This window comes from Gordonia sp. DT30 (genome assembly GCF_049844915.1).
Lineage (GTDB): Bacteria > Actinomycetota > Actinomycetes > Mycobacteriales > Mycobacteriaceae > Gordonia.
The window spans coordinates 1-113,800 of the sequence record NZ_JBNCLY010000009.1 but is presented as its reverse complement, the minus strand read 5'-3'; the positions used below and the strand labels follow the sequence as shown (position 1 = coordinate 113,800).

Annotated in this window: 106 protein-coding genes, 1 pseudogene and 1 riboswitch; of the genes and pseudogenes, 61 read left to right on the top strand and 46 right to left on the bottom strand. The window is 68.1% G+C overall.

The window, feature by feature from the left end:
• Positions 1 to 81 precede the first annotated feature (81 nt).
• Entirely contained in the window at positions 82 to 1,122 is a 1,041-nt protein-coding gene (locus ACLQ3C_RS11045; protein WP_425705162.1) for a L,D-transpeptidase family protein, read from the top strand.
• A gap of 99 nt (positions 1,123 to 1,221) precedes the next feature.
• Here ACLQ3C_RS11045 and ACLQ3C_RS11040 read toward each other — a convergent pair whose 3' ends face one another.
• Complete coding sequence (locus ACLQ3C_RS11040) at positions 1,222 to 1,407, bottom strand: hypothetical protein (protein ID WP_425705100.1); 186 nt, start codon at positions 1,405 to 1,407, stop codon at positions 1,222 to 1,224.
• A gap of 70 nt (positions 1,408 to 1,477) precedes the next feature.
• Entirely contained in the window at positions 1,478 to 2,878 is a 1,401-nt protein-coding gene (locus tag ACLQ3C_RS11035) for a class II fumarate hydratase (RefSeq protein WP_425705099.1), read from the bottom strand.
• Between the two features lie 205 nt (positions 2,879 to 3,083).
• Between ACLQ3C_RS11035 and ACLQ3C_RS11030 the strand changes: the two genes are divergently transcribed.
• Positions 3,084 to 4,175 (top strand): hypothetical protein, encoded by a 1,092-nt coding sequence (locus ACLQ3C_RS11030; protein WP_425705098.1) that lies wholly within the window; start codon positions 3,084 to 3,086, stop codon positions 4,173 to 4,175.
• Between the two features lie 59 nt (positions 4,176 to 4,234).
• Here the strand turns inward: ACLQ3C_RS11030 and ACLQ3C_RS11025 are convergent, their stop codons facing one another.
• Entirely contained in the window at positions 4,235 to 5,935 is a 1,701-nt protein-coding gene (locus ACLQ3C_RS11025) for a fumarate hydratase (RefSeq protein ID WP_425705097.1), read from the bottom strand.
• Positions 5,936 to 6,012: 77 nt separating this feature from the next.
• Positions 6,013 to 7,008 carry a class II fructose-bisphosphatase gene (gene glpX / locus ACLQ3C_RS11020; protein ID WP_425705096.1) on the bottom strand — a complete coding sequence of 332 codons (996 nt, stop codon included), beginning with the start codon at positions 7,006 to 7,008 and terminating at the stop codon, positions 6,013 to 6,015.
• Positions 7,009 to 7,171: 163 nt separating this feature from the next.
• Between glpX and ACLQ3C_RS11015 the strand changes: the two genes are divergently transcribed.
• Entirely contained in the window at positions 7,172 to 7,744 is a 573-nt protein-coding gene (locus ACLQ3C_RS11015) for a DUF4245 domain-containing protein (protein ID WP_425705095.1), read from the top strand.
• A 28-nt stretch (positions 7,745 to 7,772) separates the two neighbouring features.
• On the opposite strand, the gene ACLQ3C_RS11010 is transcribed toward ACLQ3C_RS11015, so the two are convergent.
• The 3 genes from ACLQ3C_RS11010 to ACLQ3C_RS11000 are packed head-to-tail and all read right to left on the bottom strand — an operon-like array spanning position 7,773 to position 10,058.
• Positions 7,773 to 8,060, bottom strand: coding sequence for an exodeoxyribonuclease VII small subunit (locus ACLQ3C_RS11010; protein WP_425705094.1), 288 nt, complete (start codon positions 8,058 to 8,060; stop codon positions 7,773 to 7,775).
• Positions 8,057 to 9,313 (bottom strand): exodeoxyribonuclease VII large subunit, encoded by a 1,257-nt coding sequence (gene xseA / locus ACLQ3C_RS11005; RefSeq protein ID WP_425705093.1) that lies wholly within the window; start codon positions 9,311 to 9,313, stop codon positions 8,057 to 8,059. Before xseA ends, ACLQ3C_RS11010 begins: the two co-directional genes overlap by 4 nt.
• 31 nt (positions 9,314 to 9,344) lie before the next feature.
• Positions 9,345 to 10,058 (bottom strand): lipid droplet-associated protein, encoded by a 714-nt coding sequence (locus ACLQ3C_RS11000; protein ID WP_425705092.1) that lies wholly within the window; start codon positions 10,056 to 10,058, stop codon positions 9,345 to 9,347.
• A 52-nt stretch (positions 10,059 to 10,110) separates the two neighbouring features.
• Here ACLQ3C_RS11000 and ACLQ3C_RS10995 point away from each other — a divergent pair, with 52 nt between their 5' ends.
• Complete coding sequence (locus tag ACLQ3C_RS10995) at positions 10,111 to 11,064, top strand: 4-hydroxy-3-methylbut-2-enyl diphosphate reductase (RefSeq protein WP_425705091.1); 954 nt, start codon at positions 10,111 to 10,113, stop codon at positions 11,062 to 11,064.
• Between the two features lie 4 nt (positions 11,065 to 11,068).
• Here the strand turns inward: ACLQ3C_RS10995 and mycP are convergent, their stop codons facing one another.
• Both mycP and eccD read right to left on the bottom strand, forming a co-directional pair.
• Positions 11,069 to 12,490 carry a type VII secretion-associated serine protease mycosin gene (gene mycP, locus ACLQ3C_RS10990; RefSeq protein WP_425705090.1) on the bottom strand — a complete coding sequence of 474 codons (1,422 nt, stop codon included), beginning with the start codon at positions 12,488 to 12,490 and terminating at the stop codon, positions 11,069 to 11,071.
• On the bottom strand, positions 12,491 to 14,032 hold the full coding sequence (gene eccD, locus ACLQ3C_RS10985) for a type VII secretion integral membrane protein EccD (protein ID WP_425705089.1): 1,542 nt from the start codon (positions 14,030 to 14,032) through the stop codon (positions 12,491 to 12,493). It lies immediately after the preceding gene.
• A gap of 122 nt (positions 14,033 to 14,154) precedes the next feature.
• On the opposite strand from eccD, the gene eccCa reads away from it, so the two are divergent.
• The 18 genes from eccCa to tsaD all read left to right on the top strand — a co-directional run bounded on the left by eccCa (position 14,155) and on the right by tsaD (position 34,042).
• Positions 14,155 to 18,348, top strand: a complete 4,194-nt coding sequence (gene eccCa, locus ACLQ3C_RS10980; RefSeq protein ID WP_425705088.1) for a type VII secretion protein EccCa — start codon at positions 14,155 to 14,157, stop codon at positions 18,346 to 18,348.
• Positions 18,345 to 19,685, top strand: coding sequence for a type VII secretion-associated protein (locus ACLQ3C_RS10975; protein WP_425705087.1), 1,341 nt, complete (start codon positions 18,345 to 18,347; stop codon positions 19,683 to 19,685). Before eccCa ends, ACLQ3C_RS10975 begins: the two co-directional genes overlap by 4 nt.
• Positions 19,686 to 19,888: 203 nt before the next feature.
• On the top strand, positions 19,889 to 20,332 hold the full coding sequence (gene rplM / locus ACLQ3C_RS10970; RefSeq protein ID WP_425705086.1) for a 50S ribosomal protein L13: 444 nt from the start codon (positions 19,889 to 19,891) through the stop codon (positions 20,330 to 20,332).
• The gene (gene rpsI / locus ACLQ3C_RS10965; protein WP_425705085.1) at positions 20,329 to 20,931 is read left to right on the top strand and encodes a 30S ribosomal protein S9; all 603 of its coding nucleotides are present in this window, start codon (positions 20,329 to 20,331) and stop codon (positions 20,929 to 20,931) included. Before rplM ends, rpsI begins: the two co-directional genes overlap by 4 nt.
• A gap of 1 nt (position 20,932) precedes the next feature.
• A complete protein-coding gene (glmM, locus tag ACLQ3C_RS10960) occupies positions 20,933 to 22,261 on the top strand; it encodes a phosphoglucosamine mutase (RefSeq protein WP_425705084.1) in 1,329 nt (442 codons plus the stop codon).
• 11 nt (positions 22,262 to 22,272) lie between these two features.
• Positions 22,273 to 22,986 carry an HAD family hydrolase gene (locus ACLQ3C_RS10955; protein WP_425705083.1) on the top strand — a complete coding sequence of 238 codons (714 nt, stop codon included), beginning with the start codon at positions 22,273 to 22,275 and terminating at the stop codon, positions 22,984 to 22,986.
• Positions 22,987 to 23,149: 163 nt separating this feature from the next.
• The gene (locus ACLQ3C_RS10950) at positions 23,150 to 23,470 is read left to right on the top strand and encodes a hypothetical protein (RefSeq protein ID WP_425705082.1); all 321 of its coding nucleotides are present in this window, start codon (positions 23,150 to 23,152) and stop codon (positions 23,468 to 23,470) included.
• Positions 23,463 to 24,401, top strand: coding sequence for a hypothetical protein (locus ACLQ3C_RS10945; protein WP_425705081.1), 939 nt, complete (start codon positions 23,463 to 23,465; stop codon positions 24,399 to 24,401). Before ACLQ3C_RS10950 ends, ACLQ3C_RS10945 begins: the two co-directional genes overlap by 8 nt.
• Positions 24,398 to 24,658, top strand: coding sequence for a hypothetical protein (locus tag ACLQ3C_RS10940; RefSeq protein ID WP_425705080.1), 261 nt, complete (start codon positions 24,398 to 24,400; stop codon positions 24,656 to 24,658). The genes ACLQ3C_RS10945 and ACLQ3C_RS10940 overlap by 4 nt, the downstream gene beginning before the upstream one ends.
• A 10-nt stretch (positions 24,659 to 24,668) precedes the next feature.
• The gene (locus tag ACLQ3C_RS10935; protein ID WP_425705079.1) at positions 24,669 to 25,610 is read left to right on the top strand and encodes a dienelactone hydrolase family protein; all 942 of its coding nucleotides are present in this window, start codon (positions 24,669 to 24,671) and stop codon (positions 25,608 to 25,610) included.
• Positions 25,611 to 25,616: 6 nt separating this feature from the next.
• A complete protein-coding gene (glmS, locus tag ACLQ3C_RS10930; RefSeq protein WP_425705078.1) occupies positions 25,617 to 27,479 on the top strand; it encodes a glutamine--fructose-6-phosphate transaminase (isomerizing) in 1,863 nt (620 codons plus the stop codon).
• 8 nt (positions 27,480 to 27,487) lie between these two features.
• Positions 27,488 to 28,924, top strand: a complete 1,437-nt coding sequence (locus tag ACLQ3C_RS10925) for an NAD(P)H-hydrate dehydratase (protein ID WP_425705077.1) — start codon at positions 27,488 to 27,490, stop codon at positions 28,922 to 28,924.
• Positions 28,925 to 29,010: 86 nt separating this feature from the next.
• Positions 29,011 to 30,156 carry an alanine racemase gene (alr, locus tag ACLQ3C_RS10920; RefSeq protein WP_425705076.1) on the top strand — a complete coding sequence of 382 codons (1,146 nt, stop codon included), beginning with the start codon at positions 29,011 to 29,013 and terminating at the stop codon, positions 30,154 to 30,156.
• Positions 30,150 to 31,289: an alpha/beta fold hydrolase gene (locus ACLQ3C_RS10915; RefSeq protein WP_425705075.1), complete on the top strand. Its 1,140-nt coding sequence runs from the start codon at positions 30,150 to 30,152 to the stop codon at positions 31,287 to 31,289. Before alr ends, ACLQ3C_RS10915 begins: the two co-directional genes overlap by 7 nt.
• Positions 31,286 to 31,723, top strand: coding sequence for a tRNA (adenosine(37)-N6)-threonylcarbamoyltransferase complex ATPase subunit type 1 TsaE (gene tsaE, locus ACLQ3C_RS10910; protein WP_425705074.1), 438 nt, complete (start codon positions 31,286 to 31,288; stop codon positions 31,721 to 31,723). Before ACLQ3C_RS10915 ends, tsaE begins: the two co-directional genes overlap by 4 nt.
• Positions 31,720 to 32,466, top strand: coding sequence for a tRNA (adenosine(37)-N6)-threonylcarbamoyltransferase complex dimerization subunit type 1 TsaB (gene tsaB / locus ACLQ3C_RS10905; RefSeq protein WP_425705073.1), 747 nt, complete (start codon positions 31,720 to 31,722; stop codon positions 32,464 to 32,466). The genes tsaE and tsaB overlap by 4 nt, the downstream gene beginning before the upstream one ends.
• On the top strand, positions 32,463 to 32,999 hold the full coding sequence (gene rimI / locus ACLQ3C_RS10900) for a ribosomal protein S18-alanine N-acetyltransferase (protein WP_425705072.1): 537 nt from the start codon (positions 32,463 to 32,465) through the stop codon (positions 32,997 to 32,999). The genes tsaB and rimI overlap by 4 nt, the downstream gene beginning before the upstream one ends.
• Positions 32,996 to 34,042 (top strand): tRNA (adenosine(37)-N6)-threonylcarbamoyltransferase complex transferase subunit TsaD, encoded by a 1,047-nt coding sequence (tsaD, locus tag ACLQ3C_RS10895; RefSeq protein WP_425705071.1) that lies wholly within the window; start codon positions 32,996 to 32,998, stop codon positions 34,040 to 34,042. Before rimI ends, tsaD begins: the two co-directional genes overlap by 4 nt.
• Before the next feature lie 3 nt (positions 34,043 to 34,045).
• Here tsaD and ACLQ3C_RS10890 read toward each other — a convergent pair whose 3' ends face one another.
• On the bottom strand, positions 34,046 to 34,546 hold the full coding sequence (locus ACLQ3C_RS10890) for a MarR family winged helix-turn-helix transcriptional regulator (protein ID WP_425705070.1): 501 nt from the start codon (positions 34,544 to 34,546) through the stop codon (positions 34,046 to 34,048).
• A gap of 97 nt (positions 34,547 to 34,643) precedes the next feature.
• Here ACLQ3C_RS10890 and ACLQ3C_RS10885 point away from each other — a divergent pair, with 97 nt between their 5' ends.
• The 3 genes from ACLQ3C_RS10885 (at position 34,644) to groL (ending at position 38,591) form a co-directional block, all read left to right on the top strand.
• Positions 34,644 to 36,266 carry an MFS transporter gene (locus ACLQ3C_RS10885; RefSeq protein WP_425705069.1) on the top strand — a complete coding sequence of 541 codons (1,623 nt, stop codon included), beginning with the start codon at positions 34,644 to 34,646 and terminating at the stop codon, positions 36,264 to 36,266.
• A 175-nt stretch (positions 36,267 to 36,441) separates the two neighbouring features.
• The gene (groES, locus tag ACLQ3C_RS10880) at positions 36,442 to 36,741 is read left to right on the top strand and encodes a co-chaperone GroES (protein ID WP_006334733.1); all 300 of its coding nucleotides are present in this window, start codon (positions 36,442 to 36,444) and stop codon (positions 36,739 to 36,741) included.
• A gap of 233 nt (positions 36,742 to 36,974) precedes the next feature.
• A complete protein-coding gene (gene groL / locus ACLQ3C_RS10875) occupies positions 36,975 to 38,591 on the top strand; it encodes a chaperonin GroEL (RefSeq protein ID WP_425705068.1) in 1,617 nt (538 codons plus the stop codon).
• A 137-nt stretch (positions 38,592 to 38,728) separates the two neighbouring features.
• Here the strand turns inward: groL and ACLQ3C_RS10870 are convergent, their stop codons facing one another.
• On the bottom strand, positions 38,729 to 39,025 hold the full coding sequence (locus tag ACLQ3C_RS10870) for a WhiB family transcriptional regulator (RefSeq protein ID WP_425705067.1): 297 nt from the start codon (positions 39,023 to 39,025) through the stop codon (positions 38,729 to 38,731).
• A gap of 449 nt (positions 39,026 to 39,474) precedes the next feature.
• On the opposite strand from ACLQ3C_RS10870, the gene ACLQ3C_RS10865 reads away from it, so the two are divergent.
• The 3 genes from ACLQ3C_RS10865 to ACLQ3C_RS10855 all read left to right on the top strand — a co-directional run bounded on the left by ACLQ3C_RS10865 (position 39,475) and on the right by ACLQ3C_RS10855 (position 41,835).
• Positions 39,475 to 40,311, top strand: coding sequence for a hypothetical protein (locus ACLQ3C_RS10865; RefSeq protein WP_425705066.1), 837 nt, complete (start codon positions 39,475 to 39,477; stop codon positions 40,309 to 40,311).
• Positions 40,312 to 40,442: 131 nt separating this feature from the next.
• Positions 40,443 to 41,033, top strand: a complete 591-nt coding sequence (locus tag ACLQ3C_RS10860; protein WP_425705065.1) for a sigma-70 family RNA polymerase sigma factor — start codon at positions 40,443 to 40,445, stop codon at positions 41,031 to 41,033.
• Positions 41,005 to 41,835, top strand: a complete 831-nt coding sequence (locus ACLQ3C_RS10855) for an anti-sigma-D factor RsdA (protein WP_425705064.1) — start codon at positions 41,005 to 41,007, stop codon at positions 41,833 to 41,835. The genes ACLQ3C_RS10860 and ACLQ3C_RS10855 overlap by 29 nt, the downstream gene beginning before the upstream one ends.
• 1 nt (position 41,836) lies before the next feature.
• Here ACLQ3C_RS10855 and ACLQ3C_RS10850 read toward each other — a convergent pair whose 3' ends face one another.
• Positions 41,837 to 42,226, bottom strand: a complete 390-nt coding sequence (locus ACLQ3C_RS10850; RefSeq protein ID WP_425705063.1) for a DUF5319 domain-containing protein — start codon at positions 42,224 to 42,226, stop codon at positions 41,837 to 41,839.
• Between the two features lie 134 nt (positions 42,227 to 42,360).
• On the opposite strand from ACLQ3C_RS10850, the gene guaB reads away from it, so the two are divergent.
• The 4 genes from guaB to ACLQ3C_RS10830 all read left to right on the top strand — a co-directional run bounded on the left by guaB (position 42,361) and on the right by ACLQ3C_RS10830 (position 48,633).
• On the top strand, positions 42,361 to 43,872 hold the full coding sequence (gene guaB / locus ACLQ3C_RS10845; protein ID WP_425705062.1) for an IMP dehydrogenase: 1,512 nt from the start codon (positions 42,361 to 42,363) through the stop codon (positions 43,870 to 43,872).
• 97 nt (positions 43,873 to 43,969) lie between these two features.
• Positions 43,970 to 45,112: a GuaB3 family IMP dehydrogenase-related protein gene (locus tag ACLQ3C_RS10840; protein ID WP_425705061.1), complete on the top strand. Its 1,143-nt coding sequence runs from the start codon at positions 43,970 to 43,972 to the stop codon at positions 45,110 to 45,112.
• Between the two features lie 89 nt (positions 45,113 to 45,201).
• Complete coding sequence (locus ACLQ3C_RS10835) at positions 45,202 to 46,953, top strand: GMC family oxidoreductase N-terminal domain-containing protein (protein WP_425705060.1); 1,752 nt, start codon at positions 45,202 to 45,204, stop codon at positions 46,951 to 46,953.
• Positions 46,954 to 47,145: 192 nt separating this feature from the next.
• Entirely contained in the window at positions 47,146 to 48,633 is a 1,488-nt protein-coding gene (locus ACLQ3C_RS10830; RefSeq protein ID WP_425705059.1) for a 2-isopropylmalate synthase, read from the top strand.
• On the opposite strand, the gene ACLQ3C_RS10825 is transcribed toward ACLQ3C_RS10830, so the two are convergent.
• The 3 genes from ACLQ3C_RS10825 to ACLQ3C_RS10815 are packed head-to-tail and all read right to left on the bottom strand — an operon-like array spanning position 48,580 to position 50,523.
• On the bottom strand, positions 48,580 to 49,182 hold the full coding sequence (locus tag ACLQ3C_RS10825; protein WP_425705058.1) for an energy-coupling factor transporter transmembrane component T family protein: 603 nt from the start codon (positions 49,180 to 49,182) through the stop codon (positions 48,580 to 48,582). The two genes, ACLQ3C_RS10830 and ACLQ3C_RS10825, sit on opposite strands and share 54 nt — an antisense overlap.
• Positions 49,179 to 49,853 (bottom strand): energy-coupling factor ABC transporter ATP-binding protein, encoded by a 675-nt coding sequence (locus ACLQ3C_RS10820; RefSeq protein ID WP_425705057.1) that lies wholly within the window; start codon positions 49,851 to 49,853, stop codon positions 49,179 to 49,181. The genes ACLQ3C_RS10825 and ACLQ3C_RS10820 overlap by 4 nt, the downstream gene beginning before the upstream one ends.
• A gap of 22 nt (positions 49,854 to 49,875) precedes the next feature.
• The gene (locus tag ACLQ3C_RS10815; protein WP_425705056.1) at positions 49,876 to 50,523 is read right to left on the bottom strand and encodes a biotin transporter BioY; all 648 of its coding nucleotides are present in this window, start codon (positions 50,521 to 50,523) and stop codon (positions 49,876 to 49,878) included.
• Between the two features lie 166 nt (positions 50,524 to 50,689).
• On the opposite strand from ACLQ3C_RS10815, the gene guaA reads away from it, so the two are divergent.
• Entirely contained in the window at positions 50,690 to 52,237 is a 1,548-nt protein-coding gene (gene guaA / locus ACLQ3C_RS10810; RefSeq protein ID WP_425705161.1) for a glutamine-hydrolyzing GMP synthase, read from the top strand.
• 72 nt (positions 52,238 to 52,309) lie between these two features.
• On the opposite strand, the gene ACLQ3C_RS10805 is transcribed toward guaA, so the two are convergent.
• Together ACLQ3C_RS10805 and ACLQ3C_RS10800 are read right to left on the bottom strand one after the other, a co-directional pair.
• On the bottom strand, positions 52,310 to 52,549 hold the full coding sequence (locus ACLQ3C_RS10805; RefSeq protein ID WP_425705055.1) for a hypothetical protein: 240 nt from the start codon (positions 52,547 to 52,549) through the stop codon (positions 52,310 to 52,312).
• A gap of 32 nt (positions 52,550 to 52,581) precedes the next feature.
• Positions 52,582 to 53,994, bottom strand: coding sequence for a PspC domain-containing protein (locus ACLQ3C_RS10800; RefSeq protein WP_425705054.1), 1,413 nt, complete (start codon positions 53,992 to 53,994; stop codon positions 52,582 to 52,584).
• A gap of 211 nt (positions 53,995 to 54,205) precedes the next feature.
• Here ACLQ3C_RS10800 and ACLQ3C_RS10795 point away from each other — a divergent pair, with 211 nt between their 5' ends.
• On the top strand, positions 54,206 to 55,519 hold the full coding sequence (locus ACLQ3C_RS10795; protein ID WP_425705053.1) for a PspC domain-containing protein: 1,314 nt from the start codon (positions 54,206 to 54,208) through the stop codon (positions 55,517 to 55,519).
• Complete coding sequence (locus ACLQ3C_RS10790) at positions 55,516 to 56,205, top strand: response regulator (protein ID WP_425705052.1); 690 nt, start codon at positions 55,516 to 55,518, stop codon at positions 56,203 to 56,205. The genes ACLQ3C_RS10795 and ACLQ3C_RS10790 overlap by 4 nt, the downstream gene beginning before the upstream one ends.
• 56 nt (positions 56,206 to 56,261) lie before the next feature.
• On the opposite strand, the gene ACLQ3C_RS10785 is transcribed toward ACLQ3C_RS10790, so the two are convergent.
• A complete protein-coding gene (locus tag ACLQ3C_RS10785) occupies positions 56,262 to 57,548 on the bottom strand; it encodes a protein kinase domain-containing protein (RefSeq protein ID WP_425705051.1) in 1,287 nt (428 codons plus the stop codon).
• Between the two features lie 101 nt (positions 57,549 to 57,649).
• On the opposite strand from ACLQ3C_RS10785, the gene ACLQ3C_RS10780 reads away from it, so the two are divergent.
• From ACLQ3C_RS10780 to ACLQ3C_RS10770, 3 genes are all read left to right on the top strand, one after another.
• Positions 57,650 to 58,669 carry an Rv2578c family radical SAM protein gene (locus ACLQ3C_RS10780; RefSeq protein WP_425705050.1) on the top strand — a complete coding sequence of 340 codons (1,020 nt, stop codon included), beginning with the start codon at positions 57,650 to 57,652 and terminating at the stop codon, positions 58,667 to 58,669.
• A gap of 168 nt (positions 58,670 to 58,837) precedes the next feature.
• Positions 58,838 to 59,626, top strand: coding sequence for a hypothetical protein (locus ACLQ3C_RS10775; protein WP_425705049.1), 789 nt, complete (start codon positions 58,838 to 58,840; stop codon positions 59,624 to 59,626).
• Positions 59,626 to 61,218, top strand: a complete 1,593-nt coding sequence (locus ACLQ3C_RS10770) for a DNA polymerase Y family protein (protein WP_425705048.1) — start codon at positions 59,626 to 59,628, stop codon at positions 61,216 to 61,218. The genes ACLQ3C_RS10775 and ACLQ3C_RS10770 overlap by 1 nt, the downstream gene beginning before the upstream one ends.
• Positions 61,219 to 61,243: 25 nt before the next feature.
• Here the strand turns inward: ACLQ3C_RS10770 and ACLQ3C_RS10765 are convergent, their stop codons facing one another.
• The 4 genes and pseudogenes from ACLQ3C_RS10765 to ACLQ3C_RS10750 form a co-directional block, all read right to left on the bottom strand.
• Positions 61,244 to 62,332: an alanine racemase gene (locus tag ACLQ3C_RS10765; protein WP_425705160.1), complete on the bottom strand. Its 1,089-nt coding sequence runs from the start codon at positions 62,330 to 62,332 to the stop codon at positions 61,244 to 61,246.
• A gap of 7 nt (positions 62,333 to 62,339) precedes the next feature.
• Positions 62,340 to 64,271 (bottom strand): SDR family oxidoreductase, encoded by a 1,932-nt coding sequence (locus tag ACLQ3C_RS10760; RefSeq protein WP_425705047.1) that lies wholly within the window; start codon positions 64,269 to 64,271, stop codon positions 62,340 to 62,342.
• A gap of 80 nt (positions 64,272 to 64,351) precedes the next feature.
• A pseudogene (locus ACLQ3C_RS10755) lies at positions 64,352 to 65,367 on the bottom strand (IS30 family transposase).
• 90 nt (positions 65,368 to 65,457) lie between these two features.
• The gene (locus tag ACLQ3C_RS10750) at positions 65,458 to 67,296 is read right to left on the bottom strand and encodes a DUF222 domain-containing protein (protein ID WP_425705046.1); all 1,839 of its coding nucleotides are present in this window, start codon (positions 67,294 to 67,296) and stop codon (positions 65,458 to 65,460) included.
• Positions 67,297 to 67,594: 298 nt separating this feature from the next.
• On the opposite strand from ACLQ3C_RS10750, the gene def reads away from it, so the two are divergent.
• Positions 67,595 to 68,170 carry a peptide deformylase gene (def, locus tag ACLQ3C_RS10745; protein ID WP_425705159.1) on the top strand — a complete coding sequence of 192 codons (576 nt, stop codon included), beginning with the start codon at positions 67,595 to 67,597 and terminating at the stop codon, positions 68,168 to 68,170.
• A 34-nt stretch (positions 68,171 to 68,204) separates the two neighbouring features.
• Here the strand turns inward: def and ACLQ3C_RS10740 are convergent, their stop codons facing one another.
• Both ACLQ3C_RS10740 and ACLQ3C_RS10735 read right to left on the bottom strand, forming a co-directional pair.
• On the bottom strand, positions 68,205 to 68,825 hold the full coding sequence (locus tag ACLQ3C_RS10740) for an RES family NAD+ phosphorylase (RefSeq protein ID WP_425705045.1): 621 nt from the start codon (positions 68,823 to 68,825) through the stop codon (positions 68,205 to 68,207).
• Positions 68,822 to 69,352 (bottom strand): hypothetical protein, encoded by a 531-nt coding sequence (locus ACLQ3C_RS10735; RefSeq protein ID WP_425705044.1) that lies wholly within the window; start codon positions 69,350 to 69,352, stop codon positions 68,822 to 68,824. The genes ACLQ3C_RS10740 and ACLQ3C_RS10735 overlap by 4 nt, the downstream gene beginning before the upstream one ends.
• 157 nt (positions 69,353 to 69,509) lie before the next feature.
• On the opposite strand from ACLQ3C_RS10735, the gene ACLQ3C_RS10730 reads away from it, so the two are divergent.
• A complete protein-coding gene (locus tag ACLQ3C_RS10730) occupies positions 69,510 to 72,767 on the top strand; it encodes an error-prone DNA polymerase (RefSeq protein ID WP_425705043.1) in 3,258 nt (1,085 codons plus the stop codon).
• Between the two features lie 103 nt (positions 72,768 to 72,870).
• Positions 72,871 to 73,098, top strand: coding sequence for a DUF167 domain-containing protein (locus tag ACLQ3C_RS10725; protein ID WP_425705158.1), 228 nt, complete (start codon positions 72,871 to 72,873; stop codon positions 73,096 to 73,098).
• 20 nt (positions 73,099 to 73,118) lie between these two features.
• Here ACLQ3C_RS10725 and ACLQ3C_RS10720 read toward each other — a convergent pair whose 3' ends face one another.
• On the bottom strand, positions 73,119 to 73,583 hold the full coding sequence (locus ACLQ3C_RS10720; RefSeq protein WP_425705157.1) for a tRNA (cytidine(34)-2'-O)-methyltransferase: 465 nt from the start codon (positions 73,581 to 73,583) through the stop codon (positions 73,119 to 73,121).
• Between the two features lie 27 nt (positions 73,584 to 73,610).
• On the bottom strand, positions 73,611 to 74,582 hold the full coding sequence (locus ACLQ3C_RS10715) for a serine/threonine dehydratase (RefSeq protein WP_425705042.1): 972 nt from the start codon (positions 74,580 to 74,582) through the stop codon (positions 73,611 to 73,613).
• An 84-nt stretch (positions 74,583 to 74,666) separates the two neighbouring features.
• On the opposite strand from ACLQ3C_RS10715, the gene ACLQ3C_RS10710 reads away from it, so the two are divergent.
• From ACLQ3C_RS10710 to ACLQ3C_RS10700, 3 genes are all read left to right on the top strand, one after another.
• Positions 74,667 to 75,533, top strand: a complete 867-nt coding sequence (locus tag ACLQ3C_RS10710) for a bifunctional methylenetetrahydrofolate dehydrogenase/methenyltetrahydrofolate cyclohydrolase (RefSeq protein WP_425705041.1) — start codon at positions 74,667 to 74,669, stop codon at positions 75,531 to 75,533.
• Positions 75,530 to 75,853 (top strand): DUF3017 domain-containing protein, encoded by a 324-nt coding sequence (locus ACLQ3C_RS10705; RefSeq protein WP_425705040.1) that lies wholly within the window; start codon positions 75,530 to 75,532, stop codon positions 75,851 to 75,853. The genes ACLQ3C_RS10710 and ACLQ3C_RS10705 overlap by 4 nt, the downstream gene beginning before the upstream one ends.
• 83 nt (positions 75,854 to 75,936) lie before the next feature.
• Complete coding sequence (locus ACLQ3C_RS10700) at positions 75,937 to 77,508, top strand: Hsp70 family protein (RefSeq protein WP_425705039.1); 1,572 nt, start codon at positions 75,937 to 75,939, stop codon at positions 77,506 to 77,508.
• Positions 77,509 to 77,552: 44 nt separating this feature from the next.
• Here ACLQ3C_RS10700 and metX read toward each other — a convergent pair whose 3' ends face one another.
• Both metX and ACLQ3C_RS10690 read right to left on the bottom strand, forming a co-directional pair.
• The gene (gene metX, locus ACLQ3C_RS10695; protein ID WP_425705038.1) at positions 77,553 to 78,701 is read right to left on the bottom strand and encodes a homoserine O-acetyltransferase MetX; all 1,149 of its coding nucleotides are present in this window, start codon (positions 78,699 to 78,701) and stop codon (positions 77,553 to 77,555) included.
• Positions 78,702 to 78,758: 57 nt separating this feature from the next.
• Positions 78,759 to 80,111, bottom strand: coding sequence for a bifunctional o-acetylhomoserine/o-acetylserine sulfhydrylase (locus ACLQ3C_RS10690; protein WP_425705037.1), 1,353 nt, complete (start codon positions 80,109 to 80,111; stop codon positions 78,759 to 78,761).
• Between the two features lie 62 nt (positions 80,112 to 80,173).
• Positions 80,174 to 80,293: riboswitch (SAM riboswitch) on the bottom strand.
• Positions 80,294 to 80,514: 221 nt separating this feature from the next.
• Here ACLQ3C_RS10690 and ACLQ3C_RS10685 point away from each other — a divergent pair.
• Together ACLQ3C_RS10685 and ACLQ3C_RS10680 are read left to right on the top strand one after the other, a co-directional pair.
• On the top strand, positions 80,515 to 82,074 hold the full coding sequence (locus ACLQ3C_RS10685) for a PE-PPE domain-containing protein (RefSeq protein WP_425705036.1): 1,560 nt from the start codon (positions 80,515 to 80,517) through the stop codon (positions 82,072 to 82,074).
• 56 nt (positions 82,075 to 82,130) lie between these two features.
• The gene (locus tag ACLQ3C_RS10680; protein ID WP_425705035.1) at positions 82,131 to 83,495 is read left to right on the top strand and encodes an MFS transporter; all 1,365 of its coding nucleotides are present in this window, start codon (positions 82,131 to 82,133) and stop codon (positions 83,493 to 83,495) included.
• Here the strand turns inward: ACLQ3C_RS10680 and bfr are convergent.
• Positions 83,453 to 83,938, bottom strand: coding sequence for a bacterioferritin (gene bfr, locus ACLQ3C_RS10675; RefSeq protein WP_425705034.1), 486 nt, complete (start codon positions 83,936 to 83,938; stop codon positions 83,453 to 83,455). The two genes, ACLQ3C_RS10680 and bfr, sit on opposite strands and share 43 nt — an antisense overlap.
• A 92-nt stretch (positions 83,939 to 84,030) precedes the next feature.
• Entirely contained in the window at positions 84,031 to 84,210 is a 180-nt protein-coding gene (locus ACLQ3C_RS10670) for a (2Fe-2S)-binding protein (RefSeq protein WP_425705033.1), read from the bottom strand.
• Between the two features lie 131 nt (positions 84,211 to 84,341).
• Here ACLQ3C_RS10670 and ACLQ3C_RS10665 point away from each other — a divergent pair, with 131 nt between their 5' ends.
• From ACLQ3C_RS10665 to ACLQ3C_RS10655, 3 genes are all read left to right on the top strand, one after another.
• The gene (locus ACLQ3C_RS10665; protein ID WP_425705032.1) at positions 84,342 to 85,190 is read left to right on the top strand and encodes an exodeoxyribonuclease III; all 849 of its coding nucleotides are present in this window, start codon (positions 84,342 to 84,344) and stop codon (positions 85,188 to 85,190) included.
• Positions 85,191 to 85,272: 82 nt separating this feature from the next.
• A complete protein-coding gene (gene trpS, locus ACLQ3C_RS10660) occupies positions 85,273 to 86,316 on the top strand; it encodes a tryptophan--tRNA ligase (protein ID WP_425705031.1) in 1,044 nt (347 codons plus the stop codon).
• Between the two features lie 80 nt (positions 86,317 to 86,396).
• Positions 86,397 to 87,458, top strand: a complete 1,062-nt coding sequence (locus ACLQ3C_RS10655; RefSeq protein WP_425705030.1) for a YhjD/YihY/BrkB family envelope integrity protein — start codon at positions 86,397 to 86,399, stop codon at positions 87,456 to 87,458.
• A 21-nt stretch (positions 87,459 to 87,479) separates the two neighbouring features.
• On the opposite strand, the gene ACLQ3C_RS10650 is transcribed toward ACLQ3C_RS10655, so the two are convergent.
• From ACLQ3C_RS10650 to sdhC, 7 genes are all read right to left on the bottom strand, one after another.
• Positions 87,480 to 88,739, bottom strand: a complete 1,260-nt coding sequence (locus ACLQ3C_RS10650; protein ID WP_425705029.1) for a D-alanyl-D-alanine carboxypeptidase family protein — start codon at positions 88,737 to 88,739, stop codon at positions 87,480 to 87,482.
• A gap of 55 nt (positions 88,740 to 88,794) precedes the next feature.
• On the bottom strand, positions 88,795 to 89,532 hold the full coding sequence (locus ACLQ3C_RS10645; protein ID WP_425705028.1) for a type 1 glutamine amidotransferase: 738 nt from the start codon (positions 89,530 to 89,532) through the stop codon (positions 88,795 to 88,797).
• A 39-nt stretch (positions 89,533 to 89,571) separates the two neighbouring features.
• The gene (locus tag ACLQ3C_RS10640; protein ID WP_425705027.1) at positions 89,572 to 89,994 is read right to left on the bottom strand and encodes a hypothetical protein; all 423 of its coding nucleotides are present in this window, start codon (positions 89,992 to 89,994) and stop codon (positions 89,572 to 89,574) included.
• A gap of 140 nt (positions 89,995 to 90,134) precedes the next feature.
• The gene (locus tag ACLQ3C_RS10635) at positions 90,135 to 90,965 is read right to left on the bottom strand and encodes a succinate dehydrogenase iron-sulfur subunit (RefSeq protein ID WP_425705026.1); all 831 of its coding nucleotides are present in this window, start codon (positions 90,963 to 90,965) and stop codon (positions 90,135 to 90,137) included.
• Positions 90,965 to 92,719 (bottom strand): succinate dehydrogenase flavoprotein subunit, encoded by a 1,755-nt coding sequence (gene sdhA, locus ACLQ3C_RS10630; protein WP_425705025.1) that lies wholly within the window; start codon positions 92,717 to 92,719, stop codon positions 90,965 to 90,967. Before sdhA ends, ACLQ3C_RS10635 begins: the two co-directional genes overlap by 1 nt.
• Positions 92,720 to 92,752: 33 nt before the next feature.
• Positions 92,753 to 93,202, bottom strand: coding sequence for a succinate dehydrogenase hydrophobic membrane anchor subunit (locus ACLQ3C_RS10625; RefSeq protein WP_425705024.1), 450 nt, complete (start codon positions 93,200 to 93,202; stop codon positions 92,753 to 92,755).
• 12 nt (positions 93,203 to 93,214) lie between these two features.
• Entirely contained in the window at positions 93,215 to 93,622 is a 408-nt protein-coding gene (sdhC, locus tag ACLQ3C_RS10620) for a succinate dehydrogenase, cytochrome b556 subunit (protein WP_425705023.1), read from the bottom strand.
• A gap of 227 nt (positions 93,623 to 93,849) precedes the next feature.
• Between sdhC and ACLQ3C_RS10615 the strand changes: the two genes are divergently transcribed.
• The 4 genes from ACLQ3C_RS10615 to ACLQ3C_RS10600 all read left to right on the top strand — a co-directional run bounded on the left by ACLQ3C_RS10615 (position 93,850) and on the right by ACLQ3C_RS10600 (position 97,308).
• The gene (locus ACLQ3C_RS10615) at positions 93,850 to 94,269 is read left to right on the top strand and encodes a cytidine deaminase (RefSeq protein WP_425705156.1); all 420 of its coding nucleotides are present in this window, start codon (positions 93,850 to 93,852) and stop codon (positions 94,267 to 94,269) included.
• Positions 94,266 to 95,606, top strand: coding sequence for a thymidine phosphorylase (locus ACLQ3C_RS10610; protein ID WP_425705022.1), 1,341 nt, complete (start codon positions 94,266 to 94,268; stop codon positions 95,604 to 95,606). The genes ACLQ3C_RS10615 and ACLQ3C_RS10610 overlap by 4 nt, the downstream gene beginning before the upstream one ends.
• Complete coding sequence (locus ACLQ3C_RS10605) at positions 95,603 to 96,733, top strand: adenosine deaminase (RefSeq protein ID WP_425705021.1); 1,131 nt, start codon at positions 95,603 to 95,605, stop codon at positions 96,731 to 96,733. Before ACLQ3C_RS10610 ends, ACLQ3C_RS10605 begins: the two co-directional genes overlap by 4 nt.
• Positions 96,734 to 96,846: 113 nt before the next feature.
• Positions 96,847 to 97,308, top strand: coding sequence for a hypothetical protein (locus ACLQ3C_RS10600; protein ID WP_425705020.1), 462 nt, complete (start codon positions 96,847 to 96,849; stop codon positions 97,306 to 97,308).
• 5 nt (positions 97,309 to 97,313) lie between these two features.
• Here ACLQ3C_RS10600 and ACLQ3C_RS10595 read toward each other — a convergent pair whose 3' ends face one another.
• From ACLQ3C_RS10595 to ACLQ3C_RS10585, 3 genes are all read right to left on the bottom strand, one after another.
• The gene (locus tag ACLQ3C_RS10595; protein WP_425705019.1) at positions 97,314 to 98,612 is read right to left on the bottom strand and encodes a primosomal protein; all 1,299 of its coding nucleotides are present in this window, start codon (positions 98,610 to 98,612) and stop codon (positions 97,314 to 97,316) included.
• Positions 98,613 to 98,690: 78 nt separating this feature from the next.
• Entirely contained in the window at positions 98,691 to 99,635 is a 945-nt protein-coding gene (locus ACLQ3C_RS10590; protein WP_425705018.1) for a C40 family peptidase, read from the bottom strand.
• The gene (locus ACLQ3C_RS10585; protein ID WP_425705017.1) at positions 99,635 to 100,042 is read right to left on the bottom strand and encodes a type VII secretion target; all 408 of its coding nucleotides are present in this window, start codon (positions 100,040 to 100,042) and stop codon (positions 99,635 to 99,637) included. Before ACLQ3C_RS10585 ends, ACLQ3C_RS10590 begins: the two co-directional genes overlap by 1 nt.
• Before the next feature lie 53 nt (positions 100,043 to 100,095).
• Here ACLQ3C_RS10585 and upp point away from each other — a divergent pair, with 53 nt between their 5' ends.
• The gene (gene upp / locus ACLQ3C_RS10580; protein ID WP_425705016.1) at positions 100,096 to 100,719 is read left to right on the top strand and encodes a uracil phosphoribosyltransferase; all 624 of its coding nucleotides are present in this window, start codon (positions 100,096 to 100,098) and stop codon (positions 100,717 to 100,719) included.
• Between the two features lie 34 nt (positions 100,720 to 100,753).
• Here upp and ACLQ3C_RS10575 read toward each other — a convergent pair whose 3' ends face one another.
• From ACLQ3C_RS10575 to ACLQ3C_RS10565, 3 genes are all read right to left on the bottom strand, one after another.
• Complete coding sequence (locus ACLQ3C_RS10575) at positions 100,754 to 101,533, bottom strand: ABC transporter ATP-binding protein (RefSeq protein ID WP_425705015.1); 780 nt, start codon at positions 101,531 to 101,533, stop codon at positions 100,754 to 100,756.
• A gap of 43 nt (positions 101,534 to 101,576) precedes the next feature.
• Positions 101,577 to 102,248: a hypothetical protein gene (locus tag ACLQ3C_RS10570; RefSeq protein WP_425705014.1), complete on the bottom strand. Its 672-nt coding sequence runs from the start codon at positions 102,246 to 102,248 to the stop codon at positions 101,577 to 101,579.
• 113 nt (positions 102,249 to 102,361) lie between these two features.
• Positions 102,362 to 103,165 carry a purine-nucleoside phosphorylase gene (locus tag ACLQ3C_RS10565; RefSeq protein WP_425705013.1) on the bottom strand — a complete coding sequence of 268 codons (804 nt, stop codon included), beginning with the start codon at positions 103,163 to 103,165 and terminating at the stop codon, positions 102,362 to 102,364.
• Between the two features lie 94 nt (positions 103,166 to 103,259).
• On the opposite strand from ACLQ3C_RS10565, the gene ACLQ3C_RS10560 reads away from it, so the two are divergent.
• On the top strand, positions 103,260 to 103,967 hold the full coding sequence (locus ACLQ3C_RS10560) for an enoyl-CoA hydratase/isomerase family protein (RefSeq protein ID WP_425705012.1): 708 nt from the start codon (positions 103,260 to 103,262) through the stop codon (positions 103,965 to 103,967).
• Positions 103,968 to 104,065: 98 nt separating this feature from the next.
• Entirely contained in the window at positions 104,066 to 105,259 is a 1,194-nt protein-coding gene (locus tag ACLQ3C_RS10555; protein WP_425705011.1) for an amidohydrolase, read from the top strand.
• A 19-nt stretch (positions 105,260 to 105,278) separates the two neighbouring features.
• On the opposite strand, the gene ACLQ3C_RS10550 is transcribed toward ACLQ3C_RS10555, so the two are convergent.
• Positions 105,279 to 105,761 carry a gamma-glutamylcyclotransferase gene (locus ACLQ3C_RS10550; protein WP_425705010.1) on the bottom strand — a complete coding sequence of 161 codons (483 nt, stop codon included), beginning with the start codon at positions 105,759 to 105,761 and terminating at the stop codon, positions 105,279 to 105,281.
• 262 nt (positions 105,762 to 106,023) lie between these two features.
• Between ACLQ3C_RS10550 and ACLQ3C_RS10545 the strand changes: the two genes are divergently transcribed.
• The 3 genes from ACLQ3C_RS10545 to ACLQ3C_RS10535 all read left to right on the top strand — a co-directional run bounded on the left by ACLQ3C_RS10545 (position 106,024) and on the right by ACLQ3C_RS10535 (position 109,314).
• The gene (locus tag ACLQ3C_RS10545) at positions 106,024 to 107,427 is read left to right on the top strand and encodes an NAD(P)H-quinone dehydrogenase (RefSeq protein WP_425705009.1); all 1,404 of its coding nucleotides are present in this window, start codon (positions 106,024 to 106,026) and stop codon (positions 107,425 to 107,427) included.
• Between the two features lie 110 nt (positions 107,428 to 107,537).
• The gene (locus ACLQ3C_RS10540; RefSeq protein WP_425705008.1) at positions 107,538 to 108,857 is read left to right on the top strand and encodes a hypothetical protein; all 1,320 of its coding nucleotides are present in this window, start codon (positions 107,538 to 107,540) and stop codon (positions 108,855 to 108,857) included.
• A gap of 13 nt (positions 108,858 to 108,870) precedes the next feature.
• Entirely contained in the window at positions 108,871 to 109,314 is a 444-nt protein-coding gene (locus ACLQ3C_RS10535; RefSeq protein WP_425705155.1) for a hypothetical protein, read from the top strand.
• On the opposite strand, the gene glpK is transcribed toward ACLQ3C_RS10535, so the two are convergent.
• The gene (gene glpK / locus ACLQ3C_RS10530) at positions 109,315 to 110,802 is read right to left on the bottom strand and encodes a glycerol kinase GlpK (protein ID WP_425705154.1); all 1,488 of its coding nucleotides are present in this window, start codon (positions 110,800 to 110,802) and stop codon (positions 109,315 to 109,317) included.
• Positions 110,803 to 110,877: 75 nt separating this feature from the next.
• Between glpK and ACLQ3C_RS10525 the strand changes: the two genes are divergently transcribed.
• Both ACLQ3C_RS10525 and ACLQ3C_RS10520 read left to right on the top strand, forming a co-directional pair.
• Entirely contained in the window at positions 110,878 to 112,623 is a 1,746-nt protein-coding gene (locus tag ACLQ3C_RS10525) for a glycerol-3-phosphate dehydrogenase/oxidase (RefSeq protein ID WP_425705007.1), read from the top strand.
• A gap of 115 nt (positions 112,624 to 112,738) precedes the next feature.
• A complete protein-coding gene (locus ACLQ3C_RS10520; protein WP_425705153.1) occupies positions 112,739 to 113,167 on the top strand; it encodes a pyridoxamine 5'-phosphate oxidase family protein in 429 nt (142 codons plus the stop codon).
• Between the two features lie 144 nt (positions 113,168 to 113,311).
• Here ACLQ3C_RS10520 and ACLQ3C_RS10515 read toward each other — a convergent pair.
• Positions 113,312 to 113,800, bottom strand: a 489-nt coding sequence (locus tag ACLQ3C_RS10515; RefSeq protein WP_425705006.1) for an HNH endonuclease, incomplete at its 5' end; no start/stop codon positions are given.

Sequence of the window (113,800 nt, the reverse complement as noted above, 5' to 3'; positions counted from 1 at the left end):
GCCGCACCGTGACCATCGCGAGATTCACGGGCTCTTGCGCTTTGCCACACTGGTGTGGTGCAGAAGTTACTGAAGAGACCACTGGGATTCCTGGGACTATTGGTGCTTGCGGTGATGGCTGCTTTCGCCGGCGGGGCCGGATACGCCGCCGCCGCACCGGCCGCGCCGACAACAGGAACGACCACGCCAACAGGAACGACCACGCCAACGGGTACCACAACGCCCTCGGCCACTCCGCGTCTGACGCTGCCCGAGGGCATCAGCATTCCGCGCAGCGGCATCCCCGCACTCGACACCATCCTGAACTCCCTGGCCGGCACCGGATCTTCCGGCAATGTTCCGGGCGCGGAGCAGACGAGTCAGATGATCGTGGTGACGGCACCGAAGGCGAGCGACCAGACGGCGTCGTTGACCGCCTTCGAACGGGAGGCGAGCGGGAGCTGGAAGCCCGTGTTCGGCCCGACCAAGGCCTTCCTGGGCGAGTTGGGAATGGGGCAGCCGCAGGACAACGTGTACCGGACACCTGAGGGCACCTTCGCGTTGGACCAGGCCTTCGGCCGACTGGCCAACCCAGGTACCAAGATGCCGTACTTCCAGGCGACCCAACAGGATTGGTGGGACTCCAACATGAAGTCGCCCACCTACAACACCCATGTCCATCAGGCCCAGACCCCCGGTGGCGACAGCGAAAACCTCTACGGCGCCGGCTCGGCCTATGACTACGCGGTGAACATCGCCTCCAACCCGCAGCGCGTCCCGGGCAAGGCGTCGGCGATCTTCCTGCACGCCAGCACCGGTGAGCCGACGCAGGGTTGCGTGTCCATCGACAAGGGCGTGCTCCGCAACGTCCTCAAGTGGCTCGATCCGGCCAAGCATCCCAAGATCACCATCGGGGTCAACCAGAGTGCACCGTCGAGCACCGCACCGCAGAGCACAACTCCGCAGAGCACGACTCCGCAGAGCACGACACCGCAGAGCACCACACCGGGCACCACCACGCCGCAGAGCTCGACGCCGACGATTCCCGGTGATCTCACCGGACTCCTGGGCGACGAATCGCTGACCCAACTGCTCAATCAGCTGGTCGGAATTCTTCCGTCGTTGCTCGGCACCGGTGGCTGACAACCCAGATCGAATCGTGAAGTGACGAGGCGCCGTCGTCGATCCCGCCGGGATCGGCGGCGTCGCCGTTTGTGGTGCCCACCGTCTGTGCGCCCGATGTCATGCGCCGGCGCAGGTCAGCGCGAATGCCACCGCCCGCCGGCCACCGAAGTCGCCGCGGGCAGCGGTCACCCTGTCGATCTGAGCCCGCGCCTGCTCGGCGACCGGTGCGTCGGGGTCGAGTACCTCCACGTAGACGTGATGTGCGGCAAGAGATCTCGTCGCGGCATCGATCTCGTCGGACACCTCGACCGCATGCGTTGCCCGCGGCCCGTTCTCGAACTGCCCCGAGGGCGCGGTGGACGGGTCGGGCGGATCAGCGTTCGTGATCCAGGTTGGCCATCTTGAGGACGTCGAGACGCTTGTCGAGTTCGGCTTCGCTGAGTTTGTCGCCGATGAGACCACGGTCGATGACCGTCTGCCGGATCGTCTTGCCCTCTTTGATGGCCTCCTTGGCGACGGCGGCGGCCTCCTCGTATCCGATCGCCGAGTTGAGTGGCGTCACGATCGACGGTGAGCTCTCGGCGAGGGTTCGCAGTTGGTCCTCATGCGCGACGAGTCCGGCGATACAGCGGTCGGCGAACAGACGGGAGACGTTGGCCAGCAACGTGAGCGACTCCAGCACGTTGCGGGCCATCATCGGGATGTACACGTTGAGTTCGAAGGCGCCGTTGCCGCCCCCCCAGGTGACCGCCGCGTCGTTGCCGATGACCTGTGCGGCCACCTGCGTAACAGCCTCGGGCAGAACGGGGTTGACCTTGCCGGGCATGATGGAGCTACCCGGCTGCAAGTCGGGGAGGCTGATCTCGCCGAGTCCGGTGAGCGGTCCCGACCCCATCCAGCGGACGTCGTTGGCGATCTTGGTGAGCGAGACCGCGACCGTCTTCAGCTGACCCGACAACTCGACGAGGCCATCGCGTGCGGCCTGCGCCTCGAAGTTGTCGGCCGCCAGCCGCAACGCGTCGACGTCGGTGAGCTTGCGCAGTTCGGCGACGACCCTGGTGCCGAAGCCGGCGGGCGCGTTGAGGCCGGTGCCGACCGCGGTACCGCCGATCGGCAACTCGCCGACACGGGGCAGCGTCGTCCGGATGCGCTCGATGCCGGCCTCGACCTGACGCGCGTATCCGCCGAACTCCTGTCCCAGCGTCACCGGCACCGCATCCATCAGGTGGGTGCGGCCACTTTTGACCACCTCACGCCACTGATTCGACTTATCCCGCAGTGCCAGTCGCAAATGGTCGAGCGCGGGGACGAGATCGCTCACCGCGGCCTCGGTGGCGGCCACATGGGTGGCGGTGGGGAAGGTGTCGTTGGACGACTGCGACATGTTGACGTGGTCGTTCGGATGTACCTCGACGCCATGGGTTTTCGCGATCGACGCGATGACCTCGTTGGTGTTCATGTTCGAGCTGGTACCCGACCCGGTCTGGAACACGTCGATGGGGAACTGGTCGTCGTGACGCCCGTCGGCGATCTCTTTCGCGGCGGCGATGATGGCGTCTGCCTTGTCGGCGTCGAGCAGTCCGAGGTCCTTGTTGACCTGTGCGCACGCGGCCTTCAGCAGTCCCATCGCACGGATCTGGGTGCGCTCGAGCGGACGGTGGCTGATCGGGAAGTTCTCCACCGCGCGTTGCGTCTGTGCTCGCCACAGCGCTTCGATGGGCACCTTGACCTCGCCCATGGTGTCGTGCTCGATGCGGAACTGCTGCTCGGTCATGTGATGCATTCCTCCGGTGTCGACGGTGGCGAACCCCAAACCACGCTACTCGGCGCCATTCCGGGATGCTTGCCGGGTCAGTGCCGTATTTCGATGTCGCCGAGTGGCACCGAAATACGGCACAGGCCGTGCGCAGCGTCGAAGTTGTGCACAAGTTCCGCTCGGCAAGGGGTTGTCGGTGTCGGCGGCGGTCACACTGTGCGACATGACGGTGGAGGACGTGCGTGATGACCGACCGGTGGCATCGCCCGACATGGCTCTCCTCGGCGAGCTTTTCGACCGGCAGGAGGGCGTCGTCGCGCGCAGGCAGGTGATCGAGTGCGGATACTCGGCTCCGTTCATCCGCCGCAAAGTTCGCCGCAACGAGTGGGCCGTCGTGTACCCGGGTGTCTATGTGGACCACACCGGTCCGCTCACCTGGCAGCAGCGAGCGTGGAGTGCCGTACTCGACGCCTTTCCTGCGGCGCTGAGTCATGTATCTGCCGTGTCCGGCGGTCATACATCGGCCGTGTCCGGCGGTCATACATCTGCCGTGTCCGGCGGTCATACATCTGCCGTGTCCGGCGGTCATACATCTGCCGTGTCCGGCGGTCATGCATCGGCCGTGGACGACGGGCAGCGCGCGCCGTCGGAGCCGATCCACATCGTGGTGGATCGCGCCCGACGGGTGACACAACGGTCCGGCGTCGTCGTGCACTACGGGTCGGGACTCGACGACAAGGTGTTGTGGCATGCGCAGCCGCCGCGCGTGCGTACCGAGGAAGCGCTACTCGACATCGTCGGTGCAACGTCGTCCGAGATGAGTGTCGTCGCGTGTCTTGCCGATGCGGTCGGAGCGCGCAAGACCACAGCGGATCGGCTCCTCGTGGCGGTGCGACGCCGGACGCGGCTGCGTCACCGCGCCTTTGTCGAGAAAGTTCTTTGTGACGTCCGCGACGGCACCTGCTCGGTGCTCGAGCGCGGCTACCTCACGAGAGTCGAACGCGCGCACGGACTTCCGTCGCCGCAACGGCAGGCTCCGACGACCGCGGGTCGGCGCGGACTGCGTGATGTCGACTACGGCGAGTGGGGAGTGGTCGTCGAGCTGGATGGGCGCGCCTGGCATGACTCTGCGCGGGACCGCGACCGCGACATGGAACCAGATCTCGACGCCGCGGTCGGCGCAGCGCGCCTGACGCTGCGCCTGGGCTGGGGGCAGGTGTACGACCGACCCTGTGTGACGGCGCGCAAGGTGGCACGCGCGCTGAGCGCGGGCGGATGGACGGGCTCGGCGAGCCGGTGCGCACGGTGCCCGTAGACGATTCAGTGCCGTAGATCGGTGTCACCTGGTGGCACCGATCTACGGCACAACGGTTTTCAGCGCTCCCGGGAGCGGACCCGCACGCCGTTCAGCGGCACCGTCACCGAACCGGAGGGGTCGGTGAAGAAGTCGTTGCCCTTGTCGTCGACGACGATGAACGCCGGGAAGTTCTCGACCTCGATCTTCCAGACGGCCTCCATACCCAGTTCGGGGTATTCGATGACCTCCTGGCTCTTGATGCAGTCGAGGGCCAGGCGTGCGGCCGGACCGCCGATCGAGCCGAGGTAGAAACCCCCGTGCGCCGCACAGGCATTGGTGACCTGCTTGGACCGGTTGCCCTTGGCGAGCATCACCATCGAACCGCCCGCGGCCTGGAACTGCTCGACGTAGGAGTCCATGCGTCCGGCGGTGGTCGGGCCGAACGATCCCGATGCCATGCCTTCTGGCGTCTTGGCCGGCCCGGCGTAATAGACGGGATGATCGCGCAGGTACTCCGGCATCGGCTCGCCGGCGTCGAGGCGTTCCTTGATCTTGGCATGTGCGATGTCGCGGGCGACGACGAGCGGCCCGGTCAGCGAAAGTCGGGTCTTCACCGGGTAATTCGACAGTTCGGCGAGGATCTCGGGCATCGGCCGGTTCAGATCGACCTCGACGACCGCGCCGCCCTCGATGTCCTCGGCTACCCCGGCATCCGGCATGTACTGGGCCGGATCGGTCTCGAGTTGTTCGAGGAAGACGCCGTCGGCGGTGATCTTGCCCAGGGCCTGACGGTCTGCCGAGCACGACACCGCGATCGCCACCGGGCATGACGCGCCGTGACGCGGCAGACGCACCACCCGGACGTCGTGACAGAAGTACTTGCCACCGAACTGTGCGCCGATACCGAAGGATTGCGTCAGCTTGAAGACCTCGTCCTCGAGCTCGACGTCACGGAAGCCGTGTGCGGCCATGGAGCCCTCGGTGGGTAACGTGTCGAGATAGTGCGCCGACGCGTATTTGGCTGTCTTCAAGGCGAATTCGGCCGAGGTGCCGCCGATGACCACCGCAAGGTGATAGGGCGGGCAGGCCGCGGTACCCAGGGACCGGATCTTCTCGTCGAGGAACTCCAAGAGCCGCTTGGGGTTCAGGATCGCCTTGGTCTCCTGGAACAGGAACGACTTGTTGGCGCTGCCGCCGCCCTTGGCCATGAACAGGAACTTGTACTCCGGCCCCTTCGGTCCCTGTTCGGTGGCGTAGATCTCCACCTGCGCAGGCAGATTGGTGCCGGTGTTCTTCTCGTCGTAGGTCGTCAGCGGGGCGAGCTGCGAGTAGCGGAGGTTGAGCTTGGTGTACGCGTCGTACACGCCCCGAGAAATCCATTGGGCGTCATCGCTTCCGGTGAGCACACCCTCGGACTTCTTGCCCATGATGATCGCGGTGCCGGTGTCCTGGCACATGGGCAGCACACCGCCGGCGGAGATGTTGACGTTCTTGAGGAGGTCGAGCGCGACGAAGCGGTCGTTGCCCGACGCCTCCGGGTCGTCGATGATCTTGCGCAGCTGTGCCAGATGCGCCGGCCGCAGGTAGTGGCTGATGTCGTGCATCGCCTCGGCGGTCAGCTTCTCCAGTGCTTCCGGCTCGACTTTCAGGAACTCCTGGCCGTTGACTTCGAACGTGGAGACCCCGTCGGTCGTGATCAACCGGTAGGGGGTCTCGTCGGCTCCGGAGGGCAGCAGGTCGGCATAGCGGAACTCCGGAGCAAGGGCTGGTTCACTCACGCGACGATGTTATCGGCGCCCGGCCCTCATTCAGCCGGTAAGGCTGCCCTAACCGACCCGTCGATGTGCCGTCGGTCTCAGATGCTCACGCCGGCATACTCGCGCAGCTTGGCGGGCCGGTGGACGGCCTCGATACGCCGGATGGTGCCCGACTTGGACCGCATGACCAGCGAGCGGGTGGTTGCACCGCCCGGACGGTAGGTCACCCCGCGCAGCATGTCGCCGTTGGTGACGCCGGTGGCGCAGAAGAAGGAGTTCTCCCCGCTGACCAGGATGTCGTTGGTCAGGATCCGGTCGAGGTCGTGTCCGGCGTCGATGGCCTTCTGACGCTCTTCGTCGTTGCGGGGCCACAGCTTGCCCTGGATCTCGCCGCCCATACATTTCATCGCGACGGCGGTGATGATGCCCTCGGGGGTGCCGCCGACACCCATCAGCATGTCGACGCTGCTGTAGTCGCCGGCCGCCGCGATCGCGCCGGCGACGTCGCCGTCGGAGATGAGGCGGATCTTCGCGCCGGCCTGGCGGATCTCGCCGATCAGGTTGGCGTGGCGGGGACGATCGAGAACGACGACCGTCAGGTCGGCGACGTCGATGCCCTTGGCCTTGGCGACCGAGTTGATGTTCCACTCGACCGACTCGTCGATGTTGATGGCGCCCTTGGCTTCCGGGCCGACAGCGATCTTGTCCATGTAGAACACCGCGGACGGGTCGTACATGGTGCCGCGCTCGCTGACGGCGATGACCGCGATCGAGTTCGGGCGGCCCTCGGCCATCAGGGTGGTTCCGTCGATCGGGTCGACCGCGACGTCGCAGTCGGGGCCGGTGCCGTCGCCGACCTCTTCGCCGTTGAACAGCATCGGCGCCTCGTCCTTCTCGCCCTCGCCGATCACGACGACGCCGCGCATCGAGACGGTCGAGAGCAACTGGCGCATGGCGTCGACGGCAGCGCCGTCACCACCGTTCTTGTCGCCGCGACCCACCCAGCGTCCGGCGGCCAGGGCGGCGGCCTCGGTGACTCGTACCAGCTCCATCGCCAAGTTGCGATCGGGGGCCTGGGGGGTGGCTTCGGTCATGTCTTCGACTCCTCGGCGTGCGGCGATGCGGTGGTCCCATCCTCGCATGTCATGTCGATGCGCTGGTCACCGCCCTGCGCCGCACCCGAGCCGCCGCGTCGTGCGCGGGCAACGACGGTGGGCGATTGCCGACCGCGGCGTGCCGACTGGAATACTGAGCGCCATGGCCCAGAAACCGCGCTACCTGATCAGCGGTAAGGACATGATCTGGTCGATCATCCCGCTGCTCGTGATCTGCGCGATCGTCGCCATCGCGTCGGGGAACTGTTCGGTGGGCCTCACCGGCACGGCCGCCGACGACCGGACCAACCCGTTCGACGTCCAGAGCGCCCTGCTCGCCGACTCGCAGACGATGCCGTTCCCGATCCGCAAACCACCCGATCCGGATGGCTGGAAGCCGAATTCGGGCAGCCGGGAGAATGTGTCGGGGCATGTGGTGAGCAACGTCGGCTGGATCACCGGCCACGGCAGCTATCTCCAGCTCACCCAGACCGATGCGTCCGAGGACGATCTGGTCGATCACCTGGCCGACGGTTCGCACGTGGCCTCCGGCAGCGGTACCCGCGAGCTCGGTGGTCATCAGTGGGTCACCTACAGCACCACCGGCGACAACAAGTTCTGGATCACCGACCTCGGGACCGCGCGGATCGCGATCCTGTCGGCCGGCCCCGATGACGACATGGCCGCGATGGCGACCTCGGTGCTCGATCAGCAGCCGCTGCCGGGCCGCGGCTGAGACCCGGCCGGGTCGGGTCGGGACGCGGTCAGTCCTCGTTGTCCGCTGTGTCGCTGTCGGTATCCGTACCGTCGTCGAGCACCGATTCGATCCGTTCGCGCGCCCCGGTCAGATGCGCTTCGCAGCGATCGGCGAGCGCTTCACCACGCTCCCACAGCGACAGTGACGCATCGAGGTCGAGCCCACCACGTTCCAGGGTCGCCACCACCTCGGCGAGTTCGTCGCGGGCCTGTTCATAACCCAGCTCGGCCACCGGGATGGGTCCGTCTCCGGAACCTTCGACGTCGGAGTTCTTCGGTGTCGGTTGCGGACTCACTGTTCCTCCTGGTTGTGGGCCGGTTCGGTCGCGGTCACCTGCGCGTGGATCGAGCCGTCGGCGACCCGGATACGCAACTGCGACGCATCCGGGAGTTCGTCGACCGAGTCGAGGACGTACGGCGGATCGGCGTCGACGCGCTGCACCACTGCGTAGCCGCGGGCGAGGGTCTGGGCCGGGCCGAGTGTGGCCAGCCGGGCCGCGAGATGTTCGGTCCGGCGGCCCTCGGTATCGACGTGGCGGATGAGGTCACGGCGCGCATCGGCCCGCAGTCGCTCGACGCGTTCGGTATGCCGGTCGAGGATCGAGAACGGGTCGGCCAGGACCGGCCGGTTGCGCAACCCGGCGAGCACCCGGTCCTCGCGGTGCACCCAGTTCCGCAGGGCGCGTGCGCTGCGGCGGCGCAGCACGGCGATCGCGGCGAGTTCGGATTCCACATCGGGTACCGCCCGCTTGGCGGCATCGGTGGGAGTGGCGGCGCGGACGTCGGCGACGAGGTCGAGCAGCGGGGTGTCGGGTTCGTGGCCGATCGCGCTGATGACCGGGGTGGTGCAGGCGACCACCGCGCGCAGGAGCGCCTCGTCGGAGAACGGCAGCAGATCCTCGACGCTGCCGCCGCCGCGGGCGATGATGATGACGTCGATCTCGGGGTGGGCGTCGAGTTCGCGCAGGTGGGCGATGATGCGGGGCACCGCAGTGGGGCCCTGCACGGGGGCGTCGCGAACGTCGAAGCGTACGGCCGTCCACCGCGCCGACGCCACCGACACGACGTCGCGTTGGGCGGCGCTCGAGCGACCGGAGATCAGGCCGATCGTGCGTGGCAGGAACGGCAGCGCTCGTTTGAGTCGAGGGTCGAACAAACCCTCGGCGGCCAGCAACTGCCGGCGCCGTTCGATGCCGAGTAGTAGCTGACCCACGCCGATGGGCCGAATGTCGGTGACGCGCAACGAGATCGAACCACGGCCGGTGTAGTAGCTGGGGCGCCCCAGCATCACCACATGTGCGCCGTCGGTGATCCGAACCTCGCTGCGCGCGAGCAGGTCCGGGCTGCACGTCACCGAGATCGAGATGTCGGCGGCGGGATCGCGCAGCGTCAAAAAAGACGTGCGCGTGCCGGGTCGCCTACTGATCTGGGTCACCTGACCCTCCACCCAGATCTGCCCGAGCCGGTGAACCCAGTCGGCGATCTTGGTGTTGACCGTGCGGACCGGCCACGGGTTGTCGGCAGAATTCGCCGACCCGCCGCCGCTCACGCGGACCGTCCGCGCCGGTGTTGCGACGCGATCACTTCGATGGCGTGCGCTTGTTCTGGGCCGAGGTGATCCGGTTGTCGATCATGGTGACGAACGGCGCCCGGTTGCGGGTGGCCTTCTCGTAGTCGAGCAGCGTGCCGAGATCTTCGGCACCGACCGAGCGCAATTTGGCCCGTAACTGGGCGAGGGTCAGGTTGTCGTACTCGGTGTACTCCACGACTTCCGGCACCGGTCCGCCGCCGGTCGGCGCGGAAGATTCGGTGGTCTCGCTCGACGAGGCGATGACCTCGTCGGGCGCCGAGGAGTAGAGGGCGAAGCGTCCTGTATCCGAGCGCGGGGAGGACGCTGCGGTGGCGTCTTCGGGGGTGCTGTCGTCGGGGCTGCTGTCGGCGGCATCGGCGGTGTCGGGATCGTCAGCTGCGGGGCCGTTGCCTGCAGGTCTGCGGCCGTCGAGGTGGTGGCTGGATTCGATCGGGACGACGGTGTCGGTGACATCGGTCTCGTCCTCGTCGAACCGGGCCCACGCCGGTTCCTCGGTGGGGCGGTCGAAGATCGACTCCAGTGCCGCATCGCCCTTGATGGCCAGTTCGGCGATGCCCTGCTGCGCACGCATCGCCAGTTGCAGTGTCTCGCTGACCGCGGTAACCGGCAGCGTTACGAGCAGGGTCGGCAGTCTGCGCGTCTCTTCGACGGCCGTGACAACGAGACCTGCGGCGATACGGGCCGGATAGGGAGCACGAACCATGTGTTCACTCTGCCATCTCGTGGCGGTCTCACCAACACGTACCCTGGGTGCCATGACTGAGTCCAAGCGGGTCCTGCTCGCCGAACCGCGGGGATACTGCGCCGGCGTCGACCGCGCGGTGGAGACCGTCGAACGCACTCTCGACAAGCATGGTGCGCCGGTGTACGTCCGCAAGGAGATCGTGCACAACCGGCACGTCGTCGAAACCCTCGCCGAGCGGGGAGCCATCTTCGTCGGGGAGACCGACGAGGTGCCCGAGGGGGCGATCGTCGTCTTCTCCGCGCACGGGGTGTCCCCGGAGGTCCACCGTTCGGCCGCGCAACGCAGTCTGCGGACCATCGATGCGACGTGTCCGCTGGTCACCAAGGTTCACCAAGAGGCCAAGCGGTTCGCGCGCGACGATTACGACATCCTGCTCATCGGCCACGAGGGGCACGAGGAGGTCGAGGGCACCGCGGGGGAGGCGCCCTCGCACATCCAGCTCGTCGACGGCCCCGATGCGGTCGACAAGGTCGCCGTGCGCGACGAGTCGAAGGTCATCTGGCTCTCCCAGACCACACTCTCGGTGGACGAGACGATGGAGACGGTCCGGCGGCTGCGTGAGCGATTCCCCGAACTGAACGACCCACCCAGCGACGACATCTGTTACGCCACCCAGAACCGGCAGGTCGCGGTGAAGGCGATGGCGCCGGACTGCGATCTGGTGATCGTCGTGGGATCGAAGAACTCGTCGAACTCGGTGCGCCTCGTCGAGGTGGCGCTGCAGAACGGCGCGTCGGCGGCCCATCTGGTCGACTACGCCCGCGAGGTCGACCCGGCCTGGCTCGAGGGCGTGCGCACGGTCGGCATCACCTCGGGTGCCTCGGTGCCGGAGGTGCTGGTGCGCGGGGTGATCGACTTCCTCGCCGAATACGGCTTCGACACCGTCGAGAAGGTCAGCACCGCCGAGGAGACACTGACCTTCGCCCTGCCCCGCGAATTGCGGCCGGCGCGAACGGCGAAGTAGCCGTTCAGTATTCGTCCGGGTCGAGCTTTCGCACCCGGCGATACGGCAGTGAGGCCGCGAGCATCGCGGCCACCAACGCAACACTGATACCCGCACCGGCGAGCGCGACGTTCCGGCCGGTGTGATCGGCCGGCGGCGGCTCGACCGGCGCCGCGATCATCCTGGGCGCGGCCGGATCGGCGGTTGCGCCGTCGGGAAGTTCGGCGGTCAGCGCGGCCACGGCATCGATGACGCCGTGACCGATCACCTGATCGTGTCCGGTACCCGGCGCATGTGCCGTCCGGATGATCCGTTCCATCACCTGTCTCGCCGACAGCTGGGGGTACCGGGCCCGGACCAGGGCGACGGTCCCCGCGACGAACGGCGTCGAAAAGCTGGTCCCCAGCAACGGAAGTGGACCGGAACCGCCTTGTTGTGCGTGGACGAGACCGCCTCCGTGAGGCGTGCTGTCGAGGCTGACGATCCCGGTACCGGGCGCGGCCACATCCAGCCACGGACCGTGCAGACTGAATGCGCTCGGCGCGCCGGTGCCGGCGTCGACCGATCCGACGGCGAGAACGTAGGGCGAGAACCAGGCAGGACTCGCTACGGTGCCCACCGACCCCCAGCCGTCGGCGTCACCGGGCATCGGCGGCGGATTCTGCTCGCCACAGGCGGAGCCCTGCGACAGATTGCCGGCCGCTACCACCACGACCACGTTGCGTTCATAGGCGTGGCGGACCGCCGCACCCAGGCTCCGATCGGCCGGCCGGGCGCTCGCCGGTGCACACGCCACCTCGGAGATGTTGATGACGGTCGCCCCGAGGTCGACGGCGCGGACCACCGCGCTGGCCAGCGTGCCGACCGAGCCGTACCCGCCACCGACGGCCGGATCGGTGTCTTGCCGACGACGGTCCTTTGCCTCGAATGCATTGCTGGACTGGCGAATCGAGATGATCGACGCGTCCGGCGCGACGCCGGTGAATCCGTCGTCGGGTGACGGGGTGGCGGCGATGATCCCCGCGACCAAGGTGCCGTGCGCGTCGCAGTCGGACAGTCCGTCACCGGCCGCGACATAGTCACCACCACCGCGCAGCCGCGGCAGACGGGGATGGGGGGTGACGCCGGTGTCGATGACCGCGACCCGTTGCCCGGCGCCCCGGGAAAATCGCCACGCCTGTTCGAGATTCATCATCTGCTGCGCCGGTGACGGCCGCGTCGCCGCGGAAGTGGTGACCGGCCGCGCACACAGGGTGCGTTGTTCGGTGGGTTCGGGCGGGGCGACGGGGACCGCGCCGATCAGCGCGCCGGGATCCACTCGCGGCGGATCGATGGCGAGTGCCGGCCCGGCGCCGAGTGCAGCGCACAGCCCGATCGACGTGAGGACGGCCGCCAGCACGAACGGCAGGCGGCGGCCACGGCCGGAAGGGTCACGCGAGCAACGCATCTAGATGTCCCGAACCGTCTGATACAGATCGAGAATCCAGACGAGCAGGGGCACGATCACCACGATCAGGGCGTATTCGCCGAGCTCGGCGAGCCGGCGTAGCACTGGCGAGAACTCGTGACCGGGTGCAAGGACACCCAGAACGAGAGCGAGAACGAGAAGCGTTGTGGCGACCGCGAATCCGATGAGGGGCCACCAGCCTCCGGCGACGGCGAGAGAGCCGAGGACGACTGCGAGCGTCAGACATCCGCCGATCACCAGGATGCAGGCCTGCGCGAGATCGCTGTGCGAGCGGCCCCGCAGGCACAGCACGACCGCGATGATCGCGGCAAATACGCAGGATTTGCCGTCGACCCCGTTCCACGGCATACACGAGATCACCGCCGCGGGAGCGGTGATCGCGCTCGCGCCGGCGATGATCCCGGTCAGATATGCATTCGCGAGGTACGAACGACGTTCGAGCGCGTCGGCTTTGGGGAGGGCCATGGCGCCGATCGCGCCGATACCCTCGATCGTGGACACGGGTTCGGCGTCGTCGAGATCGAACGGGGCGCCGGCGGTGGGCACGGGCGGTAGCGGAAGTTTCGAGAGCACGATGGTCAAGCGCGGAGCCTGGGCGATGACGAGCAGCCCCACAGCCGCGCTCACCGCCGCCACACTGCGTGGCGAGGTGTCGACGAACAGGCCGGCCAGCGTGGCCGCGCCACCGAGCACAGCCCCGGTCAGCAGCGCGCTGTGCAGCACCGGCCCGGCCGCACCGAGCCGGTAGCAGACCACGGCGGTCAGCGTCACGATCGCGAAACCGAGGGCCATGTGCGCGGCGCCGAAAGGGCCTGGCACTGCCAGCATTCCGGCCACGAAGGCCGGCGGTGCGGCGGCGGCGGCCAACACCGTCGCGGTGGTCGGGTCCCGGTACTGACGGGCCACGATCGCCGACGCGGTGATCAGTGCGAGGACGCTCAGGGCGGCGGGGATGGCCGGCCAGAGGGTGTTGCCCTCCAGCCGGGTGCCGGTCAGGGCGACTGCGCCGACGATCGACGCCAGGATCGCTGCCCCGAAACCCAGGATCCGGGCCGCCTGCGGCGACCAGTTCGCGAAATGCGACTCGTTGAGTCGGGCGACGGCGTCGACGACATCGTCGAACAGCACCGGCGAATCACCGGTCCGCGTCGACGTCACCATCAACAGATCACCGTCGCGCACACCGGAATCGGCCAGCGAATGGTTGACCGACAGGGGTGGCTGCCCGATGCGGGAAAGGGTCCAGTGGGCGCGTCCGCCATCGGAATGACCGCCCGCCACCTCCGGATCGGTGTCATCAGAATCCTGGCGTCGCGGATTGCGGGATTCGATCTGCGCGACGAGGTCACCGATCAGGGCCGCGACAGGTATCGCGGCCGGGAGTGCCACATCGAGTTGGGTGTTGCCGCCGAGTACCGAGACGCGGACCAGCGCCGGTTGGATCGACACGGTGCCCGACCCCGCCGATCCTGGCGCGGTGTCGTCCGCGCGGATCGGTGGCCGGGTATCCACAGATGACATTTCGCCCTACCTCCCCCTTGATTCGCAGTTACCATAACCGCACGCTCGGCCCGGAGTGCGCTGTCCATCGAGACCGGTGGATAACCCGGCGGCCGGCGTGGGGGATCGAGGAGGGGGAGACGGTGACGACGACCGATGGTTTCGTGCGGCGGCCACGGATCACACCACCGCGCACGCCCGGTGGCGAACTGAACATTCAGTCGCCACCGGATGTGCCGCGAGTGGTGCCGGGCGGCTTGCTGCTCAAGTTGTTGCCCGTGGTCATGGTCGTCGCGGTCGTCGGCATGCTCGCGATGATGTTCGCGACCGGTGGACGCAACATCCTCACCAATCCGCTGTTCATGATGTTCCCGCTCATGATGCTGATGTCGATGTTCGGAATGTTTGCCGCCGGCGGCCGGGGTGGTGGGAAGAAGGCAGGCGAACTCAATGAGGAACGCAAGGACTACTTTCGCTATCTGGCCGGCCTGCGCGCCCAGGTCGGCGACACGGGTCAGGCGCAGCGCGCGGCGCTGACCTGGAGCCACCCCGATCCGCGGACCATTCCCGACGTCGTGGGCACGCGCCGGATGTGGGAGCGGCGGCCGGCCGACCACGACTTCGCACACGTACGGGTCGGGGTGGGCACCCAACGCCTGGCCACGCGTCTGGTCCCGCCGGAGACCGGTCCGCTCGAAGATCTCGAACCCGTGTCGATGGTCGCGTTGCGCCGGTTCATCCGGACCCACTCGGTGATCCACCGACTGCCGACCGCGATCTCGCTGCGTGGATTTCCGGCGATCAATATCGAAGGTGTTCGCCAGGAGACGCGAGAACTCGTGCGCGCCATGCTCGTCGAGTTGTGCGTATTTCATGGCCCGGATCATCTGCGGGTGGCGGTGGTCACCGCCGATCCGGCCGGCGAGGCGTGGGACTGGGCGAAATGGTTACCGCACGTGGGCCATCCGGCGCTGGCCGACGCGCTCGGCCCGATGCGGATGGTCTTCCCGACACTGGTGGACCTGGAGACCGCGCTGAGTGCCGAGCTGGCCGATCGTGGACGTTTCTCCCGCTCGGCACCGCCGACGCCGGGCCGTGCACATCTGGTCGTCATCGTCGACGACGGTCGGGTGATCGGCACCGAGCGACTCGTCAACGACGCCGGGATGGAAGGCGTCACCGTCGTGGATCTGACCGCACCCGCGGATGGGCCGGCTGCCCGGCGTGGGTTGCAATTGGTTGTGGCGAGCGGATCGGTGTCTGCCCGAAGTGCTTACGGCATCGAGGAATTCGCGACGATGGATTCGTTGGGCGTCGCCGAGTGCGAGGCGGCGGCCCGTCGGCTGGCGCGATATCGGCCGGCCACCGCGGCAAGTCTGGCGAACCTGGATTCGGGGGCCACCGCAGTGGACCCGGGCCTGCCTGCCCTTCTCGGAATCCCCGACATGTCCCGTTTCGACCCAGAACTGCAGTGGCGTGGGCGTACGGCGCGCGACCGGCTGCGGGTGCCCATCGGCTACACGCCCTCGGGTGGGACCGTCGAACTCGATATCAAAGAGAGCGCGCACGGGGGAACCGGACCGCACGGATTGTGTATCGGTGCGACGGGGTCGGGGAAGTCGGAATTCTTGCGAACCCTGGTGGTGGCGATGCTGGCCACCCATTCACCGGCGGAGCTCAATTTCGTTCTCGTCGATTTCAAGGGCGGCGCCACCTTTCTCGGTCTCGAGCGCAGCCCGCACGTCGCGGCGTTGATCACCAACCTCGAGCAGGAATTGGCGATGGTCGACCGGATGAAGGATGCATTGTCCGGTGAGCTGAATCGGCGGCAGGAGGTGCTGCGCGCGGCAGGCAACTTCGCCAACGTCACCGAGTACGAACAGGCGCGCGCGGCCGGCGCGCCACTGGAACCGATGCCTGCGCTGTTCATCGTGGTCGACGAATTCTCCGAGTTGCTCGCCCAGAAACCCGATTTTGCCGAACTGTTCGTCGCGATCGGGCGGCTCGGACGGTCATTGCACATTCATCTGCTACTCGCCTCGCAGCGGCTCGAAGAGGGCAAGCTGCGTGGTCTGGACAGCCATCTGTCGTATCGGATCGGACTGAAGACGTTCTCGGCCAACGAATCCCGATCGGTCCTCGGCGTCCCAGACGCCTATCATCTGCCCAGTGCGCCCGGCTCGGCGTACCTCAAATGCGATGCGGGAGAGCCGGTTCGATTCAACACCTGCTATGTATCCGGACCGTATCGGCCGCCCGCCACGGCGAGTTCCGATCCGATCGGTGCGGGAGGTGTTCGGCGGCACCGGCTCATGATGTTCACCGCATTGCCCGTGCCGCTGGACACCGCGGACGTGCCGGGGCCGACGGCGAGCGCCGCCTCGGGTGCCGGCGATGCGGCAATGGTGGGAGCGTTGGGCTCGGACGGGGGATCGGTCCTCGACCAGGCGGCTGCCTTACTCGCCGCGGTTCCACCGGTGACCCGCACGGCCACAACCGAACCCACGCCCAACGATGCGCCGCCCGTCCGGCCCGCGGGCTCCTCGGGAACGAGCACGGTCCCGTCGCTGCTGGCGACGCTCGTCGGCCGTATCGCCGGCGCCGGACCCGCGGCGCACGAGGTGTGGCTTCCGCCACTCGAGGTGTCGCCGACCGTCGACGAGCTGGTCGGCGACCGCGACTTCGCGTCTGCGGTCGCGCCCGGCAACCTGCGGGTACCGATCGGCATCGTCGACCGTCCCTTCGACCAGCGACGAGAACTCCACCTGCTCGATCTGTCCGGTGCCGCGGGCAATGTGGCCATCGTGGGTGGTCCGCAGACCGGCAAGTCGACGGCGGTGCGCACGCTGATCCTCGCCGCGGCCGCCACCCACACCCCGGAACAGGTGCAGTTCTATTGCCTCGACTTCGGTGGCGGTTCACTCGCAGGGGTGGCGGGGCTGCCGCACGTGGGGTCGGTGGCCAACCGCGGTGACATGGACGCTGTGCGGCGCACCGTGGCGGAGGTGGCCGCGGTGGTGCGGGCGCGGGAATTGCGGTTCGCGCGGCTCGGTATCGAGTCGATGCCCGACTATCGGGCCCGTCGACGCGCCTGGGCGCAGACGGGCCGGTTCGCATCCGACGACGAACTCGCCGACGATCCACACGGTGATGTCTTTCTGGTCCTCGACGGCGTCGGTGTGCTGCGTGGCGAACTCGAATTCCTCGAAGAGCAGATCGGCGTCATCGTCTCCCAAGGGCTTTCCTACGGCGTTCACCTGGTCGTGACGGCCACACGCTGGGCCGAGGTGCGGCCGGCGATGCGTGACCTGATCGGCAGTCGCGTCGAATTGCGCCTCGGCGATGCCATGGACTCCGAACTCGGGCGCAAGGCGGCATCGTCGGTGCCGCATAATCGGCCCGGCCGTGGGCTCAGTCCGGACGGCATGCATCTGCTGGTGGCGTTGCCGCGGCTCGACGGCGACCCCGCACCCGCGTCGCTCCCGGCCGGCGGACAGCTCGCCGTCGACGCGATCGGCGCTGCGTACGGTGATCGGCGGGCGCTCGCGGTCCGAAAGCTCGGCACCGAGATCTCCGCCGCCCAGGTCGCCGAGCTCGTCGCCGATGCCGATGTCACGCTCGCACCCAATCAGGTGGCCATCGGGGTCGGCGAACTCGAACTCGCCCCGGTGATACTGGATTTCACCACTGCGCCACACTTCATGGCCTTCGCCGACGTCGAGCACGGCAAGACCACGCTGCTGCGCACGATCGTCTCCGGCCTGGTCGCCGGATCCACGCCCGAACAGGTGAAGATCGTGCTCATCGACTACCGCCGCACGATGCTGGGGCTGGTCGAGGGAGATCATCTCGCCGGCTATGCGAGTTCGGGCCAGAACGCGACGACCATGATGGCGCAACTCGCCGCGTATTTCACCAAGCGATTGCCGCCCGACGATCTGACGGTGGACGCGCTCAGGGCACGCAGCTGGTGGTCCGGTCCGGACGTGTATGTGATAGTCGACGACTATGACATGGTGGCGACGTCGTCGGGTAATCCGTTGCTGCCCTTGGTGGATCTCGCCTCCCATGCCCGCGACATCGGCATGCACATCGTGCTGGCGCGCCGCTCGGGCGGGCTCGGACGGGCGTTGTTCGACCCGGTCATCGGCCGCCTCAAGGACCTCTCGTCGGACATGCTGCTGATGAGCGGCGACCGTGACGAGGGCTACATCACCGGCCGGACCCGACTACAACGACTGGTACCCGGTCGCGGTGAACTCCTATCCCGTACTCGCACAACTGAAATGATCCAGGTCGCGCGGCCCGGCGCCGACACGCGGGCGGGCGGCCCATGACGTTCACCAGATCCGCCGGTGGGCCGGCAGTCGATGCCGGGGTGCCCGCGAGGCCGGTCGTCATCGATATCGCGTACGGACACACCATGATCGGCGGTGTCCCGGGCCCCGACCTCACCGCCCTGCTGAACGCCATCGACGCCGAGGTCATCGTCGCCGACGGGGTGTCGGCGACCGCCGAGGCGCGGTGGCATGACGTCTTCGCCCGGATCTGCGGCGGCGGTGGCGCTCCGGTGCTCATCGGATATCCGAGCACCTGGGGGCCGGTGCGCAGCGGCGTGCTCGCGCGGGCGGCGGGGTCGCTGCATCCGGCGAGCACGTTCACGCCCCGGGCCATCCTGATCGCCCGCAGCCATGCCGATGTCACCGTGACCCGCTGCGCGGTCGTCGAGACCACCCATGTGCCGGCCCACCGCTCCGACCCGACCGATCCGGGCCCGCCGCGCTGGGATGTGCAGCGGCTGCGTCGGGGCGGCGGTGGCTGGGTGATCGAGGCGTCCGGGGTGCTCGTGCCCAGCGGCGACGGGGCCGCGGACGCGGCGGCGGTCGAAGCACTGATCGACGACGGCATCGAGGCGGTCTATGTCGACGGGGCCGACGGCGGCGACGTCGGCGCTGCCATCAGCCTGATCCTCGAATACGCGGTCGCCGGCCGGATCGTGGCGGTCGATCGCCGGCGGATCGCGCGGTGGGGTGCCAAGGCCGCGCACCCGGTGCCGCTGGACTTCGGTGACCTCGATGCGGAGTTCTTGTCGCCGCCGGAGTCGTCGCGTCGGGGGCGCGGCGCCCGGCGGATGCTCGGGGCGGCGGCGGCAGTGATGACGGTCCTCGTCGTGGTGCTGGCCGTGTGTGCATGGCTCTCGCAGCGCGGCGAGCAGGCACCGGCCACCGACCGACAGGTGACACAGGGCCGCACCACAGTGCTCATCCCGAGTGGGTGGCAGCGCACCGAGCAAGGCCCCGTGAGCGGTGCGCCGGGGCCGGCGGCGCAGTCGCGCGCGGTGTTCGTCGCCCCCGACGACGGCAGCCGCATCCTGCTCATCCAGAGCCCCGTCCGATCCGGGTCGACGCCGTCGTCGGTCGCGGTGAGCCTGCGTAACCGGATCGCGCAACGTGGTGATGATGTGGTCAGCGAATTCTCTGCCTCGACGCTCTTCGCCGGCCGCGACGTCATCAGCTACCGCGAGGCACCCGCCTCGGGTGCCCCGATCCGCTGGTACGTCCTCGTCGAACACGATCTGCAGGTCAGCCTGGGGTGTCAGGCCGGCACCGGCGGCGATTCGGTCGACACTCCGTGTGCCACCGCGGTGGCCTCGGTTCGCATCGCGCCACGCTGACCGATCGTGGCTGACGAGACGCGTTTTGACCCTGACCTGGGCGCTCGCGTAGCCTGGATCGCTGGTGCATGGCACCTGTTCGTGGTCGTGCTCGCAGAGCGCGGCTGGGCGGGTAGTCGAGGTCCGGGTCCCCACTGGTCGCCGGGAACAACCTCTGCCGTCGTACCCGACCAGCTTCCATGACAAGAGTTGAAGGACCAACTGTGCCTACCTACACCCCGAAGGCCGGTGACATCACCCACGCGTGGCATGTCATCGACGCCACCGACGTGGTGCTCGGCCGGCTGGCCGTGCAGAGCGCGAACCTGCTCCGCGGCAAGCACAAGCCGACCTACGCCCCGCACGTCGACGGTGGCGATTTCGTCATCATCATCAACGCCGAGAAGGTCGTGCTGACCAGCAACAAGGCCGAGCGCAAGCTGAATTACCGGCACTCCGGGCATCCGGGTGGCCTGAAGGTCCAGACGACCGCCGAGTTGCTCGAGAGCCATCCCGAGCGCGTCCTCGAGAAGGCCATCAAGGGCATGCTGCCGCACACCAAGCTCGGAAACGCCATGGCGTCCAAGCTGAAGGTCTATGCCGGCCCGAATCACCCCCACGCGGCCCAGCGCCCCGTCCCCTTCGAGATCAAGCAGGTGGCCCAGTGAGCAACGAGAACATTTCCGACGAGGCCGTCGAGGCCGCCGTGGAGGACGCTGCGCAGGCTCAGGCCGCTGCCGGTGACGACGTCGCGGCCGCCGAGACCGCGGTCGACGAGGCCGTCGAGGCCGTCGGTTCGGCCGAGCAGGCCGCCGACGATTACGACGTCGATGCTGTCGCAGTCGCCGAGCCGTCCCACGATCGCGAACCGGTCGTACTCGACCGCCCGATCCAGACCGTCGGCCGCCGCAAGGAGGCCATCGTCCGTGTGCGCCTGCTCCCGGGCTCCGGTCAGTTCCTGCTCAACGGCCGCACCATCGAGGAGTACTTCCCCAACAAGGTGCACCAGCAACTCATCAAGGCCCCGCTGGTCACCGTCGAGCGCACCGAGTCGTTCGACGTCAACGCCAAGCTCGTCGGTGGCGGCCCCTCGGGACAGGCCGGCGCGCTGCGTCTGGCCATCGCCCGAGCCCTCATCGAGGTCACGCCCGAGGATCGTCCGGCCCTCAAGAAGGCCGGCTTCCTCACCCGCGACCCGCGCGCGGTCGAGCGCAAGAAGTACGGCCTGAAGAAGGCCCGCAAGGCGTCGCAGTACTCCAAGCGCTGACTTGGCACGCCTTTTCGGAACCGACGGCGTCCGAGGCCTGGCCAACGCCGAGCTCACCACCGAGCTCGCGTTGCGCCTGGCCTCGGCCGCCGCGTTCGTTCTCGGAACCGGACCACGCCCGCGTGCGGTCGTCGGCCGGGATCCCCGCGCCTCCGGCGAGATGCTCGAGGCGGCGGTCTGTGCCGGTCTGGCCGCATCCGGTGTCGACGCGATTCGGGTCGGCGTCCTGCCCACCCCGGCCATTGCCTTCCTCACCGCCGATTACGGCGCCGCCTTCGGTGTGATGATCTCGGCATCGCACAACGCCATGCCCGACAACGGCATCAAGTTCTTCGGCGCCGGCGGCCACAAACTCGACGACGAGATCGAGGATCGCATCGCCGCGGCCATGGAGACGGACCTGCCGCGTCCGACCGGTGCAGGTGTCGGCAGGCTCTCCGACGCCCCCGATGCGCCCGAGCGCTACGCCGCACATCTGGCCGCCGCGATCGCCGTGCGCCTCGAGTCCCTGACGGTCGTCGTGGACTGCGCCAACGGCGCCGCTTCCGAAATCGGACCGCAGGTATATGCCGCGGCCGGGGCGACGGTCATCCCGATCCACGCCGAACCCGACGGCATCAACATCAACGACGGCTGCGGCTCCACCCACATGGGCAAGTTGCAGGCCGCCGTGCTCGAACACGGGGCCGACCTCGGGTTGGCCCACGACGGTGACGCCGACCGTTGTCTCGCAGTCGATTCCACGGGCCAGCTGGTCGACGGCGATCACATCATGGCGATCCTGGCCACCGCGCTGCATCGGCACGGACAGCTACACGAGGGCGTGCTGGTCGCCACGGTGATGAGCAATCTTGGCCTGCACATTGCCATGCGCGAGTCGGGAATCTCGTTGCGCACCACCGCGGTCGGCGACCGATATGTGCTCGAAGAGCTGCGTCGGGGAGGCTATTCGCTCGGCGGTGAGCAGTCCGGTCACATCGTGGTCCCGACGTCGGGAACCACCGGCGACGGTATCCTCACCGGCCTGCTGCTGATGGCCGAGATGGTGGAGAGTTCCGCCCGTCTCGCCGAGCTGGCCACGATCATGACGGTGCTGCCGCAGGAACTGATCAACGTGCGAGTCGCCGACAAACATGTGGTGGCGCAGGCCGATTCGGTGACCGCGGCGGTCTCCGCGGCCGCCGCCGAGCTCGGTGACGTCGGCCGAATTCTGTTACGCCCCTCTGGTACCGAGCAACTCGTGCGCGTGATGGTCGAGGCGCCGTCCGCGGACCTGGCACACGCCATCGCCACCCGCGTCGCCGACGTGGTCTCGGCTGTCGGCTCATGACGGAGCGGCCGATGCCGACGAGCGACGTCGGCGGCCGAACCCCGCGCGCCGTGTTGTTCGATTTCTCGGGCACCCTGTTCCGCTTCGAGGCACGAGACGAGTGGTTCACCGATCTGCATGACACGCAGGGCCGGCCGCTCGACGTCGACAAGCAGGCCGAGCTGGTGCGTCGGATGACCCAGCCGGTGGGATTGCCTGCCGACATCGGTGACGATGACCGAAAAGCTTGGGAGCGACGCGATCTCGACCCCGGGCAACATCGGCGCGCCTACATCTCGGTACTGCGCGCCTCGGGACTGGATGTGCCCGGGCAGGCCGAATCGCTGTACGAACATGTCCTCGATCCCCATTCCTGGGTGCCCTTCCCGGACACCGCATCGGTGCTCAGGACGCTCGCGGCGACGCAGATACGTGTGGGCATCGTCAGCAACATCGCGTTCGATCTGCGAAAAGTGCTGTCCCTGAACGGTCTTGGCGGCACCGTGGAGGCGTATGCGCTGTCCTATGAGGTCGGTGTGGTCAAACCCGACCCCCGGATCTTCCGTGCCGCCACCGATGCGCTCGGGATCGACGGATCCGACGCCCTCATGGTCGGTGACAGCGAGGAAGCCGATGGCGGTGCCCGGCTGATCGGCGCTGCCTTCGAACTCGTGGACGACCTGCCGACGGGGCAGCGGCCGACCGCGCTGCGCGCTGCGGTGCGCGCCCACGGCGTCGACATCTGAGGTCCGGCGACATTCGGACAGTCGCCCGCTCGACTTTGCTGCGCGCCGGCGCCGGATACGCAAGAATCGGGCAAGGGAACCATAGCGGGCATCTGCGCGTCCAATGAACGGGTCGACAGCGGGGCCCGGCCAGGGGAGGGGGATGTGAGTGGAGTACTCACGGGTGTCGGTCGAGACCGACGAGGTGGCGGCCGTCGCCGCTTTCTACCGGAAGACCGCCACGGTCCTCGCGGTGGCGGCGGGCGACCTGGACGACCATCGCTTCGGAACCTGGGCCGATGCCGAGGACGACCACGGCGATCTGAGTAGACGGTTCGTCGCGATCGGCCGCGCACTGGCGCAGGGCCTGCGCGCGCAGGCCGACTCGGCTGCGGCCCTGTCCGAAGCCCTCACACGTGGCCTCGACCAGATCCGCGCGGCCGACGACGAGTCCGCACGCACTGTCCGCCTGGCCGGTGGCGACGATGGTGCAGTCCGTGCCTGAGCCGTCGGAAACCCTTGTCGTGCTGCGGGATCGGGCGGTCGCCGGTGTCGAGGATCTGATCTCGGTGCTCTCGGTCGGCCGCGTGGTCGGGGTGGCCGTACCCGCCGATGACGAGGTCCGCTCGGTGCTTGCGCGGATCGGACGGTTCGACGTATCGGGTCTGTCGGCCGACGCGCGACGGTTGGCCACGGCACATCGCGTGGTCGCCGACCAGATGCATCGCCTGCCCGAACAGCAGGTGCGCCTCGATCGCGGCTGGCAGTCCGGGGCAGGTGCGCTTGCGGTGAGCCTGGTGATCGATCATCAGCGCCGCGCCGAAGGCGACCTGTCGGTGCTGCGATCGGTCGCCGATGCGACGAACGCCGCAGCCGGCGGGATCGACCAGATCCTGCGGACCTGGTATCTCACCCTGGCCCGGCTGTCGACGCCGCTGGTGGCCGGGATCGCGCTGCCGGAAATCCCGGCAGCGGTACTGTCCGGACACACCCCGCCCGCGCTCATCGCGGCCGACATCACCTCGCGAATCGGGTTGCTGACGACCACCGCGCACGAGACCCAGCGCGGCATCGAGGCAATCCTCGGAGTCCTCAACCGCTCGGCCGACGACGAGAATCTCTGGTCGCGTTCCCGGCAGTCCGACCCGGCCGGCGGGCGTGCACGGCCCGACGGACGCGAGACACCGCTCGAGGAGAAGCCGACAGCAGGCGCTGTCGGCGCCGAACCTGACGCTGCCGAGGTGAAACCGGGTGCTGTGGAGGTGAGACCGGGCGCTGTGGAGGCCGAACCGGGCGCCGTCGGCGACGTACCGTTCACCCTCGCCACGGAGGAGGCCGGCGTGACCGCGCCCGCTCCGCAATCACCGCAGGCACCATCGCAGGCGCCCAGATCGCAGGCCCCCACCTCCGACCTCGCACTGGCGGGTGAACAGTGAACGCGGCCGAGCAGATCGAACACCTCGCGCGCGGCACCGTGGGCCGTCTCACGATGGCCTCACGTGCATACAGCGCGCTCCAGCAGGGACTGATGGCCGACCTCGACGATCATCACCGCACGCACCGCACCGAGGTACAGCAACTGCGTACCGATCTCGAGACCGCCGCCGACGCGTGCGACAACGCGACCCCGCGAATCCTGTTGCCCGCCGACGTGGCCGAGGCCAGTCCGCACGTCACGACCTCGAACGAATAGGCTGTCCACCGTGCCCGGCAAGAAGCGACCCAGCAAGCCGTCCCAGCCTTCGGCCAAGCAGTTCAAGGCGCTGACGAGGCGCGGCCCGCACCGTGTGCTGGCCGGAAACCTCGGGATCGTCGGGATCGAGGGCCGCGTGTTCACGCCGGCCGAGGGCACGCGGCTGCCCGCGATCGCGTTCGGCCACGCGTGGCGTTGCGGTGGCAGCCGCTACCGCGACCTCGCCTATCACCTGGCCTCATGGGGTTTCGTGGTGGCGGTGCCCGACGGGCACCGCGGTCTCGCGCCCTCGGACTCCGGTCTCGCCGCCGAGATGCGCTCCGCGCTCAGCGTGGTCGCCCACGCGCCGCTCGGCGACGGACAGATCACCGTCGACCCCTCGAAGGCCGGCTTCGTCGGCCACGGCTTCGGTGCGGCGGCCGCGGTGATCGCGGCATCCGACGAACCACTGCTGGGACAACCGTCGTTGCCGGCCCGCGGCGTCGTCGCGGTCTTCCCCGCGCCGAGCACCGCGTTGCTCCCGGCTGCCGCGGCACAGGTGCGCGCCCCCGGCCTGATCTTGGCGGCCGGAACCGAACTGGACACCTTCGATGCCAATGCGCGGCCACTGGCGCAGACCTACGGCGGCGATGTGGTGTTGCGCACGCTGCCTGCGGCGACCAGTCGTGGACTGCTCGAACGCCGCACCTGGAAGTCGATGGTGGGTGTCAACGGCGCCGACAAGACCACGCATCGTCAGGTGCGGGCCCTGGTGACCGGATTCCTGCTGTACACCGTGGCCGGCGACGACGACCATGCCGGCTTCGCCGATCCGGCCGCGGTGATCGAAAAGAGCGTGATCGTCGATCCCACCGAGCAGCCCGAGCACGAGCTGGATCACATCTCACGGCTGCTCGGAGCCAAACCCCGGGAGCAACGTGGCCGGATCGCCCGCAGAATCCCGGTACCCTGACCTTCTATGTGTGGAATCGTCGGATATGTGGGAGGGCGTGACGCCCTCGACATCGTGGTCGAAGCGCTGCGGCGAATGGAATACCGCGGCTACGACTCGGCGGGTGTGGCGATCCTCGACGGTCACGGCCATACCGCCGTCGAGAAGAAGGCCGGTCGGCTCGAGAACCTCGACAAGGTGATCGCGACGGTCGGCCGGGACGCACTGACCGGCACGACCGGGATGGGGCACACCCGGTGGGCCACGCACGGTCAGCCCACCGATCGCAACGCGCATCCGCATGTGAGCTCACATCGCAAGCTGGCCGTCGTGCACAACGGCATCATCGAGAACTATGCGCCGCTGCGCACCGAACTCGAGGTCGAGGGCATCGAGTTCACCTCCGACACCGACACCGAGACAGCGGTGCACCTCGTCGAACGCGAATATGCCGACGGACCCGAAGCGGGGAATTTCGTGGCAAGCGCGTACCGCGCGCTGCGTCGTCTCGAGGGCGCGTTCACGCTGGTGTTCACCCATTCAGACCACCCGGGGACCATCGTCGCCGCACGGCGCTCCACACCGCTGGTCGTGGGCGTGGGTCAGGGCGAGATGTTCGTCGCCTCCGACGTGACGGCGTTCATCGAGCACACCCGTGAGGCGGTCGAGCTCGGTCAGGACGAGGTCGTCGTGATCACCGCCGACAGCTACACGATCACCGACTTCGATCAGAATCCGCGGGCGGGCAAACCGTTCCACATCGACTGGGATCTCGCGGCCGCCGAGAAGGGCGGCTACGACTTCTTCATGCTCAAGGAGATCGCCGAGCAGCCGGCCGCACTCGCCGACACACTGCTCGGACATCTCGAGGAAGGGCGGATCGTCCTCGACGAGCAGCGGCTGAGCGATCAGGATCTGCGTGACGTCGACAAGGTCTTCGTGGTTGCGTGCGGGACCGCCTATCACGCCGGCATGCTCGCCAAGTATGCGATCGAGCACTGGACGCGACTGCCCGTCGAGGTAGAACTCGCCAGTGAGTTCCGCTACCGGGATCCGGTGCTGGACCGGTCGACGCTCGTGGTTGCGATCTCACAATCCGGTGAGACCGCCGACACGCTGGAAGCGGTCCGCCACGCCAAGGACCAGAAGGCCCGCGTGCTGGCCATCTGCAACACCAACGGTGCGCAGATCCCCCGGGAATCCGACGCCGTGCTCTACACGCACGCCGGCCCGGAGATCGGGGTCGCCTCCACCAAATGCTTCCTCGCCCAGATCGCGGCCGCCTACATGGTCGGTCTCGCGCTCGCCCAGGCGCGCGGAACCAAATACGCCGACGAGGTGGGCCGTGAATTCGCGGCGATGGAGCAGATGATCGAGGCGGTACGCGACGTGCTCGGAACCATGGAGCCGGTGCGCGAGCTCGCTCATTCGCTGGCTCATCACAACACCGTGCTGTTCATCGGCCGCCATGTCGGATATCCGGTGGCGCTCGAGGGCGCACTCAAACTCAAAGAACTCGCCTACATGCACGCCGAGGGATTCGCCGCCGGTGAGCTCAAGCACGGGCCGATCGCGCTCATCGAGGACGGGGTGCCGGTGATCGTCATCATGCCGTCGCCGGACGGACGGGCGGTGCTGCACTCGAAGATGGTCTCCAACATTCGCGAGATCCAGGCGCGCGGTGCGGTCACCATCGTGATCGCCGAGGACGACGACGAGTCGGCCCGGTCGGTCGCCGACCACTTCATTCCCATCCCCAAGACGCCGACGCTGTTGCAGCCGTTGGTCTCGACGGTGCCGCTGCAGGTGTTCGCCGCCAGTGTCGCGCAGGCGCGCGGCTACGACGTCGACAAACCACGTAACCTCGCCAAGTCGGTCACGGTCGAATAGGTTCAGCGATGCCGGTCAACCACTTCACCGCGCACGAGGTCCGCGACGCCGAGCGGGCCACCGGAGACCTGCTGACCGACGGCACCCTGATGCGGCGTGCGTCGTACGGCGTCGCGCACGTTGTGATCAGTGAATTCCGTTCTGACGATGGGTGTTACGGGCGCAAGGTCGGCCTGGTGGTCGGTGCGGGCGACAACGGCGGCGATGCGCTGTTCGCCGGGGCGGAGCTCGCCCGGCGCGGTGTCGACGTGGCGGCCGTCCTGCTCGAACCGGGAAAGGCGCATCCGGCCGGACTCGCGGCGCTGCGGCGTCGTGGCGGGCGTGTCGTCGAGAAACTGCCCGCCGATCTCGACGTCGTCGTCGACGGGGTCGTCGGCATCGGCGGCCGGGGGCCGTTGCGTCCCAACGCCGCCGAGGTGTTCGGTGCGCTCGACCCGGAGGTGAGGGTCGTCGCGGTCGATCTGCCGTCCGGGGTGGATGCCGACACGGGCGAGGTCCATCAGCCTGCGGTGCGGGCCGACATCACGGTCACCTTCGGGGTGCTGCGCAACGCGCATCTGCTCGCGGCGCCGCAGTGCGGCCGGATCGAGTTGGTGGACATCGGGATTCGCGGCGAGCTCGGACGTCAGGGCGGACCGTTCCTCTATTCGCTGCGTGATGCCGAGGTCGCCGAGGCGTGGCCGATCCCCGGCACCCACGACGACAAGTACACCCAGGGCGTCGTCGGCGTGATCGCCGGGTCGCATCGTTTTCCGGGTGCGGCCATCCTCTCGACCGGCGGGGCGGTGACCGCCACGTCGGGGATGACGCGCTTTGTGGGTTCGGCGCATGCCGAGGTGGTCGCGCACTTTCCGGAAGTCGTTGCCGCACCAGAGTTGTCGGAGGCGGGCCGGGTGCAGGCGTGGATGATCGGGCCCGGTGCGGGCACCGATGATGCCGCGCTGGACACCTTGCGCACCATCCTGGCCACCGATCTGCCGGTACTGCTCGACGCCGACGCGCTCACCCTCGTCGCCGAGCACCACGACCTCGTCGTCGGTCGTGACGCGCCGACCCTGCTCACCCCGCACGCGGGTGAATTCGCCCGGCTGACCGGTCAGCCCGTGGGTGCCGACCGGCTCGGTGCGGTCGCCGGGCTGGCCCGGCGCTGGGGGGTGACCATCCTGCTGAAGGGGCGTATCACCCTGGTCGCCGAGTCCGACGGCGTCGTCTTCGGCAACGACGCCGGATCGTCGTGGGCGGCCACGGCCGGCGCCGGTGACACCTTGTCGGGGATCGCCGGGGCCCTGCTGGCCGCCGGCCTGCCGCCCATCTGGGCGGGCGCGGCCGCCGCGCGAGTGCACGCGCATGCCGCGGCGCTGGCTGCGCAGGGCGCTCCGATCGGCGCGTCGACCCTGCTGGGCGCGCTGCGTCCGGCGATCCGGGCGTTGCTCGCCGACTCGTGATCGGGCAGTCGACGCGTGACACGGATGACCCGGCCTGCGGATGGGTGTCCCGCCCGGCCCCGGCCGATCTGGGACAATGGTCGGCGATGACCACCTCAGCGCTCACCGCCACCGTCGACCTCGACGCCATCGCCCACAACGTGGGCGTGGTACGTGATGCATCCGGCGCCGGGGTGATCGCCGTGGTCAAGGCCGATGGATACGGGCACGGTGCGGTCCCGGTCGCGCGCGCCGCGCTGGCCGCCGGGGCTGCGGAACTCGGCGTGGCGGTGATCGCGGAGGGACTCGCGCTGCGCGCGGCGGGTATCGGCGCCCACATCACGTCGTGGCTGCACACCAACAGTGCCGACTTCGCCGCCGCCATCGACGCCGACCTCGATCTGGCGTTGTCGTCGCGGCGGCAGCTGGCGGCCGTGGTCGCGGCCGCCCGCACGACGGGCGCCACGGCCACCGTGACGGTCAAACTCGACACCGGGCTCGGGCGCAGCGGCGTGGCACCCGAGGAATGGCCGGACTTCGCCGATGATCTCGCGAAGGCGGTCGCCGATGACGCCGTGCGGGTGCGTGCGCTCATGTGTCACCTGGCGCGCGGCGACGAGCCGGAGCATCCGCTGAACTCGCAGCAGGCGGCCCGGCTCGACGACGCGCGCGCCGACCTCATCCGGGTGGGCGCCGCACCGGAGGTCGTCCACATCGCGAATTCGCCTGCGGCACTGACCCGTCCGGACCTGGCACGGGACCTCGTGCGACCAGGCATCGCGCTCTACGGTGGGGTGCCGATCCCGGGTCGTGACTTCGGGCTGATCCCGGCCATGACGTTGCGCGCCGAGGTGGCGTTGGTGAAGAGAATCCCTGCCGGACAAGGCGTCTCGTACGGTCATACGTGGGTGTCCGAGGGGGCGACCACCATCGCGGTCATTCCGGCCGGATACGCCGACGGCGTACCCCGACTCGCCTCGGGGCGGCTGCGGGTCCGGATCAATGGTCGCATGTTCGACCAGGTCGGCCGCGTCTGCATGGACCAGTTCGTCGTCGATCTCGGCCCCGACCGCGGTGACGTGGCCGAAGGCGATGCGGTCGAACTGTTCGGGACGGGAGCCGGCGGCGGTCCCACGGCACAGGACTGGGCCGAGGCCATCGGCACCATCGACTACGAGATCCTGTCCCGAATCGGCGGGCGGGCGCAGCTCAGCTATACGACCGGCCGGCCGGAGGCGGGGGCACAGTGGTGAGCTCGGCCCAACGCGGCGGACCGGCCGCGGGTTTGGCCACCCTGGGCGGGCTGGCCGCGGCCGGCGCGGCCCGCACCGCCACCCGGCGTGGGATGCGCAAGGCCGGCGACCCGTACGCCGGAATCGATTTCACCGCCATGTACGCCGACGCCGCATCGACCGTGACGGCCGACGACGGGGTCCGGCTCGCGGTGCGGACCGTCGACCTCGGTGGCCTGGGCGCCGACGACATCCCCGAGCTCACCGTGGTCTTCGTGCACGGATTCAGCCTGCGGCTGGCGGCGTGGCATTTCCAGCGGTACGCGCTCGCCGAGGCCTGGGCCGGACGCCGAATGCGCATGGTGTTCTACGACAATCGCGGCCACGGACACAGCGATGCCGCCACGGCGGAGACCGCCACGATCGAACAGCTCGCCGATGACGCGCGCGCCGTGATCGACACGTTCGCGCCGAACGGTCCCGTGGTGCTCGTCGGGCATTCGATGGGCGGTATGGCGCTGATGGCGTTGGGGCGCAGGAATCCCGCGCTCTTCGCTGCCGGTGGACCGGTCGTGGGGGTCGCGCTGGTGGCCACCGCGGCCAGTGGCCTGACCGAGGAGGGAATCGGTCGGGGACTGCGTAATCCGCTGCTGGACGCGTTCGCGGTGGCCGCTCGCCACACCCCACGCGTCATCGAGGCCGGCCGGGACCTGACGCGGCTCATCCTCGAACCGGTCCTGGTGGTAGCGAGTTTCGGCGCGGACTTCCACAGTCCGGCGGCGGGCCGCGCGGTGGAGAAGATGATCCAGAACACCCCGATTGCGACCATCGTGAACTTCCTGAACGCGCTCGAACGTCACGACGAGTCGCCGGGTCTGCCGATGCTCGGGCAGGTCCCCTCGGTCGTGATCTGCGGTGACCAGGATCGGATGACCCCGCTGCCCAATTCGGTGTTCCTCCACGAACAACTCGGGGTGCACTGCCGGCTCGAGGTCGTCGAGGGTGCCGGACACATGGTGCCGATCGAGGCACCCGACCGGGTCACCGATGCGATCGCCGAACTCGTCGAACGGGCCCGTCCGCCACGGCCGGCCGCCCCGCCTGCCCCCGTCCGGCGCCGCCGCCGCTGGTGGCAGCGGAAGGCGCGCGCGTGAGCACCCGGGAACTGCCCGACGTCACCGACACCGAGGCATTGGGAGAGGAACTGGCACAAGAACTTTCCGCCGGCGATCTGGTGATCCTGGACGGGCCGCTCGGGGCGGGCAAGACCGCGCTCGCGCGCGGCATCGGGCGTGGACTGCAAGTGGTGGGCGCGGTCTCGTCGCCGACCTTCATCATCGCGCGCGAGCACCGTGCGGGGGAGGCGGGACGGCCGGGGATGATCCACGTCGACGCCTATCGGCTCGGTGGTCTCGAAGAACTCGACGCGCTCGATCTCGACACCGACATCACCGACGCCGTGGTGGTGGTCGAATGGGGCGAGGGGGTCGTCGAGCGGCTTGCCGACCGGCATCTGCTGGTGCGTCTGGTCCGCGACCCCGATACCGATGTGCGGCATGCGAGTTGGGAATGGGTGAATCATCTGTGAGTACATTGCAACTGGTGGTACGTGACCCGCGGATCGTGCTGGCCATCGACACCGCCACCGACACCGTCGTCACCGGCCTCGGCCGCGTCACGACGGTTCCGGCCGGCGCACCCGAGGTGCGGGTCCTGGCCGCCCGCGCGGTCTCCGATGGTCGCCGCCACGCTGAGATCCTCACGACCCTCGTCGCCGAGGTGCTCGACGAGGCGGGGATCGGTCGAGACGAACTCGACGCCGTGGTCGTCGGAACCGGTCCCGGACCGTTCACCGGGTTGCGGGTCGGCATGGCGACCGGGGCGGGATTCGGTGATGCACTGGGACTTCCGGTGTTCGGGGTGTGCTCGCTCGATGCGATCGCACTCGCCGCGGGCGCCCGGGACCCGCGTGCCGACTCGGTGCTCGTGGTCACCGATGCGCGCCGCCGCGAGGTGTATTGGGCGTTGTACTCCGACGGCGGGCGCACGCGGGTGAGCGGTCCCGAGGTGAGCGCGCCCGCGGTGGTGGCCGACCGGCTCGCCGAGGTGAAGGTCGACGCGGTCGGTGGTTCCGCTTCGCATCTGCGCCAGACTGGTTGGGCGGGAGACGATCCGGTGGTCACCGTGCCGCGGGTGGGAGCCCTGCTCGGCGTCGCCGAGCACGCGTCGGCGACCTGTGCGGCGCCAGGCCCCTTGGTGCCGCTGTACTTGCGCAGGCCCGACGCGGTGGAACGACAAGACCATCGCACTCGGACGGTGAGTGCCCCATGAGTACCGGCTCCCTGCTCATCGACGCCCTCGACTACCGCGACATCCCGCGGTGTGCGGCGCTGGAGAAGGAGATGTTCGCCGGTGATTCACCCTGGCCCGCAACGGCATTCCGTGCCGAGCTCAATGCGCCGTACAACCGGTACTTTGCCGCCCGCGAAGAGTTCGGCGGGTCGGCCGTCGGTTACGCCGGGATCTCCACCCTCGGCTCCGGGGGTGATCACGAATGCGAGATCCACACGATCGCGGTCGCACCCACCCACCGCGGCCGTGGTTACGGCCGCGCGCTGCTCGCCGCGCTGCTCGGGGTGGCCGATGCCGTCGATGCACCGGTCTTCTTGGAGGTCCGGGTGGACAACGACACCGCGATTGCCCTCTACGAGCGCAACGGCTTTGTCAGGTCGGGAGTCCGGCGCGGCTACTACCAGCCATCCGGTGCCGACGCCTACACGATGATCCGGTCGTCGGCCTCCGGGCGCGCGGGCGTCGACGACTCACTCGTCCCGACCGACCGGCAGAATGGTGAACACACATGATCGTGATGGGTATCGAGAGCTCATGTGATGAGACCGGGGTCGGCATCGTCGCCTGGGAACCGGGCGTCGGCACCGAGCCCGGCCGTGCGGTTCCGCTGGCCGACGAGGTGGCCTCCAGCGTCGACGAACACGCGCGGTTCGGGGGAGTGGTGCCAGAGATCGCCTCGCGCGCACACCTCGAGGCCATCGTGCCGACGATGCGTCGCGCCCGCGGCGCCGCCGGGATCGACCGGCCCGACGCCATCGCCGTCACCATCGGGCCGGGCCTGGCCGGGGCGCTGTTGGTCGGGGTCGCCGCCGCAAAGGCCTATGCGCTGGCGTGGGATGTGCCGCTGTATGCGATGAATCACCTCGGTGGTCACGTCGCCGTCGACACCCTCGAACACGGCCCGATGCCCGAATGTGTGGCCCTGCTGGTCTCCGGCGGCCACACGCACCTGCTGCATGTCACCGATCTCGCCGCGCCGATCATCGAACTGGGCACCACCGTCGACGATGCGGCCGGGGAGGCCTTCGACAAGGTCGCCCGGCTTCTCGGCCTCGGCTTTCCCGGCGGGCCGGCTCTGGACATGGCTGCGGCGCAAGGAGATCCGAACGCCATCGCATTTCCGCGCGGTATGACCGGCCCGCGCGACTCCCGGTACGACTTCTCCTTCAGTGGGGTCAAGACCGCGGTCGCACGGTATGTGGAGAAGTGTCGTCGTGATGGTGTCGAGGTGCCGATCGCCGATGTGGCCGCGTCGTTTCAGGAAGCGGTGGCCGACGTGTTGACGATGAAGGCGATTCGCGCGTGCGCCGATCTCGGCGTCGACACCCTCGTCCTCGGCGGTGGGGCGACCGCCAACTCGCGAATCCGGTCACTGGCTCAAGAACGTTGTGCGGCAGCAGGTATCACTTTGCGGGTTCCCAGTCCGCGGCGCTGCACCGACAACGGCGTGATGATCGCGACGCTCGGCGCCCACGTCATCGCAGGCGGGGCCGCACCCTCACCGCTGACCGTGGCCACCGACCCCGGAATGAGTGTGCAGATCTCACAACTGTGATCGTCAGGACCGGGACGGCTCCGTCGGGGTGCAGGCCGACATCTCCGGACAGTTGACGCGTGATTGCGCCAGCACGCGACGCTGCGTCGGACGTGCTTGCCCGTAGCGTTGCGACCCGGCGTCGGTCAGCGCGGCGAATACCGATCGGCGGTCGGTGGCACACATGGTGCGGTCGACGAGTCCGGCCTTGTCCAGACGGCTCACCACCCTTGACAACGCGCTCTGGGTGAGGTGTACCCGGCCCGCCAGATCGCTCATGCGAAGTGTGTGATCTGTTGCCGCCCAAAGAAGTTCGAGGACCTCGAACTCGCTCGACGAGAGCTGGTGGTTGGCCTGGAGCTCACGATCGAGGGTGCACTGGATGCGGTGGAATCGCACCGAGAGGTCGTGCCATGCGACCGCCAGTTCGTCAGAGGTCAAGGCGTCTGGGTCTGATCCGTCTGAGCCCAGGTCGGGGCTGCTCGTGGCGGTCCCCGTTGCCTCTCGTCCGGCCGTCGTGCTCATGGCCGCAGACTATCACCGGGAACGAGATCATGCGTGGGAAACCAATGTGATCTCAAGTAATGTAGACGCATTAGATGCGAGTGCATATAGTCAGCGCATGGCATTCACAGATCGCAAGTCTTCGGACCTTTCCGACGCAAGCAGGCGCACGGGGCCGCCGCGTGCCCCGGAAACGCTTTCCGGGCAGCCCGATCCGGCCGGACATGTCGCGGCGGGGCACGTGACCAGTGGTTCCGGCTGGCCGGGGCGGACGTGGCTTCTGCTTGTCGTCCTGGCCGGTGCGTTGTTCCTCGACGGGCTCGACGTGTCGATGGTCGGGGTGGCGCTGCCCTCGATCGGCGCCGACCTGGACCTGGGACAGAGTCAACTGCAGTGGATCGTCAGCGGATACGTACTCGGCTACGGCGGATTGCTCCTGCTCGGCGGCCGTGTCAGCGACCTTCTCGGCCGCCGGCGGGTGTTCCTCGGTGCGCTGGCGGTGTTTGCGATCGCGTCGGTGGCCAGCGCGGTCGTCGACATCGAGATGCTGATCGTGGCGCTGCGATTCATCAAGGGCGTGGCCGCGGCGTTCACCGTTCCGGCCGGTCTGTCGATCATCACCACGACCTTCGCGGAGGGGCCTGCGCGTAATCGGGCGCTGAGTATCTACACGGTGTGCGGCGCCAGCGGCTTCTCGCTCGGTCTGGTGTTCGGCGGGTTGCTGACCGAATGGTCGTGGCGCGCCACGCTGATGTTCCCGGGCCCGGTCGCGGTGTTGCTGTTCCTGGCCGGACTGCGCGTCGTGCCGCGGGGTGAGCAGGTGCAATTCCGCTGGGCGCAGTTCGACGTGCTGGGCGCGGTGACCAGCACCGGTGCGCTGTTGCTGCTGGTGTTCGCGGTGGTCCGGGCGCCGGCGGCCGGCTGGGCGTCGGCGGCGACGATCGGCACCTTTGTCGCCGCCGCGGTATTGGCGATCGCCTTCGTCGGCATCGAGGTGCGGCACCCCCATCCGCTTGTGCGCCTGGGGATTCTGCGGTCTTATCTGCTGGTCCATGCGAATGTCTCCGGTGCGTTGATGTTCGGCGGGTATGTCTCCTTCCAGTTCGTGGTGACGCTGTATCTGCAGGACTCACTGGGTTGGACACCGTTGGCGATGGCGCTGGCCTTCTTGCCTGCCGGGCTGATCGTCGCGGCCAGTGCGATCCGGATGGATCGAGTGCTCGACCGAGTGCCCACGCCGCTTCTGATGGTGGGGGGTTTCGCGGCCTTTCTGGGTGGCTACCTGTGGTTCGCGCGGGCGCAGCCCGGGATGGGATATGTGAACTTCCTGCTCCCGACGATCGTTCTGCTCGGCATCGGTTTCGCGTTGACGTTCCCGTCGGTGACCGCTCAGGGCACGGCCGGTGTCGACGACGACGAACAAGGTCTGGCATCGGGACTGGTGAACACCAGCGTTCAGATCGGGGGTGCGGTGATGCTGGCGGTGGTCACGGCGATCTTGGCGAGTTCGGGTCAGCCGACCCGTCACGGCGAGCTCCTCGGCGGTATGACGACGGCGATCTGGCTGGTCAGCGGCCTGTCGGTGGTCGGCCTGCTCGGTTCGCTCACGGTGAGCTGGTTCGGCAGGCGCAGTGCGGCCCTCGCCTCGCCGGGGTCGCAGCCGCAGGCATCGAGGTCGGGGGAGATGCCACCGGCTGACGAGGATTGCGATGCCGTGCCGCAGCTTTGCGATCAGGGTTGAGATTTTGCACCCGCCAGTCTTGAGTGCTGGCACTCGCATGTATAGAGTGCCAGTAGGCACTGTGTTGTGAACCTCGGCACCCGCGACGACGAGGTTTGTGGCAGAGCCCCCAAGTGCAGTTTCATCTGCAACAAGTACATCGTTTTCTCGGATGAGAAAGTAGAGGACTCACATCGTGGCGAGCGTGAATATCAAGCCGCTTGAGGACAAGATCCTGGTGCAGGCCGTCGAGGCCGAGACGACCACCGCGTCGGGTCTGGTCATTCCGGACACCGCCAAGGAGAAGCCGCAAGAAGGCACCGTCATCGCCGTCGGCGAGGGACGGGTGACCGAGCAGGGCAATCGGGTCCCGGTCGACGTCAAGGAAGGTGACACCGTCATCTACAGCAAGTACGGCGGCACCGAGATCAAGTACGCCGGCGAGGAGTACCTGATCCTGTCGGCCCGCGACGTGCTCGCGGTCATCGGCAAGTAGGACCAGCGAGACAAGCGTGACTCTCCGCCCCGGTACCCCGCAGGGGGTCCCGGGGCGGAGTTGCCTCACCGATCGATAAACACAGAAAACCCCCAAACCACAGAGTGTTTGCGCGCGCTGCGATGCAGGAGGAGCGGCGAGGAGCGTAGCGACGACGCCGGCGACGACGAAGAGCAGTGCACACATGCGCAAACACACGCGATTCGCGGAGCGATCGCAGAAAGCAGAGACTTATGGCAAAGCAGATCGAATTCGATGAGAAGGCGCGCCGCGCGCTCGAACGCGGCATCAATCAGCTCACCGACACCGTGAAGGTGACGTTGGGGCCGCGTGGTCGTCACGTGGTTCTGGCGAAGGCCTTCGGCGGACCGAGTGTCACCAATGACGGTGTGACCATCGCCCGCGACATCGACCTGGAGGATCCGTTCGAGAACCTCGGGGCGCAGCTGGTCAAGTCGGTGGCGACCAAGACCAATGACGTTGCCGGGGACGGCACCACCACGGCGACCGTGCTGGCGCAGGCGATCGTGGCGGCCGGATTGCGCAACGTCGCTGCCGGCGCGGGGCCGATCTCGCTGGGTGTGGGTATCGGCAAGGCTGCGGACGCGCTGAGCGAGGAGCTTTTGCGTCGTTCGACGCCGGTGGCGGGTCAGCAGGGGATCGCCCAGATCGCGACCGTGTCTTCGCGTGATGGCGAGGTCGGCGAGATGGTCGGTAAGGCCATGGAGACCGTCGGTGTCGATGGTGTGGTCACCGTCGAGGAGGGTTCGGGTCTGAGTACCGACCTCGAGGTCACCGAGGGAGTGCAGTTCGACAAGGGTTATCTGTCACCTTATTTCGTCACTGATGCCGACGCGCAGGAAGCGGTCCTCGAGGACACGTTGGTGCTGCTGTACCGCGACAAGATCAGTTCGCTGCCGGACTTCTTGCCGTTGCTGGAGAAGATTGTCAAAGCGGGCCGATCGGTGCTGATCGTCGCCGAGGACGTCGAGGGCGAGCCGCTGTCGACGCTGGTGGTCAACTCGATCCGCAAGACGATCAAGGCGGTCGCGGTCAAGGCGCCGTTCTTCGGTGACCGCCGCAAGGCGTTCCTGGATGATCTGGCGGTGGTCACCGGTGGCACCGTGATCTCGTCTGACATCGGCCTCAGCCTGGCCGGTGCCGAGCTCGATCTGCTGGGTTCGGCCCGGCGCGTCGTCGTCACCAAGGACACGACGACGATCGTCGAGGGCGGCGGCACCTCGGAGGCCATCGCCGATCGCGCCGCACAGTTGCGCCGGGAGATCGACAACAGTGACTCCGACTGGGACCGCGAGAAGCTGGCCGAGCGGTTGGCGAAGCTTTCCGGCGGTATCGCGGTCATCCGGGTCGGTGCTGCCACCGAGACGGATCTCAAAGAGCGTAAGCACCGTGTCGAGGATGCCGTCGCGGCGGCCAAGGCCGCTGTCGAAGAGGGGATCATCGCCGGCGGCGGTTCGGCCATTGTGCAGGCTGCGTCGGTGCTCGACGATCTCGCGGCCGGACTTCCCGAAGATGAGGCGCTCGGCGTTCGGGTCGTCCGGGACGCGGCGAAGGCCCCGCTGTTCTGGATCGCGTCCAACGCGGGTGTCGACGGTGCCGTCGTGGTCAATCGGGTCGCCGAGGCGGCCGCGGGAGAGGGCTTCAATGCCGCGACCCTGAGCTATGGCGATCTGATCGCCGAGGGCATCATCGATCCGGTCAAGGTCACCCGTTCGGCAGTGGTCAACGCGGCGTCGGTTGCTCGCATGGTTCTCACCACCGAGACCGCCATCGTCGACAAGCCCGAGGAGTCTGCCGGGGCCGATCACGGTCACGGCCACGCCCACTGAGCAGCGCCTCGGCGCGTGGCGGATCGGGCCGTGATGGCGCGAACACGACGCCGGGGTGGTCACCATCTGGTGACCACCCCGGCGTTTTTGGTTCGGTGGCTCTCGCCGGCCGCGTTGTGGTTCTCGTCGGTTGTGGTTCAGCTGGCCATGCGGCGACCGACGCGCCGCTTCATCAGCATGCTGCGTTCGGACTCCGACAGCCCGCCCCAGATTCCGTAGGGTTCGGCGACGGCCAGTGCGTGTTCGCGACATTGGGCGATCACCGGACACTGGTGGCACATCTCCTTGGCACGCCGCTCGCGCTGCGCTCGGGCTCGGCCGCGCTCACCGTCGGGGTGGAAGAACACCGACGACTCGACGCCACGGCACAGGCCGTGCATCTGCCAGTCCCAGACATCTGCATTGGGGCCGGGGAGGTGGTTGGGCTGGGGCATGGCAGCATCTCCTTCTGCAGGACGTGGAACCCGACTTCGTGGGCCTCGGTCATGGCATGGTCCGCGTCAGTCCGGGTCGGAAAGTCTCGGCAGATGAGCTGCCGAGGGTCTTTTCCGGTGGCGCAAGAGAACATTAAGCGGGCTGGAGAAACGGCGTCAATACCGTCAATCACGGCGAAATGATTCCAAAGATTCCGGCATTGTTAACGCACGGTTAGCCGTCGGCTTCGTACTAGCACGACGCGGCAGCGGGGCGCCGTCAGGTGCTCATGTCCTGCAAATATGCGTCTGAACAGCAGGTGATCGCACACAAGAAGTGGAATGGGAGGGTGTCGGTAAATGATGCGACGACGACCGCCAAGATTATCGATTAACCTGAGCGAAACAATGATGTCATCAGGCGTTTATGTCGCTGCGGGTTTTAACATTTGTGACGCCAGGTTAAATTCATGCTAACTGCGTCGGGAGGGCGTGACGCCGGCCACGTTCTCGCTGGTGACGAGCTTGTTGCCCGGTGGTCGGCGGCGGTGGCGGCCGGCGCTCACGGCCGTGGGGCGGCGGCATTGACCGCGCTGGCCGCGGTGGTCACCGACGCCCGCGTCGTCGGCGACCGGCCGGTCGCGTCCCTCGCATGCAGTACTGCGGCGTCGTTGTACCGGCAGGCCGGGCGTCACCGCGACGCTCTGATCCGCGACGGCCACGCGTTACTGCTGGCCGGCGCTGACATGCCCGGGCGCTCCGCGTGGGCGCGTGCGGCCGCATGCGACGCGCTGATCAATCTTGCTGCAGACAACCTGGGCCTCGGCCGATTCGGGGCGGCGCGGCGGCTGCTCGATCGGGCCGACGAACTTGCCGAGGGTTCGCCATCTGGCGCCGACGCCCCGTGGCTCACCGACGCCCGCTGCCGGTTGCGTGCCCTGTGGGTCCGCGCCGAGCTGGCGATCTACTCCGATGACCCGGATGCCGCGCTCGACGCCGGGCAACGGGCGACGGCGATGCTGGCCGACCGGGCCGACGGCGGTACTCAACGGCATCGGATCAAGACCGGACTGATCGTCGCGGCAGCGCAGGCGGCAACCGGACATGCAGAGGTGGCGATGCAGGCCGCGATCGCGCTGGGCGATGCGTCCGCCGAAGCCGGCCTGAGGCCGCTACAGTGGGCCGCGCTGTCGTTACAACAGGGGCTGGGCGACACGTCTGCGCAGACGGTGGCGGCGGTCAACGATCTATATCGATTCCTACACGCCCGGGGCATGCCGTTCGTGAGGTCGCACAACGATCGCTAAGGTGTTTGGGGTTCGCCGCCCCGCCACCGCAGTCCCCGGTCGCGGGCGTCGCCATCCGGGTCGTTGCGGCCCGCCACATCGGACCTGGTGAGTCCGCCACACGATATGTAACGCGGGGATCTCGACTGACGATGAAATTGACGGGTGATGAGTTGGACGCCGCCGTCCGCGCCGCAAGGCAGGGCGATCGCGTGGCTCTCACGTCGGTTCTCGAGAGTGTGCACGAGCCCATCCTGCGCTACTGCCGAGGGCGAATCGGTGTCGGAGAGCGTCATTTGTTCTCCGCGGATGATGTTGCGCAGGAGGCGTTGATGGCGGTGATGACCGCGCTGCCCCGATACGAAGATCAGGGCAAGCCGTTCATGGCCTTCGTATACGGGATCGCCGCGCACAAGGTCGCCGATGCGATGCGGGTGGCGGGGCGGGTCAAGGCCGACCCGGTCGACGCCGTCCCCGACGTCACCACGGTTCTCGGCGGGCCCGAGGAGGTGGCGCTGGACTCCGACGTCAGTCGGCGCATGCGCCGGCTGTTGTCGGTGCTGCCCGACAAGCAGCGCGAGATCCTCGTGTTGCGGCTGGTGGTCGGGATGTCGGCGGAGGAGACGGCCGACGCGGTCGGCAGTACTCCGGGGGCAGTGCGAGTCGCCCAGCATCGAGCACTGGCAAAACTGAAAGACGAGCTGAGGAAGGCAGGTGGACGACGCAATGAACGACGAGCATGATCGGCGTCGGCCGATGCCGGACGCCGACCCAACTGAGCACATCGACTTACGACAGTTGCACTTCGACGACGCATTTCTCGATGCGCTCTCACATGACGTGCCCACCCCGACGCGAGATGACACCGAATACCAGTTGGCAGCACTGCTTTCGGGTTGGCGCCACGATGTCCTCGCCGAGCCGGCGCCGCTGCTGCCCGGTATCGCGGAGGTCGAGCACGCGATGGCGACCGATGGCGCACCGCGCCGCGGCACGCGCGTAGGTCGCGGACTGCGGGTGATCGCCGGCGCGGCCGCGATCGCCGTGGTCGCCGTTGCCGGTCTGACCGTCGTCAGCGAAGGTGCTCAGCCGGGCGACTCGCTCTGGAGTGTCAAGAAGGTCGTATTCGCCGACAAGGCCTCGGAGACGCAGGCGGCCTACGATGTGCGCTCCGACCTCGAACAGGCCGAGGCCGCGCTCGCCTCGGGCGACATGGTCCAGGCGCAGCAGCTCATCGCGCGTGCCCAGACCAAGATGGGGCCGGTGCGCGACGCGCAGACCCGCGAGCAGATGAATCAGTGGATCAGCCGCTTGCGTGCCGACGAGTCCGGTGCCCCCGGGCAGAGCTCGCGGGCGCCGGGTCCCGCCACCACCGCACCCGATTCGACGTCCCCGCAGTCGGGCAGTCCCACCCCGCCGACGTCTGATCGGTCGACCACACCGACGACCACGACCCCGCCGACGTCCACGACGCCGACCAGTCCGGCTCCGACGACACCGACGCCGACCTCGGCTCAGACCTCGACGGTGGTGCCGCCGAGTTAGCTCAGCGCTCGCCGCCGAGCTGTGCGTATGCGTCGGCGTAGCCGCGGCAGTAGTCCCAGGTGACGTAGTCGTCGGGACGTGGGTCGACAGCTGGTTCGTGCGGGCGCACGGTACCGTCGATCAGAAGTTGTAAGAGATTGGCGCGCAACATATCCCAGTCGTGGTAATGATCTTCGTGGCAGTCCTCGCAGACGACGACGAGGCCGCGGATGCCGCGATGGGCCAGCAGCGTTTCATATACTGCCAGGTCGGCGAGGTCCTCCTCGACCGCGACCCGCTCGTTCTCGTCGAGTGGGATGCCGGGCTCGACCGAATCCAACGCCGACGCGGGATCGCTGGGATCATCGGCGAAGGGGTCGGGTGGGAGGCCGGGTGGCAAGTGGTCACGCACGACTCCACCGTAACCGATTTCACGTGACCAGCGCCGCATCGGTTCCACAGATCGACGGCGCCGACTCCGCGGTGGCGGCATGGGTCGGATCGTCGCATTGGGTTGGCGCCGCGATCGCCGGATACCATGAACGGATGACACACGTTCGCACCGGTGGAGATGATCCCGGCAAGGTGGCAATGCTCGGTCTCACCTTTGACGATGTCCTGTTGCTGCCCGCGGCTTCGGATGTGGTCCCGAGTGAGGCGGATACATCGTCCCGGCTGACCAGGAACATTTCCCTGCGCGTGCCGCTGGTCAGTTCGGCGATGGATACCGTCACCGAGGCACGCATGGCCATCGCCATGGCGCGCGCGGGCGGAATGGGCGTGCTGCACCGCAACCTGTCCATCGAGTCCCAGGCCGCTCAGGTCGAGACCGTCAAACGGTCGGAGGCCGGCATGGTCACCGATCCGGTGACCTGCTCGCCGGGGGACACGCTCGCCGAGGTCGACGCCATGTGCGCTCGGTACCGCATCTCCGGGCTGCCCGTCGTCGACGGAACCGGTGAGCTCGTCGGCATCATCACCAACCGCGACATGCGGTTCGAGGTCGACCAGGACCGGCCGGTTGCCGAGGTCATGACCAAGGCGCCGCTGATCACCGCCCAGGAGGGTGTCTCGGCCGAGGCCGCGCTGGGGTTGTTGCGCCGCCACAAGATCGAGAAGCTGCCGATCGTCGACGGCAACGGCAAACTGACCGGGCTGATCACCGTCAAGGACTTCGTCAAGACCGAACAGCATCCGTTTGCCACCAAGGATGCCGACGGCCGGCTGCTCGTCGGTGCGGCCGTGGGAACCGGCGAGGCCCAGTGGGATCGTGCGATGGCCCTGACCGACGCGGGTGTCGACGTGATCATCGTCGACACCGCACACGCGCACAATCGGCTGGTGCTCGACATGGTTGCCAAACTCAAGGCCGAGACGGGCGACCGGGTACAGGTCGTGGGGGGCAATATCGCCACGCGCGAGGCCGCCCAGGCGCTCGTCGACGCCGGTGCCGACGCGGTCAAGGTCGGCATCGGGCCGGGGTCGATCTGCACCACCCGCGTCGTGGCCGGTGTCGGTGCCCCGCAGATCACCGCGATCCTCGAGGCCGTGACCGTCTGTCAGCGGGCCGACGTCCCCGTCATCGCCGACGGTGGCCTGCAGTACTCCGGCGATATCGCCAAGGCGTTGGCTGCCGGCGCGTCGACGGCGATGCTCGGGTCGTTGCTGGCCGGCACTGCCGAGGCTCCCGGCGATCTGGTCCTGGTGAACGGTAAGCAGTTCAAGAGTTACCGCGGCATGGGATCGCTGGGCGCGATGCAGGGTCGTGGGCAAGCCAAGTCCTACTCCAAGGACCGCTACTTCCAGGACGACGTCCTCAACGAGGAGAAGCTCGTGCCCGAGGGCATCGAGGGGCGGGTGCCGTTCCGCGGACCGCTGACCCAGGTGATCCACCAACTCGTGGGTGGACTCCGCGCGGCAATGGGCTACACCGGTGCGAGTTCGATTCCCGAACTGCAGCAGGCGCAGTTCGTCCAGATCACGGCGGCGGGTCTCAAGGAGTCGCATCCACACGACATCACTCTCACCGCCGAGGCACCGAACTACTATTCTCGCTGAGTTCCCGGCAAGTTCTCCCGATCTCAACTTCTCCCGGTCTCCGGACCTCGGGGCCCACGTCCGCATCGGATCGTGGGCCGGACAGAAAGGCGCAAGGGTGCGTGATCTCGTGGACATCGGCATGGGTCGGACGGCACGGCAGACGTTCGAGCTCGACGACATCAGTATCGTGCCGTCCCGACGGACCCGCTCGTCCAAGGACGTCTCGACCGCATGGCAGATCGACGCCTACCGGTTCGACGCGCCGATCCTGAGTCATCCGACCGACGCCCTGGTGTCGCCGGAAGCGGCCATCGAACTGGGCCGGCTCGGTGCGCTCGGGGTGATCAACGGAGAGGGATTGTGGGCACGGCATCGCGACGTCGACGAGAAGATCGCCGAGCTCGTCGAGATCGCCACCACCGACCCGGACCCGCAAGCGGCGGTGCGCCGGCTGCAGGAACTGCATGCCGCGCCGCTCGACCCAGACCTGCTCGCGCGCGCGGTGGCCACGGTCCGCGAGGCCGGTGTGACCACGGCGGTGCGGGTCAGCCCGCAGCACGCACCCGAGCTGACGCCGGCGCTGGTGGCCGCGGGAGTGGAGATCCTGGTGGTGCACGGCACCATCATCTCGGCCGAGCATGTGGCCAACGGTTCCGGAGATCCGTTGAACCTCAAGACCTTCATCGCCGAACTCGACATCCCCGTCATCGCCGGCGGCGTCCACGATCACCGCACCGCGTTGCATCTGATGCGCACAGGTGCAGCGGGTGTCATTGTCGGATACGGCTCCACCGCAGGGGCCACGACCACCGGCGAGGTGCTCGGTATCGGGGTGCCGATGGCGACGGCGATCGCCGACGCCGCTGCGGCGCGCCGCGACTACCTCGACGAGACCGGCGGGCGGTACGTGCACGTCATCGCCGACGGCGACATCCACGACTCGGGTGACCTCGCCAAGGCGATTGCGTGCGGTGCCGACGCGGCGGTGCTCGGGACGCCGCTGGCCGCGGCCGTCGAGGCGCCAGGGCGTGGCTGGTACTGGCCGTCGGCGGCGGCGCATCCGGACACCCCGCGGGGGGCGCTGCTGCAAGTTGCGATCCCCGACGAGCGGACGACCCTCGAACAGGTCCTCTCGGGGCCATCCGCCAACTCGTTTGGCGAGTTGAATCTTGTTGGCGCACTGCGTCGTTCGATGGCGAAGGCCGGCTACTCCGACCTCAAGGAGTTTCAGAAGGTGGGGCTCACCGTCCATCGGTGACGGGATGCCCCGACGGCCGGAACGCCGTCAGTCGGGCTACCGGGAGACCCACGTCACTTGATGTGACAATGAACGTTAGAATGTTTTTCATGGTAGCCCACCGTGACCCCACCGACTTCGACGTGCTCATCATCGGCTCCGGATTCGGCGGCAGCGTCAGCGCGCTGCGGCTGGTGGAGAAGGGATATCGCGTCGGCGTGATCGAGGCCGGCCGTCGCTTCGAGGACTCGGAGTTCGCCAAGACCAGCTGGCGTCTGCACAAGTGGCTGTGGGCACCGAAGCTGGGACTCTTCGGCATTCAGCGCATCCACGCGCTCAAGGACGTCATGATCCTGGCCGGCGCGGGGGTCGGCGGCGGATCGCTGAACTACGCGAACACGCTCTACAAACCACCGACGCCGTTCTTCGCCGATCCGCAGTGGAACCACATCACCGACTGGGCGGACGAACTCGGCCCGTACTACGAGCAGGCCCGGCGGATGCTCGGGGTGGTGACCAATCCGAGTTTCACCGAGTCCGATCGCATCATGCGCGACGTCGCCGAGGAGATGGGCGTCGGCGACACCTTCACCGCCACCCCGGTCGGGGTGTTCTTCGGGGAGAAGACGGGCCTGGCGGGTCGGCCCGGACATACCGTGCCCGATCCGTACTTCGGCGGCGCCGGACCGGAGCGAACCGCCTGCACCGAATGCGGTGCCTGCATGACCGGCTGCCGTGTCGGCGCCAAGAACACCCTCATGAAGAACTACCTCGGCCTTGCCGAACGCCACGGTGCGACGATCGTCGACCGCACCACGGTCGACGGACTGGCCCAACGGGCCGACGGCACCTGGGAGGTCGGCACCCACCGCTCGTCGGCGTGGGGACCGGTACGGCGCCGCACGCGGACCTACACCGCGTCGCAGGTGATCGTCGCCGCGGGGACGTTCAACACGCAGCGGTTGCTGCATCACGCCAAATATCGCACCCTGCCACGGATCTCGGATGCGCTGGGCCGTCTCACCCGCACCAACTCCGAGTCCATCCTGGGGGCGATGGCCAGTAGATACGATCCGGCACACGACTATTCGCGGGGCGTCGCGATCACCTCGTCATTTCATCCCGACCCCAGCACACACATCGAGCCGGTGCGATATGGCAAGGGCTCCAACGCGATCGCCTATCTGCAGACGTTGCTCACCGACGGCGGGTCTCCGGCGAACCGATTCGGGCAATTCGTGCGCCAGGTCGCCGCGAATCCGTTGTCGCTCGGTCGCCTCCTGGTGGTGCGCCGCTGGAGTGAACGCACCGTGATCGCGTTGGTCATGCAGAACAACAACAACTCGCTGACGACCTTCGTCCGCGAGCGCGGACCGTTCCGCTACATCACCAGCAAACAAGGCATCGGCGAACCCAATCCGACGTGGATTCCCGCCGGTAACGAGGCCACCCGCCGGATTGCACGCAAACTTCCGGGTGGCGTCGCCGGCGGCACCTGGGGCGACATCGTCAACATGCCGCTGACCGCCCACTATCTCGGTGGGTGTGCCATCTCCGACGTGCCGGCGAACGGCGTCATCGATCCGTACCACCGCGTGTGGCATTATCCGACGCTGCACATCACCGACGGCGCCGCCATCTCGGCGAACCTCGGGGTGAATCCGTCCCTGTCGATCTGCGCGCAGGCCGAACGCGCAATGGCCTTCTGGCCCAACAAGGGGGAGGCGGATACCCGCCCGGCGCAGGGGGAGCGATACGCCCGGGTGGCCCCCGTCGCGCCGACGACCCCGGTCGTTCCGGCCGACGCGCCGGGCGCCCTGCGGTTGCCGATCACGCCGGCCGCACACGTCGACGCCGGCTGACGGCCCCGCCGTTCGGTCGTCCTCGGGCCACGGCTTGCGCACTTGTCTGAGGACTGTTAGGTTTCGGGGCATGCAGTTCTGTGCGCGTCTCCTCCTTCGCTGCCACGGCGGGGCCTGATCACGACCGGCTCCCCGCCGTGGGAGCCGTCGTGCCGGTCGAACACCGATCTCGACCACGGAGTCCGAAATACCATGCGCACAACTTCTTTCCCCACGATCTCCACGCCGGCCGGCGGCGTGGCAACCGGTGCCCCGGCGTGGAACCGCCAACAATGCTCGCAGATGCCGTCGTACCGCTACCGCGCCGTCCACGACCGGGTCGAGCTCCCGTTGACCGACCGCCGCTGGCCGACCAACCGGATCACCACCGCGCCGCTGTGGGTACCGGTCGACCTGCGCGACGGCAATCAGGCACTGGCCGAACCGATGGACCCCGAACGCAAGCGACGCTTCTTCGAACTCATGGTCGCCATGGGGTACAAGGAGATCGAGGTCGGCTATCCGTCGGCGTCGCAGACCGACTTCGACTTCGTCCGGATGCTGGCCACCGACGACATCGCCCCGGACGACGTGACGATCGTCGTGTTCACCCCCGCACGGCGCGATCTCATCGAACGCACCGTGGATTCGGTGCGGGGCATCGCCAACGATGTGGTCATCCACATGTACACCGCGACCGCCCCGATCTGGCGTGACGTGGTGCTGCGACGGGACCGGGACGGCCTGCGGGAGATCATCACCCGCGGCGGCCGCGACATCCTCGAGTGCGCCGACGGGCTCGACAACGTTCGTTTCGAGTTCTCTCCCGAGGTGTTCAATCTGACCGAACCGGACTTCGCCCTCGAGGTGTGCGACGCGATGACCGGACTGTGGGAGGCGAGTCCGGACCGGCCGGTGATCATCAATCTGCCCGCGACCGTCGAGGTGGCGACGCCCAACGTGTACGCCGACCAGATCGAGTACATGCACCGCAACCTGGACCGCCGCGGGTCGGTGATCCTGTCGGTGCACCCGCACAACGACCGGGGTACGGGGATCGCGTGCGCCGAGCTGGCCGTGCTGGCCGGCGCCCAACGCGTCGAGGGGTGCATCTTCGGCAACGGGGAACGTACCGGCAACGTCGACATCGCCACCCTGGCACTGAATCTCCATGCGCAGGGCGTGGATCCGATGATCGACTTCTCCGACATCGACGAGGTGGCCCGCACCGTCGAGTACGCCAACCGCATCGAGATCCATCCGCGCCATCCCTATGCCGGGTCGCTGGTGCATACGGCGTTCAGCGGAACCCATCAGGACGCCATCCGCAAGGGACTGGCCGAGCACCGCGAACGTGCCGCAGCCACCGGGATCGCCGAGCGCCGGTTGCCTTGGGAGGTGCCGTATCTGCCGATCGACCCGGCCGACATCGGCCGCACCTATGAGGCGGTGATCCGCGTGAACTCCCAGTCGGGCAAGGGCGGGATCGCCTACGTACTCGAGACCGAATACGGGATCGTGCTCGAACCGCATGAGCAACCCGAATTGGCCCGTCACGTCCAGGAATACGCCGACCGGTCGGGCGTGGAGGTCGACGCCCCGACCTTGCGCAGCCTGTACGAACAGTGGGTACGCGAAGACAGTGTCTCAGTCGAGGCCGCGGGCCGAGAGGCTCTCGGCGAATCCGTCGGCGGTGCGTAACGCGGCGAGGACGATGGGCGCCACCAGGATTCGCGGTCCCGGCCGCAGCCCGCGCGCCCGCCGTGCCTCGTCGACCTGGGCGGCGACCTCGACCATCAACGGGATCGCACGGATGGTCAGCGCCAGGGCGATGGCGATCAGGTCGGTGCGAACACCCAAGCGCGCCAAGGGTTGTAGTCCCCGCGTCATCGAATCGAGCATGTCGGTGGTGCGGGTCGTCAAGGTCACCACCGCGGCCAGCAGTACCGAGAGCCCGAGGACCCCGCACACCAGCAGCGCGCGGCGCCAGTCGGTGAAGATCCACTGGAAGGCGAAGATGAACACCAGGATCCAGAGGGTGGGCCGGAACTGGCGCCACGCGGTGCGCGGGCCGATGCCGGCGAGCGCGTAGACGACCGCGACCGCGAGCGCTGCGACACCGAGCGCGGGCAGCGACCGCACGAACACCGACATCGCCACGATCGCGGCCGCGAGGCCGAGGAGTTTGACTCCCGGCGACGCCCGATGCAGCGGTGAGCGTCCCGGGCGGTAGGTGCCCAGCGGATTCATGACATCATCGCCCGGTAGTGCGCCAGGGCCGGCCCGGGTGCATCGTCGGCGACGATGCGGCCGTCGTCGACGACCAGTACCCGGTCGAAGTCGGCGACGAGCTCGAGATCGTGGCTGACCACGACGAGCTGCTCGTCGAGACCCGCGAACACCGTGCGCAGCATGCGGGCATTGCGCAGATCGAGCAGCGTGGTCGGTTCGTCGGCGACGACGATCGCCGGTTCGGTGACGAAGATCGACGCCAGGGCGAGGAGTTGTTTCTGTCCGCCCGACAGCCGCGCGGCGGGCTGGTCGGCGTGGTCGGCGAGTCCGAATCGCTCGAGCATCTCCCGGGTACGTTCGGCCCGTTGGGCTTTGGTGAGTTCGCTGCGGGTCAGGGAGAGCTCGATGTCCTCGGCGACCGTCGGCATGATGATCTGCCGATCGGGATCGGAGAAGATGAAGCCGACCTCCCGGCGGACGCGGCGCCGGTGGCGGCGCGCGTCGATCCCGTTGACGGTCACCGTGCCGTGGTCGGGCACCACGAGTGCGTTGATCATGCGCACCAGGGTCGACTTGCCGCTCCCGTTGGCGCCGACGATGCCGACGCGCCGCTCGGTGAGGGTGACCGACACCTCGCGCAGCACGGTGCGCTCACCGAAGGCGTGGGTGACGTCGCGGAATTCGATCACGGTATCGGCGATTGCGAACGCGTCAGTCCGACGTGGCCGGGACGTCGGCCCGCGTCCGCCGTAGCGGCCCGATCAGGCCGGGCCATCCGCGGTGCACCTGCGCGGCGACCAGGGCGGTGACGACGGCCTTGATGGCGTCGCCGAGGATGAACCAGCCGTTCGCGGCGATCGCCGCCCACAACGTCATGTCCGCACGGATCATCAGGCCGACGGTTCCGCACACGTACACCACGAGGATGCCGCCGATCAGGTTGATCGCGATACCGGGGAGCAGCCGGTAGCGCGGTGGCGGCGTCCGAGACGTGCGCGTCCACATCATCAGCGCGGTCAGCACCCCGATGACGATCACGCCGGGAAGGAAGCCGACGAAGAATCCGGAGGTCGGGGAGCTCAACGCGGTCAGTCCGTTGCGGCCACCGGAGAGGATCGGCAGACCCGCGATCGCCAGAACCATGAACAGGACCACCGCGAGCGTGCCCTTCTTGGGACCCAGGATCGCGCCTGCCAGCATCACCCCGAGGGTCTGGAAGGTGATCGGGACACCGCTGGTGCCCACGCTGATGGTGCCCGGCAGCCCGAGCGCGGCGATCAACGCGGCGAACACGGCGGCCTGGGTGATGTCGGAGATATTCAGTGACCAGGTGCGATCACGGCTTTCGGTGGTTTGCATCGCGAGAAACGAGTATTCCACGTGCTGAGGTCGCCGCGGCGCCGCGGTCGATCAATCCGCACCGCGATCCGCACCGGGGCCGCCGCAGGCGGGACATTAGACTCGTGCCGTGACCGATTCTGCAGACCAATCGCGTGCCACCGGCGGATTCGACGCGCCCCGCCCGGTGCTCGTCGTCGACTTCGGCGCCCAGTACGCCCAGCTCATCGCGCGCCGCGTCCGGGAGGCCCGGATCTACTCCGAGGTCATCGCGCACGACGCCGGCATCGAGGAGTTCCGGGCCAAGAATCCGGTGGCGCTGATCCTTTCCGGCGGCCCGGCGTCGGTGTACGCCGACGACGCCCCGCGACTGGATCCGGCACTCCTCGACCTCGACATCCCGGTCTTCGGCATCTGCTACGGATTCCAGACGATGGCGGCCACGCTCGGTGGGCACGTCGCCAACACCGGTGGTCGCGAATTCGGCCGCACCACACTCACTCCCACCGAAGGCGGTGTCCTGCACCAAGGTCTCACCGGCGCCCAGCCGGTGTGGATGAGCCACAACGACGCCGTGGTCGAAGCCCCGGAAGGGTTCACGGTCACCGGCTCGACGCCGGGTGCCCCGGTTGCCGCCTTCGAGAACGTCGAACGGCGGATGGCCGGTGTCCAGTACCACCCGGAGGTGTTGCACACCCCGCACGGTCAGCAGCTCCTCACCCGCTTCCTCTACGAGGTCGCCGGCCTGGAGCCGACGTGGACCGCGGCCAACATCGCCGACGCCCTGATCGATCAGGTCGCCGACCAGATCGGTGACGGCCTGGCGATCTGCGGCCTGTCGGGCGGGGTGGATTCCGCGGTCGCCGCAGCATTGGTGCAGCGAGCCATCGGCGACCGCCTCACCTGTGTCTTCGTCGACCACGGGCTGCTGCGGGCAGGGGAGCGTGAGCAGGTCCAGCACGACTTCGTCGGTGCCACCGGCGCGAAACTGGTCACCGTCGACGCCGCCGAGACCTTCCTCTCCGAACTGAGCGGGGTCTCCGATCCCGAGCAGAAACGCAAGATCATCGGCCGCGAATTCATCCGATCCTTCGAAGGCGCGGTCACCGACGTGCTCGGCGAACACGCCGCCGACGACCACAAGGTCGAATTCCTGGTGCAGGGCACGCTCTACCCGGATGTCGTGGAATCCGGCGGCGGCAGCGGCACCGCCAACATCAAGAGCCATCACAACGTCGGCGGGCTGCCCGAGGACCTCGAATTCACACTCGTCGAACCGCTTCGCCTGCTGTTCAAGGACGAGGTCCGCGCCGTCGGACGCGAACTCGGTCTGCCCGAGGAGATCGTCGGCCGCCAGCCGTTCCCGGGTCCGGGGCTCGCGATCCGCATCGTCGGTGAGGTGACCGCCGACCGGCTCGCCATGCTGCGCACCGCCGACCTCATCGCCCGGGAAGAACTCACCGCCGCCGGGCTCGACACGCAGATCTGGCAGTGCCCGGTGGTGCTGCTCGCCGACGTCCGCAGCGTCGGCGTGCAGGGCGACGGCCGCACCTACGGGCATCCGATCGTCCTGCGCCCCGTGTCGTCCGAGGACGCGATGACCGCGGACTGGACGCGGGTGCCCTACGAGGTGCTCGAGATCATCTCCACCCGCATCACCAACGAGGTGCCCGACGTGAACCGCGTCGTCCTCGACGTCACGAGCAAGCCGCCGGGCACGATCGAATGGGAGTAGCGGTCTCCGACCGCGCGAATGGGAGTAGCGGTCTCCGACCGCGCGAATGGGAGTAGCGGTCTCCGACCGCGCTCAGGTTCGCGCCGACCGCGCCCCGGTGACGATCAGCAGCGCGCCGATGGCGACGGCCACGGCCACCACGAGCCACCCGATGGTGGCCGGGTCGGGAACGCGTGGCCCGTCTGCGAGGCCCCATCCCGCTATCACCAGCGCGACCACGCCGGTCAGCGCGACCGCAGGTGCGCGGCGGCGCCGCACCCCACCCGGCTCCGAGCTCGCGGACGTGTCGAATGAGCTTGTGGCGCCGTTCATCTCGTCTCCTATGCTGTTCTGATTCGACTGGTTCATCGCTTGATCTCCACACTGCCGACGTTGGTGTGCGCATCGATGGTGAGTACCGGCCCGCCGGTTCCGTCTGCGCCGCCGTCGAGGCCTTCCGGACAGGTGTAGTCGCCGGCGCCGGCGGAGCAGTTGGCCCGGACGTTCATCCCGGCCGGAACCTTGACAACGATCTCACCGATCCCGTTGCGCAGATGCACGGTGTCATCGGCGGCGAGCGTGATATCGCGCAGGTCGAGTGTCATGCTCCCCATGCTCAAGGTGTACTCATCCCGGATATCATTCTGGCTCAATGGTTTCCAGTTGCGATCGCCGATCCCGCCGGCGGGCATGCCCAGCCGGTGGTCGTCGGGCCCCCAGGTGGTGAGCAGCGTCGTCACGATCACCGCCGCCGACAATCCGATCGCCAGCGGCGCCAAGGCGCCCGGATGTGAACGCGGAGTGTGGCGGCGCAGCCCATTGACGAGCAGCCCGGCGCCGATCACCGCCAACGCCAGGGACAGTACGTGAGCAGTGGTGAACCAGTCCGCTCCGAGCGCATTGGCCGCGACTCCGCCCGCGACCACCAGGATGGCGAGGCCGAGCACGACGAACGAGAATGCCGAACGCCGTGGGTGGCGCGGATAGGTGACCGGCGGTGGCTGCGGGGTGGTGGGCTCGGGCAGGTCCCACGCGAACCGCGCGGCCCCGAGCGGATCCCACGAAGGCGGGGTGGCGTCGAGGAAGTCGGTGGGGCCGGTCTCGGTCGGCACGGTGTCGGTCGGCACGGTGTCGGTGGGCACGGTGTCGGTGGGCACGGTGTCGGTGCGTACGGCAGCCGCAGCCGCCCGCGCGCCGGTGTCGGTGGGTACGGCAGCCGCAGCCGCCCGCGCGCCGGTGGCGGTGGCAGCGGCAGCCGCGACCGGGGCGCCGGTGCGCACCGCACGCGGGGTCCAGCGCACGAACCGTTGCGGCGACTCGGGGATCGCCACCGTCGTCACGCTGGTGCCGGCGGGTGGCTCGGGGGTGCGCAGGAACAGCAACCACCACCCGACGAGCATCAGGAGTCCGCCGACCACACCGCCCGAACCCCACGGTCCCCGCGAGAGGACGGAGGACGCCACGATCACGATGACGACCCAGAGGATGACTGTCGGGTTGTTGAACCAGCCGTGCGCATGGCCGCCGTGGCTGCGTTCGGCGCGGGCGCGGGCGCCGGTGCTCGACGGGAAGACGATCCATGCCGCGACGTACAAGATCAGGCCGCTGCCGCCGAATACCGCTGCCACCACGAACGCCACCTTCACCAGCGTGGGGTCGATCCGGTAGCGCCCGGCGATGCCCGCGCAGACGCCGGCGATGGTGCGTGGGGAGGAAGGTCGTACCGGCCGGGTGTCCCACAATCGCCCGAGTTGCATCCGAAGGTGTGCGGTATTCATGACAGCCATCCTGTCGCCCCGTCGCGGTCGGCACATCGGGGAACGACCCTGAGATCCACCCGGATCGGATCGGGGCCCGGGCACCGGCCGGTGGCCCGATACATGCGGCCCGCTCGCTTCGCTCCCGGCGCCGGTGCGCCCACGGTCCTCCGGGTCGGCACCCGGGTGAACCCTGATGCCGTCGACGGGGTGAACGTGTCAGTATCGACAGATGGGAACTGCGGAGATCGAGCGACCGCAGCGGCTGTCGCGCCGCAGTGGCGGCCGCGTGATCGGTGGTGTCGCCGGTGGCGTCGCCGACCACCTCGGCGTCGACGCGTTCCGGGTTCGGGTGGTCTTCGTGGTGCTGACCGCGATGGCCGGGGCAGGTGCCCTCGCGTACGCGTTGCTCTGGTTCTTCTGCCCGCTGGGCGACGACGTCACCGCGCCCACGCCCGCCGAACGGCGGCAGGCCTGGGGGCTGGCGATCATCGGTCTCGTCGCGATGGGCGTGGTGGGATTCGCTGCGTCCGGTACGCCCGCAACCTATCTGGTGCCGCTGGTGTTCGTCGCCGTCGGTGCGAGTCTGGTGTGGCGGGAATTCGACACCTCGGCGCGTTCGCGTCCCCACGGACCGCTGCTGACGTGGACACGGCTGGCCGGCGGTGCGGTGCTCGTGATCGGCGGCCTCGTCGTCATCGTGTTCGCCGGCACCCGCAATTTCGGCGGTCTGAGCACCACGCTGCTGGCCGTGGCCGCCACCCTGCTCGGCGTCCTGCTGCTGACCGTCCCGCTGTGGATGCGCATGTGGCGCACCCTGAATGCCGAACGGGCAGCGCGTATCCGAAATGCCGAGCGCGAGGAGATCGCCTCCCACCTGCACGACTCGGTGCTGCAGACACTTGCCCTCATCCAGAAGAAGGCGGCCAGACCCGAGGAGGTGGCCCGCCTCGCCCGCAGCCAGGAACGCGAACTGCGGACCTGGCTCTTCGGTGACCCGGCGCAGCGCGGCAGTTCGTTGGTCGCCGCACTCACCAGTGTCGCCGGAGAGGTCGAGGACCATTACGGCATCGAGGTGGAGGTCGTCACCGTCGGCGATCTGCGTCCCGACGACGACACCGACAAGGTCGCCGCCAAGCGCTGGCCTGCGCTGGTCGGCGTCACCCGCGAGGCATTGGTCAACGCGGCCAAGCATTCCGGCGAACGCAAGGTCGATGTCTATCTCGAGGTCGGCGACGACGAGGTCGAGGTCTTCGTGCGTGATCGTGGCGTCGGCTTCGACCTCGGCCGGGTCGACGACGATAGGCAGGGCATCGCGCGGTCGATCCGCGCCCGCACCGAACGTGTGGGTGGGCATGTGACGATCAGGTCGGCGCCCGGGCGTGGCACCAACGTGCGGGTCACCATGCCGCGGGGGGAGGTGCCGGCTCCAGAAGGGGCCGCCACCCTCGCTCAAGAACGCGATAGTGATTCCGGCGCACCGGCTTCCGGTGCGCTGCCGTCAACGGCCGACAGTGCCGGAGCCGAACACGGAAAGGTGTCATGACCCTCGAACAGCCGCAGCCGCGAAGTGACCGGCAGTATCGCGTCTTCCTCGTCGACGATCACGGCGTGTTCCGGTCGGGGGTGCGGGTCGAGTTGGCCGGGGAGGCAGGGCTCACGGTGGCCGGCGAGGCGGGCAGCGTCGCCGAGGCCGTCGCCGGGATCACCCGGCTGCGCCCCGACGTGGTGCTGCTCGACGTACACATGCCCGCCGGAGGCGGCGTGGCGGTCCTGCGCGGGGTCACCGATGCGATGGGCGCCGACGCCCCGGTGTTCCTGGCGTTGTCCGTGTCCGACGCCGCCGAGGACGTCATAGCGACGATCCGGGCCGGCGCGCGCGGATATGTGACCAAGACGATCGACGGCGGTGAGCTGGCCGACGCGGTGCGCCGGGTCGCCGAGGGCGATGCCGTGTTCAGTCCGCGGCTGGCGGGTTTCGTGCTCGACTCGTTCACCGGGAAGTCGTCGGCACCGGAGCCGCAACTGGATCCCGAGCTCGACTCGCTGACGCGCCGCGAGTTGGAGGTGTTGCGGCTGCTCGCGCGCGGCTACACCTATCGGGAGATCGCCGAGGAATTGTTCATCTCGATCAAGACGGTCGAGACGCACGCGTCGAATGTGCTGCGAAAGACGCAGCAGTCCAACCGGAATGCGCTCACCCGCTGGGCGGCGACCCGGCACATCGGCTGAGCTGCACCTCCGCTGGGCTGCAGGTCTTCTGGGGAGTACGTCAGCTGGGGAGTACGTCAGCTGAGGAGCGCGATCACCAGCACGATGACCCCGGCGAGCACCAGGAAGAACAGCAGGACGACCACGGCGAGCAGCGCCGGCGAGGTCTGCTGGCGTTGTGACGCCGGGCCCAGCGGCGGCATGGCGCTGCTGTAGGACGGCGACGAGTAGTGCTGCGGGTACGGCGCCGGTGAATAGGGTGCAGACGAATACGGTGCAGACGAATACGGTGCAGCCGAAGACGGTGTCGAGGGGTCGTATGGGGCCGGAGTCGCGACTCGGGTCGGGTCATATTGTGGCCCAGGGGGTTTCGTGTGTGGCCCGCGGCCGCCGGTGCCCGGGTTCGCGGGCTGGCCGGTGGGCGTGGCCGGTCGGCGACGTGGATTCAGGTCGAGGTCGGACCGGGAGACCAGGCTGGTGAGAACCTGCTCGGTGGAGCCGTGCTCACCGGCGACGACCCGGGCGAGTTCGTCGCGTGCCTGCGTCATGGTGATGCGGCGTTTGGGGCTCGGTTCGAGCATGCGCAGCAACACCGGCTCGAGGGCGCCGGCCTTGGTCATCGGATTGATCTGCGCCCGCGCCACCCGATGCAACATCACCAGCGAGTTGTCGTCGACTCCGAAGGGTGGCTGGCCCTCGACCATCGTGTAGATGGTCGCGCCGAGCGAGTACACGTCGGAGGGCTCGGCAGGCGGATCGCCGCGGGCAACCTCGGGTGCGAAATACGCTGGGGTGCCGGTGATCAGGCCGGTCTGGGTGATCGTGACATCGTCCTTGGCGCGGGAGATGCCGAAGTCGGTGATCTTGACGAGGCCGGCCTGACGTCCGCCGCCGGCGATGAGGATGTTGCCGGGTTTGATGTCGCGGTGGATGATTCCCGAGGCGTGCGCCTCGACCATGGCGTCGGCCACCTGTGCGCCGATCTTTGCGGCTTCGGTGACGTCGACAGTGCCGGTGGCATGCAGGATCTGGGCGATGCTGCGCGACGGGAGGTACTCCATCACCAGCCAGGGTTCACCGCCGTCGAGGGCCACGTCGTGCATGGCGATCGCGTTGCGGTGACTCAGCCGTGCCGCGATCCGTCCCTCTCGCATGGCACGCTGCCGAACGGTCTCCGCCGAGTCCTCCGAGAGTCCCTCGGTGGAAAGGACCTGTTTGACGGCCACCTCGCGGTCGAGAAGTTGGTCGCGGGCCAGCCAAACGGTACCCATGCCGCCGCCGCCGATCCGGGAGATGAGCCGATAGCGTCCGGCCACCAGAAAGTTGGGACCCGGTGTCCGATGGCTTTCGGCGTCGGCGGTCATGCAGCGATGATAGCCGGGGCCGCCGCTTGGGCAGGACGGGCGAATGGGTGTGGCACTCGCCGCGTCTTGACATGTCGTAGTACGTGTGTTCGACTCCCGGTATGCGTTGGTCCGAACAGGCTGTCGAAGCCGACGATGGTGCCCTGCCCGGACTGGGCCGGGCGGGACTGGTGCGATCGGTGCAGACGCCCGAGTTCGAGGGCATCACCTTCCACGAGGTCCTCGCCAAGAGTGCGCTCAATCGGGTACCCGTCGAGTCCGGCTTGCCGTTCACCTACACGGTCAACACCTTCCGCGGCTGCACGCATGCGTGCCGGTACTGCTTCGCCCGGCCCACCCACGAGTACCTCGATCTCGACGCCGGTCGCGACTTCGACTCGCAGGTGGTGGTCAAACTCAATGTGGCCGCGGTGTTGCGCAAGGAACTGCGGCGCCGGTCCTGGCGCCGGGAGCCGGTGGCATTGGGTACCAACACCGATCCTTATCAGCGCGCCGAGGGGCGCTACCGGCTGATGCCCGGGGTGATCTCGGCGTTGACCGAAGCCGCGACCCCGTTCTCCATCCTCACCAAGGGAACGCTGCTGCGGCGGGATCTGCCGCTGCTGCGTCAGGCGGCCGGACAGGTGACGGTCTCGCTGAGCGTGTCGCTGGCTTTCCACGACGCCGAGTTGCAGAAACAGATCGAGCCGGGAACGCCGTCGCCGGCGGCGCGGTTGGCGCTGATCGGCGACATCGCCGACGCCGGGTTCGCCCCGCACGTGATGATCGCCCCGGTGATCCCGTACCTGACGGACTCGGTGGCGCACCTCGACGCTCTGCTCGAGTCGCTGGCGCAGGCCGGGGCGTCGGGGGTGACCGTCATCCCGATGCATCTGCGCGGGGCGACGAAGCCCTGGTTCATGACCTGGCTCGCCGAGCATCATCCGGCGCTGGTCCGCCGGTACCGCGGGCTCTATGGCCGGGGTGCCTACGTCACCCCGGAGTATTCGTCGTGGTTGCGGGAACGGATGCGACCGCTGGTCGCCGGCCACGGACTCGCCGGATCGTCGGGCTCGCGGGTGGTGACGGCCGTCGAACCCGAGCCTGAACCCGAACTCGCGCAGGCGCTCACACTGTTCTGAAGGGTTCCGCTGACCAGCGCTGTTGCGAACTGTCGGAGTCGCGTCGTACGATCAGAACATCGAAAACACATTCGATATCCGGTGCGATTCCGGGATCGGATGGACGCGATGGCGTGGCAACTTCCCGGCTCGCCGAGCACAGTATGCGCTGGCCAGGAGGGGTGTGTCATGAGTGTGGTGCCGTTGAATCGCGGTGGGCGTGGCGAGTCGGGACATGCGGATCCCGTTACTCTCGACGCCCTCCGGCAGAAGATGGCGGTGATGTCGGGATTGCCGGACCGGCGCTCGGTCCAGCCGGTGTCTGTCGACGTGTTCCCGCTACCCGAGGTCATGTCGGACGTGTTGCCGCACAATGGAATCGCTCGCGGCACGGTCCTCGGCTACCGGGGTGCGAGATCGCTGCTGATGGCGATGATCGCCACGATCACGCGCTCGGGCAGCCAGGTCGGCATCGTCGGGATGCCCCGGCTCAATCTGCTCGCCGCGGTGGAGATGGGCGCCGATCTGCGCCGGATCGCCGTGGTCCCCGACCCGGGTGTCGACCCGGTGGAGGTGGCCGCGGTCCTGCTCGACGGCATGGATCTGGTGGTGCTGGGGCTGCGGGGCGTGACGGTGCCGCCCGCCCGGAGCCGGGTGGTCGGCGGCCGCGCGCGGCAGCAGGGATCGTCGTTGCTGGTGGTCGACGGAGACTGGCCGGGAGCACATACCCGGATGGACGCGCGGGTGGTCGGCTATCGACACGGTCCCCGCGCCGACGATCTCGCCACCGCGGATCGCGGCTACGGGCGGGTGGGTGGCATGCGGCTGCAGGTCGTCGCCGAAGGACGCGACCGCCGCCGGCGCTCCGCCCGGATCGACGTCATGGCAGGCGGATTCGGAGACGACGCGGTACAGATCCGGCGGGTGACCGAGACGCGCGTCGACGCCGTGGACGCACCCGGTGCGGTGGCGAACTGATGGCCGCCGGGTCACGGCCTGCGCGGGTGCTGGCGCTGTGGTGTCCGGACTGGCCCGCGACGGCCGCCGCAGCACACGCCGACCTGCCGCCCAGGCATCCGGTGGCGGTGCTGCACGCCAACCGCGTGATCGCCTGCTCGGCTCCGGCCCGGACCGCGGGGGTCCGGCGGGGCATGCGGAAGCGTCAGGCGCAGTCGGTGTGTCCGGAGATGACGGTGGTCGCTGCCGACGAGCACCGCGACGGCCGGCTGTTCGAGCCGGTGGCCGCCACGGTGACCGACCTGGTGCCGGCGATGGAGGTGCTGCGGCCCGGGTTGGTGGTCCTGCGGCTCACCGGTGCGGCCCGCGTGTTCGGCGGTGAGGAGATCTTGGCCGAGGAACTCATCGACCGGGTCTCGGCGTGCGGGGTGGAGTCGCAGGTCGGCATCGCCGACGAGTTGTTCACCGCGGTGCTGGCCGCCCGCAGCGGGCAGTGCGTCCCATCCGGCGGCGACCGCGAACATCTCGCCGCCCGCCCGATCGCCGACCTCGCCGTCGAGCCCTCGATGTGTGGGCCGGAACGCACCGAGTTGGTCGCGCTGCTGCGCCGACTCGGGGTGAACACCATCGGTGCCTTCGCCGCGCTGGGGGCGGCCGATGTCGCCACCCGCTTCGACGCCGACGCGATCACCGCGCACCGGCAGGCCACCGGCCAGCCGGGTCGCCCGCCTTCGACGCAGACACTGCCGGAAGATCTTGCGATCGAGTATCTCTGCGACCCGACGATCGACCGGATCGATGCCGCCGCCTTCGCCGGCCGCCGGATCGCCGAGCTGCTGCACCGTCGCCTCGTCGATGCGTCGGTGGCCTGCACCAAGTTGACGGTGGAGGCGATCACCGAACGGGGACAGCGGCATTCGCGGACGTGGCGGTGTGCTCAGCCGCTCACCCCGGCGACGACCGCCGATCGTATCCGCTGGCAGCTGGAGGGCTGGATGACCAGCGGCCGCACTCGCGGCTCCGGGGATACGCGGCCGGATTCGCCGATCGCGACGTTGCGGCTCGACCCGGTCGAGGTGGTCGATGCGGGGAAGCTGCAGCATGCGCTGTCGGGTGCCGGGCTGCCCGGGGACACGGAATTGTCCGAGCGTGCGCGACGCAGCATGGAGCGGGTGCAGGGTCTGCTCGGCGGCGACGCCGTGCGTATCCCGGTGCTCAGCGGGGGGCGGGGTCCGGCCGAGCAGATCTCGATGATCACCCTCGGTGAAGATCCGGTGCCCGAACGGGATCCGGACGCACCCTGGCCGGGCCGGCTGCCGCAGCCGGCGCCGGCGATGACGTCCGACGCCCCGGTCGAGGTGATCGATCCTGCCGGTGATCCGGTGCGGGTCACCCCACGGGGCGCGTTCACCGCGGAACCGACGACGGTCCGGATGCCCGAACCCTCCCGGCAGGGCTGGGAGGTGCGGTGGTGGGCCGGGCCGTGGCCGGTCGGCCTGGAGACCGGGCCGGATGCGATCAGTGCGCGCGCGCAGGTGCTGCTCGACGACTCCCGGGCGCTGCTGCTGTGCTACCGGTCCGGCGGCTGGGTGGTGGAGGGTGTGTACGAATGAATAGTGCTCAGCTGTTGGCTAGCGCTCAGCTGTTGGCGCCGCGTGCCGCCACCGGCCAGGACAGCGGTTCACCCGTGGCAGTGTGTACGACGAGCTCGTCGACGAGATTCACCGCGGAACACACGTGGTTGGGGATCACCCGGACGGTCGCACCGACATCAGGCACCGCTGCGGGTGTGGCGTCGGCCGGATATTCGAGGGTGGCGTGATGTTCGGACAGTGCGGTGATCCGCGCCTGCGGAGTGTCGATCACCCGGCCGAAGCCGGAGGCCCAGGCGGGGCGGTCGGCGCCGAGGATCTTGCTGCCGGCGTCGACCACGACCTGCCGTCCGGCACGGTGCACCACGGCGGTGACGGCGGTCAGCGCGACGTCGTCGAATCCGGCACTGCCGAGTTCGACCTGCTGGGCGTCGTTGAACAGGTAGACGCCGGGCCGCAGCTCGGTGAGCAGGCCCGGCCGGGCAAAGCCGACCGTCGGCGTCGATCCGCCGCTGATCACCCGTGGTCCGATTCCGTTGGCGCGCAGCGATTCCGATGCTTTGTGCAGCGCGTCTGCCTCGGCGGTGGCGGCCTCGGCGCGTGCGGCCGCCGGGCCGTAACCGTGGCCGGGGAAGGTGAACACGCCCACCACGTCGAGTCCTGCGGTGGCCGCGGCCGCCGCCACCGTCCCGGCATCCTCGGGTGGCACTCCGGTGCGGTGGTGTCCGGAGTCCACCTCGATGATCGCCTCGACGATCACGCCCGGGCGCACCACCTCGGCGGCGAGGCGCCGCGCACCGGCCACCGAGTCGATTCCCACGCGCAGCGATACCGTCTGCGCGAGGGCGCGCATCCGGGCACCCTTGTGTTCGGTCACCCAGAGCGGATAGGCGATGAACAGGTCACGGCATCCGGTCCGTTCGGCAGCCGCTGCGAACACCTCTGCCTCGCCGATCGTCGCCACGGTCAGACCGGCTGCCCCGCTGTCGATCTGGCGGCGTGCGAGCTCGATGCACTTGTGCGTCTTGGCATGTGGACGCAGCGTGACACCGAGTTCGGCGCAGTGGCGCGCCATTGACGAGAGGTTGGCGTCGACTCGCGGCAGATCGATCGTCAGGTATGGGGTGTCGGTCACCGGGGTATCAGTCACCGGACTCTTTCTCGGCCGAATCGAGTGCCGCCGCCGATTCCCGGCCGAGGAGATATTCCTGATGCATGATGCGGGTGGTGATGCGCGGTGCGAACCGGTGTCCGAGATCGGCGAGGTCGCCCAGTGGCGTCGAAACCCGGTGTGGCTGATGAAGAATCGCGTCGAGGACCCGGGACGCGGCCTTGTCGACGTTCCAGACGCCCGCCGAGTTCTGGTAGTCCTCGGTGGGGGCGATCATCCGGGTGCGCACGAGGGGGAGGCGCACATTGGAGAACGTGACGTGATCGGAGAGGGTCTCGGCGGCGGCCGCATCGCTGAACGCCTCGAGAGCGGCCTTCGACGCGGCGTATGCGCCGAAGCGGGGACCACGTGCCTGCACCGCGATCGAGGTCACGTTGACCACGTGACCCGTGCCTCGTTCGACCATGTGCGGCAACAATGCCAACACCAGATTGACTGCACCGAAGTAGTTGACGGCCATCACGCGGTGGTAGTCGTGGGACCGGTCGACGGCGTTGATGGTGGCGCGGCGGATGGAGCGCCCGGCGTTGTTGACGAGGATGTCGACGTGATCGTGGTCGACGATGATGGTCTTGACCATCGCCCGCACCGACTCCTCGTCGCTGATGTCGCAGATGTACGGGAACACCTGGCCGAGCGGCACACCGGTCTTAGGTGTCGTGGCCGCCAATTCGCTTGCTGCGGTATCGAGTTCGTCGGCATGTCGCGCGACGATCAGGACGGTGGCACCACGCGCCACGCACATGCGGGCGGTGGCCTTGCCGATGCCCGACGAGCCGCCGGTGATCAGGACGACCTTGCCGACGAGGGGACCGCGCGGGTCGACCCGTCGATGCCGCGCCGGGTCGAGTTCGCGCTCCCAATACCGCCAGAGTCGCGGTGCGTAATCGTCGAATTCCGGTGGCCGGACACCGAATCCGGCCAAGTGCCCGATGGTGAGATCGGATCGGAAATCCACCGGCAGGTCCATGCCGTCGAGCAGTGCGGGTGGGATGCCGGCCTGCTGTGCGAGCAGGTCGCGCCCGATTCGCAGCGGCGCAGAACCCGCCAGGGACACGGCGCGCCCGACGAGTTGATGCGGGATGACGTTGATGCCCTTGGGTGCTGCCAGAGTGGGGGCGAGATCGTTGTACATCTCGGTGATGGAGAGTGAATGTCGCGCGCCCAGGTGGTGGACCTGACCGCTGACGCCGGGATCGGTACCGACCAGGGACACCAGGGCGTCGACGACGTAGTCGACCGGGATGAGATTGATCCGGCCGAGGTCGGGGAACGGAAGGCGCAGTGCCGCCGGCAGCTTGCCGAGAAGTCGCAGGTAGGGAAAGAAGTAGTAGGGCCCGTCGACCTTGTCCATCTCGCCGGTGCGTGAGTCGCCGACGACCACCGAGGGGCGATAGATGCGCCAGCGCAGCCCTTCTCGTTCGCGGATCACCTTCTCGGCCTCGAATTTTGTGCGGTGATACGGGGTCGGAAATCCCTGGTCGAGGTCGAAGTCGGATTCGGTGAACTCGCCCCGGTGATCGCCGGCCACCGCGATCGATGACACGTGGTGACACATCGCGTCATGCGCGACGGCGAAATCGGCGACCCGCGCGGTGCCCTCGACATTGGCGGCGTGCTGACTCGCGGCGTCGGCGGCCATGTCGTAGATCGCGGCGAGGTGGATGACGTGGTCGATCTCGAGGTCGGTGTCGGTGACCCCGAGCCCGTCGGAGGTGAGGTCGCCGATCACCGGGTGGACCCGGTCACCACCGGCCGTGTCGCGCAGAACCTCGGTGATCCGCGACAGCGAGCCCTCCCGGACGAGTGCGTGGATCTGTGCGTCCGCGTCGATTGCGAGTAGCTCTCTGATGACGCGGCGTCCGATGAAGCCGCTGCCACCGGTCACGAAATATGTGGTCACAGGGTTCTCCAAATTCCAGCTCGACGAAGACGCATCTCACACTGTCATCCACCGACTGCCGCAGGCAAGACCCGGCGGTGTCAACCCGTGCAAGCAACGTTGTCTCGTAGGAGGGCTTCGAACTTCTCGCGGGGGGTGTAGAAGTCGAGGGTTTGTCGTGGGCGTTCGTTGAGCTCGCGGGCGATGGCATCGAGGTAGGCCTGATTGCTGGTGATGTCGGTGCCTTTGGGTAGGTACTCGCGGATCAGGCCGTTGGTGTTCTCGTTGGTGGGACGCTCCCACGGCGAATGTGGGTGAGCGAAGTAGATCGGCAGGTCAGCGGCTACGGTGACCGAGGCATGTTCAGCCATCTCGGTGCCCTGATCCCAGGTCAATCCCTGCCGCATGAACGCCGGCAACGCGTGGAGATGGTCGATCAACGCATCGGCTACACCGACGGCCTTCTTCCCGTCGGGCAGCCCCAGGATCAGCGTGTAGCGGGTGCTGCGTTCGACCAGGGTGACCGCGGCGGACTTGTTGCGGGCACCCACAATGAGGTCCCCCTCCCACCAGCCGGGCACGCGTCGGTCGGTAGCTTCGGTCGGACGGTCATCGATGGAGATCATGCCCACGATCCGCGCGTTGCGCTCACCGACCTTCTTGCGAGGTTTGCGTTGAACCTGTCTGCTGCGCAACATGATTCCCTGTTTAGCGAGCTCCTTTCCGGGGTGCGCATAGATCCACCGGTAGATAGCTTCGTGTGAGACCGTGCGGCCCTGGGCATCGAGGGAACCGTCCATGAGTTCCACATTGTCTTCAGATGCCTCCAGCCGCAACCGCCCCGCGATCTGGCGTGGTGTACGAGAAGCCTTCAGATCCGCTCGCACCCGTGCGGCCAACACCGGATCGCATCGATCGCACGCGACTGCGGACGTGTCCTCGCGGCAGTGGCCCGCTTTTCTGCGGCCACCACCCGATACCCCGCCGCGGTAGAGTTACGGCGGACCTCTCGTGAGATCACCGACTTGCAGCGGCCGACATGCGCCGCGATCGCGGTCACCGACCAACCCGCCTTGATCCCGGTAGCGATCTCAGTCCGATCCTCCACCGTCAACATCCTGCGTCCCACCACAGCCCCTGTCCACCAACGCCTCTCGGCTACCGTTGCTTCGAGGGTATGACACCGCCCCCCTTGCTCCCGCCGCGGTCAGAACGGTGGCGGATTACGAAGGTATTCCCGGTCCCGAGCACGGATCTCCCCGGTACGGAGTCGCTCGTACAGGGTGTCGATGGTGGCACGGGCTCGATGGTCGGGTGGTTTGGGTGGCACTGTGCGCAGGCCGCCGAACAGATCGGTGCCACGAAACGCGTTGCCCACGAACCAATGCCCGGATGGTGACTGGAAAATGGCGCGGCCGAGGGTGTCCTGGTAGTCACGCCAGGCGTTGAAGGTCTTCGCCCGGTGGTGGAGTCGGCACAACGGTTTGATGTTGTGCACAGTGGTGGTTCCACCGTGGTCGGGATGGCGATGATCATAGGGAGTGGTGTGGTCGAGATCGGCCGACCATGCCGGGTTGTTGCAGCCGGGGAAACAACACGACAGCTCGCCGGTGCGGATGAAGGCCTGCAACTTCTTCCCGGGCCGGTATTTCAGCCCGGCCAGTCCTTCGGCGGCACGCTCGGGGCTCAGCCCCACCTTTCGGGTGAATTCCGCGGCCGCGATCTCACGGATGGTGTCGGCGTCGACGACCCCGAACTTGTCGATGTAGCCGGGTTCGTCATCGGTGCCGTCGAGAGTGGATTGGTTGGCGACGACGTGGATCACCGCCGATGGAGCCGGGACAGCGGGTGCCGGGTCGGTGGTCGGGGGAGCTGCGGGGGCCGGCGCGTGGTCGGCACACGTGCAGCGACATGGCTCGGACGTTTCATCCGTCCCGGTTGCTGCGCTGTCCGTGGCGGCGGGCAGATCGGACTCGGGCAGATCGGACTCGGGCAGATCGGACTCGGGTGGATCAGCGTCGGGCGCAACGGACTCGGGTACGTCGGCGTCGAGCATATCGGCATCAGCCGGATCGACCTCGGGTACGTCGGCTTCTGCCAGGTCGGCGCACCGAGCGGCGATGCAATCGTCACATCGGCACTCGAGGTGGTCGGCGCCATTGCCGAGCGCCACCAACGCGTCGGCTCGGCGCTGTCGGAGGGTGCGCGGGTCTGCCTTGTGTACGGCTGCGGCCATCGCGTCGAGTCGGGCGTTGACGGTCGCGCCGTCGGCCGTGGGCAGGTTCGCGGTCAGTTTCGCCTGCCCGGGCGCGAAGCGGTCGGGTCGGATGGTGACGCCGCGATCGTCCTGGGCGCGCTCGCGCCGGCGCTTCATCGCCTCTTTGTCGGTCTTCGCGACGATCGCGTCCACCATCGCGGTGAACCGTGACGTCGACATGTGATCGCGGCGGTAGATCGCCTCGGACAGCCGAAGGTCGATGTCGGGCAACGCATCGGAACTGCAGAGCTCGGTGCGGCGTACCGCAATCTCGAAGCGGCGCAGATCGATACGTCCGGCGGCGAGCATCGCCGCGGTATGTGGCAAGCGGTACCGCATGGCATGCCCGGTCATGATCAGGGCACGCGCCTGTGCCGGCGGGATCGATAACACGGCGCCGACCTCGACCACCGCACGCTCGAGTCCGTCGAGCCCGTACTCGGCCCGTGGATCTCCACCCGACGCGGCGATCTCGGCGTTCCTCGCGAAATCCTCCGGGGTGGACTGCTGCTCGCCGAGAGCCTCGGCAAGCTCACAGCCGTAGTCCTCCTCGTGTTCGTCGTGGATCAACGACGCCGCCTGTGCCATGCGGAACTGGCCGGCTGCGACCGTCGCTGCGGAATGCGCCATGATCTCCACCAGATCGGTTCGCAACAGCTTCTCATCGGAGCGCAACTGTGCGGTCACCGTCTGCGGCACCTCGTCGGCATCGGTCTCCGACGCATACCACGACTCGACGACGTCGGAAGGGACGTCGGCCGAGGGTGCGGCGGGCATGCGCGAGGTCATGAAAGGAACATACATTCGGGGTCTGACAAAATGCGTCGGCGCAGGTCACTGCGGTTGGGCGACTGTGCCATCACGTTCGCGACGATCTCGATTCGATCATCGATGAGGTGAACACCAATGCCAAAAGGCCGGCAGCCGGTGTCGCCACGACGCCCACCGCGAACCATCGACTGCCGAGTGGGTTCACCCGGACTCCCGGGCGTCTGCCATATCATGCGGACAGCATTGCGTCGGATGGGAAGTTGCGGCACGCTCGACCTCGGGGTACAGAAGCACGTGGCATTGGAGGCCGATGATCATGCCCATTGCCGAACTGCTGCGACTCGGGATCGTTCGTCCGATCGTCGGCTGGGGTGATCCGGTGTTGCACCGTACTGCCCGCCCGGTCACCGACTTCGGACCCGAGTTGCAGACCTTGCTCGCCGACATGTTCGCCACCAACACCGCCGCATCCGGTGCGGGTTTGGCGGCGGCCCAGATCGGAGTGGATCTCGCCGTCTTCATCTACGACTGCGGTGACGACACCGGCGCGCGGCGCACCGGTGTCGTGTGCAATCCGCAGCTCGAACTTCCCGAGGGACGTGACCGGCGGCTCGTCGACTACGACGAGGGCTGCCTGTCGTTTGCGGGCGCGTACGCGACGTTGTCGCGTCCGTCGGTCGCCACCTGCCGGGGACAGGACCAGTACGGGGAGCCGCTGACCGTCACCGCCGGTGGCCTTCTCGGCCGATGCCTGCAGCACGAGACCGATCACATCAACGGGATGGTGTTCGGCGACCGGCTCACCGCCCGGGGCCGCAAGAGTCTGCGCCGGATGCGTGACGAGGTGGCCGAGCGTTACCCCGATGACTGGCCGGTGTCACCGAAGGTCTGAACTACGTTGTCCAGCAATAGAAAATTGGTCCGGGTCAGGTGGGTGGCGGGACGATCGTGACTCGACGCGGCGGCGGCAGGATGGTGATGCCCGCAGCGCGGGCAGCGGTCAAGAAAGGTATCGGGGTGGTGTCGGCGGGCCAGCTTTTCGGCCCGGCGTCGTCGAACACCGCCAGCGCGTTCGCCTGGGCGACGGTGGTGAATCGGGATTGGTAGAGCAGGCCATCGCTGACAGCGTGGAACGCTTCGGCCCACGCCCGGGTGACGGTGTACGGGGTGATGGTGTGAATCTCACGGGTGATACCGAAGTCAGCAGCGTGCCGGTCACAAAGGTCGGCCAGGAGACACGCGGTCGGCAGACGTAGTCGGGAAACCGAGCGTTGCGCGGCGAAGTCGACGTCTGCGCCGCCGAGTGTGTGCAGTGTCGAGCCGAGGGTTTCGCGAACGGCGGTCTCGGTGTCTGTGGCGAGGTAGCAGGTTCCGCGGGGCGGGTCCAGATCGAACCGGCCTGCACCGCCGGCCGAGAAATACCAGGCGCCCAGCGCGGTGCGATGCGCCCGGTACAAGCCGACGCCAGCGGCAAAGCTCGTAGTGGGGAAGGTCGACAGGTCATGGCCATCTGGGCCCCGGAGCGCAACAGCGTCGCGGCCGGTCATACTGCCCAGCGTGCCGCGTCGGCGCGTGCGGCGTCGACAACTGCAGCGAGGCGTTCCGTGCTGTCGGTGGCGAGGTGGTGGATCACGGTGTCGCCGTCGAGATCCGGGTTGGGGGCGCACATCCACAGGGCCGCGGTCCACGCGTTGGCGTGTTCTCGCAGGATTTGCCACACCTGCACCATTCGGCGGTCGACCGCTCCTTGTTCGGTGAACTGCCACGTCGGGTACACCCATGTACCGGATTCGAGCTGGCAGGCGATGAGTGTTCGGTGCTTGACGCGTTTGGCGATCGCTTGCTTGCTCACGCCGAGCCAGCCGGTGAGTCCGGCGGTGTCGTAGAACGGGCCAACGAGCTGATCGTGTACGCCGAGTGCCGGCAGTGCTGCGACCATCGCCGACGCGAGCCGGTTGGTGTCGGCGTACAGGGACGCATCGACCCCGGCTTCTTCCGCCGCGGAGAAGCGCTCGTCCAGCAGATGACTCAACTCGTCGAGCAATTCCTGCTTGCGATCCATGAGATCAGACACAACACACTCCTTGGTCAACCCAGACAACCCGTACTCCGAGTCTGACACTCGGCAGTCCTGCGGTCAACCGAGACAACCCTCGCAGCGAGGCATCGTCGGATCGCGATTCACCGCCCACCACTCGCCCGGTATCGAACGTGCGTTCTATACTTGGTCAGTGGGCTGGAATCAGGGACCACCGACCTGGTCGGAGATGGAGCGGGTGCTGTCGGGCCGCTCGCGCAAGGACGGGCGGCCCGGCGAGTTCTTCGGTCCCGGGGACGGCGGCGACTCGCCGGCGTGGTCGCGCAAACGGGGCCCGTACGTGGCACCCGACATCGAGCCGGAACCGTCTCACGTGCCCTACGCCGAACTGCACGCCCACAGCTCCTACAGCTTTCTCGACGGGGCGTCGATGCCCGAGGAGATGGTCGCCGAGGCGCAGCGGCTGGACTTGAAGGCGCTGTCGATCACCGACCACGACGGCTTCTACGGGGTGGTCCGATTTGCCGAGGCCGCAAGGGAATTCGGAATGCCGACGGTCTTCGGGGCCGAGTTGTCCTTGCAGCCTGACGTCGCCCGGACCGGGGTCAACGACCCGCCCGGAGATCATCTGCTGGTGCTGGCCCGCGACAGCGAGGGATATCGCCGGCTGTCCCGGGTGATCGCCGACGCACACATGTCCGGAGGCGAGAAGGGGCTGCTGCGGTACGACCCCGACCGCCTCGCCGATCACGACGGGCACTGGCTGATCCTCACCGGATGCCGCAAAGGGGCGGTGCGCCGAGCCCTCGACCGGGCCGGATCGCCCGCGGCGGAGAAGGCACTCGGGGATCTCGTCGAACGGTATGGCCGGGACGGGGTCGCCGTCGAACTCACCGCCCAGGGTCTGCCCGACGACGACGAACGCAACGCCGCGCTGGCCGGTATGGCCGCGCGATTCGGGCTGCCGACGGTCGCCACCACCGGTGCGCATTTCGCCGGCCCGCCGCGGCGGCGCCTCGCGATGGCGATGGCGGCAGTTCGTGCCCGCACCGACATCGAGACCATCGCCGGCTGGATGCCAGGTGTCGGCGGTGCACATCTGCGCAGCGGCGACGAGATGCGGCGCCTGCTGTCGGCGCATCCGGAGGCCATCGACAACGCGGTACACATCGCCGGCGACTGTGCCTTCGAATTGGGTTTGATCGCACCGCAATTGCCGCCGTTCGAGGTGCCCGACGGGTACACCGAGGCCACCTGGCTGCGGCATCTCACCATGACCCGGGCGCTGCGCCGTTATGGCACCCCGACGCAGCATCCGCAGGCCTACCGGCAGATCGAACACGAACTGGCGATCATCGAAACCCTCACCTTTCCGGGCTATTTCCTCGTGGTCGCCGACATCGTCGACTTCTGCAAACGCAACGACATCCTGTGCCAGGGCCGGGGGAGCGCGGCCAACTCGGCGGTCTGCTACGCCCTGGGTATCACCAACGTCGACCCGGTGGCCAACGAGCTGCTGTTCGAGCGGTTCCTCTCGCCCGCGCGCGACGGTCCGCCCGACATCGACGTCGACATCGAATCCGACCGCCGGGAAGAGGCCATCCAATACGTCTACCGCCGCTACGGCCGCGGCTACAGCGCGCAGGTGGCCAACGTGATCACCTACCGCCCCAAATCGTCGATCCGCGACATGGCGCGGGCACTCGGATATGCCACCGGCCAGCAGGATGCGTGGAGCAAGATGCCCGACCGGGCGCCCGACGACGTCCGGCAGCTCGCCGGTGAGATCGAGGGAATGCCAAGACATCTGGGAATCCACTCCGGCGGAATGGTGATCTGCGATCGGCCCATCGCCGATGTCTGCCCCACCGAGTGGGCGCGGATGGAGAACCGCAGTGTGCTGCAGTGGGACAAAGATGACTGCGCCGCAATAGGACTCGTGAAATTCGATCTGCTGGGGTTGGGGATGCTCTCGGCGTTGCACTACGCGATCGACCTGGTCGCCGAACACAAGGACATCCACGTCGACCTGGCCCGGCTCGATCTCACCGAGGCGGCCGTCTACGACATGCTCTGCCGCGCAGATTCGGTCGGCGTGTTCCAAGTGGAGTCGCGCGCCCAGATGGCCACGTTGCCCCGGCTCAAACCGCGCTGCTTCTACGACCTCGTCGTCGAGGTGGCGCTCATCCGCCCCGGTCCGATCCAGGGCGGATCGGTTCACCCCTACATCCGGCGGCGCAACGGAACCGAACCCGCCACCGTCGAACATCCGTCGATGCGGGGAGCCCTCGATCGGACGCTGGGGGTGCCCTTGTTCCAGGAGCAGCTCATGCAATTGGCGGTCGACGTCGCCGGATTCGACGCCGCCGAGGCCGATCAGCTGCGCCGCGCCATGGGCTCCAAACGGTCGCCGGAGAAGATGGAACGGTTGCGCCGGCGCTTCTACGAGGGAATGCGCACCACCCACGGCATCGCCGGCTCCGACGCCGACCACATCTACGAGAAGATGGCGGCATTCGCCAATTTCGGCTTCCCCGAAAGCCATTCGCAGAGCTTCGCGTCGCTGGTGTTCTACTCGTCGTGGTTCAAGCTGCACCATCCGGCGGCATTCTGCGCGGCACTGCTGCGCGCGCAGCCGATGGGGTTCTACTCGCCGCAGTCACTGGTCGCCGACGCCCGCCGGCACGGGGTGCGCGTACACCGGCCCGACATCAACCGATCGTCGGCCGAGGCGAATCTGGAGAACGCGGGACTCGAGGTACGCCTGGGACTGGCCGCGGTGCGCGGGATCGGAGACGACATCGCCGAGCGCATCGTCGCCGCCCGCGATACCGGCGGGGACTTCACGAGCATCACCGACCTGTCCCGGCGGGCGGAACTGTCGGCGCGCCAACTGGAAGGACTGGCCGGCGCAGGTGCCTTCGACCGCTTCGGATTGAGCCGCAGGCAGGCACTGTGGGAGGCCGGTGCGGCGTCGAGTGCGCGCGCCGACCACCTCGACCTCGAGTCGGCGGCGGCGACTCCGACCCTGCCCGGCCTGTCCGACGTCGAACTGTCCGCCACTGATGCGTGGGCGACGGGGATCACCCCGACGGCATACCCCACCCAGTACCTGCGTCCGCGGCTCGAAGCTCTCGGCGTCATCCCGGCCGACGGGCTGCTCGCGGTGCCCGACGGGTCGCGGGTGCTGATCGGCGGGGCGGTGACGCATCGGCAGCGACCGGCCACCGCATCCGGGGTGACGTTCATCAACCTCGAGGACGAGACCGGGATGGTCAACGTCGTCTGCTCGGTCGGACTGTGGTCGAAGTACCGGGAACTGGCACAGTCGGCGACGGCGCTGCTGGTCCGCGGGCGGGTACAGAACGCCGAGGGGGCGGTCACCGTTGTCGCAGATCGGTTGCAGCGCATGGACCTTCGGGTGGGCACCCGATCACGTGACTGGCAGTGAGCCGCGACGAGGCGTGACATGACCGAGGGGCAGGCGGGGCCATACGGCACAATCGTCGCTGATGCCTCCGCTGCGGCGGGACGTGACCGATGAGGGGATGGGAATGCCACAACAGGTGGTGGTGACGGTCAAACCGAACAGTCGAAAGGGGCCGCTCGTGCAGACCGGGCCGGACGGTTCCGTCACGATCTTCGTCCGGGAGCCGGCCACCGAGGGCCGGGCGAACAAGGCGGTGGCCGAACTCCTCGCCACTCATCTGGGTGTCCCGAAGTCGAGGGTCAACCTGATCGGGGGAGCGACGTCGCGGACGAAACGGTTCCGCGTCTCCTGAACCTGAGCCGACGCAGACCCTCAGACCGCACCCTCGAAGCCCTGCTGTCGCCACGCCTCGTACACGGCGATGCTCGCCGCGTTCGCGAGGTTGTGTGAGCGCCGGCCCGCCAGCATCGGAATCCGGATACGGTCGGTGATCTCCGGTTCGGCGAGTACCTCGTCGGGCAGGCCGGTGGGCTCGGGACCGAACAACAAGACGTCGCCCGGCGCATACTCCACATCGGTGTGGTAGCGCTCGGCGTGGGCGGTGAAGGCGAACACCCGCTCCGGCTTGAGCGTCGTCCAGGCGGTCACCAGATTGGGATGCACTGTCACCGTGGCCATCTCGTGATAGTCCAGTCCGGCCCGCTTCACCTGCGCGTCGGACATGGAGAAGCCGAGTGGTTCGATCAGGTGCAGTTCACAGCCGGTGTTGGCGGCCAGCCGGATCGCGTTGCCGGTGTTGGGCGGGATACACGGCTGGTAGAACATGATCCGGAACATGGCAGCCATTGTGCACCCGTCGACTCGTCACAGATCGTCGAGCCGCGTATTGGCCCCGCACAGCACGATGCACAGCGTCGAATCCGGTTGTGCCCGTACCGCTCCGGTGGTCACCGCGGCGACGGCGGTGGCCGTGCCGTGCTCGATGACGGTGCGGAAGCGATCCCATATCAGCGCGCGGGCGGCAATGATGTCGGCGTCGTCGACGACAACCGATTCGATGGCGGCAGAATCGACGGCGCGACCGGTGATGGTCGCCCAGCAGATGTCGCCGATGCGGGTGGCGCCCAACGAGTCGGCGGCGACACTGTCGAGGTCCACCGCGACCGGCCGGCCGGCGATCTGCGCCTGATGCAGGCACGACGCGCCGACGGGTTCGGCACCCACGAGCCGGTCACCGGGGCGCAGTGTCGCGGCGAGGCCGCCGAGCAACCCGCCTCCGCCGACGCAGACAACGGTGGTGAGGGCGCCTTCGACATCCTCGATCAGTTCCAGGCCGATGGTGCCCGCACCGGCCACCACGGCCGGCAGGTCGTAGGCATGTAGTAGCAGCGCACCGGTGTCGGCGGCCATCTGTGCAGCAGCATCGGCCGCATCCTGATAGCGCGTGCCGACGAGGTGCACCGTCGCGCCCAGGGCGCGCAGCGCCGACACCTTCACCGGCGGGGCGTTCTCGGGCACCACCACGGTGCTGGAGGTGCCCACGATCCGGGCCGCCCATGCGGCACCGAGGGCGGCGTTACCGCCGGATGCGACGAGCACACCGGCATCGGTGAGCTCTCCGCGGTCGGCGGCGCCGAGGACCGCGTTGAGACTTCCGCGCGTCTTGAAACAGCCACTGATCTGGGTGAATTCGAGTTTGAACACCACCGGCACCGGGCCGGCCGGGGTGTCCAGGGCTGCGCGCAGCACCGGGGTCCGGCGCAGCCGGCCCGAGATCCGATCGCGGGCCGCGATCACGTCGGCGGTGGTGATCGGATTCGCTGCGGATACCGGCATGGCCGGGAGATTACCGCGGCGACGCAGCTCCGCAATGGGCCAGCCGAGCCGGAACGGAACAGCGAGGATGGAACAATGGTCGTCGTGAGCGCGATACGACTCGACGGCAAGACCACCCGCGACGAGATCTTCACCGATCTCGCGGCGCGAGTGGAGAAACTACGGACCGCCGGTATCACCCCGGGGCTCGGCACCATCCTGGTCGGTGACGACCCCGGTTCGCAGTCCTACGTCAAGGGCAAGCACGCCGACTGCGCACGCATCGGCATCGCCTCGATCCGCCGGGATCTGCCCGCCGACGTGACGGCACAGGAGCTCGACGCCACGATCGACGAACTCAACGCCGACCCGGCCTGCACCGGCTACATCGTGCAGCTCCCGCTGCCGGGCCACCTCGACGAGAACGCCGCGCTCGAACGCGTCGATCCGGCCAAGGACGCCGACGGTCTGCACCCGATCAACCTCGGCCGGCTCGTCCTGGGCGAGGAGTCGACGCTGCCCTGCACCCCGCGCGGGGTCGTCCACCTGTTGCGGCGCTATGACATCCCGATCGCCGGCGCACGCGTGACGGTCATCGGGCGCGGCGTCACCATCGGCCGTCCGATCGGCTTGTTGCTGACCCGGCGCAGCGAGAACGCAACGGTGACCCTCTGCCACACGGGCACGCGCGACCTCGCCGCCGAGGTCGCCCGCGCCGACATCGTCATCGCCGCGGCCGGCGTACCGCATCTGGTGACCGCGGAGATGGTGAAGCCCGGAGCCGCGGTCATCGACGTCGGTGTCAGTCGAACAGCGGACGGCCTGCGTGGCGACGTCGCCCCCGACGTCTGGGAGGTCGCGGGGCATGTCTCACCCAATCCCGGCGGTGTGGGGCCGCTCACCCGGGCCTTCCTGCTGGCCAATGTGGTGGAGCGAGCCGAGGCGCAGGCGGCCGAGAGCCCGGGTCGATGACCGAGGGCGCTCCCGAGCGGGTGGAGCAGTTGCGCCGTGCCCGGCGGGTTCGCGCCTATCTGGTGCAGGTTCCCTACCTGCTGGTTCTGCTCGGAGCCGTCGCCGCTGCCGTCCTGGTGCTCTACGACCGGTGGCGACGCGGGGCCTTCGTCTTCGGTTCGACCCTGTTGTTCGGTGCGGTCCTGCGGGCCCTGATCCCGACCTCGCGAGCGGGCCTGTTGCAGGTCAGAGGCAGGTTCTTCGACGTGGCGGCGATGGCGTCGGTCGGGGCGCTCATCCTCTGGCTGGCAACGTCGATCGACCCGTTGGGCACGGATTGATTACACCCCTTGGCCACGGATTGATTACACTGGTGACCTCAGCGTGACATTCGGGGCAGTTGTGTGTCGCGTGGACTCCGCCGATGAGTGCGGACGCCAGCAACATGAGTGGGGTTGTCATCAGTTCGACGTTCGAGATCAACGATCAGGGCACATCCGGCGACGAGACGTCGCTGGGTGTTTCCGTGGGCGACGGGATGATCCACTACGTACTGCTGACCAGCGACGAGACCGGCCGCACTGCACTTGAATCGCGCGTGTTCGACGTCGACCCCACCGACGGACTCGATCCGGTCGGGCGCGTGAACGCAGGCATCGATCTGATGCTCGACGCCGCGCGTGCAGCGGATCTGCGCGTCGGTCCGATCGGTGTCGCCGCCCGTACCGCGACCCAGCGTCGGCGCCTGGGTTCGGGCGGCTCCGGCACGCGTCGTCAGATCCAATTGAGCTCCGACGAAGAAGCGGTTGCCGAGTTCCTCACCCGGACCGGACAGATCGACCGGTTCTCCTCGGTCGTGGTCGCCGATTGCGGCGATACCGGCATCTCGTTCTACACCCTCGACCCATCGGCCGGCCGGATCGGCACCATCGAACGGTCGACGGTGTTCAGCGGTCGGCAGATCGACGAGACGCTCGCCGACCACGTTGCCGCCGAATCGGACGAGGCAGACCGTGGCACCCGGACAAGGCGACAGCGGGCCGCGCTGGTCAGTGCTTGCCGTACCGCCAAGGAAGAAGTCGCCGAATCGGCGCCGTCGACCGCCCTCGCCGGGGTTTCGCTGACCGCTGCCGCCGTCGAGAAGGCTGCTGCGCCGCTGGTCGAGGGAGCGGGCGAGGCGTTGGCGCGGTTTGTCGACGATGCTCGATCGCACGGTCTCACCCCGGACGCGGTGGTGTTGGTCGGCGGTGTGGCCAACCTGTCGATCGCGCGTCAGATCGCCGACCATGCCGATCTCGAGGTGCTCACGCCGGCGACGCCGGAGCTGGCAGCGGCGACCGGCGCAGCCATGCTCGCGCGCAATTCCGGCGCCGCACGGCTCACCCTGATCGGTGGACGCCGGGTGCGGAGCTTGTCGGCAGTGCCGGTGGCCGTCGTGGCCGGGATCATCGGCGCCGTTGCGATGGCCGCGGTGGCCGTCGGTGCCACGTTGACCACCGGTCCCGCGGCTCCGCCGTCGACGATGCACACTGCCGACGCCCAGGCGCTCGCGACGACAAGTGACTCCTTCGGAACGTCCACGTCGACCCGCGCGCCGACGCGGGGCCCGCGGTCGTCGGCCCCGCAGCCGACCACCCCTCTGACCGGGCATGAGCAATTCCCGGGCTGGGCGACAACGGAATTGCCGTTGACCACCCCGACGAGCACGTTGACGCTCGTGCCCAACACCACGACGCCGCCGACCACACCGTCGGGCGAGGTGCCGTCCGGGCCGAGCCTGTCGCCGTTCCCGACCCTGCCCATCCCGCCCGGACTGATTCCGCCGGAACTGATCCCGAGCGTCCCGACGACGCCGACGTCGCCATCGACGACCCCGACTGGGGACACTCCGAATGTCATTCCGTCACAGCCGAGTTCGCGGCAAACGGAAGTTCCACCGCATAGTGCGACCGAGCAGGCCCCAGCGGTGACGACCACCACGACGCCGGCCGGCTGATCCCCGCGCCCGGTGGCCCGCCCGGACCTGTGCTCGCGGACGGGTCAGCGGCGCGCGAGGTCCACGGTGCGTTTGAGGAGATCGGCGATCGCGTCGAACTCCGTGAGGAACCCGTCATGGCCCTTGTCGGACCGAAGCACCTGCAGGCCGTCCACGCAGTTGCCGAGCCCTTCGGCGATCTCGGCCTGTAACCGCAACGGATACAACCGATCCGAATCGATGCCCGCGACCACGGTGGGAACCGTGCACGAGTCGAGCGCGGCGGCGATACCGCCGCGATTGCGTCCCACGTCGTGATTGTTCAGCACGTCGGTGAGCACCACATAGCTGCCCGGATCGAACCGCCCGATGATCTTGTCGGCCTGGTGTTCGAGATAGCTTTGCACCGCGTACCGCCCGCCGTGTAGCGGATCCTCGTGGCCCTGAGGGTAATTGGCAAAACGCTCGTCGAGTTCGCCCTCGAATCGGTAGGTCAGGTGCGCGATGCGCCGGGCGATTCCGAGTCCGACGATCGGGGACCGGCCGCTGCCGTGGTAGTCACCGCCCTGCCACTCGGGGTCGGCGGTGATGGCGGCGATCTGGGTGGTTTGCGTGCCGATCTGGTCGGCGGTGGCACGTGCCCCGACGGCGAGAACAAGCGCGCTGCGTACCCGGTCGGGATATTCGATCGCCCACTCGAGGGCGCGGGCGCCACCCATCGAACCGCCGAGGACCGCGCCGATGCTCTCGATGCCGAGGGCGTCGAGCAGCGCCGCCTCGGCGCGCACCTGATCGAGCACCGTGATGGCGGGGAATCGGGAACCCCACGGTCGCCCATCCGGATCGGGCGACGCCGGTCCCGTCGATCCCCGGCAGCCGCCGAGGACGTTGGCGCAGATGACACACCACTCGTCGGTGTCGATCGCGCCGCCCGGTCCGATCAGACCGTCCCACCAGCCCGGCGCGGGGTGTTCGTCGGTGGGCGGGCCGGTGACATACGAGTCACCGGTCAGTGCGTGCAGGGCGAGGATCACATTGTCCCGTGCGGGCGACAACGTCCCCCAGCGCTGAAACGCCAGGGTGACGTCGTCGATCCGTTCGCCGCACTCGAGCGCCAACGATCCCAGGCGCATTCGCACCATCTGCCCGTCGGGAACCTGCTCCCATTCGGGCTGATGCGCTGCGGACGCCTGGGGGTCGATGCTCACCGACACGGGATGTTGTGCTCCTGTCCTCGGTCTACTCGGCTGTCTCGGTGTACTCGGCTGGGTCTACTCGGCCGCCGCGAAGCCCTGGTCGAGGTCGGCGATGATGTCGTCGATGCCCTCGATCCCGACGGCGAGCCGGACCAAACCGGGGGTGACGCCTGCGGCGAGCTGCTCTTCGGGGGTCAGCTGGCTGTGGGTGGTGGACGCCGGGTGGATCACCAGCGAACGCACATCACCGATGTTGGCGACGTGGCTGTGCAAGGTCAACGCCTCCACGAACCGCTTGCCCGCGTCGACGCCACCGGTGATCTCGAATCCGATGATGGCGCCCTGACCCTTTGGTGCGAGCTCCTGGCCGCGCTGGTACCACGGCGAGGACTTCAGTCCGGCGTAGGTGACCGACTCGACCTGTGCGTGATCGCTGAGGTATTCGGCGACGCGCGCGGCGTTGGCGACATGCCGCTCGACGCGCAGGCTCAGCGTCTCGAGGCCCTGCGCGAGCAGGAAGGCATTGAACGGCGAGATCGACGCACCGGTGTCACGCAGCCACTGCACGCGCGCCTTCAGCGCATACGCCGGGGCGCCGAGATCGGCGAATACCGCGCCGTGGTAGCTCGGATCGGGCGTGGTGAATCCCGGGAACAGGTCCTTGCCGTCACGCTGTCCACGCCAGTCGAAGGTGCCGCCGTCGACGATGACCCCGCCGATCGCGGTCCCGTGGCCGCCGATGTACTTGGTCGCCGAGTGCACGACGACGTCGGCGCCGAGGGCCAGTGGGTTCAGCAGATACGGCGTGGCCACGGTGTTGTCGACGATCAGCGGCAGTCCGTTGCGGTGGGCGACCTCGGCGATACCCGGGATGTCGAGGATCTCGTTGTTCGGGTTGGAGATCGACTCGCCGTAGAACGCGCGGGTGTTGTCGCCGATCGCGGCCTGCCACGACTCGGGATCCTCGGGATCTTCGACGAAGGACACCTCGATGCCGAGTTTGGGCAGGGTGTAGTGGAACAGGTTGTAGGTGCCGCCGTACAGACGCGGGCTCGACACCACGTGTCCGCCGTTCTCGACGATGTTGAGGATCGAATACGTGGTGGCCGCCTGACCGGAGGCGACCAGCAGGGCCGCGACACCGCCCTCGAGCGCGGCGATGCGCTGTTCGACGGCATCCTGCGTCGGGTTCATGATCCGGGTGTAGATGTTGCCCGGTTCGGCGAGACCGAAGAGATCGGCGGCGTGCTGGGTGTCGTTGAAGGTGAACGACGTGGTCTGGTAGATGGGCAGTGCGCGTGCGTTCGTCGCGGCGTCGGGGGACTGCCCCACATGGACCTGCTTGGTCTCGAAGCTCCAGTTCTCGGTGGGATCCGGGGCGTCGGTGGGATCGGGGGAATCGGGGCCGTCGTTGGCTGCGTCAGACATGAAAAATAGATCACTTTCTACGGTCGGCAGGGTATGGAGACCCTGTTGGGGTCCGACCTTCGGACCCGCGCTTGCCGGGGACCCATACAGCGATCCCCAACCCGGTCATCACCCGGAGCACCCCACCGCGGTTGGAGGGTTGCCGATCAGCAAGCCGGGGCTTGACGCTGATGCTCATGACCTGGCGACAAGGATATAACACGGTCGTCGTTCGCTGAGAACCCTCCTGCTCAGGCTGGTTGGTGAATTGCGCAGATCGTTATCGGTGTTCTCCGGTCCCGGATTCGCCCGCGGTGTCCATCGAGCGGGGGAATGTGGGGGTGCCCTGGGTGATTGCCCGGTGCCGACCTGCTCCGCCTGCCTAAGCTGCGCAGATCAGCCCTCACCGAAGGACGTGGCAGCGATGGGACTCCGCACCTCGATCCGTGGCGTCTGTCTCGTGTGGGGAGCCGCCGCAATGGGCCTCGCGCTCACCGCCACGATGTTCTGGGGCCATGGGGTGGCGGCGGCGGACACGACATACGACTGCAGCGGCCCGGGCCGGGTGTTCATCGTCGGCGGGACATGGAACTCCGACGGCTCGTACCTCGTCGGTGTGCGACAGCGCTACACCGGCCTCGGCCCGGACAACCGTCCCGACGAGAACAACCCCAACCTCGGCAACCCCTACACCGTCGAGGCGGTGCCGTACGCCGCGACCATCTGGCCGCTGGGATCGGTGGGATACAACGCGAGCCAGACGCAGGGTGCGCAGAACCTCGAACAAGCCGTGGCCACCTATCAGCAGGAATGCGGCACCGACAAGAAGGTCGTCATCGCCGGCTACTCGCAGGGCGCCCGAGTCGCAGGCGACGCGCTGACCGACATCGGCCGGCATCGGCCGGTGACGCTTGCCGACGGGTCGACGTACGTCATCTCCACCACCGACGCCGGCGGCGCGACGACCGTCTCGGGCGAGCTCTACGCGGACCCGCGGATGTCGGCGACTCTCTGGGGACAGGGAATCGAACTGACACTGGTCGGGGCCATTCCGGGGATGACGATGTCGGGGCCACGCGATGGCACCGACTACGGCGGCGTACCCGTCACCACCTACTGCATCGAGGGCGACCCGATCTGCGACCTGCCCGATCCGCTCCATGACCCGATCGGCGACGTCGACGCCTTCTTCGGCTACTGGATCAAGCACGGCCAGTACCCATTCCACATGTACCAATTCCCCGGCACCGGTCAGACGTGGACCGTCAACGGTGCAGCGGAGACGATGACCTGCACCACCGACGGCGCGGTGCGGACATGCACGATCGCCTCGCCCTCGTCGATGGCGATCATCGTGGCGAACGCACTGACCGCAGTCGGCTACACCGGGACCGTTCCGGACCTCATGCGTTACCGCCTGCGCCTGCCCGACATCATCGGCATCACCCTCGCCGACTTTCAACCACCCATCCGCTGGGCCATGGGATGGCTACCGCCGTTACCCCAACTCGGCTACGGCGCATACCTGCCGGATCTGTTCGTCCTCCAGGACATCGCCAACGGTGTGCTCAACTCCGACGCCGACCTGTTCGACCACGGAGTCACCGCGTTGGCGGCCAGCGCCAAGAGCATCGTCTTGTTGCCGAGGAACTTCGCCACGTACTGGGCCGAGCGGGTCGTCGACGGGGTGCAGACAGTGCCGAGCGCAACGACGGCGGTGACAGGGGCCGGTGTCCCGGTGGTGACACGGGCCGAAAGCCCCGACACCGCACCGCCGGCGACCACCACAGCCGCTCCCACCACCACCGCGGCTCCCACTACCACCGCGGCTCCCACTACCACCGCGGCTCCCACCACCGCGGCTCCCACCACGGCCGCTCCCACCACGGCCGCTCCCACCGCGGCGGCTCCCACCGCCGCGGCTCCCACCACCGCCACCGGCACGGCATCCTCCACCGAGCGTGCCGTACCGACCGTGCCGTGACGATCGTTTCGCGCGGTCGACGGGGCCTGTGAACGAACTCACCGACCGCCCCGGGAATGCTCGCGTGCGCCGTGGTGGTTGCGACTCCTGTGTCCACACCAGCGAATCCCGAGGCGGCAGTTCCCGCCGACGAGCCGGCCACTGCGCACCCGACGACCGACGTCGCTGCGCGTGAAGCCGGGGAGTCGTTGCCGGACAACGGTTCTGCGCGTGTGCGGACGGTCCGCTGGGCGATCCTCGCGATGGCGCTCGGTGGCTTCGGGATCGGCACCACCGAGTTCGTCTCGATGGGTCTGCTCCCCAACATCGCCGGCGCACTCGATGTCACCGAACCCACCGCCGGTTCGGTCATCTCCGCGTATGCGCTCGGCGTTGTCGTCGGCGCACCGCTCATCGCGGCCCTCACCGCCCGGATGTCGCGCCGCACCCTGCTGATCGGACTGATGGTCGCGTTCACCGTCGGCAACGCGGCCACGGTCCTCGCACCCACCTTCGGTCTGCTGATCGCGGCCCGCTTCATCGCCGGCCTACCGCATGGCGCCTACTTCGGGGTGGCGGCATTGGTCGCCGCCCACCTTGCCGGACCACGACGCCGCGCGAAGGCGGTCGGGCAGGTGATGCTCGGGCTCGCCGTCGCCAACGTCGCGGGCGTCCCGATGGCGGCGTGGCTGGGTGAGCATTTCGGTTGGCGCAGCGCATTTCTTGTCGTCGTGGTCGTCGGTGCGCTCACCATCGCCGCACTCGCGCGCAGCCTTCCCACATTGCAGGACATGCCTGCGACCAACCCGATGACCGAACTCGGTGCGCTGCGCCGGCCGCAGGTCTGGTTCACCCTGCTCATCGGCACCGTCGGCTTCGGCGGAATGTTCGCCTTCTACACCTACCTGAACACGACGCTGACATCGCTGGCCGGACTGCCGGTCGGCTTGGTGCCGGTGGCCCTCATGCTTTTCGGGCTCGGGATGGTCGTCGGCAACATCGTCGGCGGCATGGCTGCCGACCGCAGCGTGTCGGTATCGATCCTGGTGGGACTGCTCTGCCTCGCGGCGGTGCTGCTGCTCTTCGCGCTGTTCGTGCAGTTCATCTGGATCGCGCTCGCGCTGACGTTCCTCATCGGGGTCGGCGGCACGTCGATGATCCCGGCCCTGCAGACCCGGCTCATGGACGTCGCCGACGACGCCCAGACGCTGGCTGCCGCGCTGAACCATTCGGCCCTCAACATCGCCAACGCCGCCGGCGCATGGCTCGGCGGCGTGGTGATCGCGGCGGGTTACGGCTATCGGGCGCCGTCGGCGCTCGGTGCGGTGCTCGCGGTGGCGGGCGTCGCCGTCCTCATCGTCGCCCTGTGGACGCAGCGACGGACACGACGACCGGCCGGTCAGCCGACGTCGGGCGGAGTGGCGACCGTCTTGGACATATAGAGCTGCTCGCCGAGCCGGTCGAGCAACTCCAACTGCGTCTCGAGGTAGTCGATGTGGTGTTCCTCGTCCTTGAGGATCGCCTCGAAGATCTTTGCCGAGGTGACATCATTCTTGTCGCGGCACAAGGCAATTCCCGGCTTGAGTCGGTTGACGACCTCGATTTCGATGGCCAGGTCGGATTCGAACTGCTCGCGCAGCGTCTGACCGATGCGCAGCGGGAGGAGCTTCTGGTAGTTCGGGAGTCCTTCGAGGAACAGGATGCGATCGGTGAGGATCTCCGCGTGCTGCATCTCCTCGATGGACTCGGCACGGGTCTTGGACGCCAATTCGGTGAGACCCCAGTCGGCCTGCATCTTCGAGTGCAGGAAGTACTGGTTGATCGCGGTCAGCTCACTGGTGAGCTGCTCGTTGAGTAGGGCGATGACCTCGTCATCTCCGCGCATGCCGCAACTCCGTTCGGTCCGGAAGAAAAATGTCCACGAACCGTAGCACGACAAAACCCCCACGCGGCCCGATCGCATGGGGTGCGAGCAGGTCAGGCGGCGGTGGTGACCGCGGACTTTTCGCTCAGTATCTCCTGCAGCCGTTCGAGACAGGTTCCACAGCCTTCGCCTGCGCCGCAGCGATCGCCGATCGCGTCGACGGTCCGCGCGCCGTCGGCACAGTGCTCATGGACCTCGTGCTCGGTCACGCCCCGGCAGATACAAACGAACATGGATTCACCTCATCTAGCTGTTAGGTGAGGGTTACATAAATTCGACTCGAAGGCAAGCTTGCCTAACCTTCACCGTCCCGGCTTCCTCCGCGTGCGTGCCCTGTCGTGGCCGGTGCGTAGTCTGTTGACCCGTGACGACCACGATCACCACCGTCAATGTCAATGGCATCCGGGCGGCCACCAAGCAGCGCTCGGACGTCAATCCCGGGTTCCTGGCCTGGCTCGATACCTCCGGCGCCGACATCGTCGTGCTGCAGGAGATCCGCGCCGACGAGGAGCAGACACGGGCCGCCCTGCAGCCGGCCCTCGATGCGGGCTGGCGGTTGTCGATGAGCGAATCGGTCGTCAAGGGCCACGCCGGGGTCGGCATTCTGAGCAAGGCCGATCCCACGGCCGTGCGGGCGGGGTTCGGGAGCGCCGAATTCGATCCGACGGGACGCTACCTCGAAGCCGACTTCGACGATCCCGACCTCGGTGGGTTGACCGTGGCCAGCCTGTACCTGCCCAAGGGAGCAGCCGAGCCGACGGCGTCGTCGACGGAGAAGGACAGTGCCAAGTTCGAGGAGAAGAAGCGCTTCCTCGGCGAGTTCGGTGAGTACCTGACCACCGCGGCGCGTCGGCGCCGCTGCGTGGTGGTCGGCGGCGACTGGAACATCGCCCACTCCGAGGCCGACATCAAGAACTGGAAGGGCAACCTGCGCAACCCGGGATTTCTTGCCCACGAACGCGAATGGGTCGGTGCCCGACTGGATTCCGGCTGGACCGACGTGGTGCGCGACATGCACCCCGGCGTGGCCGGCCCGTACAGCTGGTGGTCGTGGCGCGGTAAGGCCTTCGACAACGATTCCGGGTGGCGCATCGACTATCAGCTCGCCAACCGGCCGGCGGCGCGGCGCGCGGTCAAGGGCTTCGTCGATCGCGCCGACACCTACGACCGCCGGTGGTCGGATCATGCGCCGGTCACCGTCGTCTATGAGTGAACGCCGGCCAGAGTGATCGCGGCACGGCCGGTGGGGAACTCCGCGGCAGAATACATTGGCGCGGTCTGCGAGAATCGACGTCATGAGTGACGTTTCCGGGGCACCCGTATCCGCGCCGCGCAAGCGTGTGCTGTCGGGGATCCAGCCGACCAGCGATTCCTTCCATCTCGGCAACTATCTCGGTGCCGTTCGCCAGTGGGTGGCGCTGCAGGAAGACTTCGACGCGTTCTACTTCATCCCCGACATGCATGCGCTCACCGCGGACTTCGATCCGGCGACCTTGGCGCAACGCACCCGGGTGTCGGTCGCACAGTTGCTGGCGGTCGGCGTCGACCCTGCACGAGCCACGGTCTATGTGCAGTCGCACATTCCCGAGATCGCCCAGCTGACCTGGATTCTGCAGTGCATCACCGGTTTCGGCGAGGCCAGCCGGATGACGCAGTTCAAGGACAAGAGCGCCAAGCAGGGTGCCGACGCGGCCGGGGTGGGTCTGTTCACCTACCCGATCCTGATGGCCGCCGACATCCTGGCGTTCGACGTCGATCTCGTGCCGGTCGGGGAGGACCAGCGCCAGCATCTCGAACTCACCCGCGACCTCGCGCAGCGGTTCAACAAGCGCTTCGGTGCGGTGCTGCGGGTTCCGCAGCCGCACATCGTCAAGGAGTTCGCCAAGATCTACGATCTGCAGAATCCGACGGCGAAGATGAGCAAGTCCGCGGAGACCGACAAGGGGCTGATCAGTCTTCTCGACGAGCCCACGCGTTCGGCCAAGAAGATTCGGTCGGCGGTCACCGACACCGGCTCGCAGATCGGCTTCGATCCCGTCGAGAAGCCGGGTGTGAGCAATCTCCTGACGATCCAGTCCGCCCTCTCCGGGGTCGGTGTGGACGATCTCGTCGCGAAGTACGAAGGCAAGGGATACGGCGATCTCAAGGTCGACACCGCTGAGGTCCTGGCCGAATTCGTCACACCTCTTCGGGGTCGCGTCGCCGAATACCTCGATGACCCAACCGAACTCGACGCCATCCTGGCCGCGGGCGCGGTCCGGGCCCGGGAGATCGCATCCGCCACGCTGAAGTCGGTATACGACAAAGTCGGGTTCCTGGCACCTACGGTGGGTTCCTGAGGCTCCGCCCCGGGATGATGCCGGCCGGTGGGCGACCGACGCGAAGCGGTGCGCTTCGCCCGACCGGAAGGTGACGCGACATGGGTTCACTGATCGCGTGGATCAAGGGTCTCGTCGCGCGAGCGCAGGAGTGGTTCGCCGCCCTGCGGCAGCGATGGACGTGGCTCGATCATCTACTGCGCACCCAGGAGCGCTATACCCAGCGCCGGGGCAACCTGTATGCCGCCAGCATCAGCTTCAACGGGATCCTCGCGCTGGTGCCGATCGTGATGGTCGTCTTCGCCATCGCCGCCTTCGTCCTCGCCAGGCAGCCCGACTGGATCGATCAGATCAAGGAGTCGGTCGTCAAGGAGCTGCCGGGTGAACTCGGTACCCAGGCCGAGACGTTGATCGACTCGGCCATCAACTCGCGCACCGCCGTCGGTGTGGTCGGTTTGCTGGGTGCCGCGTTCACCGGAATCGGCTGGATCTCGGGTGTGCGCGCCGGCATGACGGAGATGTTCGGGGGTCGCGTCAGCCGGAATGCGTTGGTGTCCAAGGCGACCGACCTGCTCACCTTCGCCTTGCTGGGCCTCGCTTTCGCCGTGACGATCGCGCTGACGACCCTGGCCGGCGGCGGTGGGGTCGTGGCCACCATCCTGCGCTGGGCCGGTGTCGAGCAGACCGCGTGGGCGCCGGTGGTGTTGCGTATCGTGGCCGTGCTGGTCTCGGTGGTCGCGAGCTGGGCGCTGTTCACCTTCATTCTCTCGCGACTTCCTCTGGTGCCGTTGCCTTTCCGGAACACGTTGAAGGCCGGGCTGATCACCGCGATCGCCTTCGAGATCGTCAAGTCCGTCGGCGGGATCTACCTGCGTTCGGTGCTGAGCAGCCCCGCCGGTATCGCCTTCGGGCCGATCCTCGGTGTCATGGTGTTCGCCTACCTCGCCTCCCGGATCATCCTGTACGCCACCGCATGGTGTGCCACCGATCCGGTCAACGCGCGGTTTCAGGTGGCCGACGAGGTCGAGCCGGCCGATCGCCGACCGGTGGTGCTTCGCCCGAGCGTCGAGGTCAACCCGTTGCCGCGGGTCGGCGCCATGGCCGGAGCCGCAGCCCTCGGCGCCGCGCTGGGGATGGTCCTGCGGCGCATTCGGGGCGACTGAGGCCCGCGCACGCTGCTCGGGCTAGCTGCGTCGGCGGCCGAGAAAGCGGGTCGCCACCGCCAGCAGGATGACGACGATCAGTGCGGCGACAAGGCCGATGAGGATCCGTTTCGACATGGTCGATCCGTGGTCGGAAGTGCTTGCCGCACGAGGTGACCCGGGCACGGTGGCCGGACCCGACGCGGGATCGGTTGGCCTCGACTCGGTTGTCGATTGCGACGTGGGCCGTCCGCTCACCAGGTCGCCGACCCGGATCGCGCTCGGTGCGTGGAACCCGTACTCCAGCAACGATTGTGCCTGGGTCCAATAGTTGTCGTCGGACGTCGACAACCCATACATCTGCACGATCAGCACGGTCCGGTTCCCCTGGCGGGCCGCCCCGACGAAGGTCTTCAAGGCGTCGTCGGTGTAACCGGTCTTACCGCCGAGCATTCCCGGGTAGCCGTTCAGCAGAAGCTGATCGGAGGTTTGCATGTCATAGCCGGGATGGTCGGGATCACCGGGGACGTCGCGGCGGGGCGGGTAGCCGGGGAAGTGGTAGGTGGGCTTGGCGATGATCTCGCGGAACGTCGGATTGCCCATCGCGGCACGGAAGATCAGGGCCAGATCGTACGGCGACGTCGACATGCCCGCGGCGTCCAGACCGGACGGCGTCGTCGCGCGGGTGTCGAGCGCGTGTAGCTGTGCGGCGGTGGCGTTCATCTTGGCAAGTGTGGCGGGCACGCCCCCCAGCTCACGGGCCAGGACATGGGCGCAGTCGTTGCCGGAGACCACCAGCAGCCCGGTCAGCATGTCGCGGAGGGTGTACCGGCCGCCGGGGCCCATGCCGCAGGCGTCGCCTTCCTGCCCCCAGTCCTCGGCGGTGGGTACGACGGCCCGATCGAGCGGGAGTCCGTTGTCGAGGACGGTGAGTGCGAGCAGGGTCTTGATCGTCGACGCCGGCCGGTACCGGCCGTGCGGATCCTTGGCGGCGATGACGGCGCCGGTGTCCATGTCGGCGACCAGCCAGGCCGCCGACGTCAGGCGATCGGGTACCGGACCGGCAGCGGGGTCGGTGATGACACCGCACGCAGCCAGCTTCTCCCCGCCGACGGTCTGCGCGGGCACCGGTAACGCCGACGGCGTCGTCGATCCGGGGGCGACGACCTCGGAGGTGTCGACGGCCGGTGGCGGCACCAGTCGGTGCGGGCATCCGTCGGTGACCGGCGTGGCCGCCGCGGGTATCGCGACTGCGGCCCCGGGTGTCAGCATCAGGGCCACCGCGCACGCGGCGGTCGCCATGGCGCCGATCCGTCGCCTCGTCCCTCGTGAGGTCCCCCAGGTCACCGCACGGAGGTTACCAGCGCGACTCGGACGGGTCGGACCCGGTGACGAGCGTGAACCATCGACGGATGAGGGCGCCCGCGAGCGGCACGGTGGTCGATTGGGCCGCCCGGGTGTCGGCCAGTACCGCGGACGGTCCGTCCGGGCCGAGCGCCTCGACGAGCTCGGCGCGGTACCCCGGGGCGTCGAGCCAGTCACGCAGCAGCGGACCGTCGACCTCGAGATGAAACTGCACGCCGTACGACATCCCATGCCGGAAGGCCTGATTCGGATACCTCGACGACGACGCCAGTCGGACGGCGCCGTCGGGGATGGCGAAGGTGTCGTAATGCCAGTGCATGGCCGGGAACCCGGTCTCCGGCGCCGCCGAGAACACCGGGTCGGCGCGGCCCTCGTCGGTGACGCTGATCGGTGCGACGCCGACCTCACCCTGTGCACCGGTGGTCACGTCCGCGCCGAGCGCACGTGCGAGTAGCTGTGACCCCAGACAGACACCCCAGACCGGGATGCCGGCGTCCAGGGCTCTGACGAGGAAGGCGATCTCGTCGTCGATCCATGGAAGGGTGGCGCCATCGTTGGCGCTCATCGGGCCGCCCATCACCAGGATCGCGGCGAACGCACGTGGATCCGCGGGCAGTTCGTCGCACCACGCCCGGACGGTGTGGATGTCTGCGACGTCGGCGAGTCCGGCACCGTAGGCGCCCGATGATTCGCATTCGATGTGGCGCAGCTCGAGAACGTCGACAGTCATCGGGCAACCCTAGCGGCCCGGCCGATCCGGACCTCGGTGTCACCACGTGCAGACGGCCATCGCATGCTCGCCCTCGGCGGCGTCGTCGGCCACCGTCGTCGCACCGGCGGTGATCGTGCACCCGGCGACGTCTCCTGCGGAGATGAAGACGACCCGATGGACGCCTCGATCATCGTGCTGGCGGGTCGCCTTCTGGGGAGTCAGGGTCAGCGACCCGGTCCAGCGTCCGGAATGGGCGTCGTGGTCGGGGAGTGCGACGTCGAACTGATGTCGCGGCCGTCCAAACGCGTCGTACCAGAGCAGCTGTTCGTTGACCTGCTCATCGGAGGTGATCGTGATGGTCAGCGGGACTGCAGGATTCGGCGGGGTGTCGGCGGCAACGTTCGGTGATCCGATGCCGATCGCCATGACACCGACGGCCAGGAACGAAGCGATGACGAGCCGGTGGGGGTGGAGGTTCATACGGGGTTGGACGCGGCACGGCCGGAATCGGTTCCATCCGTGGGGAGATCCGCGGAGCAACGCATGAAGCAGCTCGGGCCCGCACCGCGTGCGGTGCGGGCCCGAGCCGGGGCTGCAGAGATGAGTTTTTGGTGAAAAGCCTAGCGCGAGAACATGAGTGCGCGCTTGACCTCTTGGATCGCCTGCGTGACCTTGATGCCGCGGGGGCAGGCATCGGTGCAGTTGAAGGTGGTGCGGCACCGCCACACGCCGTCGACGTCGTTGAGGATGTCGAGGCGTTCGACGGTGCCCTCATCACGGCTGTCGAAGATGAACCGGTGTGCGTTCACGATGGCCGCCGGGCCGAAGTAGCTGCCCTCGTTCCAGTACACCGGGCAACTGGTGGTGCAACATGCACACAGAATGCACTTGGTGGTGTCGTCGAAACGTGCGCGGTCGGTCTGCGACTGGATGCGTTCGCGGGTCGGCTCGTTGCCGGTGGTCATGAGGAACGGCTTCATCGCCCGGTAGGCGTCGAAGAACGGTTCCATGTCGACCACGAGATCCTTCTCCACCGGCAGGCCCTTGATGGGCTCGATGGTGATGGTGATCTCCTTGCCCTTGTCCGTGCTGCCCTTGTCCGTGCTGCCCTTGTCCCCGTCCTTTTTTGCCGGGAGCATGTCCTTCATCAGGATCTTGCACGCCAGCCGGTTGACGCCGTTGACCCGCATGGCATCCGAACCGCAGACGCCGTGCGCGCAGCTGCGCCGGAACGTCAAGGTGCCGTCGAGGTAGCCCTTGACGTAGAGCAGCAGGTTGAGCAGCCGGTCGGTGGGCAGGGCCGGGACCCGGAAGCTCTCGAAACCCTGCGCGTCGGGAATCTCCGGATTGAACCGGTAGATCTTCAACGTCACCATGGTCGCCTCGTCGGGGACCGGTGGCAATGGCGGGTCGTCGGAGGAGGGAGTCGGATTCTCCATGATCGCTGTCATCAGTACTTACGCTCCATCGGCTCGTAGCGGGTCTGGATGACGGGCTTCCAGCCCAGCTCGATATCGCTGAGCAGATTGTCACCCTTCTTGTAAGCCATCGTGTGCTTCATGAAGTTGACGTCGTCGCGGTTGGGATAGTCCTCACGGGCGTGGCCACCGCGCGATTCCTTGCGGTTCAGCGCACCGACCACCGTGACCTCGGCCATCTCCAGCAGGAAGCCGAGTTCGATGGCCTCGAGCAGGTCCGAGTTGAATCGCGTGCCCTTGTCGTGCACGCGGATGTGGGCGTAGCGCTCTTTGAGTGCGCGGACATCGGTGAGCGCCTGCTTGAGGGTTTGCTCGGTGCGGAACACCGATGCGTTGGCGTCCATCGAGGCCTGCAACTCGGTGCGGATGTCGGCGACCCGTTCGTGTCCGTGTTCGGACAGGATCGTCTCCAGCCAGGCGTCGACCATTGCGGTCGGCTCCTCGGGCAGCGGGGTCAGCTCCGCGGCATTGGCGTAGTCGGCGGCGGCGATGCCGGCCCGCCGGCCGAACACGTTGATGTCGAGCAGCGAGTTGGTGCCGAGGCGGTTGGCCCCGTGGACCGAGACGCAGGCGCATTCGCCTGCGGCGTAGAGGCCGTGCACGACGTCGGTGCTGTTGCGCAGCACCTGGCCGTGGATGTTGGTGGGGATTCCACCCATCACGTAGTGACAGGTCGGGAAGACCGGCACCCACTCCTTCACCGGGTCCACACCGAGATAGGTGCGGGCGAACTCGGTGATGTCGGGCAGCTTTTCGTTGAGCACGTCCTCGCCGAGGTGGGTCACGTCGATGTAGACGTAGTCCTTGTTGGGTCCGGCGCCGCGGCCTTCGAGTACCTCGAGCACCATCGACCGCGCGACGATGTCGCGGGGGGCGAGGTCCTTGATGGTGGGGGCGTAACGCTCCATGAAGCGTTCGCCCTCGGAGTTGCGCAGGATGCCGCCCTCACCGCGGACCGCCTCGGAGATGAGGATGCCCAGACCGGCCAGGCCGGTCGGGTGGAACTGGTGGAACTCCATGTCCTCCAAGGGAAGTCCCTTGCGGAACACGATGCCCATGCCATCACCGGTGAGGGTGTGCGCGTTGGAGGTGGTCTTGTACATCCGGCCCGAGCCGCCGGTCGCGAACACGACCGACTTCGCGTGGAAGATGTGGATCTCGCCGGTGGCGAGCTCGTAGGCGACCACGCCGGTGGCGACGGGCTCGCCGTCCTCGTTCTCGCTCAGACACAGGTCGAGGGCATAGAACTCGTTGAAGAACTCGACGTCGTGTTTGACGCAGTTCTGGTAGAGCGTCTGCAGGATCATGTGACCGGTGCGGTCGGCGGCGTAACACGCGCGGCGGACCGGCGCCTTGCCGTGATCGCGGGTGTGTCCGCCGAAACGACGCTGGTCGATGCGACCCTCGGGCGTGCGGTTGAACGGCAGCCCCATCTTCTCCAGGTCTAGTACCGCGTCGATGGCCTCCTTGGCCATGATCTCCGCCGCATCCTGGTCGACGATGTAGTCGCCGCCCTTGACGGTGTCGAAGGTGTGCCACTCCCAGTTGTCCTCTTCGACGTTGGCCAGCGCGGCGCACATGCCGCCCTGCGCCGCGCCGGTGTGGCTGCGGGTGGGGTAGAGCTTGGTCAGGACCGCGGTGCGGGCTCGAGGGGCCGCTTCGAGTGCGGCGCGCATCCCGGCGCCGCCGGCACCGACGATCAGGACGTCGTAGCGGTGTTCCTGCATGTGGATTCGATCTCCTAGTCGACGCGGGCCGGGTCAGACGCTGTTGACGTCAAAAGTCAAGAGGGCGTAGGTGCCCAGGACCAGCACCAGGATCATCGACACGCCGAGCAGGACGTTCAGCCAGAAGCGGGTCGAGTCCTTGCGCGAGTAGTCGGCGATGACGGTGCGCATCCCGTTGCCGCCGTGCAGCTGGGCCAACCACAGCATCAGCAGGTCCCACACCTGCCAGAAGGGTTCCTTCCAGCGGGCGGCGACGAAGGACGCGTCGATCCGGTGCACGCCGTTGTCCCAGGCGAGCATGATGAACATGTGGCCGATGGTCAGGATGATGAGGGCCAGGCCGGAGAAGCGCATGAACAGCCAGGCGTACTTCTCGAAGTTGCCGCCCTTGCGAGCACGCGGGGTGCGCGGGTTGTCGAGGCTGGCGGGCCGGTCGTATTCGGTGCCCAGCGTCTTGGCGAGGTTGGGGGAGGATGCGGTCATCGGTGCTCTCTCCTAGAACGAGTTCTCGATCAGAATCTGCAGGAGCCGAACCGCTGCCGCCGCGAACACGATCACGAACAGCGAGAGGATCGTCCACAGCATCTGCCGCTGGTACTTGGCGCCCTTCGACCAGAAGTCGATGAGGATGACGCGCAGGCCGTTGAGCGCGTGGTAGAGCACGCAGGCCACGAGTGCGATCTCCATCAGCCCGATGATCGGCGTCTTGTAGGTCTCGATGACCTCCGAGTACTTGTTCGGATCGACCCGGATGACCGCGGTGTCGAGAACATGTACGAACAGGAAGAAGAAGATGGTGACACCGGTGATCCGGTGAAGCACCCACGACCACATGCCGGGGTCGCCTCGATAAAGAGATCGCTTGCGCACCGGGTCGGGTGCGGTTTCGGTCGGGGTGCTCATTGCGAGATTGGCCTCCAACATCGTCGATGGACGCGGTGGCCACCTGCTCGCAGCAGGCTCCACCATGGACCCATGCAACAGACTCTAAACCTATGCTGAGGGAGGTCGAAAACTGCCCGAACAGATTTGGGCCACAACTGATTCCGAGTTAGGTTTGCCTTACCAGTTCTGCCGGCGACGCGCACCGGCGCGTGTCCCGGCCCCGCACTGCTCACCAGGAGTCTGCCCTGTCTATCGAAATCGACTGGAATATGTTGCGCCACAATGCAAACGGAATGATCGACCGCGCCCATGTGCCGTATTCGCGGTTTCCGGTGGGCGCCGCCGGCCTCACCCATGAGGGTCGAGTCGTCGTCGGATGCAATGTGGAGAATGTCTCATACGGACTCGGAGTCTGCGCCGAGGTCTCGTTGGTGTCGGCATTGGTCGCCTCGGGTGGTTCGCGGCTGCGTGCGGTCAGTGTGTGCGACTCCCGGGGCGCGGTGTTGATGCCCTGCGGGCGGTGCAGGCAGGTGCTCTACGAGTTCGGTGGAGCCGAGCTGCTCGTCGATCACGCCGACGGACCCCGACGGTTGTCGGAATTGCTACCCGAGGCGTTCGGCCCCGACGATCTGGCCGCAGGCGAACTCGACGGGCGTGCGCGGTGAGTGCAGATGTGCACGATCCCATCTCGGTGATCGCCACCAAACGCGACGGTGGAGTGCTCGGCGACGCCCAGATCGAGTGGGCGGTCGACGCCTACACCCGCGGCCGGATGGCGCCCGAGCAGATGTCGGCACTGTTGATGGCCATCGTGCTTCGGGGGATGGACCGGCGCGAGATCGCCACCTGGACCCGGGCGATGGTCGACAGCGGTCGTCGCGCCGACTGGCGCGCTCTGCGTCGGGACGGGCGGCCGCTGGTCACCGTCGACAAGCATTCGACGGGCGGCGTCGGCGACAAGATCACCCTGCCGCTGGCGCCGCTGGTCGCCTCGTACGGCCTTGCGGTGCCCCAACTGTCGGGCCGTGGCCTCGGGCACACCGGCGGCACCCTGGACAAGTTGGAATCCATTCCGGGGTGGCGTGCGGAGCTCTCGGTGGACGAGATGACGGCGCAACTCGAGCGGGTCGGCGCGGTCGTGTGCGCCGCGAGTCCCGACCTGGCGCCGGCCGACCGGCTGCTCTACGCGCTGCGTGACATCACCGGCACCGTCGAGTCGATCCCGCTGATCGCCAGCTCGATCATGAGCAAGAAGATCGCCGAGGGCACCGGTGCCCTGGTGCTCGACGTCAAGGTCGGCTCGGGGGCGTTCCTGCCCGACCTCGGGGCGGCCCGCGAACTCGCCGCGACGATGGTCGATCTGGGCGAGCGGGCCGGGGTGGCGACCTCCGCGCTGCTGACGAATATGGACACCCCGTTGGGGCGCAGTGCGGGCAACGCCGTCGAGGTCGCGGAGTCGCTCGAGGTGCTCGCCGGCGACGGGCCGGACGACGTCGTCGAGCTGACGGTGGCGCTGGCCCGCGAAATGCTCGAGCTGGGCGGGGTGACCGGCGTCGACCCCGCCGAGAACCTGCGTAACGGACGCGCCATGGACTCGTGGCGCGCGATGGTCACTGCTCAGGGTGGCGACCCCGACGCGCCGCTTCCGCGGGCCGCGCACACCGACGTCGTCGTCGCCGAATCGTCGGGACGCCTCCGTCGAATGGATGCGCGCGCGGTGGGCGACGCCGCGTGGCGCCTGGGTGCCGGACGGTCGGTGCCGGGGGAGGCGGTGCAGGCGCAGGCCGGGGTCGTCTGGCATGCGGTGCCCGGTGACCTCATCGAGGCCGGCGCGACGCTGTTCACGTTGCACACCGAGACCCCTGAACGTTTCGCGCCGGCCCGGGCCGCGCTGAGTGGGGCGGTCGAGATCGGGGCGGACATAGGGGACGGTGAGCCGGGAGCGGGGACGTCCGGCGATGCGCGTCCGCTGGTGATCGAACGCGTTAGGTTCGGAGGATGACGTCGATGCAGCCGCGTTCCCCACTCGATCCCGCCGCCTTGGCCCTAGCGCCGAAGGTGCTGTTGCACGATCATCTCGACGGCGGACTGCGGCCGTCGACGGTGCTCGAGCTGGCTCGCGAGACCGGTTATGACGACCTGCCCGCCGACACGGCAGAGGCCCTGGCGATCTGGTTTCGGGAGGCCGCCGACAGCGGCTCGCTGGAGCGATATCTGGAGACCTTCGCCCACACTGTCGGCGTCATGCAGACCGTCGGCGCGCTCGAGCGGGTCGCCCGCGAATGCGTCGAGGATCTCGCCGCCGACGGAGTGGTCTACGCGGAGGTGCGGTACGCGCCCGAACAGCACCTCGAGGGCGGTCTGGGACTCGACGAGGTGGTCGAGGCGGTTCTGCGTGGATTCCGCCACGGTGAGCAGGTCGCCGCCGGTAACGGGCGCCCGATCACCGTGCGCTGCCTGGTGACCGCGATGCGCCACGCCGCCCGATCCCGGGAGATCGCCGAACTCGCGGTGCGCTACCGCGACCGCGGGGTCGCGGGATTCGACATCGCCGGCGCCGAGGCCGGGAACCCGCCGAGCCGGCATCTCGACGCCTTCGAATACATGCGCGCCAACTGTGCGCCCTTCACCATCCACGCCGGCGAGGCATTCGGCCTGCCGTCGATCCATGAGGCGATCGCCTTCTGCGGCACCGACCGGCTCGGCCACGGTGTGCGTGTCATCGACGACATCGTATTGGCCCCCGGTGCGCGGCCCGACGACGCCGCATTCCCGGGTGCCGAGCTGGGTTTGGTGGCAAATATTGTGCGCGACAAGCGAATTCCGCTGGAGTTGTGTCCGAGCTCGAACGTGCAGACCGGTGCGGTCGCCGCACTCGCCGAGCATCCGTTCAATGTCCTGGCGCGACTGCGTTTCCGGGTTACCGTCAACACCGACAACCGGCTGATGAGCGACACCACGATGAGCCGCGAATTCGCGAAGCTCGCCGAGCAATTCGGTTACGGCTGGGCCGACTTCGAGCGCTTCACCGTCAATGCGATGAAGTCGGCGTTCATCCACTTCGACGAGCGCCTGGCCTTCATCGACGATGTGATCAAGCCCGGCTACGCGGTGCTGATGCAGGGTTGAGTCGGCTGCCGGTGGGGAGCTATGACCGGTTCTTCTCGGGGGCGTAGGCACGCAGAAACGTCTCCGCCCCAGCGTGCACTGCCTGCCGGGCTCGCGCGTCGGAGATCGACTCGGTGCCGCCGACGGCAACCCGACGTCCCGATCTCCTCGGCGCGCTTGTTCTCCCCGCTGGTTTCGTCAGTCTGTTGCTGGCCGTCGGCGGTGTGGGTGCGCCCGGGTGGGCGGTCGTCGCCGCGGTCGTGGGCGTGGCGCTGCTGTGCGTGTGTGGGTCGCGCGCTGCGGATCGATGGCTCCGAGTATTGGATCTGCGGCTGCTGCGCATCACCGGATTCGGAGCCATTGCGGCGCCATCGTTTTCGAGCGTCTACCGGACCGTGCCCGCCGATCGGATTCCGTATGCGACGCCATCGCTGTTCGTCACCGTGCAGCTGTCTGCCGCAGTCGGCGCGGCCGTTGCGGCCACATTGATGACACATCTGGACGCGCCGGTTGCGGTCCGGGCCGGCTACTGCGTGGTGGTGGTGGTGCTGCTGGTCGCGACGTATATGGCGCGGCACCTACCCGGGCGGGTGTGAGGGCGTCAGCGCTTCTGGACGAGCCGGTCCTCGAATTCGTGCTCGAGCGCTCGCCACGCCTCGGCCTCGTTGTCGAACGGCGCGCTCGGCGCCATCCGCTTGGGGTCGGGATTGACCGCGTAATCGACGAACCAGCCCAGCGGGGTGGTCGAGCCGAGCGCCTCGGTGACAGCGTCGTCGTCGGCGTAATCGGCAGCGTCGGTGAACAACTCCACCGCGAGTTCGAGCTGATTGCGATCGATTCGACGTGGGCCGTCGGCAATGTCCTCGGCGAGTCCGGGCAGCACATAGACGTTGTCGTCGATGACATCGAACTCCAGCGAACCGTCGGTCGCCCCGACGCGCACCTCGTCGAAGGTCGAGACATTCGCGAGATCGTGGGAGTTGTCGTCGGCGAGGAACTTCGACAGCGTGCGCGCCGAGGCGAACACGAAGATCTTGCCATTGGCACCGAGGAACACCGGATCGTCGCCGAGATAGCAACGCAATGACAGGTACTCGCCGGTGCCGGTCACGATCCGGATCGGGTCGATGCCCACCGAGGCCCAGAAGTCGTCGTCGATCTCGTAGTCGAGGTCCTCATCGTCGTCGAGGTCCTCGTCGTCCGAGTCCTCGTCCTCGTCGTCGAGGTCTTCCTCGGCGTCGGCGTTCTCCTCGCCGAGCAGATCGAGGTCCTCGTCGGGTTCGTCCTCGTCCTCGGCCGAGGCGGCAGCCTCGAGTTCGGCCTCTGCGGTGTTGCGTGCGTCCTTGTCGACCTCGGGCGTGGCGATCACGCCATCGACGGCGTCGAGCACGTCGTCCCAGTGCTTGGCGATGAGCCGGCCGATGCGTACCCAGAGGTCGGTACCGTCGCGGCCCTCGAAGTTGCGGGTGCCGGTGGTGACCGCGCCGAGGATCGGGTTGCCGTTGAAGAACTTGGTGATGACCGTGAGTTCACACACCTCGCCGAGGATCCGCACGATCTCCAGTGCGTCCTCGAGTTCGGCGATGACCTCGGGAGTGGGATCCTCGGCGGCCAGTTCGGGCACCCCGACCAGATCGTAGGAGCGCCGGTCGTCGGGGACGAGTTCGTCGGCCTGGAGTTCTTTGACGGTCTCCCAGGCAGGATGCTCGGCGAGGTCGTTGTCGTCGTCGGTACGGATGAAGGCGACCAGCTCGGCGACACCGGGGAAGACGTAGAGATCCTCGTCGAGCCCGAGGAATGCCTCCCACTCGTCATCACCCTCACGCCAGCGGGGTGCCCACAGTGTGAAGCTGTTCCCGTCGGTGAGTCCGAGCTCGATGGGGACGATGTCTCCGGCCATGACGTCACAGCGTAGCGATCGTGACTGTGAACGCCGTACCGGCCCCACGACGGGCGGATGAATTCTCCGGTCGTGTGCTCATCGCGGCCGGTAGAAGCCTTGAAAACCTTGACCCGCATTTGTTGTCCGCAGCGGCGAGACCTGAACTGGATCCCCGGCTTCCACGAGTTGATCGTTTCCGACGTACATGGCGACGTGACCGTCCCAGACGGCCAGATCCCCGGGCTGCAGGTCGGACTGCGACACCGGCGATCCCGCGGTGTCCTGCTCCTGCGCCAGCCGTGGGAGTTCGAGTCCGGCCTGCCGGTAGGCCCACTGGGTCAGTCCGCTGCAGTCGAACCCGCTCGGATCGGTTCCACCCCACACATAGGGCACGCCCTGTTGGCCCAGCGCCGCCCGGACCGCGGTCGCTGCGCGTTCGTTGGGGGCGTAGGCCACCGAGCCGTCCGGCAGGGTGATGGCCACCCCACCGTCGGCGGGCCGGCCATCCGGGGTGGCCCCGCGAGTGACCGGGGCGGGCGTCTCGTGGCGGACGAGGTCGGTCAGGGCCGTGGTGTCGGCCCTCAGCTCGGCGCGCGTGCGTTCGACCACGGCGACGCCCCGGCCGAGATGGTCGATGGCCACCGGCACCAACACCGCCAGACCGGCCGGCGTGCCGAGATCTGCGCCGAGGGCCCGAGCGGTGCGCTCGAAGGAATCGAGGAGCGCGGCGAGCCGATGCGCGGCATCGTTGACCCGCTGCGCCGCGGTCTGCGTCAGCGCCACGATGGTCTCGTCGTCATCGGTGATCGTGGTGGTCTGCCCGGCGGTGCGCCGCGCCGCGGCGAGCGCGGAATCGGCGGCGCGGCCCTGCCATTGGCCGCCGACCGTCGCAGCCGCGGCCAGCGCCTCATCGCGGGCCGCTCCCAGCTCGGGTGCCACCATGCCGATGGCGGTCACCGGATCGTCACCGGGCAGCACGCCGGTACCCAAGGCCGTCAACAGGATTCGCAACGGCGCGATCAGCAGATCGGCAGCGAGCATCAGGCCCGCACCCCCGCCCCGGTGATCGCTGCGTTCCCCAACATCCGCGCCGAGGCGTCGTCGGTGCCGGCGTAGGACGTGGCAGCATCGGTGCCTTGGGCGGCCATGAGCGCATGGCGGTCGGCGACGGCCGACAGCCGGGCCCGGCGGTCATCGAGGACCCGGCCGAGCGCGGTGAGGAAGTCGGCACCGATGAGCCCGAACGTCAGGGCCAGCGGTGTGACGTCGGTGGTGGTGGCGTGTGCGCGGACCCGGCTCGCGGTGCGCGTCTCGTCGGCCGCGAAGGACGCGACCGCGGCGGGGATGACGGAGAGTTGTTCGGTCATGAAGGGTTGGACGCGGCGCGGGGCGCTCCGGTTCCATGCCGTCCGGTTCCATTCCGGCAGATCGGTGCCGGGACCGCTCATGCCGGCGCCGCACGCACGGGGCCGATCGGCGCGGCGCCCACTATGGTTTCCTCATGCACGTTCACGTCGTCGATCACCCGTTGGCCGCCGCACGACTGACCACGATGCGCGACAAGGACACCGACAACGCCGGCTTTCGGGCGGCGCTCTCGGATCTGACGCAGATGCTCGTCTACGAGGCGCTCGTCGGCGCGCCGAGCCAACAGGTGCGGGTGCAGACACCGCTGACCGCCTGCGTCGGTTCGCGACTCGCCACGCCGCCGCTGCTGGTGCCGGTACTGCGGGCCGGACTCGGGATGGTCGAGCAGGCGCATGCGATGGTCCCGGAGGCGCTCGTCGGATTCGTGGGGATTGCCCGGGACGAAACGACCGCCGAACCGGTGCCGTACCTGGAATCACTGCCCACCGATCTGGGCGGGCAGCCGGTGTTCGTTCTCGACCCGATGCTGGCCACTGGCGGTTCGATGCTGCACACCATCGAACTGCTCGTCGCTCGCAACGCCAGCGACATCACTGCGGTGTGCGTCGTAGCGGCGCCCGAAGGTGTTGGTGCCCTGGAGAACTCGGGTCACCCGGTGCGTCTGGTGGTGGCCGCGATCGACGAGGGTCTCGACGAGGCGGCCTACATCGTCCCCGGACTCGGCGATGCCGGGGACCGGCAGTTCGGCCCGCGCTGAGCAGACCGTGAACTCTGACCAGGAACCGTGAACTCTAGGCGGCGACCGCCGACCATCGGCCCGCGTGGCGCCGCACCGTCACCGGATGGTCGAAGCACATGCTGATGCTCTCCGAGGTCAGCGTCTGCTCGACCGGCCCGGATTCGACGACCTCGCCCTCGCGCAGCAGCATCGCATGGGTGGTGCTCGCCGGGAGATCCTCGAGGTGATGGGTGACGAGCACACTCGCGAGGCCCGGCACGTCGGTCCGTAGCCGGTCGATCGCCGAGAGCAGTTGTTCGCGCGCGGCGAGGTCCAGGCCGGTCGCGGGTTCGTCGAGCAGCAGCAGCGCCGGCCGCGGCATGAGTGCACGCGCGATCAGGGTGCGGCCACGTTCGCCCTGGCTCATCACCGGCCACATCGAGTCACGGCGCTCGGTCATGCCCAGCATCTCCAGCAGGTCATCGGCGCGTTTGTGCTCGTCGTCGCTGTAGAGGTGACGCCGATCGAGTTCAGGGGTGTTGGTCAGTCCGGTCAGCACGACGTCGTGCGCACTGATCGGTACGTCGACGCGCCACCGCGGATCGACATGACCGATGTGGGTGCGCAATTCGCGCATGTCGACCCGGCCGAGGCGTTTGCCCAGCACGTCGACGACACCGCTCGTGGGATGCGCTCGTGCGCCGAGAATGGCCATCAGCGTCGACTTGCCCGCGCCGTTGGGGCCCAGCAGCGCCCAGTGCTCGCCGGGTTCGACGACGAGGTCGACGTCGTGCAACAGGGCGCGGGAACTGCGGATGACATCGATGTGGGCGGCGTCGAGGACTGGAGGCACCCGTCTAGTTGTAGTGCCCTGAGCGTGCGCCGGTGCGTCGGGGTCAGCTCGAGGTCCAGTACTCCAGCATCGGTTCGGTGGTCGGGGGGTCGTCGCCGTCGGTGATCACCAGCGCCGTCGGCGAGACGGTGTAGGTGACCGAACCGTTCTGTGCGACGTAGCTGTTGCCGACCTTCTGCGGGTACCCGACCTCGATCGTGCCCTGCGGCGCGGCGCCCTTGTAGTACCAGCGTCCCGTCTGAGCGCCGACCTGGCAGATCACGATCTGCGAGCGGGAGGTGCGTCCGATGACGATCGCCGGATCATCGGCGGCATTACACCGCGGGCCGGAAAGAAAACCCTGCCAGTCGGTTCCCGACACCGTGGGCGTCGGGCGCGAGGTGGTGGGGGTGGGCTGGGTGGTCGGGCTCGTGCCGGCCGGGCCCGCCGATCCCGTGCCGCTGCCGGTGATGGTGCTCGTCACGGTCTGCGTGGACGCGCTCGCACCGGCCGTGGTCGAGGAGTCCTCCGAACCCGAACCACGCGTCAACCAGTACGCGCCCAGGGCAGCGCCGATGACCACGATCACCCCGATCGCGACGGCCGCGATCACCAGCGGCGACGACCACGGCGAACGTGGCGGCCGATATCCCGGCGGCCCATAGCCCTGCGGCGGTGGTGTCGGCTGCCCCTCGCCGGACGTATACCCACCCGGGTCTCCCGGCGGATAGGTCATGCGATCCCCCTCGGGCGAGCGTTGGCCGGTGCGGCGCGGTCCGGCGAGCGGCTGGTTGATGCGAACGCTACCGCAGTCCGGCCGGTAGATCGGTCAGGATGATCGTCGCCGGCTCAGAGCTTTGCGACGATGCCCGCCAGCAATTCGCCCATGCGGACCGCGGAGGTGCGTCCGACCTCCAGGACCTCGGCGTGATCGAGCGGCTCGCCGGTGATCCCGGCGGCCAGATTGGTGACCAGCGATACGCCGAGCACGTCGAGCCCGGCGGCGCGGGCGGCGATGGTCTCGTGCACCGTCGACATCCCGACGAGGTCGGCGCCCATCGTGGCCAGCATCCGGATCTCGGCGGGCGTCTCATAGTGCGGTCCGGGCAGACCCGCGTAGACGCCTTCGGTGAGCGACGGGTCGATTTCCCGCGCCAACTGCCGTAGGCGTGGCGAATACGCGTCGACGAGGTTGACGAACTGTGCGCCGGTCAGCGGGGACCGCGCGGTCAGATTGAGGTGATCGGCGATGAGTACCGGCCGGCCGACGGTCATCCCGTCGCGCAGTCCGCCGGCGGCATTGGTCAGGATCACCGTGTGTGCGCCCGCCGCGGCGGCGGTGCGCACCGGATGGACGACGCGCGACAAGTCGTGGCCCTCATAGGCGTGGACCCGGCCCGACAGCAGCAGCACCCGGCGGTCACCGATCTGTACCGACCGGATGGTGCCGCCGTGCCCGGCGGCCTTCGGCGCGCTGAACCCGGGTACCGCCGACATCGCCAGTTGCGCGATCGGCGTGCCGAACGCGTCCGCGGCCGGGGACCATCCGGATCCCAGGATCACTGCGACATCGTGTGCGGCGCAATCGGTTTCGGTAGCGATGGTGGCGGCTGCGGCCACCGCGGCGGCCTCGGGGTCTCCGGTGGGGTCCATGCGCACAACAGTAGAACCCCGGATCTCGGTGCGCCCGGCGCCACGGGCCGCACACACCGGAGGCGATCCGCATGGGAGGCGATAAGGTCTGCTCATGCCATTTCTGAGTGCCACGCCCACCGCCGCCGACGTCGCGGAGCTGTTTCTCGGTGCCCCCGGGGTCGAACTCGACGAGGCCAACCCGGAGAACCGGTTCGCCCCGTCGTGGATCGAGACGACCGCCGCACTCGCCGACGACGCGGTCGCAGGCGGGGCGAAGGCGCTGGTCATCAGCGCAACCGGCAAGTTCTTCACCAACGGTCTCGACACCGACCACATCGCCGCGCACGCCGATGAACTGCCGGCCTACCTCGACGCCGTCCACGCGCTCTACGCGAAGGTGCTGACACTTCCGGTCCCGACCGTCGCCGCCGTCAACGGTCACGCATTCGGGGCCGGCGCCATGCTCGCGCTGTGCGCCGACCACATCGTGATGCGCACCGATCGCGGCTATTGGTCGCTGCCCGAGGCGTCGCTGAACATGCCGTTCACCCGGGGGATGGCCGCACTGCTGCGCACCCGGCTGGCCGACCGCACCGCCACCGAGGCGATGCTCACCTCCCGTCGCTACGGGGGTGACGAGGCCGTCGCGGCCGGGATCGTCGACGAGGCCGTCGCGGTGGACGAGCTGCTCAACCGGGCCGTCGAGGTCGCCACCGCGCGCGCCCCGCTCGCCGGGCCGACCCAGACCCTGATCAAGCGCGGGCTGCGACAGGCGCTGCTCGCCGACCTCGCGGTACCGACACCGCCGGCGTTGCTCTGAGCCGGATCGGTATGACGAGTGGCAAGGGCGTCATCGATGAAAGCAGCGGGGCAGACCGCAACAGTGGAGCAGATGGCAAGGGACGGAAGGAGTCTGTGGTGACCCAGGTCGGCAGCGGTGACCCGTCCGGCGGCGTGATCGACGCATGGCTGGCCGCCCATCGCGATCAACTCGTCGGGTGGCGCCGCCACATCCACGCCCACCCGGAGTTGTCCCGGCAGGAGGTGGTCACCACCGAGTTGGTGATGGCCGAACTGACCGCGCTCGGCCTCACCCCGAGACGTCTGCCGTTGGGTACCGGGGTGGTCTGCGATCTCGGCCCCGGCAACGGTCAACGCGTGGCGCTGCGCGCGGACATGGATGCCCTGCCCATCACCGAGCACACCGGATTGGCATTCAGCTCCACCGTCGACGGGGTGTCGCACTCCTGCGGACATGATGCGCACACCGCGATCCTGCTCGGCACCGCAGCGGTGCTCGCGTCGGCCCCGGTATTGCCGGTCGGGGTGCGGCTGATCTTCCAGCCCGCCGAGGAGGTGATGCCGGGCGGGGCGCTCGACGCGATCGCCGCAGGGGTCACCGAAGGCGTGAGCCGGATATTCGCATTGCACTGTGACCCACGGCTGCCCGTCGGCTCGGTCGGATTGCGTGACGGGGCGCTCACCTCGGCCGCCGATCACATCGAACTGCAGCTGCGTTCGCCGGGCGGACACACCTCACGTCCGCATCTCACCGGTGATCTCGTGTACGCGATGGGTACCGTCATCACCGGACTGCCGGGCATCCTGTCGCGGCGCATCGATCCCCGGTCGGGCACCGTGATGGTGTGGGGCGCCGCGCATGCCGGGAACGCGCCGAACGCCATCCCGCAGGAAGGGCTGCTGCGCGGCACCGTACGCACCGGCGAACACAGCACGTGGGCGGATATGGAACCGTTGGTGCGCAGCATCATCGGAGAGCTCCTCGGTCCGCTACGCGTGTCCTACGATCTGTCCTACTTCCGGGGCGTGCCGCCGGTCATCAACGATGCGGTCGCCGTGGAGATACTCACCCGGTCGGTCGCGGCCATGGGGCGCAACGCCGTCGCCGACACCCCGCAATCGCCGGGCGGCGAGGACTTCTCGTGGTATCTCGAACAGGTGCCCGGCGCGATGGGGCGACTCGGGGTGTGGAACGGCCTCGGTCCGCAACTCGACCTGCATCAGCCGAGTTTCGACATCGACGAGCGGGCCCTCGACGTGGGCGTTCGTGCACTCGCCGGAGTCGTGTTCGGTACCGCGCCGGCGGTCTGAGCTGTCCGGGGGCCGCGGCTCAGGCGTCGGTGGCGCCCGGGCCCGGACCGACGTTGCGCGCCTCGCGCAGACGCAGATCCTGGACGTAATCGGCCGGGGCACCGGCGACCTCGGCCGCGTCGGCCATCACCCCGAGGTAGCGCGCTGACGGGAGTCCGCCCTCGAAGGCGTCGAGGACATACATCCAGGCGAGAACCCCGCCGTCGGTGGTGTCGACGCGTGCGCGGATCTTGCGGTGGATGCCGAGTTCGGAACCCTCCCACCGGTCGAGGTTCTCCTCGTCCTCCGGGGGCACGTCGTAGAGGACGACGAAGACCTGCGCCTGCGGATCGTCGCGATCCTCGGTGACGGTGGCCAGTGATCCTTCCCACCCGATGTCGCCGCCACCGAATGTGAGGCGCCACCCGCGCAACCACCCGGCTCCGGCCATCGGCGAGTGCGGGGCGCGCTGCGCCATCTGCTCGGGATCCATATTCGAACCGTACGCCGCGTAGATGGGCATAGTCGCCTCTGACCTGCACTTTCCCGCCCGGGCGGGGCCCGGCCTCATCGTTGTGCCGACCACACTTTCCGCCTGTGGCCACGATGATCGTATTACGCCGGGCGCCGGTGCATGACGCGCGCGGTGGCCGCACCGGGGTCGGGTCCGCCCGCAATTCTGTGTCGACGCGGGAGAAGAATGGACACCGATGGCCTAGGTTGGTCAACGGATCGGTTGGTCAACGGATCGGTAAGTGTGTCTCCCACGTGACAGGAGTTGGCGAGTGACGAGGATTGTGATCATCGGGGGAGGCCCGGCGGGGTATGAGGCGGCGCTGGCCGCGGCCGCTTACGGTGCCGATACCACCGTGATCGACTCCGACGGCATCGGTGGTGCCTGCGTGCTGTGGGACTGTGTGCCCTCCAAGACGTTCATCGCCTCCACCGGCATCCGCACCGAGGTGCGCCGTGCTGTCGATCTCGGCATCAAGCTCCGCACCGACGACGCCGTCGTGACGCTCTCGCAGATCCATCAACGCGTGCGCGATCTCGCGTTCGCCCAGTCCGCCGACATCCGCTCGCGCCTCATCAGCGAGGGCGTCCGGCTCGTCTCCGGTGCCGCAGCGCTCGAGGGGCCGCAGGTCGGCGTCTCCACCCATGCGGTCTCGGTGACCCTCGCCGACGGCTCCGTCCAGCGTTTCGACAGTGATGTCGTGCTGATCGCGACCGGCGCCTCACCGCGGGTGCTGCCCGACGCGGCTCCCGACGGCGAACGCATCCTCACCTGGCGCCAGCTCTACGATCTCGATTCGCTGCCCGAACATCTGGTGGTCATCGGATCCGGTGTCACCGGTGCCGAATTCGTGCACGCCTACACCGAACTGGGTGTGCAGGTGACCCTGGTGTCCAGTCGTGACCGCGTCCTGCCGCATGAGGACGAGGACGCCGCGCTGGTCCTCGAGGAAGCCTTGGCCGAACGTGGTGTGCAACTGGTCAAGCATGCCCGCGCCGACCGGGTGGTGCGCACCGGCGACACCGTCACCGTCTACCTCGCCGACGGTCGTACGGTGACCGGATCGCACGCGCTGATGACGGTGGGGTCGGTGCCCAACACCGACAATCTGGGTCTGGAGCGGGCGGGAGTCGATACCCACCGCGGTGGCTACATCACCGTCGACCGGGTCTCGCGCACCTCCGTCGCGGGAATCTATGCGGCCGGCGACTGCACCGGACTGTTTCCGCTCGCGTCGGTGGCCGCCATGCAGGGGCGCATCGCGATGTACCACGCGTTGGGTGAGGGCGTGAGCCCCATCAAACTCAAGACGGTCGCGTCGGCGATCTTCACGCGCCCGGAGATCGCGACCGTCGGCGTGTCCCAGAAGGCCATCGACGCCGGCGAGTACCCGGCCCGTACGGTCATGCTGCCGTTGGCCACCAACCCGCGTGCCAAGATGAGCGGGCTGCGCCGCGGCTTCGTGAAGATCTTCTGCCGGCCGGCCACCGGTGTGGTGATCGGCGGGGTGGTGGTGGCGCCGACCGCGTCGGAGCTGATCCTGCCGATCGCACTCGCGGTGCAGAACAAGCTCACCGTTTCCGATCTGGCACAGACGTTCTCGGTGTACCCGTCGCTGTCGGGGTCGGTGACCGAGGCGGCCCGGCAGCTCGTGCGGCACGACGACCTGGACTGATCCGGCGCCGCGGCCATACACAACGCTGCGATTGCGGCCTGCCCGGCGCTGCCCTCGGGGGTAATGTCGCTGCCACGCGTGCCGGTGGCGCGCGACGAGGGGGAGGCACCATGACCGACGACGCCCGGCGTAATGCCTGGCCGGGAAGGACACGCAGCGGGGGTCTCACCCCCTGGGAGACGATGAGCATCGTCGAGATCCTGGGGATCATCGCATCGATGGACGAGGGTTCCGCGCACGGTGACGCGCAGGCGGTGCTCACCGCGATCGACTCGGTGGAGGCGATCGCGCGGACGCTGCAGACGGGCTTCTCGGCCGACGGGGTCCTGATGGGACGGGCCGCGCAGGGCGCCGTCGACGCGGCGCAGCGACTCGGCGCAGAGATGTCGCAGAGCGCGGGCGAGGCCCGCACCGGTGCGGGGGCGCTGTCGGAGGCCGCCGGAATCCTCGGTGCCGCACATGGCCAGGAGCCGCTGCTCCGCCTGTATCAGCAACGGCTGCAAGATCATCCGGAGGATGCGGCGCAGGTGCGGTCGCAGGTCCGGGGCATCATGTCGGGCACCTATGGCACTCCGATGGTCACGGCCGCGGCGGCGCTGCCCGAGCCGGCGCATCCCGTCGGCGACGATGCGTTCGGCGCCGCGTCCCCCGGCGGCTTCGGTGGCGGCGGCCCGGGTGGGGGCGGTGCGGCGCCATCGGGTGCCCATCCACAATCTGCGGCCCTGACCGACATCGACGGCACCGGACCGGGCGGGGGGCCGCCCGGCGGTCCCGGTGGTGGTGGGGACGTTCCGGTTGCGCCGGCACCGAATGCCGCGGTCCCGGCGGGCGCGCAGGTTCCGACCACTGGTGGTCCGAACCCGGGGCCACCGGGCCCCGGCGGCGGTGATCCGTCGAGGCTGAACCGCGGCGGACTGGGCGCGCCGGTCGGTACGGTACCGGCGACACCGGCGGGCGGCCGCGGACGTGGGGCCGGTGACGGCACCGGGTCGCCGGGATCGCCGGGATCGCCGGGATCAAATCTGCCGGAGGGTGTGATCGGGCTTCCGCCAACGACTTTCGCCCCGTCGGCGACGATCGTGAGCTCTCCCGGGCCCGGTGTGCCGGGCGGGCCGCCGACGGGAACGCCGGCCGGCGGGGCCCGTCCGGCGCCCGCGCCCGGTCCCGGCGGTGCCGGCCCGCACTCGCGTGATACGCGGCACCGGCCGGCCCACTATCTGCAGGACGGTGAGAACGGACGCGAGATCGTCGGCGACCTGCCGTTGGTCGGTCCACCGGTGATCGGTGACTGGTCGCCGCAGGCACTGCCGACGACCGTCGACGATTCCGGCTTCGGAGCAGTGGCGGTACCGGCGAGCGGGCGGGAGCCGGTACCCGCAGTCGATGACGGCCAGACCGGGTCACCGCAATCGGATCCGCCGGAACGGTGACGCCGTGGACGTGATGGGGACACGCAGTCGTGTCGAGCGGCTCGGTGGCGGTGCGGTGGCCGAACTGGTGGCCCTGGTGCCGGTGGCCGACGTCGACGAGTGTCTGCGCATGCTCGCGGTGACCGTGGTCGACGTGGTCGAGGCCGGCGGCGACACGGTCGTACGGGAGGTGTTGACGCAGTGGCGTGAACAGGGCCGGGTGTCGCCTGCCACGCGCGCGCAGCTGGCTGCGGTGATCATTCGCCACGAGGTCGACGCGGCCTTCGCCCACCGATCGGCCGACCTCGAAGCCCAGCGTCGCTCGTTTGTCAGAGCCCGCGCGCTGCACTGCCTTTCGGTTGCCGTCGACCCATCGGCAGTGCCGGCCCGCAGGCTCGGCGAGGCCGCTTACGAGGCGGCTGCGGCGATGGGCGGGACCGCCGGTGTGGTGGCGGTGCTGATCGAGTTCACGGCATGATCACGCCAGCCCGTAGCTGTGCTCGACCGCCCGGTTCCACTCGCGATAGAGCCGTTCGCGTTCGGTGGCATCCATCGCGGGATTCCACCGGGTCTGTTCGGCCCAGTTGTCGCGGATCTCGTCCTCGCCGGCCCAATAGCCCACGGCGATACCCGCCGCGTAGGCCGCGCCGAGCGCCGTGGTCTCGTTCACGACCGGCCGGATGACCGGCACATCGAGAATGTCGGCCTGGAACTGCATGAGCAGATTGTTGACCACCATCCCGCCGTCGACCTTCAAGGTCGACAACCGCACACCGGAGTCGGCTTGCATCGCCTCGATGACCTCGCGCGTCTGGAATGCGCTGGCCTCCAAGGCTGCTCGGGCGATGTGTCGTTTGTCGGCGAAGCGGGTCAGTCCGGTGACGATGCCCCGGGCGTCGGGACGCCAGCGAGGTGCGAACAGCCCGGAGAAGGCCGGTACGAAGTACACCCCACCGTTGTCGTCGGCCTGTGCGGCCAGCGCTTCGACCTCCGACGCATGGTTGAACAGCCCGAGATTGTCCCGCAGCCATTGCACCAGCGAACCGGTGACGGCGATGGAACCTTCGAGCGCGTATCGCGGTGCGGCGTCGCCGATCCGGTAGCACACGGTGGTGAGCAGACCGTGATCGGAGAACACCGCCTCGGTTCCGGTGTTGAGCAGCAAGAAGTTTCCGGTGCCGTAGGTGTTCTTGGCCTCGCCCGGCGACAGACATGCCTGCCCGAAGGTCGCGGCCTGCTGGTCGCCGAGGATGCCGGCGAACTGCACGCCGGGCAGCGAACCGTGTTCGCGCAGTGCGCCGTACACCTCCGAGGAGCTCCGGATCTCCGGCAGCGACTCGACCGGGATGCCCATCTCGGCGCAGATCTTCTCATCCCAGCTCAATGAATCGAGATCCATCAGCATCGTGCGCGACGCGTTGGTGACGTCGGTGATGTGCCGGCCGCCCGACGCGCCGCCGGTCATGTTCCATGCGATCCACGAATCCATTGTGCCGAGGCAGAGTTCGCCGTTTCGTGCCCGTTCGGCGACGGCATCGACGTGGTCGATCAGCCACCGCATCTTGGGTCCGGCGAAATAGGTGGACAGCGGCAGCCCGGTGCGGTCGCGATACCGGTCGACCCCGGTATCCCCGCCGAGTTCCTCGCACAGGGCGGCGGTCCGGGTGTCCTGCCAGACGATGGCGTTGTGCAGCGGCTCGCCCGTCGAACGGTCCCAGGCCACCGTCGTCTCGCGCTGATTGGTGAGCCCGCAGGCCGCGATGTCGCCGACGTTGAGGTCCGCCGACGCCAGCGCGGCGGCGACCACGCGACGCGTGTTGCGCCAGATCTCGGCGGGATCGTGTTCCACCCACCCCGCACGCGGAAAGATCTGCCGATGTTCGAGTTGTTCGACGGACACGACCCGCCCGCGGCGGTCGAAGACCATCGCGCGTGTCGACGTCGTGCCCTGGTCGATGGCTGCCACATATGCCGGAGCGCTACCCACGCGGCCAGTGTCGCACGCGGTGCATGGCCCGGCGATCAATTACGCTGACGAATTATGAACTCCGAGTTCAATCCCGATCGACCTGCCGATATGGGCCCGTTGCACCGCCGCGAGGCGTGGCGTCGGCTCTCTGCGGAACAATTCGACATCGTCGTGATCGGCGGTGGTGTTGTCGGGGTGGGCGCTGCGCTCGACGCGGCCACGCGTGGTCTGCGCGTGGCGCTCGTCGAGGCCCGCGATATCGCGTCGGGAACCTCGAGCCGGTCGTCGAAGATGTTCCATGGCGGTCTGCGTTATCTGGAGCAGCTCGATTTCGGTCTGGTCCGCGAGGCGTTGGCCGAACGCGAATTGTCGCTGCGCGTGTTGGCCCCGCACCTGGTGAAGCCGCTGCCGTTTCTGTACCCGTTGACGCGACGGGTATGGGAACGCCCGTATGTTGCCGCCGGACTCTTCTTGTATGACCGGATGGGTGGTGCCAAGTCCGTTCCGGGACAAAGTCATGTGACGCGTTCCGGGGCGCTGCGGGTGGCGCCCGCCTTGCGGCGCGATTCGCTGATCGGTGGTATCCGCTACTACGACACCGTCGTCGACGACGCCCGGCACAGCCTGACCGTCGCGCGGACCGCGGCCCACTACGGTGCGGTCGTCCGCACCTCCACCCAGGTGGTCGGATTCCTCCGGGAAGCCGACCGCGTGATGGGCGTGCGGGTCCGCGACAGTGAGACGGGACAGACTGCCGAGGTCCGAGCGCACTGCGTCATCAATGCGGCCGGTGTGTGGACCGATGAGGTGCAGGCACTTTCGCATCAGCGCGGACACTTCCGGGTCCGTGCGTCCAAGGGGGTGCACATCGTGGTGCCGCGGGATCGGATCGTCAGCGAGACGGCGATCATCCTGCGCACCGCGAAGTCGGTCTTGTTCGTGATCCCGTGGGAGACGCACTGGATCATCGGTACCACCGACACCGACTGGAATCTCGACCTCGCCCATCCCGCCGCCACCCGCGCCGACATCGATTACATCCTCGGCCGAGTCAACGAGGTGCTGGTCACCAAGCTCACCCACGACGACATCGAGGGCGTCTACGCAGGATTGCGGCCTTTGCTGGCCGGTGAGGACGAATCGACCTCGACGCTCTCGCGTGAGCACGCGGTGGCGCGGGTGGCGCCCGGATTGGTGTCGATCGCCGGCGGCAAGTACACGACGTACCGGGTGATGGCGGCCGACGCCGTGGACGCATGTGATGACTACATCCCGACGCGGGTGGCCCGCTCGATCACCGAACGGGTCCCGTTGCTCGGCGCCGATGGATACTTCGCCCTGATCAACCAGTGCGAACATCTCGGAAAGCGGTTCGGGCTGCACCCCTACCGGGTGCGCCGCCTGCTCAATCGGTACGGCTCGCTCATCGACGACGTGCTGTATTACGCCGATGCGGATCCGTCGCTGTTGCGCCCGCTTGCCGCCGCGCCCCAGTATCTGCGGGTCGAGGTGGTGTACGCAGCCATCGACGAGGCGGCCCTGCACCTCGAGGATGTGCTGGCCCGGCGCACCCGCATCGCGATCGAGTATTCGCATCGCGGTGTCGGGTGTGCGCAGGAGGTCGCCGAACTCCTTGCGCCCATCCTCGATTGGGACCCCGACCGGATCGCCTTCGAGGTGGAGACGTACAACGCACGCGTGGCGGCCGAGATCGCCTCACAGCAACAACCCGATGACTCCTCGGCCGATGCGCTGCGGGCCGCCGCCCCGGAATCACGATCGGAGATCCTCGAGCCGGTGCCGGTACCCGAGGACTGATTCGCTGCGTGCGTGTTCACGTGCGCCTGGTTGGCGTCGGGCCGTCCCCGGGACCTTAGCCCCTGTGGCCGCCGACCACGCCCGGGGAGAATGGACCATGGAGAAAGGAGAGGTCATGGTGGACAACCCTGTTCAAGAACTTTCCGGCGAGGATGCCTGGGCGCTGCTCGGCTCCGCGGAAGTGGGTCGGCTGGCGGTGAGCGTGGGCGGACAGCCCGACATCTTTCCGCTCAACTATCACGCAGGTGACGGGCGCGTCGTCTTCCGGACCGGTGAAGGCGCCAAATTGTCGGAGATCGTCGTCAACGAGAAAGTCGCCTTCGAGGCCGACTCCTACGAGGATGGCGCCGGCACCGGATGGAGTGTCGTGGTCAAGGGTTCGGCACGTCTCCTCTCACGCGGCGACGAGATCGCCGCGGCCGACGAACTGCCGCTGCGACCGTGGATCCCCACGATCAAATACAACTATGTGGAGATCACCGCAGACGAGATCACCGGCCGCCGTTTCCAGTTCGGTCCGGAACCGGAACGGTATCCGGTCTGATCGGTACGCGTCTGATCGGTTGCGCGGTCTGATCAGTTGCGCGGGGCCCGCCGGCCCGGTATGAAGTTCTCAAACAACAGGTGCGATCCCGGCCGGAGCCGGGCGCAAGCTCAGTGTGGTCGAAAGATGTTGTGAGACTGCCTGTCAGGCGGCGACGTTGTCGAGGCGTAGGGTGCGTCGGTGGTAGGCGGGTTGTGGTCGGCGGTGTGGGTCGATCGTGGCGGGTGGGATGAGCCATGGATGCCGATCGAATCCCATGATTACCTCCCACCCGTGATGATGCACATCATCGTGGCAGTTGGTGCACAGTAGGCAGCCGTTGTCGAGGTCGGTGGCGCCGCCGTCGGCCCAATGGGCGAGGTGGTGGGCTTGGGTACGTGCTGCTGGCGCACCGCATTTCACGCAGCACTTATCCCTGATCAGCAACGCTTTTCGTTGCGCCGACGTGAACAACCGCTTTTCGCGCCCGACGTTCAACGGCACCTGGTCCATGTCGGTGATGACGACGGTGATCGAGGCGTCACAGCCCAATGTTTTCGCGGTGGCGGGCGTGACCGACCCCATGAACTCGAGCGCAGACAGCTTCGGGGTGTCGGCGGGTATGGTCAGTAACACTCCGCCGGTGGGTTTGCA

Bases quoted from the DNA above. Each gene is read 5' to 3' on its own strand.
- ACLQ3C_RS11035 (WP_425705099.1), bottom strand. From the start codon at position 2,878: ATGACCGAGCAGCAGTTCCGCATCGAGCACGACACCATGGGCGAGGTC.
- ACLQ3C_RS11030 (WP_425705098.1), top strand. From the start codon at position 3,084: ATGACGGTGGAGGACGTGCGTGATGACCGACCGGTGGCATCGCCCGAC.
- glpX (WP_425705096.1), bottom strand. From the start codon at position 7,008: ATGACCGAAGCCACCCCCCAGGCCCCCGATCGCAACTTGGCGATGGAG.
- ACLQ3C_RS11015 (WP_425705095.1), top strand. From the start codon at position 7,172: ATGGCCCAGAAACCGCGCTACCTGATCAGCGGTAAGGACATGATCTGG.
- ACLQ3C_RS11000 (WP_425705092.1), bottom strand. From the start codon at position 10,058: ATGGTTCGTGCTCCCTATCCGGCCCGTATCGCCGCAGGTCTCGTTGTC.
- ACLQ3C_RS10995 (WP_425705091.1), top strand. From the start codon at position 10,111: ATGACTGAGTCCAAGCGGGTCCTGCTCGCCGAACCGCGGGGATACTGC.
- mycP (WP_425705090.1), bottom strand. From the start codon at position 12,490: ATGCGTTGCTCGCGTGACCCTTCCGGCCGTGGCCGCCGCCTGCCGTTC.
- eccD (WP_425705089.1), bottom strand. From the start codon at position 14,032: ATGTCATCTGTGGATACCCGGCCACCGATCCGCGCGGACGACACCGCG.
- ACLQ3C_RS10975 (WP_425705087.1), top strand. From the start codon at position 18,345: ATGACGTTCACCAGATCCGCCGGTGGGCCGGCAGTCGATGCCGGGGTG.
- ACLQ3C_RS10955 (WP_425705083.1), top strand. From the start codon at position 22,273: ATGCCGACGAGCGACGTCGGCGGCCGAACCCCGCGCGCCGTGTTGTTC.
- glmS (WP_425705078.1), top strand. From the start codon at position 25,617: ATGTGTGGAATCGTCGGATATGTGGGAGGGCGTGACGCCCTCGACATC.
- ACLQ3C_RS10925 (WP_425705077.1), top strand. From the start codon at position 27,488: ATGCCGGTCAACCACTTCACCGCGCACGAGGTCCGCGACGCCGAGCGG.
- alr (WP_425705076.1), top strand. From the start codon at position 29,011: ATGACCACCTCAGCGCTCACCGCCACCGTCGACCTCGACGCCATCGCC.
- rimI (WP_425705072.1), top strand. From the start codon at position 32,463: ATGAGTACCGGCTCCCTGCTCATCGACGCCCTCGACTACCGCGACATC.
- tsaD (WP_425705071.1), top strand. From the start codon at position 32,996: ATGATCGTGATGGGTATCGAGAGCTCATGTGATGAGACCGGGGTCGGC.
- ACLQ3C_RS10890 (WP_425705070.1), bottom strand. From the start codon at position 34,546: ATGAGCACGACGGCCGGACGAGAGGCAACGGGGACCGCCACGAGCAGC.
- ACLQ3C_RS10885 (WP_425705069.1), top strand. From the start codon at position 34,644: ATGGCATTCACAGATCGCAAGTCTTCGGACCTTTCCGACGCAAGCAGG.
- groL (WP_425705068.1), top strand. From the start codon at position 36,975: ATGGCAAAGCAGATCGAATTCGATGAGAAGGCGCGCCGCGCGCTCGAA.
- ACLQ3C_RS10870 (WP_425705067.1), bottom strand. From the start codon at position 39,025: ATGCCCCAGCCCAACCACCTCCCCGGCCCCAATGCAGATGTCTGGGAC.
- ACLQ3C_RS10865 (WP_425705066.1), top strand. From the start codon at position 39,475: ATGCTAACTGCGTCGGGAGGGCGTGACGCCGGCCACGTTCTCGCTGGT.
- ACLQ3C_RS10860 (WP_425705065.1), top strand. From the start codon at position 40,443: ATGAAATTGACGGGTGATGAGTTGGACGCCGCCGTCCGCGCCGCAAGG.
- guaB (WP_425705062.1), top strand. From the start codon at position 42,361: ATGACACACGTTCGCACCGGTGGAGATGATCCCGGCAAGGTGGCAATG.
- ACLQ3C_RS10835 (WP_425705060.1), top strand. From the start codon at position 45,202: ATGGTAGCCCACCGTGACCCCACCGACTTCGACGTGCTCATCATCGGC.
- ACLQ3C_RS10830 (WP_425705059.1), top strand. From the start codon at position 47,146: ATGCGCACAACTTCTTTCCCCACGATCTCCACGCCGGCCGGCGGCGTG.
- ACLQ3C_RS10825 (WP_425705058.1), bottom strand. From the start codon at position 49,182: ATGAATCCGCTGGGCACCTACCGCCCGGGACGCTCACCGCTGCATCGG.
- ACLQ3C_RS10815 (WP_425705056.1), bottom strand. From the start codon at position 50,523: ATGCAAACCACCGAAAGCCGTGATCGCACCTGGTCACTGAATATCTCC.
- ACLQ3C_RS10805 (WP_425705055.1), bottom strand. From the start codon at position 52,549: ATGAACGGCGCCACAAGCTCATTCGACACGTCCGCGAGCTCGGAGCCG.
- ACLQ3C_RS10800 (WP_425705054.1), bottom strand. From the start codon at position 53,994: ATGAATACCGCACACCTTCGGATGCAACTCGGGCGATTGTGGGACACC.
- ACLQ3C_RS10795 (WP_425705053.1), top strand. From the start codon at position 54,206: ATGGGAACTGCGGAGATCGAGCGACCGCAGCGGCTGTCGCGCCGCAGT.
- ACLQ3C_RS10790 (WP_425705052.1), top strand. From the start codon at position 55,516: ATGACCCTCGAACAGCCGCAGCCGCGAAGTGACCGGCAGTATCGCGTC.
- ACLQ3C_RS10785 (WP_425705051.1), bottom strand. From the start codon at position 57,548: ATGACCGCCGACGCCGAAAGCCATCGGACACCGGGTCCCAACTTTCTG.
- ACLQ3C_RS10780 (WP_425705050.1), top strand. From the start codon at position 57,650: ATGCGTTGGTCCGAACAGGCTGTCGAAGCCGACGATGGTGCCCTGCCC.
- ACLQ3C_RS10775 (WP_425705049.1), top strand. From the start codon at position 58,838: ATGAGTGTGGTGCCGTTGAATCGCGGTGGGCGTGGCGAGTCGGGACAT.
- ACLQ3C_RS10770 (WP_425705048.1), top strand. From the start codon at position 59,626: ATGGCCGCCGGGTCACGGCCTGCGCGGGTGCTGGCGCTGTGGTGTCCG.
- ACLQ3C_RS10750 (WP_425705046.1), bottom strand. From the start codon at position 67,296: ATGACCTCGCGCATGCCCGCCGCACCCTCGGCCGACGTCCCTTCCGAC.
- def (WP_425705159.1), top strand. From the start codon at position 67,595: ATGCCCATTGCCGAACTGCTGCGACTCGGGATCGTTCGTCCGATCGTC.
- ACLQ3C_RS10740 (WP_425705045.1), bottom strand. From the start codon at position 68,825: ATGACCGGCCGCGACGCTGTTGCGCTCCGGGGCCCAGATGGCCATGAC.
- ACLQ3C_RS10725 (WP_425705158.1), top strand. From the start codon at position 72,871: ATGCCACAACAGGTGGTGGTGACGGTCAAACCGAACAGTCGAAAGGGG.
- ACLQ3C_RS10720 (WP_425705157.1), bottom strand. From the start codon at position 73,583: ATGTTCCGGATCATGTTCTACCAGCCGTGTATCCCGCCCAACACCGGC.
- ACLQ3C_RS10715 (WP_425705042.1), bottom strand. From the start codon at position 74,582: ATGCCGGTATCCGCAGCGAATCCGATCACCACCGCCGACGTGATCGCG.
- ACLQ3C_RS10705 (WP_425705040.1), top strand. From the start codon at position 75,530: ATGACCGAGGGCGCTCCCGAGCGGGTGGAGCAGTTGCGCCGTGCCCGG.
- ACLQ3C_RS10700 (WP_425705039.1), top strand. From the start codon at position 75,937: ATGAGTGCGGACGCCAGCAACATGAGTGGGGTTGTCATCAGTTCGACG.
- ACLQ3C_RS10690 (WP_425705037.1), bottom strand. From the start codon at position 80,111: ATGTCTGACGCAGCCAACGACGGCCCCGATTCCCCCGATCCCACCGAC.
- ACLQ3C_RS10685 (WP_425705036.1), top strand. From the start codon at position 80,515: ATGGGACTCCGCACCTCGATCCGTGGCGTCTGTCTCGTGTGGGGAGCC.
- ACLQ3C_RS10680 (WP_425705035.1), top strand. From the start codon at position 82,131: ATGCTCGCGTGCGCCGTGGTGGTTGCGACTCCTGTGTCCACACCAGCG.
- bfr (WP_425705034.1), bottom strand. From the start codon at position 83,938: ATGCGCGGAGATGACGAGGTCATCGCCCTACTCAACGAGCAGCTCACC.
- ACLQ3C_RS10670 (WP_425705033.1), bottom strand. From the start codon at position 84,210: ATGTTCGTTTGTATCTGCCGGGGCGTGACCGAGCACGAGGTCCATGAG.
- trpS (WP_425705031.1), top strand. From the start codon at position 85,273: ATGAGTGACGTTTCCGGGGCACCCGTATCCGCGCCGCGCAAGCGTGTG.
- ACLQ3C_RS10655 (WP_425705030.1), top strand. From the start codon at position 86,397: ATGGGTTCACTGATCGCGTGGATCAAGGGTCTCGTCGCGCGAGCGCAG.
- ACLQ3C_RS10650 (WP_425705029.1), bottom strand. From the start codon at position 88,739: ATGGCGACCGCCGCGTGCGCGGTGGCCCTGATGCTGACACCCGGGGCC.
- ACLQ3C_RS10645 (WP_425705028.1), bottom strand. From the start codon at position 89,532: ATGACTGTCGACGTTCTCGAGCTGCGCCACATCGAATGCGAATCATCG.
- ACLQ3C_RS10640 (WP_425705027.1), bottom strand. From the start codon at position 89,994: ATGAACCTCCACCCCCACCGGCTCGTCATCGCTTCGTTCCTGGCCGTC.
- ACLQ3C_RS10635 (WP_425705026.1), bottom strand. From the start codon at position 90,965: ATGACAGCGATCATGGAGAATCCGACTCCCTCCTCCGACGACCCGCCA.
- sdhA (WP_425705025.1), bottom strand. From the start codon at position 92,719: ATGCAGGAACACCGCTACGACGTCCTGATCGTCGGTGCCGGCGGCGCC.
- ACLQ3C_RS10625 (WP_425705024.1), bottom strand. From the start codon at position 93,202: ATGACCGCATCCTCCCCCAACCTCGCCAAGACGCTGGGCACCGAATAC.
- sdhC (WP_425705023.1), bottom strand. From the start codon at position 93,622: ATGAGCACCCCGACCGAAACCGCACCCGACCCGGTGCGCAAGCGATCT.
- ACLQ3C_RS10605 (WP_425705021.1), top strand. From the start codon at position 95,603: ATGACGTCGATGCAGCCGCGTTCCCCACTCGATCCCGCCGCCTTGGCC.
- ACLQ3C_RS10595 (WP_425705019.1), bottom strand. From the start codon at position 98,612: ATGGCCGGAGACATCGTCCCCATCGAGCTCGGACTCACCGACGGGAAC.
- ACLQ3C_RS10590 (WP_425705018.1), bottom strand. From the start codon at position 99,635: ATGCTCGCTGCCGATCTGCTGATCGCGCCGTTGCGAATCCTGTTGACG.
- ACLQ3C_RS10585 (WP_425705017.1), bottom strand. From the start codon at position 100,042: ATGAGCGGTCCCGGCACCGATCTGCCGGAATGGAACCGGACGGCATGG.
- upp (WP_425705016.1), top strand. From the start codon at position 100,096: ATGCACGTTCACGTCGTCGATCACCCGTTGGCCGCCGCACGACTGACC.
- ACLQ3C_RS10570 (WP_425705014.1), bottom strand. From the start codon at position 102,248: ATGACCTATCCGCCGGGAGACCCGGGTGGGTATACGTCCGGCGAGGGG.
- ACLQ3C_RS10565 (WP_425705013.1), bottom strand. From the start codon at position 103,165: ATGGACCCCACCGGAGACCCCGAGGCCGCCGCGGTGGCCGCAGCCGCC.
- ACLQ3C_RS10560 (WP_425705012.1), top strand. From the start codon at position 103,260: ATGCCATTTCTGAGTGCCACGCCCACCGCCGCCGACGTCGCGGAGCTG.
- ACLQ3C_RS10550 (WP_425705010.1), bottom strand. From the start codon at position 105,761: ATGCCCATCTACGCGGCGTACGGTTCGAATATGGATCCCGAGCAGATG.
- ACLQ3C_RS10540 (WP_425705008.1), top strand. From the start codon at position 107,538: ATGACCGACGACGCCCGGCGTAATGCCTGGCCGGGAAGGACACGCAGC.
- ACLQ3C_RS10535 (WP_425705155.1), top strand. From the start codon at position 108,871: ATGGGGACACGCAGTCGTGTCGAGCGGCTCGGTGGCGGTGCGGTGGCC.
- ACLQ3C_RS10525 (WP_425705007.1), top strand. From the start codon at position 110,878: ATGAACTCCGAGTTCAATCCCGATCGACCTGCCGATATGGGCCCGTTG.
- ACLQ3C_RS10520 (WP_425705153.1), top strand. From the start codon at position 112,739: ATGGTGGACAACCCTGTTCAAGAACTTTCCGGCGAGGATGCCTGGGCG.